The following is a 115343-nucleotide window of genomic DNA, read 5'->3' as shown; positions in this document are numbered from 1 at the left end:
AGAAAGGAGAACCCCTGCGGCCTCACCGCCCAGCTGGGCAATCCCACTACCGCCCCCATGAACGTAGCCAGAGCCGCCGGCCGCAGGCCGTATTCCCGCTTGAGAGCAACGAGCAGCCAGCAGTACCCCGCCGTCACCATCAGGGCGTGCGCGGCGATGTTGAGCGGTAGGCCCCCCAGCCGGTACACCGCAAACATGAACACCTGCATGAGCCAATTCTGGTCCACCCAGGCCTCGCCATGGTGAGTGAACGAGAAGCGATCGGTGGTGGGAACTCGGCCTTCCTCCAACACGATCTCACCCATGCGAAGGTGCCACCAGAAGTCGTTCGGGTGGACAACCTTCAGGTTCAGGCTCACAAGCAGAGCCACTGGAACAACCAGAGTCCATAGCAGATCGAGCGTGAGGCGGGACTCCAGAAAGAGCCACACGCGCGCACTTGCCGGCGCAGTCGCTGCCCTCCTCATGCCTCCTCCCTGATCACTCAAGACACCGTCGGCCGGCAAGACTTCTGCCTCCACTGCCCCACGCGCCGCCGAGAGGTACAGGCTCGCCGGCGGCGATGCATGCCCGGCAAGGCCGCGCCCCTGCCGGGCCCGCAGCTACGGCGGTGCGACTGCGGAGAGGTGACCGTGAATGCCAGACGGGCGGGCCAGAGCACCGGCGACGGCAGGGAGTTCGTGGCACACGTCGGCTGAAGTCGCTCTCTCATCAGGTCCCTTCCCCCGCCGCTCCCCTCCGGCCCGCCACACCTGTCTGTCGGCAGGCGGCGACCTCCCCTTGAGGATACCCCCATCAACTTAGCGTAAAACCTGCCTTACCCACTAGCAAACCGCCCCCATTCGTGCTATGATCACTACAAGGTGCCGGGTGGCGCCCTGCGTGACGGTAGGGCGAGGTCGGTAGTGTCACTTGCGAAGGGTTCGAGCGAGAGCGGCCCGTATCGAGTGTCAGTACACGCCGGCACAGGTCAGGCCGCCGGTCTCGAATCTGGTTGAGAGAGGGTGACATGAGGATCTACGTAGGGAACCTGCCGTACACTGCCGCCGAGTCGGATCTCCGGGAGCTGTTCGAGGGTTACGGCGAAGTGGAGTCGGTCCAGATGATACGGGACCGGGACACGGGGCAGTCCAAGGGCTTCGCTTTCGTGGAGATGCCCAACAACAACGAAGCCCAGGCCGCCATCCAGGGGCTGAACGGCCAGCCGTTCAACAACCGCAACCTGACCGTGAATGAGGCCCGTCCCCGCCCCGAGCGCGGCGGTGGTGGTGGAGGCCGCGGCGGCGGTCGCGGCTGGCGCTAGCGCCTCCGTCTGCTTCTGGACCAACCTCACCCCTGACCCCTCTCCTCTCAGGAGAGGGGTTTCTCCTGCCCCGGCCCCACTGGCCCGCCGCCCTCCTCCGGGGTACCATTCCCCCCAGCACGCCACTCTTCGGGAACACCACGCCATGACCGAATTCGCCTCGCTATCGCCTGCCGTCCTCCCCCGCCGGGGCAGCGCCGCCACCTGCATCAACGCCCGCCAGCGCGGCACGGGGGCGCCGGCGTGAACCGGCGTCACGTCCTCCACTCCCTGGGCATCGCCGACTGGGAGGAGGCCCTCGCCCCCGGGTGGGACCGCATCACCGCCCGCCTGCCGGAGACGATCCCCTTCCTCGAGCCGGACTACGTGCGCTGGGCCTGCGAGCAGGCCTACCTGCCCCCCGAGGTCACCCACCTGGCCCAGGCCGCCGCCGGCCGCATCGCCGCCCAGCCCGCCCTGCGTGCCTTGGCCTGGTACTGCCACTGCCGCCTCTTCGCCCCCGGCGAAACCAGACCCAACCCTCGCGACTGGCCCCTCCTCACCCAGGCCCTGGGCGCCGACGCCGGGCTGTTCAACCTGCTGCTGCTCCTGTCGGGCACGCCCGCCATGCAGGAAGTTCACCGCGCTCGCGGCATCCCCGCCGAGGTCGTCCGCGCTACCGTGCTGGACCTCAAGCTGCACCTGGAGACGGGCGATTACCGCCTGGAACATGGGCGCTGGGGGATCGGCACCGGCATCCTCGGCTGGCTCCTGCTTCACTGGTGGGGTCAGCTCTATCGGCTGGGGCGGCTGCAGTTCGTGCCCTCCGAGTTCCGCAGCCCCCTGCGGGCCTACCGACACCAGCAGACCGGCGCCGTCGTCGCCCTGTCCGAGCCCGGCCTCACCTACCGCTCCGACGGGCAGCGGGACGGCTCCGCCGGCGTGTACGACCCGGAGGGTCGCTGGACCACCACCCTAGAAGTGAGGGCGGGCGAGGTCATCGGGTACCCCATCTCGCCCTGGGGGTACGCTCTGCCGGAGCCGGTGTCCCTGCCCGAGGCCGAGTGGGCCCTGGCCCTGGCACCCGGCCACCCCGTGCTCGACATCCACATTCCCGCCGGCGAGCCCATGGACTTCGACCGCTGCGGGGATTCGATCCGGCAAGCGCTGGACTTCTTCCCCCGGCACTTCCCCGACAAGCCCTTCGTGGGCTTCGCCTGCCACTCCTGGATCCTGGACTCCCAGTTCCCCGACTTGCTCCCCCCCTCGTCCAATCTGGTGCGCTTCCAGCGGGAGGTGTACCTCTTCCCCATCCCCCGAGGGGGCGGGCTCATCCACCGGGTCTTCGGCTACGGCTTCGAGGAGAGGGACGGCACCGTGTCCCCCGAGGATCTGGCTCGGCTGCCCCGCCGCACCACCATGCAGCGGGCCTTCGCCGCCCACTTGGAGGCGGGAGGGCGCTTCCGCGGGGGCGGCTGCTTCCTGCTCAAAGAGGATGCGAACTGGGGCAGCGCCTACTACCGCACCCGCTGGCCGCTGAAGCAGTAGCGCCGGGCCCAGACTGTGCCGACGGCTCTCCTCAGCCTTCTGTTCGAGCAGGCGTATGGCTGTGGAGCCGTGCAGTGACGTATGATGCCGCGTCATGCAGATGCGTTGCCTGCTTCCGTGACCGTGGCCCTTTCGCAGCGAACCGTTCCCCTGCGGCCGGAGGCTACGGAGAGAGCTGTGAAGCCAAAGACAGACAGGGAGAGTGATACCCTCTACCTCCGCCTGGATGAGGCACCGATCTTCGAGTCGGGCGTGATCCTCGATTTCGACGAGGAAGGGTGCCTCGTCGGCATTGAGGTGCTCGCGCTCAGCACCCGTACCGAACCGGACAAGCAGCGCATCTTCCAGTTGGAGACGCTGTAGGCAGGCGGCCGGCCCCGGCACAGCGTGCGCCGGCGAATGGCTGTCCGTTACGCCACGCTGCGGGCTACCGACCCGCCCGGCGCAGAGGCTCGATCCCGACGATCCCGTGACACCAACGCACGATCTCCGGGTCTCCGGTGACGAGTGTCCCCGCCAACTCCGCCGCCGCTGCCACCGCGAAGGCGTCTGCATAGGAGATGGCGTACCTGGACTTCACTTCTGCGGCGGCGAGCACTGGCTCCTCGGCCACGTCCAGAAGGCCGATCGGAAGGCTGCGGATGGCGGCTACGGTGGCTCTCGCCTGTTTGCGTCCCCGCCGCCTGGCGACGATGTAGAACGCCTCGCCCAGGCTGATGAGCGACATGCAGGCGTCGGCCACGCCCGCTTCGGCATCTGTCAGCAGCTCCCTGACGCGAGCTACGGCGGGCTCTTCGGACTGGAGAAACGCCAGGATCGCCCAGGTGTCAAGGATGAAGCGGCTCTTGCTCATCGGCGGCGACCTCTCTGCGGTGCTCCTCCTCCAGGTCCGACAGCAGGTCCACCCCCTGGAACATGCCACAGGCCGCGTCAATCGCCGAGGTGCCGATGGGGTCCAGGACGATACTGCCGTCAACGACCCTGACGTGGAACCTGGTCCTTGGGCTAAGCCTCAAGGCCTTCCTGATGTCCTTCGGTATTACGACCTGCCCCTTCGAGGAAAGGGTTGTCAGCATCTTGCCACCCCCAGCCAGCACCTTACCCATTGCCCCACAAGAGTAAGACAACCAGCAGCCAGTGGCAAGCGGCGAGCCCACCAGGTCTGCCGGCACTCCACCGCCCCAGCGCGTTCAGGACTCGCGGTACATAGCGCCATTTCTCGTGCCCCCGCTGGCGGTGACTCGATACCGGCGCTCGGCCCGCCGCCCGGCGTGCCACCGGCTCCGACGCAGAGCTTCCGCCGGCCCTGCAGGTGCGGCAGTTCCGCGGCAGGGAAATCGCCAGAGGCGTATCCCGGGCAAGCCGCTAGCGGTTGCGGCGCCGTGACTTTTTCGCCTGCTTGCGCTTCGCCTTCTTCCCCCTGTCCGGCCGGCCAGCGGGCGGCAGCAGCCGCAGGCTCTTCCTGCCTTCACGCGCCCGTACCTCCATATCCGGACGCTCCTGTGCGCCGGGGGTCGGGTCGGGCAGGTCCACTCCCAGGTCCGTGACCACGGTCTATAGCAGCTCCCGCCGTGCCCGCTCCGCCACGGCGCGCATCCGTTCCAAGACCGCCGGGTCGCGTTCCGGCTTGCGATACTGCGACAGCAGCTCCTGTATCCGCGCCCGCGCCTTGGCCAGGGCCTCTTCCTCCGTCTTGCTGCCCTGATAGCCGCTGCGATCGGCGAAGCGAGGCATCCAGGTGTTGGCCCGGTAATGCCTGAGAGTGTGCTCGGTGGTCAGGTAGCTGCCCTGCAGGCCATAGCCTACCGCGAGGATGGTGTCCATCCCGATGGTCTCTGCGTTGACCTCGAACTCCTGCGTCAGGCTTTCTAGGGCAGTAGTCATCTCGTAATCGAGCAGCAGCTGCACCAGGCTGATGCTCTTGCCCGTCTCCACCATCCCCTGCCCGATCGGCGGGTGGTGGCCGCTGAAGGCCGCGATGGTCAGGGCCTTGTAGGCTTTCTCCAGGGTGGCGTACAGGCCCGGCACCTTGGCGCTGGCGTACTCCCCGCCTCCGATGTAGACCGCCAACCCACACCAGCGCCGGAGGAACTCGTTGAGGGCGAAGGCGCGGAGCATGGCGTCCGGAGCGCTGTAACTGGCGTCGCCTCCGCGCATGTCCAGAGTGGCTGCCCAGATGCTGCCTCTCAGCGGCACCGACGGGTTGAGAGCCCGCCCCGCGATCCAGGTGGCCACGTACTCGGCTGCACTCACGGCCACGAAGCCGGCCACGGTGACAGGCGTGGTGGCCCCCGCCACCTGCATGCCCGTCAGCCCGATCGGGTGGCCCAGCCTGGCCATCAGCACGAACCGGTCGGTCACGTCCTTGTCGAAGCGCAGCGGATGGGAGAAGCAGATGGCTCCTAGCGTGAACCAGTTCTCTATCCCCAGCTCGTGCCCCATCTCCAGCAGATAGGGCACCTGCCGCGCCTCCCAGGCGAAGGGCTCCCCTGGGATGGGGGCGTACTCGGCCAGGATGAGGCCGGCTTCCAGGGGCTCCACCAGGGGAGGTACGTCCTGCAACAGCAGCGAATGCCCCACGGCGTGCTCCGGGTGCAAGACGGCGCCGAACTTGGTCAGGCGGATCAGGTCCTGGCGCGTTCCCCCACGGCGCTCCCCCGTCTCGTCATCGAGATAGAACTGGGCCACCTGGGTGCCCAGGCCGGGGCGCTCCGGCGCCTTCAGTCGGGGCTGCCCCTCGTCGCGACCGCCGTACTCCGCCCGGAGCCCCGAGGCGAACTCCTCCACCAGGCGACGGGGGAAGCGCACCTCCTGCCGCCCCCGGTCCACGGTAGCGCCCCACGCTTCCAGCGCCTCCATCATCTCGTCGTTCTGACACAGCACCCCCACGCGTTCCAGTATCTCCGTGACCGCGTCCGCCAGTACTGGCACATCGGAATCGCTGAGCAGGGCCCTCTGAAACATCGTTGCCTCCCCTGGTACCCACCTTGACGAGCGGGCACCGGCTGTCCCGGTCCGCATCTGTCCGGGGTCATACTATACTCCGCCGGCCGCCCTCGCTCCAGGCGGTGAGCTCGATGGCTCTCGAGCTGCGGGATCCCCTTGCCCGCGCTATACTTGAGGCGGATCCGGCAGCAGAAGGTGTCTTGTCCTGCACCTCTCGCCGACGGTCTCCCGTGGGCCCTCCGGTTGACTGCGCCCGCTTACGCATGTGGCACCCGGCCAGGGGCAGGAGGGTGCCGCGCGAAGCCGCGTCCGGTCATGCCCGCACAGGAGGCGCACCCATGCCCATCCTTACCTCTCTCCGCCCCGCTCAGCGGGCCACCCAGGGCCCCCTGTACCACTTCTTCGGCTACTATGACAAGTGCCCCTGGGACGCCACCGGACGCTACCTGCTCTCCCTGCGCGTAGCCTTCATGCACCGCCCTCCCACGCCGGAAGACATCGCCGTCATCGGAATGGTGGACCTGGAGCGAGACCGAGCCTGGCGCCCCTTGGCCGAGACCACCGCCTGGAACTGGCAACAGGGCACTCACCTCCAGTGGTTGGGGTCGGCCCCCGACCGCTTGATCGCGTTCAACACCCGCCAGCGCGATCACTACGCCGCCTGCGTCCTCGACGTCCACAGCGGCGAGTCCCGCCTGCTTCCCCGGCCCATCTACGCCCTCTCCGCCGATGGCAGACAGGCGGTCACGCTCAACTTCTCCCGCGTGGCCCGCACCCGCCCCGGCTACGGCTACGTCGGCGTGCCCGACCCCTGGGCCGGCGACCGGGCTCCCGCTGAGGACGGCATCTACTGGATGGACCTTGAGTCCGGGGAGTCGCGCCTGATCGTCAGTCTGCGGCAGATCAGCCAGATCGAGCCGGAGCCGGACATGGATGGCGCCGAGCACTGGTTCAACCACCTCCAGTTCAACCCCTCCGGCAGCCGCTTCCTCTTCCTGCATCGCTGGCGCGACCCCCGCGGTGGCCCCTTCCGCCAGACTCGACTCTATACCGCTCGCCCCGATGGCAGCGACCTGGTGCTACTGGAGCGCTCGGGGCTCGTCTCTCACTTCGACTGGCGCGACGACGACCACATCCTGGCCTGGTCCCGCCACCGGGGCGAGGCTCACTTTCACCTCTACCGCGACCGTTCCGACCAAGTGGAGGTGGTAGGAGCCGACACACTGCCTCAGGATGGCCACTGCTCCTACAGCCCCGACCGGCAGTGGATCCTCAACGACACCTACCCCGACCGGGAGACCCGCGAGCGCACCCTCATGCTCTACCATCCAGAGAGCAACACCCGCGTGGACGTGGGCCGCTTCTACGCTCCTCCGGAGTTGGACGGCGAGTTCCGTACCGACCTGCACCCCCGCTGGAGCCGCGACGGGACCCAGGTCTGCTTCGACTCCGCCCACGAAGGCGAGCGCCAAGTGTACCTGATGGACGTCTCGGACATAGGGCGCTGATGACGAGGATGGGACGCTGATCTCCGCTGACCCTTCCATGTCATCTCTTTATCTATCAGCGTAAATCAGCGTACCATCAGCGCCATCAGCGTTCCATTCCCCTGGTTGCCCGGGCCGCGGGCGGCGAACATAATAGCCTATCCCATGCGGAGCAGCAGACATGACCCGTGACGAGGCCTGGAGCCTGGTGACCGAGCACATTCAAAGCCTTAGCCTGCGCCGGCACATGCTCGCCGTGGAGGCAGCTATGCGCGCTTACGCTCGCCGGTTCGGCGAGGACGAGGAATACTGGGGCGCTATCGGCCTGGTCCACGACTTCGACTTCGAGCAGCACCCGGAGATGGGCGGCGACCTGCCGCAGGAAAGGTGGCACTGCTTCGCCGGGGCCCGCATCCTGCGCGAACGCGGCTACCCGGAGGAGGTCGTCCAGGATGTCCTCTCCCACGCTCAGTACGCTGGCGTTCCCCGGGACACCCTGCTACGCAAGGCCCTCTTCGCCGTGGACGAGCTTACCGGGCTCATCTCGGCCGTGGCCCTGGTGCGCCCCTCTAAGTCCATCATGGACGTCAAGGTGAAGTCCGTGCGCAACAAGTGGAAGGACAAAGCCTTCGCTGCCGCCATCAACCGGCAGGACATCGAGCAAGGCGCTGCCGAGCTGGGGGTGGAACTCAACGAGCACATAGCCGTCGTGCTCGAGGCTATGCAGGGCATCGCCGACGATCTGGGCCTGGCGGGCGAGCCCGGCTAGGCTGCCTGCTTGGACACTCTGGCGTCTCCTGCCCACGCCTGTCGCCGGTCTGGGCCGTGAGCGCAACCGCGGACCGCAGGGCGTCGGGCCAGGGATGGCGCGTCGCCGCCTCCCTGCTCCTGCTCAGTGGCTTCCTGCTGGCACCCCTGGGCTACCCCGGGTACTTCCAGCCCCACTCCGGCTTCCAGCCGGTGTACACCCTCTACGCCTGGGAAGCCGCTGGCCGGCCCATTGACGGCTTGCCCGCATCCTCCCTAACTGGCTCTGCAGGTGGCGACGGCGTCCTGTCCTACTGCCTGGCATTCCTCTTCCGCCTGATGGGCGCCGACGGACCGAGCGCCGTGAAGGCGGTCTACGCCCTGGCCGTGCTCTTGGCCGTCGGCGGAGCGCTCGCCCTCTTCCGAGGCCACCGGAGCGGTGCGACCGGGGGCAGCATTGCGCTTGGGTTAGCTTTGGCCTGGGCCGGCTCGCCTATGGTACTGGCGTCCATCTACGTGCGCGGTTGGCCAGGGGGGTCCCTCGCCCTCGGGATGCTGCCCTGGCTGGCGCTGGCTTTGGCTTACCCAGCGCCTGGGGGCGCAACCTCGTGGCGCTCGGTGGCCCCGATACTGCCGGGCCTGGCGCTGGGGCTAGCCCATCCCGGGTTCGCCCTTATCGCCGGGGCGGTTCTGGCAGCCGTCGCCCTGGTAGCCCACCGCCGCGTGAACCTGCGGCCACTGGTCGGGCTGCTCCTGACCGGAACTGCTGGTCTAATCGCCGCACCGGGCACTGCGTCGGCATCGTTCCGCCAGTTCAGTTGGCCTTACCAGTGGCTCGGGCACACGGCCGGCTACGCCGCGCACAGCGCCCCCTGGGGTCCGGGCGTACCCGCTCCCCTGACACTGGGCCTCCTCCCCGTCGGGCTCTTCGCCGCCGCGTGCCTGCTCGTGCAGCCCGGTCTCCGCGCCCGGTGTGTCGTGGTGGGGGCGGTCGCTGTCGTGCTGCTGCTCCTGTCCACCGAGTTAGCGCGCCCGCTGTGGGAAGGGCGCCTCGCATGGGCCCTGGACGGTCCCTGGCAGTTGGTGGCCCTTGCTTCCTTCGTGCTCCTGTGGGCCTCCGCCCCGCCCGTGGTCCAGCTCTTGCCCACCCAGGCGCTCTCCGGAGGGGCCCTGGCTCTCCTCGCCCTCCTTCTGGCCCTGCCCTTTCTGGATGTCCCCCTGAGCCCAGTGACGCCGGCCGCCCGCCCCCTGGCGGCCTTCGACGACGGACGCATACTCCTGGTACGAGCCGAGCTCCACGGCCCCTTGCGCCACGGGGCTACTCCCAGGCTGCGTCTGTTCTGGCAAGCCACCCAGCCCCTGGAGCGCAACTACACCGTGTTCGTGCACGTGGTGGATCAGGCCGATCGCAAGTGGGGCCAGCGCGATTCCTGGCCCGTGGACGGCACCCGCCCGACCACGTCCTGGCGCCCGGGCGAAGTGGTGGTGGACGACCATCTCGTCCACGTGGACCTCGATGGCCCTCGGGAGGGCTATCGGGTGTTAGTGGGTCTGTATGACCTGGGAACGGGGGAACGGCTGACCCTGTCGGACGGAACCACCGCGGTGGAGCTGGGCCGTGAGGACTGATCGGACCGCGATAGAGGCGGTGCCGGAGTGGGTCTGGGTGTTACTCCTCCTGGCCCTCTCCCTATTCAGCGTCGGGCCCCTGTTCATGCCCGGCTACCACTGGGGCGCCCAGGACGCCCGCCACAGCGTCTACTTCCTGCATCAGTTCGACCGCGCCATCCAGGACGGCATCCTCTATCCCCGGTGGGCGCCAGACTTCACCTTCGGCTACGGCTATCCCTTCTTCAACATCTACGGCCCACTGTCCTCCTACCTGGGCGAGGCCCTGCATCTGCTTGGTCTGGGTCTGGTAGAGGCCGTCAAGGGGGTGTTCGGCCTGGCAGCGGTGGCCTCGGCCCTCACGGCCTACCTGTGGCTTCGCCTCTACAGCCATCCGCCCGGGGCGCTGCTGGGGGCCCTCTTGTACCTTTACGCTCCCTATCATCTGGCCGACCTCTACGTGCGGGCTTCCCTGGCAGAGACGGTGGCCCTGGCCTTTGTGCCCCTGTGCCTCTGGGCCTTCGGGCGCCTCTACCCGGGCCTGCGCCAACGCTCCCCGGCGCCACCCATGGCACCCCACCCCAGCGACCATACGGCCGAACCCACACCCCGGCCCACCGACCGTAGGGGCGAACCTTGTGTTCGCCCGCAACGCATCCGCTTGAGGCACAAGCGGGCGAACATGGCGTTGAAACGGGCGAACACAAGGTTCGCCCCTACGGCAGGGGCCCAGGCAGATCTGGGACGAGCCCATCGTCTCCCGAACGTCACGGGGGTTCTGCTGGCTGGGCTAGCCTACGCCGGGCTGATGCTGAGCAGCAACCTGGTGGCGCTGCTCTTCTCTCCCATCCTGGGCGGCTACACTCTGCTCCGAGCCTGGCACCTCTGCCGCTCGACCCCGACGTGGCGGCCGCTCTCCCGCCAGTCCTGGCCCTCGGTTCTGGGTCACGCCATCCATACCATGGCGCCTGCTGCCGGCGCCGTGCTCCTGGGGTTGGGGCTGAGCGCCATCTTCTGGCTGCCCGCCTTCCTGGAGTACGCTTACGTCCGCACCGACCAGTGGGTCGGTGGCTACTACGAGTATCGCCACCACTTCGTCTATCCCTTCCAGCTCTTCCGCCTCGACTGGGGGTTCGGAGTGAGCCTCCCGGGACCGGACGATGGCATGTCCTTCCAGCTGGGCCTGGCCCCTCTGACGCTGGCAGCGCTTAGCCTTCTTTACTGGCCGCGGCTGCCGCAGGCGTGGCGCCGGAGTGCCCTGTACCTAGGCGCCGTCACCCTCGGCGTCGTCTTCCTGATGCTCCCCCTCTCCGAACCAGTGTGGGATGCCCTGGGGCTAGTGAGGTTCGCTCAGTTCCCCTGGCGACTGCTGGCGCTCACCATCGTCTGCCTTGCCTTCCTAGGAACGGGCCCTTTCACCCGCTGGCACCCCGATCGCAGCGCCCTGGCCCTCACCGGGCTCTGGGCCCTGCTGGTCATCCTGCCGGTCTACCCCTATTTGCACAGCGAGGTCCGGCCCCCACCTGAGGGACCCGTGTCCCTTCAGGGACTGATGCGCTTCCAACAGAGCGCCGATGAGATGACCGGCTCCACCGCCTGGGTGCAGGAGATCCCCCGCTGGTCGCCGCTGGCAGATCAGATCATGGCCGGGATCGAGATCACCACCAAGGTGGACTACGTCCAAGCCTACGCTACCGGTCGCCTGGCGGTGCATTCGCTGGAGATGGGTACCACCTACGAGAGGGTGTGGTTCCAGGCCGAAGACGACGCTCAGGTCATCCGCTTCCACACCTTCTACCACCCCGGCTGGAACGCCTACATCCTGGACGAGGACACAGGCGAGGTCTCCGGCACGGCCCCGGTCGTGCCGGAGGGAGAACTGGGGCTCATCAGCGTGCCTGTGCCCCAAGGCCGCCATGTCCTGCTTCTGGTATTCGAGGACACGCCCGTCCGGCGGCTGGGAACCGGTCTGACCTTGCTCACGGGGATGGCGTACGGCCTGGCCGCGGTGGCCCGCATCCTCTGCCGCCCCGGAGCCATGCGGCCATGAGCGAGCGCCGCCGTTACCTAGGCCTGGCCCTCATCCTGGCCGTCTTCGCCGCCTGGCCTCTGCTGGCCCCGGGCTACTTTCTGGGCGCCCACGACGGACCCCATACCCTGTTCTTCCTGGTCCAGTTCGACCGGGCCGTCGCCGACGGCGTACTCATCCCCCGCTGGGGGCCCGACCATGCCCTGGGCTACGGTTACCCCACCTTCGTCTTCTACTCCCCCCTGGCCTACTACGTGGCTGAGGGGTTCCACCTGACCGGCCTGGGGATCGCCGCTGCCATCAAAGCGGCTTTCGCCCTGTCTATCCTGGTGTCCTGCGTGGGCATGTTCCTCCTGGCCGAAGCGCTGCTACGTCAGGCACCGACCGATTCGAGAGGGTTCGGCGCCGCGGCGGCGGTGGCTGCCGTCGTCTACACCTATGCTCCTTACCGATTCGTGGACATCTACGTTCGCGCCGCCCTGGCCGAGTCCTGGGCCCTCTCCCTCTTCCCCTGGGCTTTGTGGGCTTTCTGGTCACTGGCGACGGCTCCCTCACGCCGTCGAATCGCCGCTGCCGCCGCCACCTACGGGCTGCTGCTGGCGGCCCACAACGTCACCGCCTTGCTCTTCACCCCTCTCCTGGGAGCCGCCATCATCATCGCCCTGGCTGCCTCCGGCCGCCTGCCGTCGGCGAGAGCGTGGCTGGGGCCGATCGCGGCCGGGGCTCTAGGGGTCGCTCTGGCAGCCTTCTCCCTCATCCCCTCGCTGGCCGAGCGCGGTTACATCAGGCAGGAGCAGTGGACCAGGGCCACCTACAACCTCACCGATCACTTCGTCTACCCGGGCCAGCTGTTGTCGCCACTGTGGGATTACGGCTACGCTGTGGCTGGCCCTGAAGATACCATGCCGTTCCAGCAGGGCCTCGCCCCCGTAGCCCTGTCCCTGGCGGGCCTGGCCCTGGGGACTCGCAGTCGCTGCTTCCGCCCTGCGGCGGTGCTGCTCGGTCTCGGGCTCGTGACCTACACCTTCCTGATGACCGGAGCCAGTGGGGCGATATGGCGCGCCGTGTCCCTATTGTCGCTGGCGCAGTTCCCCTGGCGCCTGCTCGGGATAGTTGCGCTCTGTGCCGCCGGCCTGGCCGCCATCGCCGGTGCCCGCCTGGCCGATCGAGCGGGGCAGGGGAGCGCATTGCTGCTGGCGCTGGCCGTCGTGGTCGCGAGCCTGCCCTACGCCCGCCCCCAGCATACCGCCCCCGACCCCCGCGCCGAACAGCCAGTGGGCACGGTGGAGTTCGAGCTCGAGTACACCGACATGCGAGGCATGACCGCCTGGACCCAGCACATGCCTCAGGATTCGCCCAAAGTTGCCGCCTACCTGGCCGGAGAGGCGCTACCTCTGGCGGAGACAGACGCACCGGGCGCCTCGGTCGAGCCCCTCCACCTGGGGGGACACGTGCAGATCGTCCGGGTGCGCTCGGAGACGGCGGGGGAGCTTCGTTTCCACACGTACTACTACCCGGGATGGCGGGCTTACGTGGACGGGGTTCCTGCACCGGTCCGCCCAGCAGGCCCCCTAGGGGTCATCGCCCTCGACCTGCCGGCGGGCGAACACCGGGTCACCATCCATTTCGGTGAGACCCCCTTGCGCCTGGCCTCAGATTGGGTTAGTCTAGCAGCAGTGATGGGCATTGCCGTTCTAGGCCTGTCGCCCGGGCGGGATCATACTAGCAGGAATCCCCATGGCAACCATTAACCGAGAGCCTCGTCGGTGCCCCCGTTGTGGGGCTCGCGTCGCCCAGCAGGCTCGGTCCTGCCTCCTGTGCGGACAGGAACTGCGGTCACCCAGCTACCTTCAGCCGGCCCTGGCTCTGGTGGCACTGGCGATGGTAGCAGGAGCGGTGCTGGCCGGGTTGCGCGATAGGTCGGGGAGCGCAGAGCCTTCGTCCGGCGCTCCGAACGCGACGCCAGGGAAGCCAGCCGCTGTGGCCATGGCGGCCCTCTCGCCCCCGGCGAAGGAAACGGCACAGCAAGCTGTGGACGCGGCCACACCCTCCCCTGGGACGGTCCGATTGGTCACGTCCACTCCAGTCCCCCCTACCCCTACGGCCACGTCCTCTCCTACCGGGACGCAGACCCCAACTCCAGAGCCGCTGGACACCCCTGCCCCCACGACCGGGCCTAGGGTCCACGTGGTTCAATCGGGAGACGTGCTGGGCTCCATCGCCCTCCAGTACGACTTGGAGGTGCAGGACATCCTAGCTGCCAACCCGGGCCTGACGGAGCGCTCCATCCTGCGGGTGGGGCAGGAGATCGTCATACCTGCTTCAGCATCCGGCGAGGCTGCCGACCAGGAGCCCCTCCCGGTTGCCGAGCCCCTCGTACACACCGTTGAAACGGGTGACAACCTCCTGTATCTGGCCGATAAGTACGGTACCACCGTTAGCGACATCATAGCTGCCAACCCCGGGCTCACCCGCAACAGCATCCTGAGCCTGGGGCAGAAGATCGTTGTCCCCACGCCGACTGCGGAAACGGCCTCAGCTGCACCTGAACCAGAGCCCACTGCCACCCCCGAGCCCCAGTTCATCGAGCACGCCATCGAGCGGGGCGATACTCTGGGTTATCTGGCCAACAAGTACGGTACCACCTTGGAGGAGATCCTGGCTGCGAACCCCGGGCTTACCAAGTACACCATATTGAGCGTGGGCCAGAAAGTGAGAGTTCCCGTGCCCTCGCAGTCGGGCGGCCCGGATCCCACCCCTACCGCGGCGGCGGCCGAGGCTGTCCCCACCGCCGGAGCCACCGCCTTGGCGGCCGCCCCCACGGCCACCGCCTCCCTGCTGTCCCTGGGCGGGCCGGCCCAGCCTCGAGCCCTGGAGCCTCTCTCGCCGCGGGGCGGTGCCAGGGTCGTCCCCCGCGAGCTCATCCTGATGTGGACCGGAGTGGGCGATCTCGCCCCGGACCTGTGGTACGTGGTCCACATCTGGCGCGTGGGTGAGCCCGGCGATACCCTCACAGGCTGGACTCGGGCTACTTCCTGGCGATCTACCGAAGATCTGGTCGCCCGCTGGGGCGCGGGCGCTCACCTGTTTTGGGACGTGGGCATCGGCCGCGAGATCGCTGTCGCTGGCGCCGGCCAGCCCCGCTTCGAGTCGGCCGGTCCTCGCACGGAGCCACAAGACTTCTACCTTGGGGCAGACTAGAGCCTCCGCCTCGTATACCCTCTGGGACGCCGTCCAAGAACTGGAACGCCAGGCCGCCGGACTCTGCCCCCCGACCCGGCAGCGTCAGTGCGGGAGCGACTGCTGCCGCGCTCTTGAGAACACCGGAGGCCGGGTGGTGGCCGTCACTCTGCCCGACTTGATCGCCCTGGCCGGGTATCTGGAGCGCCCCCGCAACTTCGCCTCGCTCCGCGGCGCCGTGGAACAGACAGTGGAGAGATACTGCTCTCTCAGCCCATTCACCGGCACGTACATGCTCACCGGTGAGGGCCATGGTGATGTCGGGGCGCATGGTAAGGCCACCAGTTGCCCCTTCCTCAGCCTGGATGGACGCTGTCAGGTATACACCGTTCGCCCAGTGCTCTGTCGCATCTTCTTCCACTGCGACTGGGTGGCCGATCGGCTGAGTTGGGATGCCAGGCTCGATGCTCAAGTCACGAACCGGATTCTGAGCCTGGCCGCGAACATGGGCGCCCTCTGGGAGGGCCATTCCGGTCTCGTCTGGCGACAGCCTTGGCGCTACGACGCCATCTCCCTGGAAGAGGGGTGACTGGCGGTGGTCGGTTGGGGCGGTTGGGCGCCCGGCAGGCCGTTCTGGTTAGAAGCCGGAGCCAGGACGCGCCGCGGGACGGCACCACATCGGTCTAGCCGTCAGATACACCCATCCCAACCCACAGGTTGGGGGAGACGATGTTGTCTCCTGCCGTCACACGGCGGTAGAAGGACATCCGCAGCCGCTCCAACCCCAAGGCTCGCGCCTGATCCATGGGGACACTCTCGGCGGCGCCGACGAAGAGCACGCCCCCCGGCCGAAGGCTAGAGGCAAGGCGATCAAACAGCCTCGTCCTGGCCTCCTCGGTGAGGTATATGATCACGTTGCGACACGCGATCAGGTCAAAGCTGCCAGAGATCGGATCCCGCAGCACGTCATGCTCCTGGAAGGTGACGCGCCTCACCAGGGAGGGCACCACCCCAAATCCGCCGGCCATAGGCACCAGGTACCGCGACGACAGGTCAGACGGCAGCAGTTGGATGGCGGAAGCTGAATACGGCCCGCCTGCCCTGGCCCTGGCCAGTCCCTGCCGGTCTATGTCTGTAGCCCAAATGCGCACACGTCTCCGGGGCGCCAGGGAGTGGAAAAGCATGGCCAGCGTGTAGGGCTCCGGCCCATCGGAGCAGCCCGCGCTCCACGCGGCCAGGCTGCGGGTAGTGTCAAGCAGCTCCGGCAGGATCTCCCGGCGCAGCACCTCGTACCTGTCGGCATCGCGGAAGAAGCTAGTGACGCTGATGGTGAGGTAATCCCTCAGGCGGTGCCCTTCCTCCGGCTCCCGCTCGAGCCTGACCACGTATTCGGCCCAGCTGCCGGCCCGCATTCGCGTCAAGTACGCCTCCAGGCGCCGCTTCATGGCCGTGCTCTTGTAGGCACTCAGGTCCAGCCCGTGCACACGATCCAGGTAGGCGGTGATAGAGCGGAACTCGCTGTCGTTCACCCAGCCGGCCCTTTCGCTCCCGGCCGCGGCTCCGTCGCTTTCACCATCTCCGCTATGGTGTCGGCCATCAGGTCCAGCGGCACCACCTCATCGGCCAGGCCCGCCTCTACGACGCTGCCCGGCATCTCGTAGAACACGCTGGTGGCCTCATCCTGGGCCAGGACCCGACCACCCCGCTCCTTGAGAGCTCGGGCTCCCGCCAGCCCGTCGCGTCCTAGCCCGGTGAGGATCGCCGCCAGCGCCCGTCGCCCGAACACTTGCGCCGCCGATTCCAGAGCGAGATCCAGGGTCAGCCGCCTCCCGCCGCCTGGCGGTCCGGCGGTCAGGCACAGTTCTCTCTCCTCGGTCAGCGTCAAGTACCTCCCTCCGGGTACGATCAGCACCTGCCTCCTTTCCACCCGGTCACCCGCGGCGGCTTCCCTCACTGGCAGGAGGGAGATGCGGTCGAGCTGCTCGGCCAGCGCCCGGGTGAAGGGGGCACCCATGTGCTGCACCACCACCACGCACGCGTCCAGGTCCGCAGGCAACCTGCCGATCACCTCGCCTAGCGCCGCCGGTCCTCCGCCCGAGGTACCGACTAGAACCAGATGCTCCGAGGGCCCCGCACTCTCCCCCTCTCGCGACAACGCTCGCTGCCGCAGCGGACGGTGAGCTCGCACCCGCGCGCCTGCCGCCTGGCGCACCTTGTGGCCCAGCTCGCCCAGCACCTGATGCACGCCAGTGAGCTGGCCAGGTTTGGTGATGAAGTCCACCGCTCCTGACACGAGGGCCTCTACCGTGCTAGCAGCTCCCTCGCGGGCGAGTCCGTTCATCATCATCACGACCGGCGTCGGACGTCGAGACATGACCTGCCGCAGCGCCGACAGCCCGTCCATTAGCGGCATCTCCACGTCCAGAACCACCACGTCGGGGCGCAGGGCCTCCACCTGCTCCACCGCCTCTACCCCGTTGGACGCCAGCCCCACTACTTCCAGGTCGGGCTGGCAGGAGAGGTGATGGCTGACGGTGTACCGCACGAAGGCGGAGTCATCTGCCACCACCACGCGAGTTGTGGACATTGGCCTCCTCGTCCAGGGCGAACAGTCTCTCTGCACGGCCCGTCGAGCGCTCCCTTCTGCCCTCAGGGCCTCAGCGGACACCTTGGTCGATGTGCCCCATCCTGCTGACGTCCGGCCACCGGTGTTCGCCTCCGATACCGGAGCCGCCCCTGGCGAAGCTGAAGCTGGCCTGCCGGCGACCCTCACAGTGTCTGCTCATCTCCGCCTACCGGCGTCACTGTTACTGTACCGTCCCGCATGCTCAATCTGACCGTGCGAGCCACAGAGCCCCCGACCTCACGGCTCCGGATGGCCATACCTTCTTCCCTCATGACGGACTCCGCCATGGCGACGTTCCCTCTGCCGATGTTCAGGCCTGCGGTCGTCTTCGATCCCTGCAACACGTCCGCACCGCCCACCAGGTACCAGGCGGTGGCGTCGCGGTCGGATCCCAGGCGTTCCATCTCGCCCACCAGGAGGCGAATCCCGGTGTCAGCGAACTTGGCTGCATCGCCTTCGCCAGGGCAGCTCTGAGGCAGCAGTGCATGCAGCAGCCCGCCCACCCCGGCCTTGGGCTCATACCCTAGCACTGCAATACATGAGCCCAAGCCATAGGCCGCCAGCACTTCCTCTGGGTCAGTAGTGACCAACATCTGCCCCGGCCCCACCGACCGCACCCGCCGGCGGTCGGCGTCAGCACCGGCGGCATCGTCATAAGCCCCCTGGGTCAGCAATCCGCCACCCTCGCCCATCTAGAACTAAGGATCAGCCCTTCGCATGGAGTTCGTCCCTAAGCGAATGGTCGTCGGCAGAGACCGGAATGCGCCTCCGCCACTGCAGGCGCGGTGTTGGAGGCCCGGCGCCCGTGCTCTACCACAGGTATCGGCAGCCTCCGGTGTTGGCTTAAGACGGCCCAGCCACCGACCCTCGTAAAGAACCTGTGAAACCCTAGCTTGGCGGTGCCGCCAGCGCGGTGGCCGCAGGGCGCCTTCAGAGACAGCAGGTAGTCGCGAATGCAGCCGGTTAGGCTCCTTATGGCTGCGGTGCGAGGGTTGTGGCATCATGGTGGAAAAGCTCGTGTCCCGCCTCCGGTGCCACCCCACCATCACAGGAGGGGAGTTGACCCTACAGCCAGCGATGGTGAAGACGTTCGTCGAGCTCGAGAGCGAGGTGGTGAAGCCAGGCCTCTGTGCTCAGTGCGGAGGGTGTGTCTCATTCTGCTCCGCGGGGCAGCTCCACGCCCTTGCCCTGGACGAGAGGGGCCTGCCGCGCTTCACCGACCGCCGCAGGTGCCTCGCCTGTGGCCTCTGCTACCTCGTCTGCCCTGTGACCCACGAGTTGGATGGCGAGCTTCAGGAAAGGTTCGCTCGTTCCAGAGGGGCAGCCGACAGCGGCACCGTCGCTTCAGCACGGGCAACCGACCCTGCGGTGCGTCAAGTGGCCACCGACGGGGGTGTGGTCACCTCTCTGCTGCTCTACCTGCTGGATAAGCGGCTCATTGACGGGGCCATAGTATCCACCAGGACCGAGTCCGGCGGCCGGACACCGACAGTGGCCACCACCAGGGCCCAGATCGTCGCGGCGGCCGGCTCCCACTTCTCCGGCACCGCTCACCTGGAGCAGCTGGGATCCCGCTACACCACCTACACCCCTTCGATCTCGGCCGTGAAGAGCCTGGAGGGCGATCGGCTGCATCGAGTGGCCCTGGTCGGTACCCCCTGTCAGGTCATCGCCATGCGCAAGATGCAGTGTCTGGGCATCGTGCCGGCGGATGCCATAACCTACGCCATCGGGCTCTTCTGCCTGGAGAGCTTCTCTTTCACCCCTGAGGACTTCCAGGCTCGGCTGGGCATCAGCGAGGCCGACGTGGCCGGGATCAACGTCAAGGACGAGTTTCTGGTCACCCTCCGCGATGGCCGGGAGCTAAGCTTTCCCCTGGCTCAGCTGGAGGAATGGGCGCGGCCTGCCTGCCTGGCCTGCGTCGAGTTCGCCAACGAGTACGCCGATTTGTCCGCCGGCGGCCTGGGCTCAAATCGCGGCTACACTACCTTGGTGGTGCGCACCGAGAGGGGACGCCGCCTCTACACCGAGGCGATGCGGGCCGGTTACGTGGAGGAAGAGACCTACCGGGATGCAGCCGAGATGCAGGACCGGAAGGCAGGCATCCTGGCCAAGATTGCCCACTTCTCCCGGCTCAAGCGCGAGCGGGGCACCGCACGACGGAAGGCGATACGTGAAGAGTGATACGTGATGCGTGATGCGTGATACGTGATGCGTGAAACATTGCACCATGAGTGACGCATCACTCTTCACGCATCACGTATCACGTATCACGCATCACGCATCACGCATCACCTATCGTTCTATGCCGTGCGGCGCTGACTCCTGGCTGCAGCGAGGTCGCCCTGGGCCACGCGCGTCTGAATCTCGCACAGGTGTCGGTAGAGGCCGTCCCGGGCCATCAGCTCCGCGTGTGTGCCCATCTCCGCGATGCCGTCCTCAGCCAGAACCACGATCTGATCCGCATTGCGGATAGTGGAGAGCCGATGGGCGATGATCAGCGTAGTCCGGCCTTCGGTAAGGCGATCCAGGGCCTGCTGGATGAGCAACTCGGTCTCGGTGTCCACGCTCGAGGTAGCTTCGTCCAGGATCAGGATGGGTGCATCCTTGAGCACTGCCCGAGCGATGGAGATGCGTTGCTTCTGTCCGCCTGACAGCTTCACCCCGCGTTCGCCGATGATGGTGTCGTAGCCATCCGACAGGTCGTTGACGATGAAGTCGTGAGCGTTGGCCACCTTGGCCGCCTCGATCACCTCGGCGTCGGTAGCGTTGGGGCGGCCAAAGAGGATATTCTCCCTCACCGTGCCGTGGAACAAGAACACGTCCTGGAGCACCATGCTGATCTGCTCGCGCAGGCTCTTGAGCGTTAGGTCCCGCAGATCGTGCCCGTCAAGAGTGATGGACCCTTCCGTCACGTCGTAGAAGCGCGGGATGAGACTCGCGAGTGTGGTCTTGCCTACGCCCGTTGGCCCCACCAGGGCCACTACCGTCCCGGCAGGGATATCGAGGTCTACGTGACGCAGTACCATCTCGCCCTTGTCATACCGGAAGCTGACGTTGTGGAATTGGATGTGCCCCTCGGCCCGACGAGCGAGAGCCACCGCTCCCGGCCGCTCGCTCACCTCGGGCTCCTGCTGCAGTAGCTCCGCTACCCTATCGGCCCCCGCCAGAGCTTCCTGCACCTGCTCCCAGCTTCCCGCCAACATCCGGACCGGCTGGTAGAACCGCTCCAGGTAGAGGAAGAAGGTGATCAGGTCGGCCACCGGCAGTACGTTCTGAAAGGCCAGGCGACCGCCGAAGTAGATCACGATGATGTAGCCAATCTGGGACGAGAACTGAACGAAGGGATTGAACGTCGCCATAAGCCGGAGTGCCCGGAGCAACGAATCCCGGTAGCGATCTATGTGCCGCCCTACCCGCGCCGCCTCCGACTCCTCGCGGCTGAAGGCCTTGATCTCCCGGATGCCCGACAGGTTGTCGTTGATGGAGGCATTGAGCTCGGCCAATTCCTTCTGCCGATCGCGGAAGGCAGGACGCACGTATTTGGCGAAGGCGCGCATGGCCACGACAACAAGAGGTACCGGTACCAACGTCAGCAGCATCAACCTCCAGTTCAGCACCGTCAGTATGGCGCTGATCCCGATCAAGGTGAGCACGTTGACCAGCGTGTTGGGAACAGCATGGGCGATGATGGCTTCGAACAGGTTTGTATCGTTGACCACCCGAGACATCAGCTCGCCCGTCTTCTGGTCCTCGTAGAAGCGAAGGGACAGCCGCTGCACGTGCTGGTACGTGAGCCGGCGGGTGTCCGCCACCACGCCCCAGCCGGCCACGTGCCCCATGTAGCTGCTCACGAACTCGAAGACCCCCCGAAGGGCCGAGACGCCGAGGTAGAGCAAGGCCAGGCGCGCCACCCCGCCCACGGCCCGTGCCCCCATGGCCGGGTCCCCCACCACGGAGATGAGCCGGCGAATCACCAGCGGACCCACCAGGTCCAGTCCGACAAGCGCCACCATGGCCCCTATAGTGAGCGCCATGGCCTTCGAGTAGTTGCGGGCATACGAAAACACAAACTTGAGGGTACTCAAGTCCCGATCCTCCGGGGAAACCGCCTCTGACGCCGCCTCCGACCCTGTCCCTGCGTCCCTCACGCGCTCAGCCGGACGGCCAAGACCGACGAGACGCCCGTGGCAAGTCCGGACGCCGTTCGGGCGCCGCGGCTCTGCGGCGCCCATGCCTTTCTGTATTGTCTCCAGTATACGGTAGTACCTTCGCCGAGCCAACCGTGTGACCGCTCAGGATCGCGGGCGTGGATTCTGGCCGGCACCGCCGCTCAGGTCCTTCGCTGCACTAGACCCTCCCTCGAGGAGTGCGCCCGCCCACGCGCGCCCTGCACAGGTGCCCACCGCGCGCGGAGCACCCTCGCCCGAGGAGTGCGCGCGCCCTGCACATATGCCACCCCGCCCGGAGCACCCCCCGTTCGAGGAGTGCGCGCGCCCACGCGCGCCCTGTGCATGTGTGCCTGCCGCGCCTGGGGACGTTCAATCCTCAAGGAGGACTCGAACGCCATCGCCTTTCCCTCGGAGCCAGGCGAAAGGTCTGCCCTGGGAGCCCATGAGAGAATCGCTGCGCTGCCCCACCCCGTGCAACTGCCGGCTGTCTACACTCGTACCCTCCATGCTGAGCTGCTGCGCCATGGCCCGGTTGAGTGGTGGGTCATGGCGGCGAGGGCACGAACTCCCGGCGCACCAGCGCTTCGACCGCCAGTCGGAAAGGGGAGTCCTGCGGAAGCTGCGCCAGCGGTCGACCGACGGCATCGAATTGACCCACCAGCGGGTCCGCTGGCAACACGGCCACCAGCTCCAATCCCTCCCGTTCGATCGCCTCCCGCACCTCATCAGGCAAGTTGGCCAACTCTCCACCCGGCACCCGGTTGAGGGCAAACCCGATCCGGCCGACCGAGATCTCCAGCTGGGGCACCATACGGGCCATCACCCCAGCCGAGGCTATCCCCCGTACTATGGGATCGGACACCAACAGCAGGTAATCGGCATCCCGGGTAGTGTGGCGACTCAGGTGCTCCATGCCCGCCTCGGTGTCTATCACCACGTAGTCGTACGACCGCGCCATCCGATCCAGGATGGCCCGGAGCATGTTGTTGGCGGCGCAGTAGCATCCCTGGCCTTCTGGGCGACCCATGGCCAGTAGGTCCACCCGCTCGCCCTCCACCAGCAGGTCCTCTATCTGGTACTCCAGATAGTCTTGCTTGCTCATACCCACCGGGAAGGATCCACTTCGCGTCAGGCCGAGGGCCTCCTCCCGTATGTCGCCCACCGTCCGGTGCAAGGGCATGCCCAGTGCCAGATGGAGGTTGCTGGCCGGGTCAGCGTCCACCGCCAACAAGGTCGCCTCGGTGGACCGCAGCAGAGTGTCAATCAAGAGAGCCGCCACCGCAGTCTTGCCGGTGCCTCCTTTGCCGCTAACCGCAATCGTGTAAGACATCATCCCTTCTTTGTGCGGCGGGGCCTTCTTCCCGCCTGTAGCTGCATTCCTGCCCGCCTAAGGTGACATTGTGGCAGAAGTCAAGGGCTTCCGGCAACCAAGGCCGCTGTCCCCCACCGCCAGGTCTACGGCCGTCGGAGCCAAAGCACGTGACGGAGGAGCAGCCCTCAGCTACACTTGCCCAGAGTCCGCGGACGCGAGCCCGGGAGCGACCATGGCAGCAGTCGGTAGCCGGCGGCAGGCCTTTCGCCGGGAGCTAGAACCCTTGGTGTGTCACTGCCTCCATGCGGGAGACGAGGGTCCTCTCCGCGCCTATCTGATGCAGCACAGCGGCCTCCCCGGTCCTCGGGGCAACCTGGAGCTGGCCGCCGCCTTCGTCCAGGAGGCCACACAAGCCGCCCATCACGAGCTCGACCGGACGTGGTCACTCTCCCTGAGCTGGACGGGGATCCATCACTCCCTGGCCCCCACGGGTGACCCACTGGAGCTCCTGCCCTTCTGCGGAGCCTGGGCCCTCGGCTCCATCGCCGCCGTCACTGGCCAGCGCGTAGAGGAGGCCCGGGAGCGACTGAAGGCGCTCTCCCGTGACCAGCGCTGGCGTCTGCGCGAGGCGGTGGCCAACGGGCTCCAGGCCTTGCTGACGGCGCGCCCACAGGAGACCTTGGAGGCGCTGAGCTCCTGGATCGGTTCGGGAGCGTGGCTGGAGATGAGGGCGGTGGCGGCCGGGGTCGCCGATCCCGTCGTGCTTGCCCGACCCTGGGTGGCGGCAGAGGCCGTAGCTCTGCACCAGCGGTTGCTGGACCAGGTGGAGACAGCCGAAGATCGGACAGGTGATTTCCGTGTTTTCCGGCAAGCTCTCGGATACACCATCAGCGTGGTTGCCGTAGCTCATCCGGAGAGCGGACCGGCTCTCCTGGCCAGGTTGGCCCGCTCCCAGGACCGGGACCTGGCCTGGATCCTGAGGGAGAACCTGAGGAAGCGTCGGCTCGTTCGAGCTTACCCCGACCTGGTTCGTCGCCTCCGGGAGGGCGGACCTTGAGGCGGCGGCCGTCTGGAGGGGCAGACCCTGACCCAACCGTCCTGGTCACAGGTGAGCCCGGCAGCGGCAAGACCTCTCTCTGTCGCCACGTCGTGGCACGGTTTGAGCGTGGCGGCCCCCGATGCGGCGGCCTCCTCTGGCTCAGTCGCTCCCAGGGCCAGCGGCAGGTGGGCAGATGGGTGGCCCGCATCGGCTCCGGCCAGAGCAGGGTGCTGGCTCATCGAGTGCGGACTGGCGATGCGTAGGGTTTGCACCGCCTCTCGCGGGAGGCACTGGCCTGGGGCAACCTCTGGCACGATCTCGCCGCCGACCAGGCCGACGCGATAGCCATGGATGAGGCGGGGCTGGAGAAACTCGTCTGCGGGTGGGGCTGGCCAGATGGCCTGGACGCGGCCATCCCCGGGCAGGCCCTCTCCTCTTAGGGGTCCGGCTTGCCCTTCTGAGTCCGCTGCTGGAGCGAATGGCAGACCGGGGCTGGGCTGGTGTATGCCGCGGCTCTGCGGTAGTCTACATGGACGTCGGTCATCTGGATGAGTAGGTGGTGCCGGTGGCGCGCCACCTGGGAGCAGACGGTGAACGAGATGGCGGCTCGGATAGAGGATTTCATCTCCCGCCGCCGCTGGGCGGTGGTGGGCGTCAGCCAGGACCCGGCGAAATACGGACACAAGGTCTTCTCTGTGCTTCTCGAATCGGGCTACTGGGTCCAGGGCGTGAACCCCAAAGGCGGCGAGGTACTGGGCCAGACCATCTACCCCACCCTGGCCGACCTGCCGGAGAAGCCGGACGTGGTGAACGTGGTCGTCCCTCCCTCGATCACTGAGCAGATCGTGCGCCAGTGCGCCGAGCTGGGCCTGACCCGGGTTTGGATGCAGCCAGGGGCCGAATCGGAGGAGGCCATCCGCTTCTGCCTGGAGAACGGTATTCAGGTGGTCTGGGATGCCTGTGCCATGGTGCACCGGCGCCGCTCCTGGGACTGATGGTGCCCTCATCTCCTGCTGGGAGGCAGCGTTGGTAGATGTCCACGGCATGATCGAGCGCGTCGAGGACTTCACTGCCCGGAGGCGCTGGGCGGTGGTGGGGGCCAGTCGGGACCCGAACAAGTACGGACATCGGGTCTACGCCTCTCTGCTCCGGGCCGGATACGAGGTATACGGGGTGAACCCCAACGCTGACCAGATCCTAGGACGCCCAGTCTACCCCACGCTGGCCCACCTCCCGGTCAAGCCCGAAGTAGTCAGTATGGTCGTGCCTCCCGCGGAGGCCGAGCCGGTCCTCCGCCAGTGCGCCGATCTCGGTCTGACTCGAGTGTGGCTACAGCCAGGGGCGGAGTCTGCGGAGGCGGTTCGGTTCTGCCGAGAGAACGGCATCGAGGTAGTCTGGGATGTGTGCGTGATCGGCTATCGCAGACGGTGGCACGAGAGCCCCGGACCTGAGCTCCAGCCATAAGCCCAGCACCACCAGGACCTGACCGGCCCTGTTGAACGCCCACCGCCACAGGGACGCACGGTCGGGGGCAACCTGGCGTAGCCAGCGCTCGCGCCGGGCCTCCTCTTCGTACCGCTCCCGCTTCTGCCTCGCCAACTCCTCCAGTGCGTAGAGGTTGATCATTCCCCCTCCTGCCCCCGCTGTCGGCCTGCCATGCGATGCTCGGAGTTTGCCACCTGCGTGATGACCGGCTATTCTCTCTACAGTGGTTAGAGTGTAGTACAGCTGGCCTAACCTGTCAAGAGCGTTTAGGTGGTTATGATGGCTGATTCGACGTCCGACAGGCGCGTAGTAGATCTGCAACTGCTGGGCGGGCAGCTCTGCCTGGATTTCGCCAACACCGTGGACTGGCGGCTGAGCGAGGCGCCCATCGAGTGGCTGAAGACCTACGGGGACCTGATCGCCTGGGGACAGCATGCCGGAGCTCTAGAACCCGAGCAGGCCCAAGAGCTGCTGCGACACGCAGAGCGTCGGCCGGAGGAGGCCGCCGCCGCTCTGCAGCGCGCTCTCCGGCTGCGCGAGTCCATCTACCGCGTTTTCGCCGCCGTGGCCCATGAGGGTACCCCGCCGGCTCAAGACCTGGAGACGGTGAACGCCTTCCTGGGGGAGGCCATGGCTCAGGCCCGGATTGTCTTCGTCGGGGGAGGCTACGTCTGGGGCTGGTCCGATCAGCCGCCGCTGGACCGGGTCCTCTGGCCGGTGGTCCGGTCCGCCGCCGATCTGCTCACCCAGGGAGACCTAGGACGGGTGCGGCAGTGCGCCGGAGACCCATGCGGCTGGCTGTTCCTCGACCGGAGCCGCAACCGCAGCCGTCGCTGGTGCGCCATGTCAGACTGCGGCAACCGGGCTAAGGCCCGGCGCTTCTACCGCCGCCGTCGGGCCGAGAGCAAGTAGTTCCCAGAGCGAGGCAGGCCTGGGTGGGCCGAGCTTACGGAATCAGTCTAGCAGGGGGCGGCCGCGGTGAGGATCCACACCCAGGGCCTGGGTGAAGCGGCGCACAATCTCCATCTCGGTCTCCTCCACCGCTCCGGCTAAGGAAGCGCGTACCCGGCCGGCCGCCATGTAGTCGTGCCCCCCAGCAGCGCCATCGTGCGTGATCACCTGCTGAATCAGCTCGTCCAGCCGCATCCCCCGCTCCGGCGATCTCAGAGACACGATCACGTCTCCGGCGTAGTTGCCTACCGCCAGCACGATCTTCACGTCCTCTAGACGTCGCAGGAAGTCCGCCACCTCAGCCGCCATGTCCGGGTAGCGCATCTCCCCCAGCCGTGCCACCACCAGGCCATCGTACAGGCGGGTGTGGTGGAGAGCCTTATCCAGCGTCTGGTAGTACTCTGGAGACAGGCTGGCGCTCTCGATGCGTACCAGCGCCTGCGGGTCCACCCGTTGTTGTAGGAAGACGTAGGCCCGAGCGTCATCCGGGTGCGAGGGCCGGGCCAGGCCCAAGGTATCAGCCTTGATCCCGTAGAACAGCGCTGTGGCAATCCGGGGGGTGATGCGCACCCGGGCATCTCGCAGGTACCAGGTGACTATGGTGGAAGTGGCAGAGTAGTCCTCTCGGACGTCGTAGAAGGCAGCAGAGGCGGTCTCCGGCCGCAGGCGGTGATGGTCCACCACAATGTGAGGCGGGCACCCTGAGCTGAAGGGCTGGTTACCGTGGCCCGGCTGCGTGTCCACCAGTGCAACCAAGTCAAACTGGTCGCAATCCAGAGTGTAAAGCGGCCGAAGCGGTATGTTCAGCTCCGCCACCATGGCCTTGTTCTCTGCCCGGCCCACGATGCCGCTGTAAGCCAGAACCGTCTCCAGGCCAGCTCGGCGCTGCAATAGCTCCCCCAGGCCCAGGGCCGAACCAATTGCATCCGGGTCCGGATCGTTGTGGGTAACGATGAGCACCCGGCGATTGCCCTTGGCAAGCGCCAGCAGAGATGTTAGCTTGTGGCGAGCTGCCTCTTGATCCCGCTTCGGCATCATGGCGGCGACAGCATACCACAAGTGGAGCGCAGGGGATAGGTCACGGGGAATAGGAAACGGGGCGGTTCCGCTTCCGGCGCACGGCAGTGGAGCCCCACCGCTCCGGTGCGGGTGTTGCCCTATCGCACATCTCCTGTGACCTGTAACCGGCAGTTTGACCATGGAGGAATGGCAGGACGTTGAGATCGAGGTCTTGCCCGGCCTCGAAAGTATCGTTGAGGAAGAGCTGGCCGGGCTCATGGCGAGCAGGAGGCACGTGATTGGCCGTCCCGCACCGGGTCGGATAGCGGTGAGGATCCTGGGAGAGCCGTGGATACTGGAGCGCCTGCGCTGCGCCGTGGCTGTGCATCTCCTAGCCCGGTTCGACGTGCCCAGGCCGCGCGCCCTCCTAGGTCACCAGCACTTCACCCGGCTTGCAGCCCTTTTGAGCAGCATCGTCTCCCGCCAGCCTCGGGGAGCTTTCGCCTCGGTGAGGATCAGTGCCGCCGGCTCGGGCTCCTCGGTCTTCATTCGGCTGAAAGAGGAGTTGGAGCGGGCGCTCGGCCTGGCAGCTACCGGCGGGGAAGGCGATCTCCTAGTGTCAGTACGTCGCCCCGCGGACGGATCGCCTGGCTGGGAGGTGCTGGCCCGGACCACTCCCCGTCCTCTGTCAGCCCGAGCCTGGCGCGTGTGCAGCATGCCCGGCGCCCTCAACGCTACTATTGCCCATGCTATGATCCGATTGGCGGGCCCGCGCCGCCATGATCGCTTCCTGAACCTGGCCTGCGGCTCGGGAACGCTCCTCGTGGAACGGCTGGAGCATCTGCCCGCGCGGTTCGCCCTGGGCGTGGACGCCAGCGCCGGGGCGATCGAGTGCGCCGAGGCCAACCTGCGGGCGAGCGGACACCTGGCCCAGGTCGCTCTGATACGCGGCGACGTCACTCGGGTGCCGCTGGCTTCAGGATCGGTGGACACGATGGTGGTGGACCTGCCCTACGGCATGCTAGTGGGTAGCAGCGAGGAGAACCGGCAGCTATATCCCGCTCTCCTGCGCGAGGCGGCCCGACTGGCTGCCCCGCGCGCGGTGCTGGTGGCCGTCACTGCCGCCACACGTGTTTTCCGCTCGGCGCTGCAACAGGAAGGAGGTGCGTGGTTCCTCGACCGTGTCGTTCCCGTCCGCATCCCATACCGAGATCGCCAGATGACCGCCAACATCTACCTGCTCAGACGGGAGTAGGCTCAGGAGGGCACTCCTCGCCCCCTGTTCCCTGCAACCGGTAACCTATTGACCGGAGGTCGTATCGAGATGGCTACTCTGCAGCGCGAGATCACCTATTTCACTCCACCGGGACCCAACAACACGGACAAGACGCTCGCACTGGCTCGCGAGCGGATGGCCGCCCTCGGCCTCCGCAGCGTGCTGGTGGCCACCACCACCGGCCAGACCGGCCTCCAGGCCGCTCGAACCTTCCGCGGCTACAGCGTGGTGGCCGTCACCCATTCCACTGGCTTCCGCCAACCCAACATGCAGGAGGCTCCCTCGGACGTATTGCAGGCCATCCGCGACGAGGGGGCTGCGGTGCTCACCTGCCAGCACGCCTTCGGCGGGGTGGGGCGCGCGGTGCGCATGAAGCTTGGCACCTACGAGCTCGATGAGATCGTGGCTTACACCCTCCGCCTGTTCGGCGAGGGGATGAAGGTGGCGGTCGAGATCACCCTCATGGCAGCCGACGCCGGGCTAGTCCACACAGGCGAGGAGGTGATGGCCATAGCCGGCACCGGGCGCGGAGCCGACACCGCCGTGGTGCTCCGGGCCGCCAATGCCATGCGCTTCTTCGACCTGGGAGTGGTGGAGATCGTTTGCATGCCGGGCGGGCACCTGGATCAGGCCGTATGAAAAGCTTCCATCTCCCGGTCACAGTCGTCACCGGCGATGGCTGCATCGCCCAGTTGGGTGCCCAGGTGGCCCCTCTGGGGACGCAAGCGCTTCTAGTCTGTGGCGCCTCCGCCCGCGCCTCCGGCACCCTTGGCCGCGCCCTCGACTCCCTGAACCAGGCGGGCGTCGCCGCTGAGGTGTTCGACCGCGTGCGGGGAGAGCCCACGCTCCAAGTGGTGGCCGAGGGCATCGCCTGTGCTAGGGGCCGAGCCGCCGACGTGCTGGTGGGCCTGGGCGGGGGCAGCGCCATGGATGCAGCCAAGGCCATCGCCGGGCTGGCCCCGCTCGCTGGCTCGCCCAGGGAATACCTGGAAGGACGCCCGCTGGACGGCGATCCTCTGCCCTGGGTGGCCATACCCACCACCAGCGGCACTGGGGCCGAGGTCACCATGAACGCCGTCCTCATTGACCCCGATAGCGGCACCAAGAAGAGCATCCGCGGACGCTCGTGGTTCGCCCAGGTGGCGCTGGTAGACCCCACGCTGACCCTCAGCCTGCCCCCCTCCGTCACCGCCTACACGGGGGCCGATGCCCTTACCCAAGCCATCGAGTCCTTCGTGTCGGTGGGAGCCATGCCTGTCACCGATGCCCTGTGCCGGGATGCCATCCGGCTCATCGGCCGATCCCTTTTGCCCGCCTACCGCGATGGCGCCCAGATCGCCTACCGACGCGATCTGCATTACGGCAGCCTGATGGCGGGGATGGCTCTAGCCAATGCCCGGCTGGGGGCGGTACACGGGATGGCCCACCCGCTCGGCTGCCATCACAGTCTCCCTCACGGGCTGGTGTGCGGGCTACTCCTGCCCTACGTCATGGAGTGGAACCTGCCCGTCGCCGCCCCTCGCTACGCCGAGGTGGCCTCGCTCCTGGGCCTGGACACCGCCGGGCAGAGCGAAGCTCAGGCAGCCCGGGCGGCGGTGGACTGGGTACGGGAGTTGCTGACCCAACTAGGGATACCGGGCAGGCTCAGAGACGCCGGGGTGACGCGGATAGACCTGGAAGAGGTAGCGCGCCAATCGATGTCATCTAGCATGGAGCACAATCCGCGGCGCATGACCGAGGAAGACGTGGTGAACCTGCTGCGCAGCGCCCTCTGAGGCTGACGGCGGCCGCTGGACCCCGCTGGTGCCCGATCCGTAGTGGTCGCTGCCAGGCTTCGAGCTCGTTCCTGCCGGCTAGATCAGGGGGCGAACCACGGGCGGTGGGGGCTGGTGACGCGTGGTCGGCTCCTGCCGCAGGGGGCTGCTGCACTGGGTGAAGAACCACACTCCTCCCAGCACTATCAGCACCAGCCAGGTCCAGGGGCTGAGCCTGCCCTGCTCGTTACGCTTTGGCCGCTCTTCCTTCTTGGTGGGAAGCAGCTCGTCGCACTTCCAGCACTGAGTGCGATCTTCCGGGTTGTAGGTGCCGCAGTTCGGGCACTCCATTCTTGTCTCCTCGGAGGAGGTGCGCCGCAAGCAGCCCCATCACGCCCGACACAACGAAGCCACAGGCGGGCCCAGAAGCTCGGACGGCCCTGGGGGTGGGACTGAGCGTCACATCAGTATAGCGTTGCTTGCGTTCCACCGCCAGGCCCATCACCCTCCTACGGTGATAAGCACCAGGCCAGCAGTGATCACCAGTACCGAGGCCAGCCGCGACCGGTGCCGCTCCTCCCGGTAGAGGGCGAAAGCCATGAGCACGGCGATGATCAGGCTAGATTGCCGGAAGGCCACCACGTAGCTGGCATGAGGTACGATCTGGTAAGCCCATACCACCAGGAAGTAGGCGGCGAAGCTCATGAACCCGGCGGCGGTGGGAAGCCACACCGACGTGTTCGGTGGGTTCGTTGCCTTCGCCGACGGAAGCAGGAGGCGGGAGAAGATCCCATAGCCGACGTAGGCAAAGAGGTAGAAAAAGTAGCAGTAGATCACCGCCGACACCGGCCCGGGGCGAAGCAGATCGGCCGCCTGCTTGTCCAGGAGCGAGTAGCCCACCGTTCCCAGGGCGGTGAGGACCATCCACAGGCTGGCACGGTTCCAGTAGCGGTCCAGGCGCAGGTCACGTCGGGTGCGCAGGGGCGCCATCACGCATCCAGCCACCACCAGGGTCATCCCCAGCCAGCCTGCGACGCTGGGCACGGCGCCGCGCAGGCTGTCCCCCACCGCCACCAGCAGTACCGGTAGGGCCCTGGCCACTGGGTACACGGTGGTGAAGTCGGCGGCCTCGTACGCTCGCCCCAGCGAGATGAAGTAGAAGCCGCAGCAGAGGCCGGAGCCTATCACGTAGAGCCACACCCGTGCGCTCATGGTTCCGGTCAGGTACTGGCCCACCAGCGCCGGCGCCAGCCCCGTTCCGGCTAGTATGGGGAGCATCCGGCCGATGAAGTGAGTCTCGGCACGACTACGCCGGGCCAGTATGTTCCAGGAAGCGTGAATGAAGGCGGAGACGAGCACCATAATGGCTGCGATGCCGGCCAACAACCACCTCGCGCGGCGTGTATTCGCCTGTCGGGCACAGGGGCGCCCGCCATTGTACCCGAGTCACCCGTCTCCGGCACGTCTGCATCACCGGCACCCAGGGCGACTGCATCCAGCGCTCAGACTCCCGCCGGTGGGGGCAGGCCACCGCGCCTGCCCTGGGCCGAGGCTGGGACCCGCCCGCATCGCACACCTGACATGGCTTCGGGACAGGTGGGGCAGCGGCATATGACACTCGCCAGTGGCAGCCGCGGGGCTGAAGAAGCTGCAGTTCCCTTGGGTCCGCACCGAAGAGGCTCCCGGTTTACCCCCACGGCCCGGCCCGTGTATCATCGGGCCACGGGGGCGCCCGCCCTTTCCCCGGCGGGCACTGGCGTGCACCGGAGACGACGGAAGTGACTAGGCAGACGCTTCCCATAGCGATGACCTTGGCGGCCTACCTAGCCGCTGCCCTCGCCTATGCCGTCATCACCCCGACGTGGCAGGCGGCCGACGAGCCGGCCCACTACAACTACATCCGTCATCTGGTGATCGAGGGCTCCCTGCCCGTGCTCCAGATGGGAGACTTCCCGTCCCGCTACCTGGACCAACTGAAGGCCGCTGGCTTCCCCGAGGGGAGCGACGTCAGTGCCATCCGCTACGAGAGCCACCAGCCGCCCCTCTACTACCTGCTGGCGGCCCCGGTGCTGACGGCCTTCGCCGGCGATCCCGTACCCCTCCAGGTTCGCGCGTTGCGCCTCTTCACCGTCACCAACGGCGTGGCCGCCCTCGCCATGGCCTACTCCTTGGGGCTGGCCCTCTGGCCGCGGCGGCAGGGCCGGGCGGCGGCTCTGGCAGCGACGGTCGCTTTCATACCCATGCACACCGCCATGAGCGCCGGCATCAACAACGACGTCCTGGCCGAGGCCCTCACCGCTTCGGTGACCCTGCTGACCTTGCGCGCCCTCGTCCACTCCCCCGCCCCTGCACCCAAGCGCCTCACGATCTTGGGCATCCTCCTCGGCCTGTGCCTCCTCACCAAGACCACCGCCTACATCGCAGTGCCCCTGGTGCTGGCTGGCCTGCTGTTGCACCGTCGGCTGCACCGTCCCCCGTGGGCGAGGGTCCTGAGGTCCGGCGCCAGGGTCGCCCTGCCGGCCGCCATCCTCTGGCTGCCTTGGGTGGCCCGCAACCTGGTCACCTACGGGCTGCGCGACCCCCTGGGCCTGACCCGTCACGACGCCATCGCCGCCAGCCAGCTCACTACCGCCGAACTCCTGGCGGAGTTCAGTCCGGTGCGCGTTCTTACCGAGGGCACTACCCTCACCTTCAAGAGCTTCTGGGGCGTGTTCGGCTGGATGGGCGTCCCCATGCACGAGCCGGTCTACCTGCTCCTGGCCGTGGTGTCCGCCACCGCCGTCCTGGGGTTGGTGATTGCGGGAGCGCCGCACCTGTTGCGGCAGCTTGCCGGCTCCGGGGGCGGGCCGGGTGTTCGTCGGCGAGCTCACGTCATTCTGCTCGCTGCCTGGGGTTCGTTCTCGATCTGCGGCTTGCTTTGGTATAATATGAAGTTCGTGCAGTACCAGGGCCGTTACCTCTACGCCGCCCTGCCAGTGTGGAGCGCGGCCATGGTGGTGGGTATGGTAACGGCGCGGGAGCGCCCCCTGGCGGCCTGCGCCGGCCTGGGCCTGCTGGGCGCGGCGCTGTTCGCCCTCGGGTGGGCCCGGGGAGATGTGCCTGGCCTGCTCCTGGCGCTGCTGGCCGCCGCGGCGGCCGGCCTCTTCGTCTGGCGGTGGGCCTTACGGCGATGGCCGGCGGTATCGGCCCTGCCGCTGCTGGCGCTGTGGGCACTAGACCTGGCCGGGGCGCTATACTACGTCAGCCGGTTCCTGTAATGGGTAGGAGGGAGGACGTGGGTTTCCTCGACAAGCTGAAGGCGCTGTTCTCCGGTGGACCTCGCTCCTCCGAGAGCCAGACGCACACCGTGTATCTCCGCTGCAACACCTGCGGCGAGCCCCTGGCCCTCCGGGTCGACTTGCGCAACGACCTCAGCCCCGAGTGGCACAGCACGTCGGCAGGCGGTTCCGACTACCCCGACTACTACAGCAGCCACAAGACGGTGATCGGCAGCCGCCGCTGCTACGTCCCCATCGAGGTGGACCTTACCTTTGACAAGCAGAAGCGCCCGGAGTCACAGCAGGCCCAGGGCGGCACGATCATCAGTGAGGAGGAGTACCGACAGACACTGGCGGAATGGGAGGCGAGGGAAAGTGCCGACGAGCAGTGAGGGTCGCCGTCCGCGCATCTTCAGCGGCTCATCCCATCCCGAGCTGGCTCAGGAGATTGCCAGCTACCTGGGCCTGGAAGTGAGCCCTTGCCGCATCGTCCGATTCAGCAACGACAACTTGTACGTGCAGCTCCTGGAAACGGTGCGCGAGGGCGAGGTCTTCATCGTGCAGACCCTCTCGCCCCCGGCACAGGAGCACCTCATGGAATTGCTGCTTCTGCTAGACGCGGCCCGCAGCACTTCGGCCCACCGGATCAATGCTGTCATCCCCTACTTCTCCTACGCCCGCTCCGACAAGAAGGATGAACCCCGCATATCCATCGCCGCCCGTCTGGTGGCCGACTTGCTGGTCACTGCAGGCGCGCAGCACGTCATGACCATGACCTTGCACTCTCCTCAGGTGCACGGCTTCTTCAGCGTCCCCATGGACCACCTCTCCGCCCAGACCACCTTCGTGCAGTACTTCCAGGGCAAGGACCTATCCGACACCTGCGTGGTCACCCCGGACATCGGCAACGCCAAGCGAGCCAGCAAATTCGCCCGTGCACTGGGCCTGCCCCTGGTCGCCGGCAACAAGGAGAGGGTGAGCGACGATCGAGTGGAGGTACACGGCCTTATCGGCACCGTCCACACCAGGCGCTGCATCGTCTACGATGACGAGATCGCCACTGCTGGGTCCATGGTAGAGATCATCCGGCTGCTCCGGGAAGAGGGGGCGGAGGAGTTCTACGTCACCTGTACTCACGGCCTCTTCAGCGGTCCCGCGATCGAGCGCCTGGCGAACATACCTGAGATCGCCGAGATCGTGGTCACCAACACCGTTCCCATCCCCCCGGAGAGGCGCCTCCCCAACATGAAGGTCCTGTCGGTGGCGCCCGTGTTTGGCGAGGCCATCCGGCGCAACCTTACCGGCGAGTCGGTGGCGCCTCTGTTCGCGTACTAGCGGCAGCGGATGCCGGACGGTGGGCAGTCATTGAGGCACGGCCCGCTAGTTCGGCACCGCTAGCTGCTATCCACTCGGCAGGCCAAGGAGAAACCGATGAGCCAGGCCACGAGAGTGGTACTCCCCGACCGGGCCTACCTGGTCAAGCTCTACCTGAACACCTTGCTCATCTTCCTGGTGTTCATCTTCCCCCTTGTCTTGCTGGGGCTCATTCCCGAGCTGGGCTGGGCCTACGTGATCCTGTTCCTGATCGCTAATGCCCTCTGGCTGGTGCCCACCTCTATCCTACTGCCCCTATACTTCCGGTCCATTCGCTACGAACTGAGAGAAGATGAGATCGTGGTGTTCAAGGGCATCATCACCCGCTCAGTGAAGGTAGTGCCCTACCGGACGGTCACCAACCTCCATCTGGCCCGCGGTCCGCTCGACAGGCTGCTGGGGATGGGGACGCTCAAAGTCGAAACGGCCGGATTGTCTGGGCAGACTGCCTCTGAGGCCGTACTTTCGGGGCTGCGCGACTACGAAGCCGTGCACGAACTGGTGCGAGAGGAGTTGCGTCGCTACCGCCGGATCAGTGGCGCCACCACCACCGAAGGCGCCCCCGAGCCGGAGATCGACCGTGCGCTGGGTCAGTTGCTCAAGGAGGTCCGCGAGATCAAGGAGATCCTCCGATCTCGATGACTCAGCCCGTCTCCCCGGTAGCCCGAGCGCTGCGGGAGATGCGCTTCGGGCCGCCTCCGCTGCCTCGGCCGGCATCCAGGCCAAACATGGAGTGGACAGATAGATGATGAGGCGCCTGGCCAGACCTGCTCTGGTGCTAATGGGACTCCTCGCCCTTCTCTTCCTCGCAGCAGCGGTGGGGTTCCGGCTGCTTGACCAAACCAACGGGTCCTTGGTGTCGTCGGGCCAGGAGCGGACGTACCTGCTCTATGTTCCCGACAGCTACGACCCTGCCACCCCTACCTCTCTCGTCATCACCATCCACGGCTTCGCCCAGTGGCCCGCCCACCAGATGCAGCTAAGCCGATGGAACGCCCTAGCCGACCAGCATGGGTTCATCGTGGTGTACCCCTCCGGGACCGGCTTCCCCCGCCGCTGGCGGGCGGGGGGCGTCTCCGCCGCTGGAGACGATCCTCAGGTGGACGTCAGGTTTGTCTCCGATCTCATCGCCCACTTGGAGAGCAAGTACAACATCGCTCCTGACCGCATATACGTGAACGGGCTGTCAAACGGGGGCGGGATGTCCTTCTTACTGGCCTGTGCCTTGTCGGAGCGTATCGCGGCTGTAGGCATGGTCGCCGGTGCCTACGTCCTCCCTTGGGAGGAATGCAACCCGGCGCGTCCGGTGCCCGCCATCGTCTTCCACGGCACCGATGATCCCATAGTGCCTTTTGACGGAGGACCGAGTCGGCCTTTCGGCTCACCCTTCCCCAATGTTCCCGAGTGGGTCGAAACCCTGGCCAGGCGAAACGGCTGTAACGGGCCGCCGAGGGAGCTCTCCATCAGCGACGAGGTAACCGGCCGTCAGTTCACTGACTGCGAGGCAGACGTAGTCTTCTACGTGATCGCCGGCGGGGGACACACCTGGCCGGGAGGCATAGCTCTGCCCGAGTTGATCGCCAACCGCACCACGTACGACATAGACGCCACCCAGACCATGTGGGAGTTCTTCCAGGAGCACCCCTTGCCGGGTAGGTAGGGAGGCACAAGCCCCCAGGAAGGACACCGCCGGCAACCTGCGGATGAAAGGCGACCGGCTCGATCGGTAGAGAGCGGCCGGGCAGGCCGATCCGGCAGTGCCGTGGACTCTGCTGCCCCCGATGCTGCCGAAGTCCCGGTGGCCTCCGGCGGAATGAGGGAAAGAGGTGGCCAGCACCGATGGCCCTACCGGAGCGTCTGCCCCTCCGCTGCGGCCACCTTGTGCACGTGCAGAATGCGCTGGATAGCGGTGATGTGGGTGAAGACGGCCAACACCCACAGAGTCGCGAGCGTCAGCCCTGCCGCCAGGCCCAGCGCCAGCACTATCATCCTCTCCGCTCTGGTCAGGAGCCCCACCGTGCAGGAGATGCCCAGCCCCTCGGCTCGGGCCCGAGCGTAGGACACGGCCAGGCTGCCGAACAGGGCCACCACCGCCAGAACCGCCTCTGTGCGCGCTCCGACCGTGGCGAAGTGCCACACCAGGCCCGTGAACAGGGCGGCCTCAGCGTAGCGGTCCAGCGTAGAGTCAAAGAAGGCTCCAAACCGAGTCACACTGCCAGTATGACGTGCCAGCGCCCCGTCCAGCCCGTCGGCCAGGCTGGCCACCAGGATGAGCACGCCCCCCCACCGGAGGCACCCGGAAGCCAGCACGAGGGCCACGCCGACGTTGAGGACCAGCCCAATGACGGTCAGGCTGTTGGGGGTCAGGCCCAGCCGGGCCAAGCGCCCGGCGATGCTGTTGAGCACGGGGCTGAGGAGAGCCCTCAGCCGATCTGATACCATGCGCTGGCCCTCTTCCGGCGACGTTGTAGCAGTTCTTCGTAGTAGTCCACCAAAGACCGCGCCACCCGCTTCCAGGAAAACTCGGCAGCCCGCGCCTTACCCGCCTGGCCCATCGCTCGTCGCTGCTCCGGCTGGCGCAGGAGGCGGATGAGCGCCTCCGCCAGCGCTCCCGGGTCCTCCGGCGGCACGAGAAGGCCCTGACGCCCATGCTCAAGGACGAACCGGTAGCCAGCGATGTCAGAGGCGACCACCGGCTTGCCCACCGCCATGGCCTCTATCAGCACGTACCCGAAAGACTCGAACCCGGTAGAGGGCACGCATACCACGTCACTGGTGTTGTAGTAGGCCCGGAGCTCTTCGTCGCTCACGTAGCCGATCATGTGAACATCGGGTAGCCGCCGTTCCTCGGCGAAATCCAAAAACTCGCTTGCCTCTTCCTGATCAAACCCTCCGACCGCCAGTAGCCGAACCTCCGGGCAAGCTCGCTTCACCTGTTCGTAGGCCCGCAGCAAGAACTTGAACCCCTTGCGCTTGTCCAACCGTCCTACGAAGAGGATGTTGGGCCGCCCATCGCCGAAGCGCTGCACGCGGCTCACCCCCTCGGCGGCAAAGAACTCGTAGTTGATCCCGTTGGGTATGATGACGTACTCACCAGGGAAGAAGCGGGCTACGTAGTCCCGAGCCGCCGGGCTGACGGCCACCCGCCCGTCCAGCTTATCCATCAGCGGCCGCAGTGCCACTGCTGCCTGGTACAAGCTGAAGCGCGAGTCGCGGTAAGCGTGAAACGTCCCCACATTCAGGGTCTGGGAGTGAAGAAGGGCGTAGAAAGGGATGGTCGGCGTCAACGGCTCGTGGAGGTGGATGACATCGAATGCCTCAGTGCGAAGCACGTCCCGAATGCGACCGTAAGCGCGAGCCGAGAGGCTAACGTAGGCGGTGCTGCCGCTGTACTGGATGGGAATGGTGCTGCTAGAGGCGCTGATGAGCAGCTCGGGGGGGTTCTCCGTCTCCGAGCAGGCAGCAATCACCCGCACGTGCAGGCCGAGCCCCTGGTAGGTACGTGCCAAGCTGGAGATGTGGGTGTTGACCCCTCCCCGGTAGGCGTAGTCGTACGGCGCCACCAGAGCGACGCGCTCCACCGACGTCCCACGGCTCGGCGACGCCACCCTCAGCGCCCCCACTTGGGATGCGTCCGGTCTGCAGCCCTTGGCCACTCCGCCGTCCCCGGCCTTCACCGCCTGGCCGCTAGTGGTCTCGTGACTCATCTCCTCTCATTGCTGCTACTTGCCCTCATCCTTCAGCCAGGAGCGCCACACCTTCTCCGACACCCAGCCGCGGGGCACGCAGTACTGCTCCAGCCGCTCCCCCACGTAGGAGAGTGGACAACCGTCCTCGTCTGTCCTGCTGTAGAACACCAGGCCCGGGCGCCAGTCGCGCGTCGCCACCGAGGAGAAGGAGTGTATGTGAGGCGTACGCTTTTCGCTGGGCACGGACACAGCGACATCTACCGGGTACTTCCCCCGTACGGTACCGATGCCTGAGCTCTCGTCCCGACGCTGATGCCACATTCGGCAGAGCATCCCCCGCACATGCTCGGGATGGACGGCCACCACTCTCACGTAGGGTCCGGTGTAGGGCTCAGGCTGAGCCAACTTCCGGGGCATGTCCTTCCACGCCATCACCCGCTCGGGGTCCTCTATCTGCTCCTCCGGCCATAGCGGCACCACCACCCGATCGGCGGCAGCGTAGTACACCCAGAGCCGAACGTCCTCCGGGGCCCGCTCCAAAGGCACCACCTGCACCTCCGCCTCTGCCACTGACACCGCTTTCTGCGTGCCCAGAAGCGCTCGGACCGCCTCCCAGGTCTTCTCCGGGTCTTCCGGGGCCTCGATGGCCACATAGGTGGCGGAATGGAGTCGGCATACCGCCATGCCAGCCTGCGGCTGGGCTCCGTCGGTGAAGCTGAGCTCGATAGGCTCCTCCTCGTCGTCCTCCGAAGGCTCCTCCTCCAAGGGGAACTGCCGCGCCAAGTTGCCGCTCTCATACTGCTCGCGGATGTCCTCGGGGGCAGCGGCCGGATCTACTTCCTCGTAGGGATGCAGGTAGGTGAAACTGCGGAAGCCGGCCAGCTTCAGCATGATGTTGGAGGCACTCTTCTGGAGGTCATCAGGGTCTATCTCGGCATACACGTACGTCTCGGATGGGACCCTAATCAGGCGGCGATTCGAGCTCATGTCTCCTCCTTCCCCTGTCGTGTGTCCACCTAGGTTGGACTACCCAATGCGCTGCTCCAATATAGCCCAAATGGCCAACCTGGACCACCCCGCCTACCAGGGTCGCCCTCGCGGCGCTCTCACTCGGGCCTCTGGGTCAGCTTACCAGCTTCATCCCCAAGTGGGCCGTGCGGGCCGCCCAGGCGGCACCAAACTCCTCCGTGGAGCTGATCGTTCGCCGGGCTCGACAAGAAGGGGCCCGCCTCTGTCGCCGTCACTGTACGGCCAGCTTCCGGCTGCCGAAGGGGGCGCTGGCTCCCAGCGGTGGCTTCACCCTGTCGCCCTCGCAGGTCCAGGTCGACTGTGGAGATGCTTCTAGGAGTGGGACGGAAGACCGGGGCTATGCGCTCCGGCCCGCCGGCGCGTCCGGGCATCCGCGACCAAGAAGTCGGGCCAGGTTGCCGCCGAGGATTAGAGCCTTGTCGCGGTCGCTCAGAGCCGAGAACAGCACGATCCCGAGGGAGTGATTGAGGCCAATGGTGGCACAGTCGGACTCGAACACTATGCGGTCAGCTCCCAGTCGCCGAACGGCGTGTTCCAGCATGCCCTCATACATGAAGGCTACGTCCGACGTGCCGAGATACAGGTTCGGGTGCTTGGAAGCGAGGTCGAGACACACGCGCAGCCCTTCCAGGTTGTCCCCGGAGTGTACCAAGTGAAAGACGCCTCGAGGGTAGCGGCTGGCGATCTCCTCGAAGGCCCTCGGGCTGGCGCCGGTCTGGCGCTCGCCGGTGTGGGCCTGCACCAGCACCCCCGGGTCCTCCGCCGCCTCCCACACAGGCACGTACTTCGGATCGGCCAGGCTGCATTGGTGAGTGCGCGGGTGCACTTTCAGTCCCCGGAAGCCGTAGAGCTCTGTGCAGCGTCGAATCTCGTCCCTGGTGTCCGGGAAATGCGGGTTGATGACGCCGAAGCCCACGAACCGGTCGGGATGGTCCCGGCACACCAGGGCCACTTCCCGGTTTCCGCGGTAGTGATCGCCGCCCTGCACGGCCGACGCTGAACTGACGCAGGCCACCTCTACCCCGGCTGCGTCCATCATGGCCAGGGCGGCGTCAACGTCAGTTCCCGGCTGGTGGCCGTAGGCCCACGGCCCCAGGTGGAAGTGGGCGTCAAGCACCCGGGCCGGCACCGGGACTCCAGCAGCCCCGGCAGCGATGATCTCTCCCTCGCCCTGGGGCGCCATGCCTCGACCCGCGGGCAGCCCCAGGAGCGTCGCCAGGGTATTGCCGGCGAGGGCTTCCTTTGCCTTCCGGGATACCCGGGCGTACGCCACCGTGGCCAACGAAGGCCCCAAGCGCCATGCCCCCGGCTCATACACCACGTCTCCAGTGGGAAACACGGGCGCTTGACGCTGGCTACCGAAGAGCAGACGCCCGGGCCCGAAGCGCCGGCACACATCCTCCACCATCTCCGGGTGAGAGGCGCCCTCGAGGCTCAGGTAGAGGTTGGAGTATCGAGCCAGCAGGGGGTACATCTGGCGCAGGTTGGTGTCCGTGCCCGCCAGCGGCAGACGAGGGAATCGTTCGCACAAGAATGCCAGTTCGGCCGGCGTCGCCTCCACTATGGTGAGGATGTGCTCCTTCTCCAAGACGGCGAGGAGCTCTCCCGAACACCAGTCGTCCAGGCTGAAGCCGAACAGGTGCGGCACCAGCCGCACCGCCCTCACGCCGAGGGTGCGCATGCGGCTCAGCAGGTCCGCCGGCCGGGACATCTCGCCGGTGTAGTGGGGCAGCACCACCCAGCAAGGTAAGAGTCGCTCGTGCCCGCCCGCCTCCTCGATGAGGCGTGCGTTGCCCGAGGCGGGGTGCACCTTGAGCGCCTCCCAGTGGCAGACCAGCGACCGCTCTACCCCACAGCGGTCCATCTCCGCCAACAAGTCGGAGGCGCTGCGGTAGCCGGCGAACTGCCCGGTGGCGGCGGAGTACACAGGCTCGCCGATAGCTCCATTGATGTCGAAGAACGGCAGGGGTCTCACACCTGGCCTAAGCGTCAGCGACCGTATAAACGCACTCCGCCACGGCTTCGGCGAAGGCGACGATGTTCTCCCACGGGACGTCGGGCTCGATCACCTGCGTGGGGGCGATGACCAACCCCCCTCCCTCGCCCACCGTCTCGAACATGCGCTTCACCGCCGCCCGCACCTCATCGGGGGTGCCGAAAGGCATGGTAGTCTGGGTGCCGATGGTGCCCCAGAACGCCAGTTGGTCGCCGTACCGCCGCTTGAGCTTGATGGGGTCCATGCACTCCGGCTGCACCGGGTTGAGGATGGTCACCCCGATCTCGATCAGCTCCGGGATGATGGGCTCGCAGTAGCCGTCGCAGTGGTAGAACACGGGGATGTCGGGCCGCACCTCCCGCGCCGCCGCGATGACCCGGGCGAACCGGGGCTTGATGAACCGGCGCCAGGTGGCCGGGCTGATGAGCATGGCCCGCTCCGTGCCGACGTCGTCACCAGTGTAGATGAGGTCCACGCCGGCTTCGGCAAACCGCCGGGACATGAAGGCGCTGCGCTCCGACACCTCGTCCAGCAACGCGTCGGCCATCTCGGGGTTGGCGGCGAAATCAACCAGAAGCTGATCCAAGTCGCGTAGTACCCAGGCGGCCTCGAAGAAGGCACCACCCTCGGGGGTCACGCTTCCGGCCACGGCGTAGCCCCGGTCCTGCAGGGCTGCCACCCGTTCTTCCAGGTCGGCATGGCGGTAGTCGGCGGTGATGTCCGGATAGGGATAGGAGCGGATCTGCTCCACTGTGGTGAAGCTGCGCATGGGCCCCGCGTATCGGAAGTAGTGGGTGTCGGGACGTTTGAGGTATCCGACCCCCCACTCGCTGAACTCGGCGCCCTCAGGCAGATCAGGCAGGAACCGCGTCCAGTCTGTCTTGACCTTAGTTGGGCCGAAGCTCACCCACCTGGTCTCCACCCCGAAGTACTCCTGAGGATCGGTCGCCCCGGTCTTCTCCCGGAATACCCTCAGCGCTGGCTCGGTGAACGATATGGCCTTCGGCAGCCTGTCCGGCTTCCTGCGGTTGATGGCGGCCAGCAACCTCTCTCGTGGCGTCACGTAACCCTCCTGAGGAGTGGATAGCGGTTGATGAGCAGTGGAGAGCGAGCGGCGTCTTCCACCAAACTAGCCGCCACCCCCTAACCACTACCTGCCAACCATGGCCCGCATGGCCGCCACGATGTCCTCCACCTGCGGCACGCAGGCATCCTCCAGCGGCGGGCTGTAGGGCATGGGCGTGGCGGCGCCACCCAGCACCCGGGGAGCGCAGTCCAGGTACTCGAACGCGCTCTCCATCGCCCGGCGCACCACCTCAGCCCCAAAGCCTCCCCGAACGGGGGCTTCGTGTACCACCAGCAGGCGACCCGTCTTCTCTAGAGAGCGGGTGATGGCTTCCATGTCCAGGGGCACTAGAGTGCGGGGATCTATGACCTCTACGCTGACTTCGCCCGCCACCATCTCCGCCGCCTTCAGAGCCTTGTGCAGAGCGTAGGCGGTGGCCACGACGGTGAGCTGATCGCCCTCCCGCCTGATGGCAGCCTGGCCCAGCGGCACCACCCACTCGCCCTCCGGCACGCTCTCCTTCTCATAGTAAAGCATACGGTTCTCGATGAAGAGCACCGGGCCATCGTCGCGGATGCTAGACTTGAGCAGCCCCTTGGCGTCATACACCGTCGCCGGCATGACCACCTTCAGGCCAGGAGTGTGCACGAACCAGGCCTCGAGGCTCTGGCTGTGCTGGGCCGCCTCCCGCGTTCCCATCCCCGAGGGTGTTCTGATCACCAGCGGTAGCCTCACCTGTCCCCCGGACATGAAGCTAATCTTGGCAGCCTGGTTCGCCACCTGGTCCATGCCGCAGGTAATGAAGTCCATATACATGATCTCGGCTACGGGCCTGAGGCCGGTTGCTGCGGCCCCCACGGCCGTGCCAATGATGGCCGACTCCGATATGGGCGTCTCCCTGACTCGCCCGTCGCCAAACCTGTCCGCCAGCCCGGTGGTGACCCGGAAGACACCTCCGCCGGAGTAGCCGATGTCCTCTCCTATGAGAAACACCGAGGCGTCACGCCCCATCTCCTCGACGAGAGCCTCATTGAGAGCCTGGACGTACATCAACTCGCGCACTTGGTCACACCTCTATCCATGAGCGAAGTATCCGGCCCCAGCTAGGCACCAGGCCGCTAGAACCCGGCGACCACGGCGGCAGGAAGATCCGCCAATCCCAGGTCATCCGCCGAAGGGAAGGGACTGGCCTGGGCGTACTCGACTGCCTCCCGGACGTCTGCCTCCGCCTGCGAGCGCAGCTCAGCGATGTCATCAGTGGCTATGACGCCCATCTCCAGCAGACGGCCCTCGAACATTCGGATGGGATCCCTTTCCTTCCAGGCTGCCAGCTCCTCGGGATCGCGGTGGCAATCCAGCACCATGCAGTGCCCCTCGATGCGGTAGGTCTTGCACTCCACCAGTGATGGCCCCTCCCCACCCCGGGCCCGCGTCACCGCTTGGCTGACCGCCTGGTACACCGCTTCTACGTCGTTGCCGTCCACTGACACTCCGGGGATCCCGTAAGCGGCTGCCCGGACGTAGATGTCCGGCAAGGGCAGCGTCTTGGAGGCCGGGGTGGTGGCGGCATAGAGGTTGTTCTCGCAGATGTATACCAAAGGCAGCTTCCACAGCGCAGCCAGGTTGAGCGACTCGTGGAAGGTGCCCTGATTGGACGCCCCGTCGCTGAAGAAGCATGCACAGACCTGGTCACTGCCTCGGTACTGGGCGGAGAGGGCGGCCCCTAGAGCAATGGGAAGTCCCGCGCCCACGATGCCGTTGCCGCCCAGCAGTCCGATCTCTGGGTCGAAGAGGTGCATGGAGCCGCCGCGGCCCCTGCAATAGCCGGTGTCTCGCCCCATGAGCTCGGCCATAGTGCGTCGGATGTCACCCCCTTTGGCCAGGCAGTGGCCATGACCTCGGTGCGTGCTCACCAGGTAATCATCGCGGCGCAGGGCGGCGCACGCACCCGTAGCCACCGCCTCCTGGCCGATGTAAAGGTGCACTCCGCCCCAGATTAGGTTCTGCCCGAACAGCTCCTTCACCCGCTCCTCGAAGAAGCGAATGCGGTACATCGTGCGCAACATGCCAACCAGTCGTGCGCCATCATCGCTCATGCCCACGTTGCTCTCTCCTAGACAGTGGTGAGTGGTGAGTGGATAGCGGTCCGTAAGCCAGCACTCTTTGCCAGTGACTCACCGCTCGCCATCACGCCCTATCCACGATCCCCCTGCATCTCGCGCCGTGCCCGGGCCACCACAGCCCGCATCTTCTCCAAGCGGTCCGGGTCGAACTCGGGCTTCCGATATTCGGCGAGCAGTTCCCGGACGCGATCCTGGGCCCGAGCCAGCACTGCCTGCTCCGACTCGATGCCAGCCCACCCGCCCCGGTCGAAGAGGCGTGGCTGCCACAGAGCGGAGCGGAAGTGACGCAGGGTGTGTTCCGTCTCCAGATAGGTGCCGTGCTCGCCATGGCCCACCGAGAGGATGGTGTCCAGACCCAAGGTGTCCTCGTCCACCGGCGGATGCTCTAGCAGGCCCAGTCCGGCAGTGACCTCGCGGTCCAGCAGGAGTTGGACGGGGCTCAGGCTGAGTCCGGCCTCGACGTGCCCCAGCCCCACCGCCGGGTGCACGCCGGTGAAGGCAGCCACGGTCATGGCCCGGTACGCCTTCTCCAGAGCGGTGTAGGTACCGGGAATGCTGGAAGGGTTGTACTCACCGCCGCCCGGCGAGACGGTCACGCCCGTCCAGCGACGGAGGAACTCACAGGTGGCCAGGCTGCGTATGGTGGCGTCGTATCCGGAGTAGCTGATGTCCCCGGTGCGCATGTCCGCCGTGGCGATCCAGGCCAGCCCTCCCTCCAGAGAGATATCCGGGCTCAGCGCTCGGGCCGCCATCCACAGGGCAAGCAGCTCTGCCCCGGCCAGAGCAGCACACCCAGCCACGGTGGCCGGCATATTGACCCCGCTGACAGCGAAGTTGTAGACCTGGGCCGGGTAGTGCCCGCTTCTCACCATGCGCACGAACCGTTCGGCGATGTCGCGCCCCAGCCGCAAGGGGGTGGAGAAGCTCACGTTCGCCATCCAGTGCCAGTATGGGTCGCTGATGCCGGCGATGTCCTCCATCTCCTGCAGGTAGGGGATCTGGCGCACATCCTGGACGTAGACCCCGCGCGGCCGGTGCCCCCACTCGCACAGCAGGAGGGCTGCCTCGAGCGGCTCCACCTCGGAGGGAACGTCGGAGAGCAGCAGGGAATGGCCCACGCCGCGCTCGGGGTGCAGGACGTCGCCGAGTTTGGTCATGGCTATGAAGTCATCTCGATTGCCAGCCCGCTTCTGCTGCCCGGCGTCGTCATAGAAGTAGACCGCCAGGGGATGGAAGGTCCAGGGCATGGGCGGCGCCCGGAAGAACGCCGGGGCGGCATTGTCGGGTTGAGCCTCTGCTCGCGTCCTACGGACGAAATCCTCTACCAGGGAGCGGGGGAAGGTGACCTGCTGAGCCGCCAGATCCACCCGCGCCCCCCAGCTTTCCAGAGCCTTGAGCAGAGTGGGGCTCTGACAGGTCATGCCCAGCCGGTCGAGAATGGTGAGCGCCGCCTCTGCCAGGCGGTCCACGTCAGACTGGTCCAGGACACAGAAGGCCCCCGTCGCTCTGGAGCCGGTCATCGCCAGTAGCTCGTACACCTCGTCAGGCACTTCTCCCATGCGATCTCCTCTCGCGTCCGGATGAGCAGCACCGCTACTCTCACCGCTGCTTCAGCCAGGCCAGCACCCAGCCCATAGAAGGCAAGTCCACCCGCAAGGCCCCCTCGCGCAAGGGGAGCACCTCGCCGCTCATCGCGTCCGTGGCAATCGCGCCCACTCCCAGCCCAAGCTGCTCCAGGTTCAATCGCGCTGTGACCGGCGCTGACCTGCGTCCCAGGTTGGAGAGCACCATCAGGACGCCGTTCTCCGGGTGGCGGTACAGGCTGGCCAGGGCACCCTCAGGGCTTACCTGAACGAACCCCTGGTTGCGCCAGTAGGGCAGCCACTCCGCCTCCTTGCGCCCGAAAGCATCCATGGTGCGCCAGAGCTTGCCCGCCACGTCGAGGTTAGGGCCGGCGCCTATGGGCCGCACTGGGACATCATGCAGGAGCGTCACCGAGAGCGACTGCTGGTAGGTAAAGGGCCGTTCGTAGCAGAGGAACTCCCCCGGCACGCCCCACTGGTGCCCCATGAACTCGGTGCGGAAGGCGTCCAGCGGCAGTACCGTCAGCGCGTGCGGCCCAGGTTCTATGTGACCGAACTGCTCCCCGTCCCACAAGCTGGTGGCCCAGGCAATGGTGGGGATGGTCATGCAGGTGGAGTTGTGCACGTTCACCTGGCCGTCGGGCTTGCGAGACTTCACCACGGTGTAGATGCGGCGCATGATCTCCCGGGTGGCGAAGATGGGGTACGTCTGAGCCACACTGCCATCCTCGCGCACGTACCCGCAGCCGTGGGCCAGGTTGGCGCAGGCGTGCGGATACTCAGTGCCGTCTAGGTAGACGCCGTCCACGTCGTACTCATCCATCATGTGGGCGATACCGGCCACGATGGCATCCTGCCACACGCTCTGGTAGCAGACGGTGAAAGTGCGCTGCAAGGGCGCCGGGGTGCAGGTATAGGTGCGTCCGCCGTGGTGCGGCTTCACCAGGCACTCCTCGTGGTAGGCCTCGAACTCCGGCGCCAGGGCCGAGAAGTCGAAGCCATAGTAGAGCAGCAGCTGGATGTCCCGCTCGTGGCAGCCTTGCACCAGGCTGCGCATCTCGGCGGCATACTTGTCCGTGCACGGGTAGGATTGCCAGTCGGTCCAGTGTTCGTGGAAGCAGACCCCCCTGACGCCCTCGCGCGCGAGCCGGTCTAGCACTGGCTCCTGCCAGCCCCCTAGCTGCAGGCCCTGCCCGAACTTGCCCGGCACGAAGCGGCCCGCGCCATCCACCAAGCCCATGCCGGTGTATCCGTTGACGTAGCGGACGGCGTCCCTGCCTGCCTGCCCCCCGAACCGACGCCCGAAGATCGCAGGCCGGGTGAAGGTGCCATAGCTGTCCAGGTGCTCAATGTTCCCGGGGTCATAGGTGTTGTCCAGGTGATCCAGCAAAAGGACGTGCACGTCCTCACTGTCGTACGGGAACGCACCGCCGGCAGCGGCTTCGATCTCCTCGGGGGAGCGAGCGATCCAAGAGGTGCGGATTTCATCCAGAGTAAACCCGCACAGCGAGCCACCGAACACCAGCAAGGCGTTGGCGAGGGGAGCCTCCACCGTCCCCCGCCTCTTCGTCTCTGAGACCAGGTCCCCGTCCACGTAGAGCCTGAGGGCCTCGCCCCAGGTGGTGGCCAGATGGTGCCACTGGCCCGGCCGCCAATCGGCCGGTCCGGAGAGGTCCGCCACCACCCGACCCTGCTCGCGCACTTGGAAGTGCACCTTGCGGTCGTTCTGGTTCCAGAACCACGCTAGACCGGCCTCCCCCGGGAGGTCGAGGCTGACGATGGGCCGCCTCTGTCCATAGTCATACGTGAAGCCGAAGACCGGCTGCAGCCACAGCTCCAGGCTACCCCGGTCCAAGGTCACGTTGCCCCAGGCGCTGTAGGTGAGGGTGGCGAAGTCGGCCGGGATGGACTCGATGCCGTAGTCGCCGTTGTGCGTCAGGCGGTAGTCCCAGGCATCCTTGTCCGGCTGCTTCACCGGCGTAGCCTGGAAGCCGAACGTGTAGGCCAACTCGCCCACCGGCTCGGTGGGGGTGAGCGCCCGCTGCCGGTCCAGCTTGGGGGCTCCAGGAACGAGTTCCACCGGCCGTTTGACTATGTTCAGCCGGAGGATGACGCGGTCGTCCCGGCGCTCGATCTCGGTCACGGCATCGGACTCGTCGCTCAGCCAGTTGTGGTCGCTCTCGCAGAACCAAGCCAGGCCGCGGTCCTCGCTCCCCAGCCAGACGAGTGGCTGGAAGGGCATGGCCTTGCCCTCTGGGGGCAGAGCCATGGCGTTATAGGTGCTGGCCCACCGGCCAGGGAAGAAGTACAGGTAGCCGGCGTGCTCTGGCTTGAACGGAATCTCGAGGACGAGCCGGTCGAGGCGGAGCGAACGCCTGGGGATGGCCTGCCAATCCACCCGGACCATGCCGTCGTACTCCACGCTCACCTGCGCCTCGAGCTCCAGGTCAGCCGCCTCGGCGGCCGATCGAAGGGTCACCCTGGCCTCGCTCTGCTGGGCGATCTCCAGCCGTCGGCCCGACCACGACTGCTCCCTGCCCTCCACCACTGTGACGAGCCGTACCGGCCCGGCGAGGATGTCGCTTTCGGTGGAAACGACGCCCTTGGGGAAGGGCAGCCCGCTGAAGGCATAGCAGCGGCCCCATGCCTCAACGGTCATTGTGCCATCCTCTAGCGAGACCGCCAGGGGTGTCCAAGGGGGCAGGACGGCATCGCTCCGTCCTTCCTGGCAATCATGCCACCAGAGCCTGTCACTCCTGGCGATGGGCCCATTCTCCGACACAATGCCCTCCTACGTAGTGAGTGGTTGGCTAGTCCCAACCGGCCACGCGCCAACGCACTCCACCGCGGGGGATGCGCACGCCGGCCAGCGCCTGGGCGTCGAATGGCGAGTGACCGTACAGGCGAAGGAACTCCTCTTCGAGCCGCTTCTCCAGTTCCGTCGGTCCGCGCAGCGGCAGCTCGACCCAAGCGTTGCCGAGGCGCGCGCTCTCCCGCAGAGCGAACAGCAGCTCTAGATCCTTGCGCGCGTTCTGCGGCCCGTACTCGGGCTCGGTATCTTCGGTGACCGCCCGGTGGAAGCCGACCAGAAGCTGCATGCGTGCCACTTCGTCGTCATCGGCTGCCTGGTACTCCTTGTATGGATTCTCGAACACGATGGGCGGAGAGGTGTCCACGCGCACATGGTCAAGAATCCTGGTGCCGTTGGCTTCAGTGTACTCGTGTCGGAACGGGTAGTGCTGAGACGCACCCTCCAGAGGACCGATGTAGAGGTCGCTGCCCACTATCTGGCCTTCACTCCCCTCGATGTCCCAGCGGGCGGTAAGCCGCCCCCTGGGCGGGTCTTCGAAGAGACAGACGACTCCGCTGTCGAACTCAATGATGGCCGCGTCCCAGGCATCCTCGGTCACCAGGTCGCCCTCGTAGCCGACGAAGTGGGGCACCGGAGCCCTGCCGGTATAGCCCAACACCCGCCTGGCCTCGCTGCCGATCAGCATACGCACGCCATTGAGCCCATGGTAGTCCGCCTTGTTCACGTACCAGAGCCGGGCGTGCGTGATCTCGCCGATGATTCCGGAGTCGAGTATCTTGCGCTTCAGCTGCTCCCGGGCCCACAGGTAGACCTGCTCGGTGATCTCGAGCTTGATGCCGTGCTCCTTCGCCATGGCCATCATCCAGTCACCGATGCCAAGCGTGGGCGCGATGGGTATCTCGGTGATCAGGTTCACCCCTCGCGGGGCACAGAGGCCGAGCACCATCGAGTTGCTGTCCGAGGGGGCGCAATTGAGGACTACGTCGGGCTTCGCCTCGTCCAGCATCGCCAGCAGGTTGGTGAAGCCTTTCACCCCCCAGCGCTCGGCGTTCTCCCTGGCCCGCTTCGGGATGGCCTCACACAAGGCCGTGAACTGGTAGAGGTCGCTAAGCTGGGACAGCTTCCGCAGCGTGGACATCCAACTCTGCGCTCTCCCCACTCCAGCGCCCACGACAGCGATCTTCAGTCTAGTCACAACACGCCTCCTGTGGCCGGATACGCCGCTCCTGTGCAGGGGGACACAGCACGCCTAGGTCGCCGCAGCACCGGGTGCCTAGTGCGCAGCGATGAATCTGCGCACCCACTCGGCCTGCTCCTGCTGCCCGTCTATCAGCACCGTCGCGAGGATGGAAAAGCCGTCTATCTCGCCCCCATCGAGGCCGCGACGGACGTACTCCCACTGCAGCTTGAGCAGGTCCATAGGCACGGGCGCAGCCGTGGGGTAGTCGCGCAGGTAGCAGCCCACGTTCAGAGGCCTGCCCGGGAAGATCGCCCGGCACCGCCTGACGGCATCCTCCAAGCCCGGCAGCTCCTTCGCGTTCCACACCCACAGGTTGACGACATCTATGTAGGGAAGGAAGGGCTGCCAGTTGGCCGGATCTAGCTCGTGGGTGTAGACCACCACCCACAGCTTGAGGTCGGGGTTGGCGCTGCGCAGGGCGGCGTGGATGTCCGCGTACTGCTGCGGGGTGTAGCCCTCTCGCTTGACCAGGCCCCACATATCGTCGTGGAAGCCGCCGGTGACGTTGCGATACTTGAGGGACAGCCGGCTCAGGTTCTCGGCCTCGGCCCGGACCACGTCTGGTCTGGAGTCGATGTAGTTCTTCCAGCTTCCCCGACTCGTCTCTTCGAACTTCCACTTGGAGATGTCGCACGCGACTTCGTCCAGGTGGCTGAGTTTCCCCAGCCCGAGGTCGTCGTTGGGGTGGAAGATGTAGATCGCCCGGCGCAGACCGAAGAACTCCGCTCCTTCGCCCACGCCGAACACCGAGGGAGGGACGCCCGGGTCCATGCCCTGGCCTTCCCATACCCAACCTACGTCTTTCATGCTTACGGACGCCATTGCCACCTCCTGGGGAATGAGCCATAGAGGGAGGCAGCAAAGAGGGGCAGACCACGGTACACTGTCCGTCCCCTGATTCCTCGGGCCCCCTCCCTCCGGCGAGTCACGGCTCCTTTGCGCTGAGTCTCTGCGTCTTCCGTGGCTATGTGGCTACCCCTTGATGCCGGTCAGCGTGATGCCCTGAACGAAATACCTTTGGGCCACGAAGAACAGCACGATCACCGGCACGGTGACCATGGTGCAGGCAGCCATGAGCAGGCCCCACTGGGCGCTGTAGCGACCGATGTAGCGATAGAGCCCCAGCGACAGCGTGTACTTGTCCTCGCTGTTCAGCACCAGCAGGGGCCAGAGGAAGTCATTCCAGCTTCCCAGGAAGGTGAACACCGCCACCGCAGACAGCGCCGGTTTGGAGAGGGGCAGGATCATGTTCCAGAAGACCCGGAAGTCACCCGCGCCGTCCATCTCCGCCATCTCTGACAGATCATTGGGGATAGTCATGAAGAACTGGCGGAGGAGGAAGATGTAGAAGGCACTGCCGGTGAGAGCAGGGATCGTCAGGGGCTTCAGGGTGTCCAGCCATCGCAGCCACTTGTAGATCAAGAAGGTCGGGATCAGAGTGACATGGTATGGGATCATCATGGTGGCAATCAGAATGGCGAACACCAGGTTGCGTCCGGGCCAGCTGATTCGAGAGAAGCCGTAGGCCACCAGGGCACACGACGCCACCGTGGCCACCACGGTGAAGACACAGATGATCATGGTGTTGCGCAGAAAGAGAAAGAAGGGGAAGTAGATCAGTGCAGCGGGGTAGTTTGACCAGATGTAGCGCCGGGGCACCCAGGTCAGGGGCACTTCCAGGATCTGCTCCACAGGCATGAGAGACGTAGTTGCCATGCGCACGAACGGCACGAGGAACGCCGCGGCCACCAGCGTGAGAAGCAGATACCCGAACACGGCTTCCAGAGCCCTCCGAGCCCGCCGCCGCGCCTTCCAGCCCAGGGTGACCTTCAGGTATGACGTCTGCTCCGCCGAGCGCAGTTGTTCGGTACTCACCCGCCACCCCCGTAGTACACCCACCGACCGGAGCTTCTGAACACCAGGTAGGTGACCAGTGACACCATGATGAAGAGAATCCAGGCCATGGCGGAAGCGTAGCCCATCTTGTAGTAGACGAAGGCGTTGTTATAGAGCAGAAGGGAGTAGACCAGCGTGGAGTCCACTGGCCCTCCCTGCCCTCGAGTGAGCACGAACACAGTGGTGAAGTAGCCAAACGCGCCTATGAGCGTCATCACCAAGTTGAAGAAGATGGTCGGGCTGAGCATGGGCAGGGTCACGTGCCGGAATCGCCGCAGCACGCCAGCACCGTCCAGTTCGGCGGCCTCATAGAGCGACACCGGTACATCTTGGAGCCCTGCGAGATAGATGATGACGGTGGTCCCCAGCCCCCACGTGCTGATAAGCACCAGGGAGGGTTTGGCCCACTTTGGGTCGCTCAGCCATCCAATCGTCGGTGCCCCCAGGCGCCGCAGAATGTCGTTCGCCACCCCGTACTGAGGATCCAGGAGCCACAGCCACACGATGGAGGCCGCTACGGCCGGGATGACCGTGGGCAGGTAGATGGCAGCGCGGTATATCCCCATGCCCCTCAGCTTGAGATTCAGAAGGGCCGCGATGCTGATGCCCAGGGTCAGACTCATGGGCACGAGAAGGCAAGCATAGACGAGGGTGTTCTTGAGCGCAGTGTAGAAGCGTTCGTCTCGCAAGAACATGACTCGGTAGTTCAGGAGACCAACCCACCGGCCGGACGCGAGAACGCTGTAGTCGGTGAAGCTGTAGTACAGAGAAGCCACAATGGGGTATATGGTGAATATGAGCGTGCCAAGGAGCCATGGAGACGTAAACAGAAGGCCGTTCCGCAGTTTCCGTCTTACCCTGGGGCTCAAGCGCACAATGCCCATCCTCTTGCCGCCGAGGACGGCCCTGTCACCTAACGTGGTCATTCGCTACGCCCCATCCCTAGTTTCCCGCCTCATGTCCCCACCAGGCGAGCAGTGACGTCGTCCGGCCGCGGCCCTCGCAGTCTACCCGACCCGCGGTCCACGGTTCTGCCCCCGGACCAAACCTCACAGCCCGAACCTATCAATCGCCTCAGGAATCACCCGGTGCAGTGTATCCACCGTCTCGTCCGCTTGCTCCTTGGTAAGGATGAGCGATGGTGCCAGTACCAGGATATCGCCGTTGTTGCGCAGGATGATACCCAACTCGTAGCAGCGGTTCCGGATCCAGCTGCCCACTGCCATTGAGGGCTCGATCGGGGTCCTCTTCACCCTGTCGGCCACCAGTTCGACTGCCAGCAGCAACCCAATGCCCCGCACGTCTCCCACCACCGGATAGCGGTAGAGGTCTTCCAGCCGGCTTCTCAGGTAATCGCCCATCCGAGCGGCGCGCGCCACCAGGTCTTCTCGCTCGATGATCTCGATGTTCGCCAGGGCAGCAGCGCAGGCCGTGGGGTGCCCGGCATAGGTGTGCCCGTGCCTGAATTCTGAGCCCGGCTTGCTGAAAGCCTCTGCTATCCTAGGAGTGAGTAGGGTCGCCCCCAGGGGAAGGTAGCCACCCGAGAACCCCTTGGCAATGGCCATGATGTCAGGAGCGACACCCCAATGCTCGCAGCCGAACATTCTCCCCGTCTTGCCGAACCCCGTCTGGACCTCGTCGAAGATGAGCAGAATGCCGTACCGGTCGCACAACTCGCGCAGACCCTGCAAGTAGCCGTCGGGCGGTACCGGATAGCCTGTGTTCGATCCCGCGATGGGGTCTACTATCACCGCCGCCACCGACTTGGGGCCCTCCCAGCGGATGACCTCCTCGGTTTGACGCAGACAGGCGATGCCGCAGGAAGAAGGCTCCAGACCCAGCTCGCAGCGATAGCAGTATGGGGGCATCACGTGGACGAAGCCTGGCGTGAGTGGGTGGAAGGGCTCCCGGAACCAGGGCAGCCCGGTGGCCGAAAGCCCCCCATAGGTCGCGCCATGGTAGCAGTAGCGCCGGGCCACGATCTTGTACCGGCTCCGCTCACCTTTCTCCCAGAAGTACTGCTTGGCCAACTTGATGGCCGTCTCGCACGCCTCCGATCCGTCGTTGACGAAGAACGTCACCGAGAGGTCCCCCGGCGCTATCTCCGCCAGCTTCTTGGCCAACCTGATCGCCGGAACCGTGAACCCGTCAACGTAGTTGGGGAAGAACTCCAGCTGGCTCATTTGCTCCTGCACCGCTCGAGCCACCTCGGGCCGGTTGTGGCCCGATATGGTCGTTAGGAGCGAAGCAAAGGTGTCCAGATACCGGTTGCCGTCTATGTCGTAGACGTAGCAGCCTTCGCCCCGGACAAAGATGTAGGGACGTTCTTTGCCCAGTTCCACGTTGTCGGCAAAGTTGGGCAGGATGTATCGGAGAGCGTCTCGCTTGAGTTCCTCGCTGTCCCAATCCTGGCTCGTCAAGGCTATCTCCTCAGGTCCCGCCGTCCCCAGAGGATCGGACCAATCCTCCGGGGACGGCCCTGCTACCGTAGCGGCGGTCGCCTGTCGGCTGCTCTGCTGGACGGGGGTCCGCCAGCAGAGTGAAGCGGCTTCTCTCTGTAAGGCGGGACCCATCCCCGCCGTTGGAGTGGCTCTGGGTCAGGCATGGTTACCCGTTCTTGGAACGACACTGGCGCGCTGGCCTGGGCTCTAGCCGCCCAGCGCCGCCAACACGCCGTCGAGCTCTGCCTGCACCGTCTCCCTCGTCTTGGCCAATACCTCCGCCGGTGTCCCCTGGCCGTGGATAGCGAAGTCGTAGGCGCGCGAGACCTCGGTGTTGTACATAGCCGCCACAGGCATGGCCGGCCACCAGCGCGCCGAGAGCATGGCATTGGTGAAGAACTCCTTGCCATACTCCTTGATCTGGCCCGCCATCTTCTCCTCGACCCAGCGGTCTATCCACTCCTCCACGATGGGGAGGTAGCAGCACGACTGCTCGGCGTGCAGGCCGCACTCCACCCCGTTGTCGACGGTGAAGTACTTGATGTACCGCCAGGCCCATTCTGGCTCCTTGGCCCCTTGCGGCACCGCCACGGCCCAGGATGGCTGGAACAGCTTCTCCTGCTCTGCGGGATCTCCTGTGAGCGAAGGCACATTGGTGAACCCATACCGGAGCCCCTCTACCTTCTCGTAGAAGTCAGCGTTCCACCAACCGCCATAGACCAGGCCCTGGGTATTCACGGTGAAGGGGTTCCCTGGAGATGAGTAGCCAGGAGCTGCCGACCAGAACGAACTCATCCGATCCACGTCCAGCTTCTCGACTTGAGCTACCTCCCACTCCAGGTCCTCGACATTGGGCGGATCATCGGCAGTGACGAGGTCGTTCTCCGCGTCGTAGAACTGCCCGCCCCGCATGAAGGCGAACAGAACGAAAGTGCTCGAGCTGGGGCTGTAGCCGATTCGCTGGATGTTGCCAGCGTCGTCCTTCAAGAGAATCTTGTCGGAGTGCGCCTCAAGCTCAGCGATGGTCCTGGGTGGCTGCTCTGGATCCAGCCCTACCTCTTCATAGACATTTTTGTTCCAGTAGAAGCCCATGGCATCGTAAGTGATGGGCATAGCATAGGCCCTGCCCCGCCAGATGTAGGAGTGCATCACACCATAGAGGAAGTCATCGGTGCTGAGCCCTGCGGCGGCAAACCACTCGTCCATGGGCAGCAGCACGCCGCGGTACGCTATGCTGACACCGTTGATGTAGTTGACGTACGTTATGTCGGGTGCCAACCCGCTGGCGATCTGAGTCAGCAGCTTCTCCTGGTGTTGCTGCGCGAATGACCATTCGAAAGTCACCTCGGGGTGATCCTCCCTGAACCAGTCGCTCGTATCCACCAGGATCTGATCGTAGTACTCGCCAAACTCCGGCATGAGAATCTGGACTACAGCCGATCGCGGGGCTGTTGTGGCCTCGACCACCACCGTTTCCTTGACGACCTTCTCGACCTCCACGGTCTCCTTGACTACCTTCTCCACCACCTGCGGCGTAGCGGCACAGGCGGAGAGCGCCGCCATTGCGCCTGCGGCACCCACGAGCCTAGACCCTCCGAGGACGAACGAACGCCGCGAGACCTTTCCTTCCTTGCTCATCTTTCCCTCCTCAATCGGCAGAGGCACGAGACCAGCGGAGAGCCGACAGCGCCATCTTACTCCATTACCGGCCGCAAGTGTGATGGTGCAGAGGTGACACAAGGGTGACAGAGACCTGATCCCCGTGGCGCAGTAGATCGATGACAGAAAGACGTGGAGATGCTATTCTTGCCTATGTTCCCGCCCATGCGGCCGTACTCGATGCGGCAAGCAACCGGTAACGCCTGTCGCCCCACGATTGATCAGAAGGGAAGCGGTGCTCATGTCTCGAGAGCTCGGCCAGCCCCGAAAGCGATCTGTCCCTGCGCTGCATGATGATGACCTGAGGCGTCCAGTCCTCAACTCCCTGCTTGTCACCCTGGCGCTGGCAGCCTTCCTTGGATGGTACGGACTGGTCAACGTGCCATCGGATGCGGCCCTGCTTGCCCTGGTTTCGTTGGGCTCCTTCCTGGCCGTGGCCGGCTACACCCTGCAGCAGCGTTCCCCGCAGCTGGCTGCCCTAGCTCTGTGCCTAGGGCTGGTGGCTCTGGTCTGCCTCGGCGTTCGCTTGGGTGAGCCCCGGTCGGCTCTCGCCTTCCTGACCCTGCCAGTGGTCATATCAGGAGTCCTCCTCCGCCCCGCCTGGGCCGCAGTCTGGGGTATCGGTACCGCGGCCGTGGCCAGCTTCGTCATGCGTCCCCACCCGGAGTGGCCGCTAATCCTTCTCCCCATCGCCACCGGCATCGTCACCTGGCTCGTCCTCCGCCCCCTCTACCACCTCCTCAACTGGTCCTGGCAGCGAAGCCTGGAGTCCACCGTCCTCGCCGAACAACTCCAGGACCAGCGCGGCAAGCTCAACCGCACCATCCGAGACCTCGACGCTTCCTACCAGCTCCTCCAGCAGACCAACTACGACCTGGCCTTAGCTCGAAATGAGGCCGACCTCCTCCGAGACCTGAGACACCGCTTCGCCACCAACCTCAGCCACGAACTGCGTACTCCCCTCAACATCATCCTCGGCTTTAGCAAGCTCATCTGCCGCAAGCCTCACCTCTACGGCTACACTTCCTGGAGCGAGGCCCTGATGCGCGACCTGGCCGAGATCCAAAGCAACGCCGCCTACCTCTCCCGCCTGGTGGACGATGTGGTGGACCTGGCCCGCATAGACGCGCTGGCCATGCCCATCCAACGCCAGCCCACCGGCCTGCAGCCTCTCATCCAGGACGTAGTCCAGGTGGTCAGCAGCTTGGCTCTGGAGAAGGGGCTCACCCTGGCCGTGGACCTGGCACCCGAGCTGCCCACTCTCCTGATAGACCCCCAGCGCATACGGCAGGTGCTGTTCAACCTCCTGGTCAATGCCATCCGCTTCACCGATCGGGGCTCGGTCACGGTGCGGGCCGCCCTAGAAGCGGGGGAAGTGGTGGTGAGCGTGACCGACACCGGCCGGGGCATCCCGGAGGCGGAACTGAGCACCATCTTCAACGAGTTCTATCAGGTCGGCCGGCCCAAAGAGGAACCGGAGGCGGGCAAGGGGCTGGGCCTGGCCATCGCCAAGCGTCTGGTGCAGCTTCATGGTGGGCGCATCTGGGCGGAGAGCGTCCTGGGTCAGGGAACTACCTTCACCTTCGCCCTCCCCGTCCAGGATAAGAGCACCGCTCGAGTGGGACAGGTCACCCCGCTGCCGGTGAGCCAGCCGCGGGAGAAGCCCAAGGTCCTGGTACTGGACGGTGAAGGCGGCTCCGCTGCCTACCTCAGCCGTCGCCTCGATGCCTATGACTTCATCACCGTCCGCAGCCGCGAGGAATTGGCCGCCGCCTCCGAGAGGCTACGCCCGGTGGCGGTCATCCTGGGCTCCGCCGAAGCGGACGGGTATTCCGGTGCCGAGCTCCTCCTCGACCTGCCCGAGGGCGCTTCCCTCATTCGGGCCAGCTTGCCCAGAAGAGAGTCCCTGGCCCAGGGGAGCGGATTCGCCGCCACCCTGGTGAAGCCCGTGTCGGAAGAGGACGTGATGGCGGTGCTGGCGGAGGTCTTGCCGCCAGGGCCAGCCGAGGCCAGCCTGCTGCTGGTTGACGATGACCGGGGATTTGTGCAGCTTCTCAGCCGCATGATCGAGTCAGCGAGCGATCGGCGCTACAGTCTTCAGTTTGCCTACAACGGCCGAGCAGCACTGGCCAAGTTGCGGCAATCCCCGCCGGATCTGGTCCTGCTCGATCTGGTCATGCCCGAGGTCAGCGGTTTCGAGGTACTCCGGCAGATGCGAACCGACCCCGGCCTGGAGCACATCCCTGTAGTGGCCGTGAGCGCCGCCACACCCGGCGAGGACCAGCTCACCACCGAAGGCGCAGCCTTCTCCCTGAGCAAGCGGGGCACGTTCCGTCCCGGGGAGCTGGTGGCTCTGCTGGAGACGTCCTTGCGCGGCTCTACCGCCCCGGCTCCGCCAGGCAACGGCGAAGAGCGGCAATGAAGGCTCCCTCCGATACTGGCTTGGTCAGGTAGGCATTGGCCCCCAGGATCGTCGTCAACTCGGGCTGCTCTACTACCGAACAGACTAGCACCGGGATGTTGGCCGTCTCCGGTTGCTGTCGCAGGTGCCTCAGTACGCTCCACCCGTCCAGGCGAGGCATCATTATGTCGAGGACGATCACGTCAGGGAGAGACTGGCGGGCCACTTCCGCCGTCACTCGGGGATCCGAGAGGCTGTGCACTCGCCAGCAACGGGCAGAGAGGTAGCGCCGGTAGAGCTCGATGGCGCCGGGGTTGTCCTCCACCACCAGCACCGACACCGGCCGCCCCCGCCGCAGGTGGAGGCTGATGGCCCAGCCATCCTCCGGCCCGCCCCCGAGGTGGCAACCAATGCCTTGGGAGAGGGCGATTCGTCGGGCGTCCGCCAGGCGGCGCTCCTGGGTGGCATCCACCCGACCTTGGAACCGCAGCTCCACCACCGCCTCCTCGGGGTCGCCGTCCCCGGCCATCGTCAGCTCGACGTGGCCGGAGCTGGCCTGAGCGGCACAGCAGAGCAGCTGGACCAACACCTGGCGGAGCATGCTGGCGTCGGCCAGGACGTAGTCGTCAGCGGTGCCGGGGGCTGGGGCTTCCACTGCCTTCCCCAGCTCTTCCGCCAGGGGCTGCACCACCGCCAGGGCCTCGGCTATCGCCTCGGCCAGGCTCACCTGTCCCGGACTGCTGACCAGGGCCAGCAACTCGTCGCTCAGGGTATCATCTGCCGACGCGAGAGCCCCCACGTCCTTCCCCGACCGGGCCCAGGACGTCAGGACCTCGGCCAGCTTGGCCTCGGCCTCCTCCAGGTCCCGGAAGACTTGCCGGCGCCCGATAGACAGCTCGTCCTCGATGCGAGAGATGCGCATGCGCTCCAGGTAGCGCAGCCTGAGTACGTCATAGCTGCGGGCGCCGGGGGAGCCAAAGGGCAACGGCCGGGCTGGACGCAACGAGTCGAGCGCCTCCAGAAGCAACGACCGCGTGGCTTCCGCCCGCTCGTCCACAGCCAGGGTAGCCTGGACGCCGGGGAAATGCTCGACGAGGCGGGCCTGCGCCAGCTGCACGTTGTCGTACAGCGCCAGCAACGCCTGGTGAACGGTATCCCGGTCGAGCGGCTCCGACACCGGTTCCCCCTTGCCCACGTGACGGTATTGTCGCACATAAGGGGAAGAAAGGCGACAGTAACCGCCCGCCGGTGACGTGCCCCGGTCAGCTACATTGGGGGAGTCAGAAGTCGCGGAACTCCTGGCACACGGGGACGCTGGAACAGGGATAGCCGTCGGTGATCCAGGACTGGATCACCGACGGCCGACAAGTCGGGGTGACGAACAGCGCCAGCCTGGTGACGAAGGCCCGGTCCGGCCAGAGGCACGTCGGGGGGTGGCACCGTCCTTCATCTCCGACAAGCGCGAGCCCGTCGGGCATGCCGCTTAGTGCACGGAGAGCCGTGCCGCCAAATAGTCGAGGAACTCAGGGTCCAGCGGCTGCGGTTGTACTTGCAGCCCGTTCTCGGTGGTGGAGATGCGCAGCACGGGCTTGCGCACCCACTTGGCACCCAAGCCGAGAATGCCACCCTCCTTCCGCTTTTGGTAGAACATGAGCGAATCGCCCACCAATTCGATGTCGAACCTCTGCGCGTCCAGGCGTGCTCGGGCTTCCGTCCGGAACTGCTCCAGCGTCCCGCGGCTGGCCCAAGCATTGACCTTGCCCAGGCTATCCTCCATGTGGACCTCCCATGGCGGAGCATCGGCACGCCGCAGTTGTGCGATAGCCGTAGCCTCCGCCCGCTGCTGAAATGTTCCCGGCGTGCCCTGCGGCTATCTTGGTTCGCCCTTAGTCTAGCACATATTCTGTTGTTTGGTTCAAGTCTCCTGCCTGCCGGCAGACTCTGGCGGCACCCGCTCCCTCTACCACCATCATGTGGCAGCCACAACCACGAAGCCTATCGCCCCGCGGAGCTGGCACGCCGTCACACCCCCTTCTGCTCCAGCCGGAAACCGTGCCCCCGAACCGTCAGAACGTAACTGTGGTCGGGGTCCACCTCTGCCAGTCGTTCCCGAAGGCGCCGCACCAGGGCATCGATGGCCTGCTCCGTGATGCCCTCCTCCGCCTCGCCCGGCCAGACAGCCGCCATGACCTCGTCCCGGGAGCACACCGCGCCCTTGGCCTCCACCAACAACTGGAGCAGCCGGAACTGCGCCTGGGACAGCGGAGGCTCCAGCTCACAGCCACTCACCCAGACCCGCCGGGACTGGGGATCCAGCTTGAGGCCCGGCTCCAGAGCACCGCCGAAAATGAGGGGCATCGTCCGCCCTGCATCCACGAAAGTCAGGGTTACTACCAGAGCCAGGTGTATCTCGTCGCCGTCCGTCAGCACGCGCTCCGAGTCCAGAAGCTGGCCGTTCACGTACGTGCCGTTCTTACTCCCCAGATCGCGCAAGTGGTACCGCCCATCCCGACGGCTGATCTCGGCGTGGCTGCTGGAAATGCGGCGATCCGGTATGCAGACATCGGCCTCCGGACTGCGGCCAATGACGATCCTGTCCCGCACCAGCGGCCAGCGTCGACCGCGCTCGGGCCCCTCCTTCACTATCAGGATGGCATCGTCCTCCATCGCCGACCCCCTCTTCGTACCCCCCATTGTCCCGCAAGCCGCCCTCCGGGACAAAGTGAGGGGCAGGCTGCAGCTAGCAGGGAGAACGACCGCAACGCCGTTGCAGGAGACGGTCGCTACCTCATGCGCCCCGTTCCGTACATAGGGCTTTCTCAAAGTCCTGGGGCAGGCCACTAGAGATGACTACCGGAGGATACTGCGGGCGAACACGAGGTTCGCCCCTACGGCTGGGGCTTTCTCACAGTCCTGCGGCAAGCCACCAGAGATGGCTATCGGAGCCAGGCTGGGCGCTATCCGGACGCTGCATCGCTTCTGTTCCCTGTCTGGTCGCTGGCTGGCAGTGGTTCCTGGCCCGCGCCAGATGGCGGCTCGCCCAACGCTAGCTCAACTCTGAGAAAGCCCTAAATCCCCTACCCGTCCTATTGACACCGACGCCGCGGCTGCGATAGGCTTCGATGTGAGTTGCGGGCGCGGGAGGAGAAGCGGGTGGCCCGGGTTCTGGATGGGAGCATTGTCCTGCATTCCCGGTACAGGATAACGGAGCTCGTCGCCCAAGGGGGCATGGGCGCGGTGTACCGGGCGGATGACCTGCGCCTCAGCGGCCGCGAGTGCGCCCTCAAGGAGATTATGTGCCCTGAGGACGGGCTCACCGATCCTGAAGATGCCCGGGAGCAGTTCTACCGGGAGGCCAGCACCCTGGCCCGTCTCGACCACCCCAACCTGCCCAAGGTGTCCGATCACTTCTCCGAGAATGACCGCGACTACCTGGTAATGGACTTTGTCCCCGGTCCGGACTTGCAGACCATCGTAGACAAGGCTAACGCCGAGGGCAGGCGCCTGAGCGAGAAGCAAGTTCTCGAGTGGGCAGAGCAGCTTTGTGATGCCCTTGAGTACCTGCATTCACAGGAGCCACCCGTGCTCCACCGAGACATCAAGCCCGCCAACATCCGCCTGACCGCCAGCGGGTTGGTGAAGCTGGTGGACTTCGGGCTGGTCAAGCTCATGGCCCCCGACCAGACCCGTACTGTCACTGTGGTGCACGGACGGGGCACCGCCAGCTACACTCCCCTGGAGCAGTACGGCGGAGAGACGGGGCACACCGACACTAGGGCCGACATCTACGGCCTGGGCGCTACCCTGTATCACCTGCTCACCGGCCAGCCCCCGCTTCCTGCCAAGGACCGTTTCCTGCGCCCCGATGCCCTGCCGCCCCCCCAGGAACTCAACCCGAGCTTATCCGAGCGCACCGATGCCGCCATCTGCTGGGCCCTGGCGATGCACCCGGACGACCGGCCCTCTTCCATCGCCCAGTTCCGAGCCGCACTCTTGGGCCGCGGCGCCCTGCCGGGCAGCTCCGACTGGCGTGCCGCCCTGCGCTCCAACGCGCTCCTGCTCCTCCTGGCGCTCCTCTTGCTGGCCGCAGCAACCTACCTCACCTATTGGCCGCCGCCACGCTTCACCGGGATGCCGTGACGAAACCTAGCCCTGGCACCAGCGCCGCCACCCCTGCCACCGCCAGCGCCGCCACCCCCGGCGGCCATCCTGGCACCGCCAACGGGCCCAACCACCCCAACAGATAGCCACAGTAGGCGGCCAGTCCGAAGATCACGCTCCACAGCGTCATCCTCATCCTGCGCTCGGGCGAGCGCAGTCGGCGCCCGAGCGCCAGGTTCAGCCCCGCACCTCCGGCGGCGATACCCGCCAGCGCCCAGGCCAGCAAGCCCCGATCCGCCAACGCCCCGGCCGCGCCGAGGAGTCTCTGAACCTGCGGCTCCGACGCGCGAACGCCGCTCGTGTCTGGAGTGGGTGCACCGGTCGCAGTGGATTGGACAACCGGCTCCGAAGTGGGCGTCTCGGTCGGCTCAGGGGTGGGAGTGGGCGGCACGATAGTGGCGAAGGTGGCAGGCTCGTCGCCCCGAATGGACACCACCAGCGTGGTGCTGGCGGTGCCAGTGCTTGTGCTGGCGCTGACCTCCAGCTCACCCCTCCGTTCCAGCCTGATGCTCGTCTCCGCCACCCCACCTACCGTGGTCACCTTACGCCGAGGTAGCTCCAGGCTCTCTGAGGGGTAGTAGAGCCGAAACTCCACCGGCGTCTCATCCGGCACCGGGTTGCCATTGCGGTCCAGGATGACGCCCGTGCGCACGGTGATGACGCTGTCTACCTTCACCCCCACCGGCTGGCCTCCCTCCGCCTCTGAAGCACCGACGATGCTCAGCTCGATCACCTGGTCCGGATCCGGCTCCAGCTGCACAATGAGCTCGTAGTTGACCGCCTGCACGTCCACTGGGGGCTTCCCGCGGAGGGGCAGCTCCCGAAATAGGGCCCGGGCACCCGCCTCCAAGGAGGACTCGGTCTTGCCATACAGCGCGTAGTACGCAGTCAGCTTGCTGACCTCGGTGGTGTCCAAGAAGCAGGGGGCAGCAAGGGCGAAGACGACTAGCCGCTTGTTGCGCATCCAGTCCGACCGCTGCTTGAGGAACTGCCGGATCGCGTCCGAGCTGGGGTGCTCGGCCACGTCCACCTCTCGCATGAGGAAGATGATCCACTGGGAGTCCTGCAACCAGCCGCTCAGTGCAGCCTGGGCCGGGCTTAGCTCCTTCCCCGCCTCCTCGGCTTCCAGGAGTTCCTTGAGGGCCTGGAAGGTGAAACTGCGGATATTCACGCCCAAGACTTGACCGCTTCCGCTTGGACCATATAGGCGCACGATGGTGCTCTCGAAGGCTTCCTGGCTCACGTCCTGGAAGGCAGCACACCCGACGCACTCGGAGACCGGCCGAACGTCAGTGAAAATGAGCATGCTCTCATCCCGCAGCGGCGGGCCCGACAGGCGATCGGCCAGCTCATCGGCACCCGGGTATATCAGGGTGATAGCCTCGCGGGCGATCTCGGCTACCTCGGCCGTCCGAGCCGGCGGCAGCTCGGGGAAACGCACGACAGCCTGCAGCGAGAATTCGTCGTACAGCCGGAACTTCAGCCGCATGATCCGCTGCAGGGAATCGTCTACCCGAGCGCGGAAGGCAGGATCGGTCTCGTACTTCTCGGCGAAGTACTGGAGGGTATCCCTGATGTTGGCTGCCTGGATCTCCCAGTCGTCCTCCAGGGCGAAATCAGCCACGAAGATGAGGTCATTCCCAGCCATCAAGGCTTCCTGGGCGATGCTCCTGTGAGGGAAGGACCTACCCTGGGCGTCGTAGAACTTGCGCACGGCCGGCAGGCCCAGCGGTCCACTCACTAGCAGGCCCTCCCGCCGCCAGGACTGGAACTCGGGAAGCGCCATCAGCGCCGACAACCCGTCGGCATCAAGGCCGATGGGCCGGGTGAGCTGACGTATGTTGCCCTGGAAGCCGCGGTAACGTATGAGAGGACTGGTCATCATCCCGTCAACCACGGCCCCGGCATCCCCCTCCTCGGCGGCGGTGAGGGCGAAGAAGGGAGCCAGCTCCATGTGCCGCAACTCCTGCAGGCTCTTGTGCACTGTGGCCACTTCCTCTGTGGCCTTCCGGTCACTGCTTCCCAGGCCGGGGAAGTGCTTGGCCACCGTCAGCACCATGCCACCCGACCCCTCGTGCACACCGCGGACGTAGGCCCTCCCCATCTCGGCCACCCAGAAAGGATCGCCTCCGAAGGAGCGCACTCCGATGTCGCCCGGCATGCCGGGCCGCGTGCGCTGCAGCACGTCCGCGCTCGGCCCCAGGAGAAAGTTCACCCCGAGCGCCGCTAACTCTGACCCAACGATGCTGCCCACTCTGTAGGCGTTCTCCACCCGCCACGTGGCGCCGACCGACATGGCACTGGGCAGCTCCGTCAGCCCGCTGCGGATGTCAGTGTGAGGATAGCCATCGCCGTCCTGTTCCACAGCGATGAACAGGGGGATGGGATGCACGTTGGCGGGGTACATCGGCACCGGCGTGGCAGTGGGCCGAGGGACCGATTGCTCTGCCTCCCGCTGGATGTTGGGTCGAACGGTGGGCGTCGGGGTGCGGCCCGGCCCCTCCAAGGCCAGCGACTGAAGCTGCCTGGCCAAATCCCGGACCTGGGCAGCGGCGTTGCCGCCGTTGTCTATGTTGCCCCGCTCGGCAGATAGAACCACGCCGCCGATGCGATAGCGCTGGATGAGTTCAGCTATTGCGGTGGACTTGTCTACGTTCGATCCGTGGAAGGCGACGAGGAAGAGCTGGCCTACCTTCTCCCTGGTCGAGAGGCCAGCGATGAACTCGAGGACGGGGTCCTCCTCAGCGCCGGCAGGCATCGTTGCGAGCGGGGAGAGGATAAGGGCCACCACCAGGAACAGCCCCGGCAGACACAGTCGCTTCGCCACGGACCCAGTATAGCACGGCAGAGGGGAGAGGGGGAGACAGGGTGAAGGGGAGACACGGAGACGGGGTGAGGGAGAGACGGGGAGATGGTAGAGGCGAATACTGAAGTAACGTCTCCGCGTCTCCCCTTCTCCCCGTCTCCGCGTCTCCCCGTCTCCCCGTCTCCCCGTCTCCGCGTCTCCCCCTCTCCCCCTCCCGCGCTTCAGCAGCCGGCCACGCGGCAGTAACGCTCCCCCACCGCGTCCCAGTTCACGATATCCCACAGCGCCTTCACGAAATCGGCGCGGGCGTTCCTGTACTTGAGATAGTAGGCGTGCTCCCAGGCATCGAACACCAGCAGCGGCTGGGCACCCCACTGGGTCAGGTTCTGATGCTTCTCCGCCTGCAAGACGACCAGCTTACCGTCCATGGGCCGGTAGGCGAGGATACCCCAGCCGCTGGCCTCCACCTCTATGGTGGCGGCGGTCAGCTGAGCCTTGAAAGCATCGAAGCTGCCAAAGTCGCGCTCAATCGCTTCCGCTAGGTGCCCGGAGGGCTGACCCTTGGCCTGATCCTTCGGGGTCAGGTTCTCCCAGAACAGCGTGTGCAGAATGTGGCCCGAGCCGTGGAAGGCGGCGTTCTTCTCCCAGTACTTGATGAGCGAGTAATCACCGGACTGGCGGGCCTTGGCCAACTCCTCTTCCGCCTTGTTCAGGCCGGAGACGTACGCCTGGTGATGCTTGTCGTGATGCAGACGAAGAGTCTCCTCGTCAATCACTGGCTCCAGGGCATTGTAGTCATAGGGCAGGGGCGGCAATTCGTGCGGCATCTCACTAACCTCCAAGGAATGTGCTGACCCTGGCGCGGTGGGCGTCCGCCGCATCCGCGCCAGCTAACCGCCAAAGTCTAGACGCCCAACGCAGACGTGTAAAGCCCAGTCCCACCTCGGTTAGCGGTTTCTCACAGTCGAGCCAGCGTTGGGCGAGCTGCCATCTGGCGCGGGCCAGGAACCACTGCCAGCCAGCAGGCAGGGAACAGAAGCGATGCAGCGCCCGATAGCGCCCAGCCTGGCTCCGGCAGTCATCTGTGGTGGCCCGCCGCAGCACTTCGACCACGCCCTAGCCGTAGGGGCGAACCTTGTGTTCGCCCGCAGTATTCTCCGCTAGTCATCTCTGGTGGCTTGCCACAAGACTCTGGCAACGCCCTAGCCGTAGGGGCGAACCTCGTGTTCGTCCGCAGTATTCGCCGATAGTCATCTCCGGTGGCCTGCCCCAGGACTTTGAGAAAGCCCTAGACCTAGGTTGCATCGTCTAGTCGCCTGCTGGGCCAGGCCACCTAGATGCCCAGGCAGGATGCGATGGTCCGCAACTGAGGCAGGACGCCGCGATGGCCCCACGCCACATTCAGCCAGGGGCGTGGAGATCCGAACAACGTAGGCATCCCGAGGCCGCAGACGTGCCCCCTAGGGCGTGCACTTGCCAGCCCTCACCCGCAGCCGTATACTCGGCTCACCCGACCTAAAGAGGCGCGGCTCTACGGGCGAGTCTCTGCCTCCAGACGACGTGGTTTCGCGTGCAACGGGGCGACCCTGAGTCGCCCCGCTTTGTCATTAATGAACTGGTGTACGGAAGTGGGGCCGGGCGACCGGCCCTCTCGGACACGCATCGAGGAGGAACGACGATGGGCCAGACGGACGCGAAGCTCAATGTGCTCCTGATAGGCGGGGGCATGATCTCCGAGGAAGTGGTGCTTCCCACCGTCTTTCAGGAGCAACGAGAGGGCAGAGTGGCGAACGTGCTCGTCGCCAGTCGGCGGGCGGCCACCATCCAACACCTTCGTCAGGTCTTCGCTGGCCGCACCTTCAGCGGCTATCCTGACCCGGACACCGCGCCTCTGGAGGAAAGCCGCCCAGAGGCTTTCCGAGAGGCCTTGTCTCAGCTCCAGCAGCCGGCCGCCGTCATCGTGGCCACTCCCGATCACCTTCACACGCCCATGATCGTGGCGGCCATCGAGGCCGGCTTCGACGTGGTGGTAGAGAAGCCCCTGTGCCTCAAGGTGGACGAAGCCTGGCAGATCCAGGAACTAGCTTACCAGAAGGGTGCCTACGTCTACACCGACTACCACAAGCGCCACGACCGGGCCGTGCGGGCCCTTCGCTACCGCTACCGCCAGGGCTGGTTGGGCGAGATGCTCCATGGGCACGCCTGGATCGAGGAGCGCCGGGAGATCCCGCTAGATCACTTCCGCCTCTGGGCCCACAACAGCTCTCCCTTCGAGTACGTGGGAGTGCACTACGTGGACGTCTATTACTTCGTCACCGGGCTCAAGCCCAAGAGGCTGGTTGCCTTCGGCCAGAAGAAATTCCTCCCCCAGCACGGCAGCGATGCATTCGATGCCGTGCAGGCCACCATCGAGTGGGAAGATGGCTCCGTCCTTTGGGTGCAGACAGCCTGGGTCAACACCCAGAAGAACAGCGCCCTTACCAACCAGGGCCTGCAGGTGCTGGGGACCGAGGGCGAGTACTGGGCCGACCACAAGGACCGTAACCTTCACTTTGCCACCGAGCGGGGCGGCTACGAGGACTATAACCCCAACTTCTTCAAGGCCTACGACTCCTGGGACCACCCGGGAGATGTGGACTGGGTTGGCTATGGCTACGAGAGCATCGTCCAAGGGCTCAACGACATCCGCCGCCTGTACCTGGCCTCCGAGGGTCTGCAAGGCGAGGAGAGGCTGGCCCGCAGACGCCAGCTGATTGCCGCGCTGGCGGAAAGCCGGCCACTCCCAGAGCAAGCCCTCATCGGCACAGCCGTCAATGAGGCCGTCCGCCTCAGCATAGCCAACGGCAGCGCCTATGTGGGCTTCGACGACCGCCTCTACCCAGTGCTACTATAGAGGGCAATTCACCGCCAGGATTGCGGAGACCGCAGAGAACAGATGAAAACGAACGGGGGGCGGCTGTTGCGCCCAGGGCACGAGAGCAGCACCAGCGTATCGTGGGGACAATCCCATTCAGTTGTTCTCTGTGCTCTCTGCGGCCTCTGCGGTGAGATCTACCGTCCCCAAGGAGCGAGAGAGCATGGCAGGTTCGGCCTTCGACCTCACCCCGCGGGAAGTGCCGCGGGTGAACACGCCCTACCGACGCATCGGCACCAAGATCCCTGTTCCCGAGTCCCTCGAGACGCTGGAGACACTGCGACGCTACGAGCCCGTGGCCATGACCGGCCAGCCGCCCATCGTCTGGCATCGGGCCGAAGGCTGCCAGGTCTACGATCCCTACGGCAACATGTGGCTGGACCTCAGCAGCGGCGTACTGGTCACCAACGCCGGTCACGGTGCTCCCGAGATCAGGCAAGCTATCATTGACCAGGCGAACGCCAGCCTCCTCCATAATTACTGTTTCCCCAGCGAGCAGCGGGCCCTTCTGGCCAAGACCCTCGCGGGCCTGGCCCCCGCCGGGCTGGACAAGGTCTTCCTGCTCACCACCGGCTCAGAGGCCATAGAGAACTCCCTCAAATTGGCCCGCACCTGGGGCCGACGGCAGGGCGAGGCCAAAGTCGGCATCGTGAGCTTCGAGCGCGCCTTTCACGGGCGCACTCTGGGCGCCCAGCAGGCCGGTGGCATCCCTTCGCTCAAGGAGTGGATCGTCAACCTGGACCCGGGCTTCTACCAGGTGCCTTTCCCTGACGGCTTCCGCACCGAAGACACTAGCTTCGAGCTGTTTCTGAACACCCTCGAGCGCCAGGGCGCTACCCCAGACAAAGTGGCCGCCGTCATAACCGAGAGCTTCCAGGGTGGTGGAGCCGACTTCGCCCCGGTGGAGTACATGCAGGCTCTGCGTCACTGGTGCGATGAGCACCACATCCTTCTCATCGCCGACGAGGTACAGGCCGGGTTTGGGCGCAGCGGCAAGTTCTGGGCCTTCGAGCACTACGGCATCGTCCCCGATCTAATCGTCTGCGGCAAAGGCATCTCCAGCTCGCTGCCCCTGGCGGCCGTCATCGGCCGTCCCGAGATTCTGGATCAGTACCCCCCGGGGTCCATGACCAGCACCCACACTGGCAACCCGGTGGCCTGCATGGCTGCCATCGCCAACATCAAGCGCTTGCTGGACCTCAAGCTCACCGAGCGAGCCGCCCAACGAGGCGAGACCCTGTTCCGGCACCTGGAGGCGCTGCAAGCGAAGTTCGACCGCGTCATCGGGGTCATCCACGGCAAGGGACTGGTGGCCGGCATCCAGATCGTCAGGCCAGGCACCAAAGACCCCGACACCGACCTGGCCCACAAGATCGTGGAGAAGTCGTACCAGAAGGGCCTGCTGTTCTTCGCCCCTGTGGGCTACGGCGCGGCCACGGTGAAGATCGCCCCGCCGCTGGTGATCTCGAACGACATGCTGGACGACGCCTTCGTGGCTTTGAACGAGGCCTTTGCCGAAGCAATCGACGAACTGGGACGATAGCGCCTGGCGGCTCGCCGCCCCGCTTCTCAGCCCCCTGGCCGCAACCTGGGCTCCGGCGTCGGGCCGCCCAAGGGGAGATCTCCATCTAGGAGCAAGACACGAACCAGCACCCAGGGCCACGCCATGCCGCCCAGACCTCCCTCGAGGGGTCCGCGTCCCCAGACGCGGAGCCACCCCGAGCCGCGGTGCACCTCACCTCGGGACCCAGGGCTGTAGAGCCACGCCATCCCGCCCAGGCCTCACTCGAGGAGTCCGCGTCCGCAGACGCGGAGCCACCCCGAGCCGGGGTGCATCTCACCTCGGGACCCAGGGCTGTAGAGCCACGTCGTCCCGCCCAAACCTCCCTCGAGGAGTCCGCGTCCCCAGACGCGGCACCTCCCCGAGCCGCGGTGCACCTCACCTCGGGACCCAGGGCTGTAGAGCCACGTCGTCCCGCCCAGACCTCACTCGAGGAGTCCGCGTCCCCAGACGCGGAGCCATCCCGAGCGGAGGTGCACCTCACCTCGGGACCGAGGGCTGTAGGGTCTTGCGCACCGCTCCTGCGGCCATCCGCGTCGCACACCCACCCTCGTGGCAACATACACCGAAAGCGCCGTTCTTTCCCTATGGACGATGATGTGTTACTATAACTGGGCTCTGCCGCCAACGAGGGCAGAGCCTATCAGACAGTTGTCCACTGCACGACCAGCGATCTTCCGGACTGACATCCGAAAGGCCAGGAAAGTACAGGGGCACAGCTCAAAGGGAGGCCATAAGGATGGCAGATCGAGTCAAGGGTACAGTCAAGTGGTTCAATCGGGACAAGGGCTACGGCTTCATCACCCGCGAGGATGGGGAGAAGGACGTCTTCGTCCATTACTCCGCTATCCAGGGCCAGGGCATTAGGAACCTGGACGAGGGTGATTCGGTAGAGTTCGACGTAGAATCCTCGCCCAAGGGCCCGCAGGCGGCGCGCGTCAGCATAGTCCGCTAAAGGCCTGTTCCAGGTCGAGCACCCACCCCCGGTTCGCGATGAGCCGGGGGTTTCCCTTTGTCCCCGTTCCCGAAGCCAGCGCCGAGATGGCGTTGAGGCCGTGGCGGTTCCCCCCGATCGCCGGAGCACGGCGCCCGGGCACGGCATTGGGCCTGGGGGACTGGACCATCTCGTCCTACCAATCGGCCTCGATGAGTGGTAGTATCGCCGCCAGCAGCGTCCTGTTCCGCAGGAGAGGGGCTGGTGCAACCTGAGCCAGGAGATCCCGCTGTTGAGGTTCGGCGCGGGGACGTGATCCGCGCTCTACGAGCCGTGGGAGTGAGCCCGGGGGATACCGTGTTCTTTCACAGCTCCCTCCGCAGCATGGGAACCGTGATCGGCGGCCCGGATACCGTGGTCGCTGGCTTCCTCGATGCGGTCGCTCCCGGCGGGACCGTGGCCGTCCCTACCCTCTCCCAGCGCGACGGGGACCGGCGGTTCGAGACGTGGGACATCCGCCGCTCGCCCTCGGATGTGGGCCTGATCACCGAAACCCTCCGCCTTCGGCCCGACGCCGTCCGCAGCGACCACCCCACCCACTCCGTAGCCGCTATCGGGGCTAGAGCCGTCGAGCTCACCCGCGACCACGCCCGGACCCGCGGACGCCCGAGTCCGTGGGGAGAGGCTGCCTTCGCCTCCGGGAGCCCCTGGGACAAGCTCTACCTTTGGGATGCCCTGATCCTGTTCATTGGGGTGGACTTCAGAGTCAACACCATGATGCACTACGTCCAGAGCCTCGTCGTGGAGCGGGCGGTGCGCCCACTGCCCGAGGGCAAGCGGGCGAGCCTCCTCGCTCAGGTGCAGGGCTGGCGCAAGCCGGGCGTCTGGCCCTACTACAAGGACGCCCTGATGGAGCCGCTGCGGCGAGAGGCCGGCCTGATCGCCTACGGCAAGTTGGGCTCGGCTACCCTGAGGTGCATCCATGCCCGTCCTGTGGTGGATCACGCCCTGTCCGTGCTCGAGGCTCGTCCTGAGGAGTGGTTCGACTCGGCATTCCTGGGCTGGTATGCAGCGGCCCTGGGAGGTGGACCGGAATGAGATGGCTGGACACCCACGTTCACGTCAGTGATACCGCCCCAGACGGCAGCTCCAGGGGAGACATTCTCCCCGACCTGCTGGCCGTTCTGGACCGCGACGAGGCCGACCTCCGCTTTGTCGTCAGTTGCGACTCACCCGCAGTGGGACGGATGCGCACCGATGCGGACTGGCTGGAGCGGGGCAACCGCTTCCTGCACGACCTGTGCACCCGCTCTGGTGGTCGCCTCTACGGCGCCTGCCTGGTGAGCCCCCAGTTCCCCGAGGAATCGCAGCGGGTCCTCCGGCTGGCGGCCGAGGAGTGGGGGTTCGTCCAGTACGGCGAGGTGCTGGTGGACGTGGTCGAGGCCGGTCTGACCCGGCCCGAGGTGATGACCTCCGTCGAACAGGCCACCGGCTACGGCCTGCCCATCCACGTCCACGTCTCCACCAACTACGAGACCGGCATAGGTCACATGGCCCAGCTCCTCGCCCTGGCCCAGGCCCTTCCCCACGCCCGCTACCTGGTGGCCCACGCCATCGGCGGCCGCATGTCCGACTACTACATCGACCAGTTGGCTCCCCGTCTGGCCCGAGGAGAGAACTTCTGGGTAGAGATCCGCGATTTCAACAACATCGCTGCCCTCTCCCGGGCGCTGCGGGAGATCGGATCGGAGCGGCTAGTGGCCGGCACCGACTGGACCAACCGAGTGGGGCCACCATACTTGCCCTACGGCGTGCTCTTCGACGTGCCGGACAACACCTCTCCCATGGGCAGGCGGCAGATCCGCTCGGTGGAGGACGTGCCCTACACGCCCAGCGTGGCGGCGCTGGTGGGCTTCCTAGAGGAAGCAGGAGCTACCGCTGCCCAGATTGAGCGGATCGGCTGGCGCAACGCCGCCGAGCTGTACGGGCTCGACTGGGAGAAGGCATAGGCGACCGGGGTCGGCACAGCTGGGGGGTACCCTCGGGCACAGGTTCGTGCTCCCGCCCGGGCCGACCCTACGGGTGGCAAGGCGCTACCCCACCCGGCACGAGCGGCCTGTTGCCGCCGCCTCCTCCATGGCCAGAAGCACCCGCAGACAGGCCAGGCCGTCGGCGAGGTCTGGAGTTGGGTGCACACGGTCCAGGATGCAGTCCACGAAGTAGCAGGTCGAGTCGGTCCACCAGTGGCTCATGTGGCCGCGGTGATCCAGGTAGCCGTAAGTGTAGTTAAGGGTGCGGCTTCTGCCGGTGTGCAGCCACATGTCGTGCGGGTGCATCTGCACCTCGAGCAGCCCTCGCACGCCCAGGAGGCGCAGCCGGAAGTCAATGTCTGGACCGTAGGCCTCGGGAAAGGCCCAGCTCGATCCCAGGAAGGCGTGGCCGCCGTTGCTCAGCTCCGCCACGAAGAGCGCCGTGTCGCTGGTGGGCAGACCTCGTGCGGCCAACAGCTTCCGCGTCTCGTAGCCCCTCACCTCCACTATCTCCAGGCCGGTTACGTAACGAAGCGTGTCCACGCAGTGGCTGAGCAAGAACCAAACAGGCGAGGTCTCCGCGGCCCAGGAAAGCGTGTTCGTCTTGCCGATGCGCTCGTTGAGCTCGACATAGGCATCGGCGATCTCCCCGATCGCACCCTCCTCGAGGACCGCCCGGCGAGCTGCCTGGACGCGGTCGCGCCGACGGTTGCCGAAGTTCACCATGACCTCTCGGCCGGTTCGACTGGCCGCTTCCTCGATGGCCAGTGCATCCTCCATGGTGGTGGCCAGAGGCTTCTCGCAGAGCACGTGCTTACCCGCCTCCAGACAGGCCACAGCCGGAGCCCGGTGGAAGCGGTCCGGCGTGGCCACGGCCACGGCGTCTAGCTGCTCTTCTGCCAGCATGGCTCGATAGTCAGTGTGTGCAGCCGCTCCCCACTGCTCCGCCAGCGCCTGGGCCCTGGCCCGGTCCATGTCGCATACGGCCACCAGCCGTGAGCGCTCGTACTCGGCGAAGGTGCGGGCGTACCACCGGCCCATGGTCCCGGCGCCGATCAGTCCCATACGTAACACAGGTGTCCTCCTCAGCGGGCAGCCCATCGTGAATCGCCAGGCCCTGCTATGCGAAGGCGACAGGAAGCAGCCCCCTGTTGCCCCCCCAGTGCGTCAGCGCCGCCTTCTCTCCTCAAGTGTCGTTCGTCAGGCCCCCGTCGGATGCGGAGGCCTTCGCTTCAGTCGTCGATGGTCACGCTCTCGTTGACCGGTATGGGCTCAGGGCCAACGGCGACCCGCACCACCGCCCCATGGATGGTGCGGGCGTCATCCGAGGCCAGAAACAGGGCCAGCCGGGCGACCTCGATGGGCTGGGGCAAGAGGGCCGGGTCCTCGAGAGGATACCGGCGGGCCCGCAGGACCGTGGCTACCGGGCCCGGGGCGATGGTATTCACCGAGATGCCATAGGGGCCCACCTCCTGGGCCACCGAGTCGGCGAAGCCGATGACAGCATGCTTGGCCGCGCTGTACGCGGATCGGCGTACCGAACCGCGGAGAGCCGACATGGAGGCGACGTTGATGATGCGGCCGCTGCGGCGGGCGATCATCATCGGCAGGACGGCCTGAGTGCAGAGGAATACCCCCTTGATGTTGACGTCGAAAGTCAGGTCCCAGTCTTCCTCAGTTATGTCGAGCACGAGCTTGTGCCGCGTCACCCCCGCGTTGTTGACCAACACGTCTATTTGGCCGAAGTGGTCCTGCGTCACCTGGGCCAGGCGGACCGTGTCCTCCTTCTTGGTCACGTCAGTTGGCACGGCCAGGGCTTCAGCGCCCCCCTGTCTCAGATCGGCAGCAGCTGCCTCCAGGTCGTCTCTGCTGCGCGCCGCCAGCACCACCTTGGCGCCCTCCTGAGCGAAGAGCCTGGCAGTTGCCAGGCCAATGCCCCGGCTGGCCCCAGTCACTATGGCCACCCGCCCTTCCAGCTTCATGAAACCTCCCTGATGCCACGTGGGGGCAGAGTGCGAACGCACACCACCATCGGCTGCCCCCGGGGTTGTGTGGAAACCATCATAGCATGTCACGGCAGGTACCCGTCCAGGCGTCAACCCCCCATCCGCTGGGAGCTTGCCCCCGAGCACCCGGCTCGTGCCCTCGACCAGACGCGGCCGTCCTCGTCCCAGCTCTTGCGCCAGACTGAGTCTGATGCAGCCGCATCCCCTCCCCAGGCACAGGTCACACGCTCGCGTCCGCCGCCCGACATATCTCACCGCTTCGGTGTATAATTGAGGCTATCGTGACCGCTGCGCCGCTGGTCGTCCGAGAGCGGTCGGTGGCTTCGCATATCACAGAAAGGTGAGATGGTGTGAGACTCAAGAGCGCATGGTACTTCGCGATCCTGACCCTGGCTGTCGCCGCCGTGGTGGCCTGCGCCGCGGTTGCGCCTGAGGTCGCCAGCCAAGCCTCGCTGCCGACATTGACCCCCACCGCCGTGTCGGAACCGGTCCCAGTTCCCGACCTGCCCGCGTGCGACCTGGAACCGATCGCGGTGCCCACCCTGCCGGCCGAGATCCCCGGCTACACTGAGCTGGACCCGGCCACCGGGCTCCACGTAACGGGCAAGGTGCAGGTGGTGGACCTGGAGTCCTACCGTCTGGAGGTGACAGGGCTGGTGGACAACCCGTTGAGCCTCAGCTACGATCAGCTTCGCTGCCTGCCCAAGGTGGAGGCGGGGCCGGAGCTGGTCTGCCCCGGCTTCTTCGTGGACGAGGCCAGTTGGGGCGGCGTGCCCATCCTGGAGGTGTTGGCCCTGGCCAGCGTGCAGCATTCCGCCTCCACTCTCCGGCTGGTGAGCGCCGATGGCTACTACGCCTACGTGACCCTGGCCGATGTGGAGGAGAAGGGAGGCTTCCTGGCCTACGAGTGGGAGCGCCAGCCACTGCCGGTGCTGCACGGCTTCCCGGTGCGGGCGGTGTTTCCCAACCAGGTAGGGGGCAAGTGGGTGAAGTGGCTGGTGCGCATCGACGTGCTGGCCGAGCGCCCGAGCTCGGGCGATGTTCCCCTGGGGATGTAGCCCTGCTTCGGCCAGCAGAAAGGCACCCGCACGGGCAGGAGGAACGTAGACGCGCACGACTACCGCTGAAGAAGGCCCCGCCTGGCGACAACACCCAACTCAGCCGTGCTTGGCGCCGCCGAGGAAGCCTCCGCTTCGGCATTCCCCCGGCGAGCGATCGCCCGGCTAGGAGACTTACATGACCGACATGGTGACCCGCCTAAGCGCCCCGCCCTATACCGACCTGGGCCCCGACCAGGGCCTCGAGCCCCTCTTCGGCCCCGAGGAGACACCGTCGCTGGCGTTATGGGAAAGGCGACGCCGAGACCTCCGAGCCCGTTGGGAGGCAGTGCTCGGCTCGCATTCCTACCCGCCGTTCGATACCACCCCGGAAACGATAGACCGATTCGACCTGCCCCGCTGCCGGGCCACCCTCTACCGGCAGCCCAACAGCCCCGAGACGCGCCAGCAGGTGCTCATCATGGAGCCCGAGAGCGCCGGGCCGTCGCCGCTGCCGGGCGCCGTGGTTCCCTTCTACGATCCGGACCGGATGGCGGGCTACGACCTGAAGACCCGCCAGCCCCTGCCCGACCGGCGCACCACTCAGTTCGGACGGCACCTGGTCGAGCACGGATTCATCGTGGCCTGCGTGGAGGCTTTCCCCTACAACACCGTCCCCGATCCGCGGTCCGACGCCTCTTTCGCCTGGTGGCACGCCGGGGCGGCCAAGGTACTGGGCGAGAACCCTAACTGGACGGGCATGGGGAAGCTGGTCCACGACACCCGCCTGGCCACCGACCTGCTCCTGGCCCAGCCCAAGGTGGACCCCGAGCGCGTGCTCATCATCGGGCACTCCCTGGGCGGCAAGATGGCCACGTACAACGGCTGCCTGGATGAGCGTATCAAGGCCACCATCGCCTCGGATCTCGGCATCGGCTACAGCTTCACCAACTGGCAGGATCCCTGGTACCTGGGACGGAAGCTGGCCCAGGGAATGGGCGGCCTGGCCCACCACCACCTGTTGGCCTTGCACGCCCCCCGCCCCTACCTGCTGATCGCAGGCCAGTATGATGGGCCGGCCAGCTGGCAGTACCTCAACGCCGCCAGGGCAGCGTACGCCGTCTACGGCAAGGACAGGAATATCGGCTGCTTCGACCACGGCACGGGCCACCAGCCCACTGAGGAAGCCATGGTGGCAGCGTACCAGTGGCTGTGCCAGCAGTTCGGCCTGCCCACGGAGCCGTGGACGATCTGAGAAGAGGGAGGCTCACGCAAAGACGCAAAGGCGCAGAGAAGAGAAGGCAACCGACGAGCGGGTGCGACCGGCGGCGCGGGAGCGAACCAGAGTGACGATGTGCATGTTTATCAAGCCGACCATGCTTTGACCGCTATGCCTCTTCCTGTTCTTCCTTTGCGCCTTCGCGTCTTTGCCTGAGAATCCCCCTGTGACACCCCCAAGGAGAGGCTCTATGTCCGGCAATTGGTGGCAGAGACCGGTGCGCATGCTCCGGGTGGACAACGCCCCCGACTTCGACTCCCTCAAACACGCCGACCTCGAGGCCATGGCCCGCAGCCGGCGTGACGACTGGCGCATCAACTGCGAGTGGGTCGTGGGCTCCTTTGGCTGGCAAGGCCGCGGTTACCTTACCAGCTTCCAGAGCCCCAAGTTCGAAACCTGGCCTCGCTTCGGCGACTTCGACTACCTGCGCTCCTACGTGCCCCACGCCCACAGGTATGGCATCCGCGTGCTCTCCTACCTCAACATGCACTGGTTCGCCTACGAGTTCGCCGATCAGCACCCGGGCTGGGAGCAGATCACTTCCACCGGCGAGGCTTACGGCCGCCTGCACCCCCTCTACGGCAACGGCACCACCTTCTGCGTCAACTCCCCTTGGCGCGACTGGGCCTTCACCATGATCCGGGAGGCCATGAAGACCGGCATTGACGGCGTCTTCCTGGACGGGCCCGTGATCTACCCCGACTCCTGCTACTGCCAGTCGTGCCAGACATTGTTCCGCCAACTGCACGGCGCCGACATCCCCCACGAGGACTGGAGAGATCCCCTCTGGCGCGAGTTCATCGAGTTCCGCGAGGACTCCATGGCCCGCTTCCTGGCCGACGCCCGTCAGGCAGTGAAGAACGTCAACGCCGACGGCGTCATCTTCCTCAACGGAGGCAACTGGCCGCCCAGCTCCTGGCGGGTGGCCCGGGACATACAGAAGCTGGGGCCCTACGAGGACTTCAACGGCGCCGAGGCTTTCTTCCACCACGGCCGGCGCCAAAACGACTACGAGTATATGATGGCGGCCAAGTACCTGAGCGCGGGCGGCAAGCCGGCCGTCGTCTTCATGCACTACATGAACGGCTCCTGGCACTACCGCCTCATCGACCCCAAGGAGGTGCAACTGGGCATCGCCCAGACGGTAGCCGGCGGCGCCAACCCCTGGCTGGCCCTAATCCGCTCCGCCCTGCAGTCGCAGCCAGAAGGCAATCAACCGCCACGGGAGCTGTTCGCCTTCCTGGATGACCACGAGCAGTACTACACCGACCTCGAGAGTGCCGCTCAGGTCGCTGTCCTCTTCTCCAGCCGCACCGGCCGCCACTACCTCTCAGTCCACGACAACCTCTACCGCGCCTCGGGGTCCGCCCGCGAGGAGAACCTGGTGGTGGACATCGAGCAGCGCTCGGTCGAGGAGCTGTCGGCTCGAAAGCGGCAGTGCGAGACCATGCTCACCGCCGCCTGCGAGGGCTACTTCCACCTCCTCGCCCGCTCCCACGTCCCCTTCGATGTTATCCTGGACCAGGACCTCGTTTCCGGAAAGCTCGACCGATACAAGGTGCTCATCCTGCCCGACGCCGCCTGCCTCACATGCGACGCGGTGGCCGCCATCCGCCGCTTCGTCGAGCGGGGCGGATCCTTGCTGAGCTCCTTCGAGGCCGGCATGTACGACGGTGCTGGCAGCCCCAGCGACAGCATGCTCGACCTGCTGGGCATCGAGGCCGTCGAGGGAGCCTTCCCCGTGGCCCGGGTGGACAACTACAGCGAGGCCGTGCGCGACCACTGGGGCTTCCACCGAGGAGCCCTGATCGAGCGCGGCCCCTACGCCCTCCAGGTCCGGCCGCGGGAAGGCACCGAGACCCCAGCAGTGCTCCACCAAGCCGTGGACCGGCCATACGTGGCCCTCAAGGGGCCCTCGCCCCATCCGGCGGTGCTGCTGAGCCGCCACGGGCAGGGCAAGGTGGTGTACTTCGCCGAGGCCGTGGGCGCTTTCTTCAGCGAGACCTACATGTCCACCACGGAGCAGCGCTTCCAGGCCGCCTTGGCCCACCTGCTGGGCGACAGCTACATCCAACTGGACGCGCCCCGCTCGGTGACCATGAACGTCTTTCGTCAGCCACAGCACCAGCGGCTGCTCATCCACCTCGTCAACAACGGCCACGACGCCCGGCCGGTCAGCGAGTTCCTGCCCGCTCACGATCTGGTCCTTCGGCTTAAAGAGGTAGGCGGTCCGGTGGAGGTGTACTCACTGCGGGAGAAGGAAACCCTGACCGCGGCGCGAAAGGGCAGCGGCATCGAGGTCCGGCTGCCCCGGCTGACGCTGTATGAGGTCATCGTGGTGGAGGCAGCGAAGTGAACAAGGCCGACGTCGCCGCTGGTCCCGCATACGAGGTAGACCTGTACCGCCACGGCACCTGCCGCATCCTGGGACGGTACGCCTACCACAGCGTCATGAAGGACCGGGACCACCGTTACGACATCTACCTGGCAGTGATCACTGGCAATGGCATCTCAGCCCTGATAGACACCGGCATGGCGAGCATGCCGGAGATGAACCGGGGCGCCGGCTTCCTCATGAGCGAACTGATCACCCAGGAGCCCGGCCAGGACGCCATCGGCATCCTGCGGCAGGCGGGCCTGGCGCCCGAGGACGTTGACTACGTCCTCCTCACTCACTTCCACTACGACCACTGCTCCAACCTCCCCCTCTTCACCCGGGCCAAGGTGACCGTGCCCGCCCGGGCCTGGGAGGCTTGGCGCTGCGACCAACCCCAGCGGCGCTACCTGCCTGAGGGCCTGTTCCAGTACCTCATCAGACTGGAGTCTCAGGGTCGTCTGGTGGTGCTGGACGAGGGCTTGGTGGTGCCGGGGATAGGGGTGAAGTGGGTGGGCGGGCACACCATCTGCTCCACTTTCATCTACGTCAATACCGCCCAGGGCGTGGCCCTCTTCACCGGCGACGCCGTGCAGCTCTACGGCAACGTCGAGCACGACGACATCATTCACATCCACGAGGACGAGGAGCAGTGCCGCCGTGCCCTGCAGATCGCCCGAGAGGATGGCGACATACTCATGCCCGGCCACGACCCGCTCGTGTTCGAGAGGTACCCTGGAGGGATCAGAAGCACATGATCATTGACGTACACACGCACCTGACGGCCAGGACGCTGCACATCCAACTGCTGCGCCCCGAGGAAGTCCCCTTTCCCACCCTCGCCTACGGGTCCATGGACCTGGTCAACTCACTGGTGAACCTGGAGTACATGGACCAGGTGGGGATAGACCAGAGCGTGCTGTTGCCCCTACCGGTGCCTCCTGGGGTGCTGGTGCCCCCAACGATGACGCTGGAATCGGTGCTACAGGTAGCCTCGGCTCACCCCGACCGCTTCATTCCCTTCGGCACCTTCGACCCCCGCCGGCCTGGTCCCTCCTACGCCAGGCAGGTAGAGGCCCTGGTAGACATGGGTTGCCGCGGCTTCGGGGAGTGGAAGCCCAACCCGCCCGAAGACTCACTGCGGGTGGACGACCCTCGCGCGCAGGAGATATACGGGCTCTGCGGCGAGGCCAGGCTTCCCGTGCTGCTGCACATGGACCAGCATCTGAACCGGGACATGGATGGCTTCGAGCAAGTGGTGGCCGCCTTCCCCGGCACTATCTTCATTGCCCACGGACCGACCTGGTGGGCTGAGATATCTTCGCACGTGCCCCAGGGCACGTCCTATCCCACTGGACCCATCGAGGGACCGGGCCGTGTAGATCGGATGCTGGAGCGCTACCCCAACCTCTATGCCGACATCTCCGCCGGCTCCGGCCTGCGCGCCCTCAGCCGAGACCCCGACTTCGCCCGGGGCTTCTTCCGGCGGCATTGGGACCGCCTCATGTTGGGCACCGACTACCCAGGGCGCAACGGAGCCACCGGCCAGGCCTTCGGCATGGACCGGACGCACCTGGACCTGGTGCGGGCGCAAGGTTTGACCAGGGAGCAGGAAGAGGCCGTACTGGGTGGGAACCTGCTGCGAGTGCTGCGTCCCGCGTGACCAGGCTTCTGAGGCGACCCGCACGGGCCTAGCTCCATCGCTTCCGCCTCGAACGTGACCAACGGAGGGAACATGTCAGTGAGAGTGGAACCCGTAGAAGACGGCGGCAACCCCCAGCAAGCCGCCGCCATACAGAGGCTGGCAGAAGGCCACTACCGGGTCTTCCCATACAGCGAGGACGGCGACGGCAACTACAAGTTCGCCCTCTGCGTCCGCCTGGTGAACGACAGTGACAGGCCCCGCGCTCTGGCGCTGGAAGTTGATTGGGCCGACCCCGAGTACATGGATGCCCGGCGCTTCCTCTACCTGGGCAGCGGCGATGACTGGCAGTTCGTCCCGGCCACGGTCTCCGGCACCGTCGCCACAGTCACCCATCCCGTGCCGCCGGGGATCAGCTACGCCGGGCTCAGTCCCGCCTATTCCCTGGGCGACTACCTGGCTTTCGCCGAGAGGCTACCCAAGCTGGGATACCGCTGCCGCGTGGCCGGCTCGAGCAACGAGGGGCGAGACATTCACGCCTACGAGCTGGGCGAGGGCGACCGCCCTATCCTGGTCACCGCCCGCTATCACCCCTACGAGACCTCCAGCTCCTACTGCGTGGAGGGGATGATGGCCTGGCTGGCCCAGCCGCGCGAGGTCCAGCAGAAGCTGCTGGCGCGCCACACCTTCACCTTCGTGCCCATGCCCAACCCGGACGGAGTGTACCGTGGGCTGTGCAAGCGCACCGGCATCGGCGGCGTGGACCTGTCGCACGAGGGGGCCTACGGGGGCGACGTCACTACCCGTACCCTTCTGGGCGTCATAGACTCGACGCGGCCCCAGGGATTCCTGGATATCCACGGCTGGATGTACATGGAAGAAGATGGCCTGCACTACCTGGACGAGGGTCTGGGCGAGCGGTTCGCCGCCCGCCTGGATGGGCACCCCCTCTTCATCGGGAACAAGTGGAAGGCCAGCCTGTCTGACGACCGAGCCCCGGGGAGCATCCGCGCCCGCGCCCACCGGGAGTACGGCAGCCGGCCCCTGGCAGTGAGTTACCGCTGGCCGGGTCGCACCGTGCCTCAGATGCGGGACATGGGCGGGCCCACGCTGGAGGCCTTCTGCGCCGCGCTGGACCAGGGGGTAGACGGCGTGTAGCCGCGCGTGGACGACCGTCGCCCACCGGGCGACGAGCCGGGATGCCGGCGCTTGAGGCCGACTACGCTGCCATGTGTTTCGATGCTATCCTGGCGTTATGAGCGGTGAGTGTCAGTGACGAGGAGGTAGCATTTGTCCAAGGAAGTGGTGTTGTTCAAGAGCGAGGAGCGGAAGGAGCGGCAGAGCTTGGCCGCATTCCTTCACCAGTTGGCGGACAAGATCGCCCAGGGTGAGGTCGCGCTCCACCGGGGCAGCGAGCAGATCTCGCTCCGGCTACCAGGAAGCGTCGTCCTCGAGATCAAGGTCGAGGAGGAGGCGGAGAGGGGCAAGCCCAAGCGGAGCCTGGAGATCGAGATCGAGTGGGTGGAGGGAGAGGAACCCGGCGGCGTGACGCTGGGATAGAACCTCTCCTCGGGGCATTCGGAGGAGACTCAGCGGCCGTAGGTCCGTCCTACGGCCGCTGAGTCTCCTCTTGCTGGCGGCCGGCCTCCGTCGCCATCGCAGCACCGGTTCCGCCGGTCGGACCCCTTCAGCGCAGGATCCCAAGGCTCACGGCCATGACCACCATCCCCAACGAGACGCCGACGATGGGCAGGTGCTCCTGCCCGAAGGAACTGGCCACCGGCACCAGTTCGTCCATCGAGATGAACACCATGATCCCGGCCACCGCCGCCAGGACTACGCCCAGCACGGCCGGGCTGAGGAAGGGCAGCAGGACCAGAGCCGCCAGCCCCGCGCCCACCGGCTCCGCCAGGCCAGAGAGGAAGGACCAAAGGAAGGCCTTGCGGCGGCTTCCGGTGGCAGCGTAGATCGGCGCCGCCACCGCCAGACCCTCGGGTATGTTGTGGATGGCCACCGCCACCGCTATGGCGATGCCCAGCGACGGGTCCTCCAGCGCCCCAACGAACGACGCCATCCCTTCGGGGAAGTTGTGTATGCCTATGCCCAGAGCCACGAAGAGGCCGGTCTTCTCCAGGTTCGCCTCCTGAGAGCCGGCCTCCCCTTCATGAGTCTCGCCCAGGTAGTCGTGAGGGATGAAGACGTCTATGAGGAACATGGCCCCGACGCCCCCGAAGAAGGCGACGTGGGCAGCGGTGAACCCGATGCTCTCGATGGCCCCCGGAAGCAGCTCCACGAACGACACCAGCACCATCACCCCGGCGGAGAACCCGAGCGTGAGGGCCATGAAGCGCGGTCCGGGCTGGCGGACGAGCAGGCCAAGCAACCCGCCCAGCGACGTAGAGAGGCCGGCCAGGGTGGAAAGCACGAGCGCGAAGGCCACTCCCTCGGGCATGGGCATCCCCCTCCGTGGGTCCGACGTAGTGGCGCCGCCGACTGGCGGCTCCTGGGTGGCTCACTGCCGCAGCAGCCACCGCACTCTATCGTACGAGACGGCGTAGTGCAGCAGGACGATGATTGCCAGTGCCGTGCCCAGCCCGGCCCTCCCGGCGGCGACAAGCAGTACCGAGGCCAGGCCGAACTGGAGCAGCTCGATCGCCAGTCTCACTACGCCGGGCACGGCCACCGGCGCATCCCCCGGGTCGCCGGGCACCCCGAAGATGCCCCACACGGCCATAGCCGCCAGGGGCAGGCTCAGCCCAAGGACGAACCGTACCAGCCCCCGCCCCTGAGTCCAGCCCCAGTAGCCCATGGCCGTCCAGGCGGCCAGCTCCAGCAGGAAGCGCAGGGCCAGGTTGGCCGGATGTGCGCTCACAGACCCACTCGCCGGCTCGGCTCCTCCCGGCTCAGGGCAGGAGGAGCCGAGCTACGCTCTCCTGTCGGGAGAGCGGATGGGAAGTGAGGTTCTGGCGCCGTCCCGACCTCGTTACCGGCCCGAGAAGGGTCCGCTCTCGATGGTGGGCGCATCGGGGTCGGCGCTTACAAGCACCAGCTCTCCTTCGTGGACCAGGTACACCGTCTCCACCGAGCCAGTAGCGCCCAGCCGGTTGGTCACGGTGATGGTCTGGTCCACGGGATCGAGGCTATAGGAGGCCCAGGGGAGCAGGCTGAGCTGCTCGGTGAACTCGTTGGTAATGAACTCGCCCGCCTCTTCGTCGTACAGGTACCAGTGGGACACTTGCCAGTTGGCCCCGCCCGGCTCCGTCACGGCGAAGTCCTGGAAGCCGTCGAAGTTGATGTCCTCCACGATCAGGTCCATCTCCTCCGCCCACAGGTCTACTTGCTCGGCGGTCTCGAACGGAGTGCGGAAGAGCACCTCCAGCGTTTGCGCTGGCTCGTCCTCTCCCTCTGCCCTCACCTCCACCGTGGCGGCCAGGGTACGCCCCTCTTCGGTCATGCTGGGGCTGGGTACGGGGATGAGGCTGAGGGAGTAGGTGTCCGTCCCCTCGCCCGGGGTAATGGTGGCCTGGGCCACCGGAGCGACTGCCTTCGCCTCTGCCGGCCCCAGGGCGTAGATGACCTGGATGTTGGTGGTGAACTCGAGCTGTCCCGGCACAATGCCCGGCCCTCCGGCGCCCATGTCGAACGCGGACGCACTGGGGAAGGGAACGGCCCCCATCACCACCTCGCTCACGCTGATTACCTCCCCTACCGAGGCGCCCACCAGCGACGCCAGGTGCTCGGCCCTCTGCCGGGCGTCGGCGACGGCCTCTTCGCGCGCCGTTGCCTCGGCCTCGGCCGTGTCGGACAGGGCGAAGCTCACGCCGAAGAGGCGGTTGGCCCCAGCGTCTACCGCTACGCCGATGAACTCGCCCAACCGGTCCAGGTCGCGGATGATCACCCGCACCATGTTGAACACGCGAAAGGTGGGCTGGGGCGGCACGTCGGCACCGCGGAAGCCCTCGTCGAAGAAGATGCTGTACTCCGAGGTCTGGATGTCCTCCTCTGCCACTCCGGCCTCTTCCAGGGCGGCAAGGATGCGGTCCATCGTCTCGGCGTTCTGGGCCACGGCCTCCGCGACGTCCTCGGCCTGAGTCTCGGCCCCCACGTTGATGGTGGCGACGTCGGGGCTGACGTTGACTGTGCCCCGGCCCACCACGGTGATGTGCCTAAGCACTTCCCCTGCCTGGGGAACAGCGGGGTCCTGAGCCAGGGTGGGGAAGACGCTCGCGGCCATCATGGCAACGGCCAGCAGGGCGGATGCGATCAACACTCGACTCTTCATACGGTATCTCCTCGGTCTACTGACTATCAGGTAACGCGCCTGACAGTGGGGGATTGTAGCGTCTGCCGCCGGCGAGGACAAAGGGAGGGGGTGGCCACGGGGATGCACAGGCGGGGAGCGCACGGGCTGAAGCCACGTGCTAGAGATTGCGAAGCCGGCCCTCCGGCCGGCTAGGGAAGGATCGCAACTACGTAGGGACAGCCCGCGTAGGCGGGCTTGGCAACCCTAGCCCGGCCATTCATGGCGGGGCGTCCGGCTGGCTCATCTCTCCCGAGGGCGTCAGAACCGGGCGAAAGCAGGGAACGATCGCACCTACCTAGGGGAGCCCGCGTAGGCGGGCTTGGCAGCCCTAGCCCCGCCATGAATGGCGGGGCGGGCGGCCGGCTCATATCTCCCGGGGGCGTCAGAATCGGGCACAAGCAAGAGAAGGATCATGCAGACAGCGCAGCCCGCGCAGGCGGGCTTGGCAACCCTAGCCCGGCCATTCATGGCGGGGCGGGCGGCCGGCTCATATCTCCCGGGGGCGTCAGAATCGGGCACAAGCAAGAGAAGGATCATGCAGACAGAGCACCCGCGCAGGTGGGCTTGGCAACCCTAGCCCGGCCATTCATGGCGGGGCGGCCGGCCGGCTCATATCTCCCGGGGGCGTCAGAATCGGGCACAAGCAAGAGAAGGATCATGCAGACAGCGCAGCCCGCGCAGGCGGGCTTGGCAGCCCTAGCCCGGCCATTCATGGCGGGGCGGCCGGCCGGTGAAGCCCTCCCGGCACCATACCTGCACCTCTCCTCACGTAAGCACTCATCTCACTCACGGAGGTCGCCCTGGCAGCCCTCGACACCGTCCTCGCCCCCATCACCCTCACCGAGGACCAGGCCGCCATCGCCGAGGCCCGCGGCGCCCTCTTCCTCCAAGGGCCCGCCGGCTCGGGCAAGACCACCGCCGCTGTGGCCCGCCTCTGCCACCTGCTCCACTCCGGCGTCCGCGCCGACACCATCCTGGTGCTAACCCCCCAGCGCACCCTGGCCGAGCCCTACCACCGTTGCCTCCGCCACCCCGACCTGCCCCCCGGCGGCATGGTCACCGTGTCCACCCTGGGCGGTCTGGCCCGCCAGTCGGTGGAGCTCTTCTGGCCCCTGGTGGCCGCAGAGGCCGGATTCGCCCACCCCGAACTGCCGCCCGTCTTCCTCACCCTGGAGACGGCCCAGTACTACATGGCCCGGCTGGTCAGGCCCCTGCTGGACGCCGGCTACCTGCAGACCGCCCACGTCCAGCGCAGCCGCCTCTACAGCCAGGTCCTGGACAACCTTAGCAAGGCTGCCGTGGTAGGCTTCCCCCACACCGAGATCGCCGCCCGGCTCAAGTCCGCCTGGGTGGGCGAGGCCGCCCAGGCCCGCATCTACGACGAGGCTCAGGATTGCGCCCAGCGTTTCCGCCGCTACTGCCTGGAGCACAACCTGCTCGACTTCTCCCTCCAGGTGGAGACCTTCCTGCACCACGTGTGGCCGCGCGACCTCTGCCGCCGCCACCTGCTCCACCGCCACCGGCACCTGATCTGGGACAACCTGGAGGAGGACACCCCCGTGGCCCACGACCTCCTGCGCCAGTGGCTGCCCCACTGCCAGTCGGCCCTGCTGGTGGCCGACAGCGACGCCGGCTATCGCCGCTTCCTGGGTGCCGATCCCGACGGCGCCTACTCTCTCCGGAGCGTATGCCAGGTCCAGGTGACCTTCGAGAAGTCACTGGTGACCTCGCCGCCCGTCGAGGCCCTGGCTCAGGGCCTCGGCCACGCCCTCGACCGCAGGCCGGTCCCTCCCGACCTCGAGATCGGCCCCGCCCTGGCCTTCGAGCACCACCGCTACCAGCCCCAGATGCTGGACTGGGTGGCGGACCGGGTGGCGGAGCTGGTGCACGAGCAGAGCGAGGCCCCCGGCGAGGTCGTCATCCTGGCCCCCTTCCTCAGCGACTCCCTGCGCTTCTCCCTCGCCACCCGGCTGGAACGGCGCCAGGTGCCCTGGCGCTCGCATCGTCCCTCCCGTGCCCTCCGAGACGAGCCCGCCTCGCGCTGCCTGCTGACCCTGGCCGCCCTGGCCCATCCCGCCTGGGGCATAACCCCGTCCCGCGACGACCTCATCTGCGCCCTGGCTCAGGCCCTAGACGGGCTGGACCTGGTCCGCGCCCATCTGCTGGCCCGACAGGTGCACCGGCCCCACGCCGAAGGCCTCCCCCTCCTGCCCTTCGAGGCGATCCCCCGGGAGGCGCAGGAGAGGATCACTTACCTGCTGGGCCAGCGGTACGACCGGCTGCGCGGCTGGCTGGAGGACTACGCCGCCGGGTCGCCCCTGGAGCTGGATCACTTCCTCAGCCGCCTATTCGGCGAAGTGCTGTCCCAGCAGGGCTTCGGCTTTCACCGCCACTACGACCGGGGCGAAGCCGCCGCCAATCTCATCGAGTCGGCCCGCAAGTTCCGGTGGGTGGCGGGAGACGACCCGCCCGACGGCAAGACCGCCGCTCAGGAGTACGTGGAGATGGTGCACGAGGGCGTGGTGGCGGCCCAGTATGTGAGCGCCTGGCGCCAGGGCCCCGATGACGCCGTACTATTGGCCCCCGCCTACACCTTCCTGCTGGCCAACCGGCCCGTGGACTACCAGTTCTGGCTCGACGTAGGAAGCCGGGGCTGGTGGGAACGGCTCCACCAGCCCCTCACCCACCCGTACGTGCTCAGCCGGCCCTGGCCCTCCGGCCGACCCTGGACCGATGCGGACGAGTTCCGCGTTCGGCAGGAGGGGCTGCAGACACTGCTGCAGGGGCTGCTGCGCCGCTGCCGGCATCGAGTCTACCTGGGCCTCAGCCAGTACGCCGAGGACGGCTTCGAGGGCCGCGGCCCCCTCCTGCAGGCGGTGCAGCGCCTGCTCCGCGCCCGGGGGGAGCTCACCGCAGAGATCGCAGAGACCGCAGAGAAAAGATGAATGGTCTTGTGTCTGTGGTGCACTCCCTCTCGCACGCTGTGTGCGCTTGTCTTTCTTTGCTGTTCTGCTCTCCTCTGCGGTCGCAGCAGTCTCGGCGGTCGGTTCCCTCCTTCTCTTCTCTGCGTTCTCTGCGGTCTCTGCGGTGAGATCCCCGTGACTTTCAGGCCCAGGCCCAAGCAAGAGGAGGTGCTCGCCTACCGCGGGGGAAAGATGGGCATCGCCGCCGTGCCCGGCAGCGGCAAGACGGTGACCCTCTCCTGCCTGGCGGCCAAGCTGGTGGCCGAGGGCGGCCTCGAGGACGACCAGGAAGTGCTCATCGTCACCCTGGTCAACTCGGCCGTGGATCACTTCGCCCGCCAGGTGGCCGGCTTCGTGCGGGCCGGGGGCCTGCTGCCCAACCTGGGCTACCGCGTTTGCACCCTCCACTCCCTGGCCCACGACATCGTCCGCGAGCGTCCCGGGCTGGTGGGGCTGGCCGAAGACTTCGCCATCGTGGACGAGCCCGAGGCTGAGCGCCTCATCCGCGATGTGGTGGCGAGCTGGCTCCGCACCCATCCCTTCCTGGCCGATGACTACCTGGCACCCGATCTGACCGAACCGCAGCGCAAGGCCATCCAGCGGGAGCACTGGCCCCGCCTGATGGAGGAGGTCGCCGGAGCCACGATCAGGCGGGCCAAGGACCTGCAACTCGGGCCGGAGCAGTTGCGCGACTTGATCGAGGCCTATGGGCAGCCTCTGCCTCTCCTGCAGGCCGCCAGCGATATCTACTCCGACTACCAGCGATCCCTGGCCTACCGGGGTGCGGTGGACTTCGACGACCTGGTGCGCCTGGCCCTGGACGCCCTGCAACTGGACGCAGACCTCCTGGCCCGCCTGCGTCACCGCTGGCCCTACGTACTGGAAGACGAGGCGCAGGACAGCACCCGCCTCCAGGAGGTCCTCCTGCGCCTGCTGGTGGGGCCCGTAGGCAACTGGGTCCGGGTGGGCGACCCCAACCAGGCCATCTACGACACCTTCACCACCGCCGACCCGCGCTACCTGCGGGAGTTCTTGCAGGAGCCGGGCGTGCAGCGCCGTGAGCTCCCCAACTCCGGTCGCTCCACTCCGAGCATCATCAGGCTGGCCAACTACCTCATGGACTGGTGCCGCCACCAGCACCCGGTGCAGGAGCTCCGGGCGGCGCTGGCTCCTCCGCACATCGAGCCCACGCCCCCCGGAGACTCCCAGCCCAACCCCCCGGACGCTCCCGAGCGGATCTTCCTTTCAACCCAGTTGAGGACGCCGAGGGAGGAACGGCAGATGGTGGCCCGGAACCTGGCCCGATTCCTGGCCGAGGAGCCCAACGCCACCGTGGCCGCCCTGGTGTGCACCAACGAGTACGGCGCCCGACTGGTGGCGGAGCTCCGCCGCCTCCAGGTGCCCTGCGTCGAGCTCCTCACCAGCACCACCGCCACTCGCGACGCGGCTCGCCTGCTGGCCGCCGCCGTCGCTCACCTGGCCGACCCGCTCTCCCCGCCCAAGCTGGCTGGCCTCTACCGCGCCTGGCATGAGCGTATCCACGCAGACGATGATGGAGACGCCGACCGCCCAGCCCGGATGATCGGCCGCTGTCCTAGGCCGGAGGACTTCCTGCATGGCCGCCCGGGGACGGACTGGCTAGACCAGGCTCTCCTTGGCCTGGAGGGGGCCGTCCGAGAGCGGCTGGAGGAGTTCCGGGCCATGGTGGCAAGCTGGCAGGAGGCCGTGGTCCTGCCCCCCGACCAACTGATACTCACCCTGGCGCAGGACCTGTTCCACGATCCGGCCGACCTGGCGATGGCGCACAAGCTGGCGGTGCACTTGCGCCGGATGGATCAGGCCACCCCGGGCCGGCACCTTCCCGATCTCTGTCGCGAGCTGAGTGCCATCGCCGCCAACCAACGGAAACTCCTCGGCCTCAGCGAGGACGACACCGGCTTCGACCCGGAGCGCCACCGGGGCAAGGTGGTGGTGACTACCGTCCACAAGGCCAAGGGCCTGGAGTGGGACCGCGTCTACCTGCTCTCTGTCAACAACTACGACTTTCCCTCCGCCCAGGTGCACGACTCCTACAAGTCCGAGAGGCAGTTCGTGCGCCACCACCTCAACCTGCAAGCCGAGGCCGAAGCGCAGCTAGAACAGGTTACAGGTTACAGGGGACAGGTTACAGGGTGTGAGGCGCAGGGAGTAAAGGTCGGGGAACAGTGGTCGCCGGGCGAGGGGGATCCCTCCGTCACCAACAACCTGTCCCCTGTAACCTGTAACCTATCCCCTGTAACCTGTAACCTATCCCCTGCAACCTACGTAGAGGGCGAAGCCAGCCGGGCGGCCCGCATCCGGTATTGCGCCGAGCGACTGCGGCTGCTCTACGTGGGCATCACCCGGGCCCGGAAGGAGTTGGTGGTGACCTGCAACAGCGGCCGTAACGGCAACATGCGCCCCGCCGCCCCCCTCGTCGCCCTACACACCTGGTGGGAGGAGAATGGCCGTGGCCCTACCGCCTGACTTCCAGTTCAGCCAGAGCCTGCTCCAGGACTACGTGGACTGCCCGCGGCGCTTCCAGCTGCGGCACCTGCGCCGCCTGGCCTGGCCGGCGGTGGAGTCAGAGCCCTTCCTGGAGCACGAACGGCACCTCCGGCAGGGCGCCGCCTTCCACCGCCTGGTGTGGCAGCACCTTTCCGGGCTGGATCTGGGCGCGCTCTCCGCCACCGCCCTCGAGCCCGATCTGGCGCGCTGGTGGAGCACCTACCAGGAGCATTCCCCGACGCGGCTGCCCGGCCGTCTCTACCCGGAAGCCGTCCTGTCGGGCAGCGTGGGCGGCTTCCGGCTGGTAGCCAGGTACGACCTGCTGGCCCTAGAGCCCGGCGGCCAGGCAGTCATAGTGGACTGGAAGACGGGCCCCACGCGTCCGTCCGACCGGTGGCTGGAGGGGCGACTGCAGACCGTCGTCTACCGTTACCTGCTGGTGGAGGCCGGCGGCAGCCTCACCGATGGCGTTCCCCCGGAGCCCGATGGGGTGCGCATGGTGTACTGGTTCCCGGAGCACCCGACCGACCCTGCCACGTTGCCGTACGACTCCCATCGCCACGCCGCCGATGCCCGCTACCTGGAGCGTCTGGTGGGGGAGATCGCCTCCCGGGAAGAGGAGGGCCTGCCCCAGGCGGACGACCCCCGCCGCTGCGCCTTCTGCTCCTATCGCTCCCTGTGCGCCCGGGGCCAGCAAGCGGGATGGCGGCCGCCGGACGAGGACGACTCCTCTGAAGAGATCATCCTCGACTTCGAGCAAGTGGCCGAGATCGCGTTCTAGATGAAACGCGGATGCCGCTGATAGGCCGCGGATCTACGCTGATCAGAGAAAGAACCAAGAAGGATCAGGGCGAATCTGCTAGTTTCAGTGTCATCAGCGTACCATTCTCCGGCTCGTTGGCGGGCTCATTGGCCACTCCGTATAATCCTTGGGCGTACCTGAAGCCAGCCCGCCGGCCCTCGAAGGCACCTGCTCGTGCGGTCCGCCATGCCGAGGCCCGACCCGGCGGGCAGCGGAGTGAGCCGCGCTGGCCATGCTATCCTCAGCCATCGTGAGGCGAGAGAGCCTCTGCCGAGAGACCGGTCTCACCGTCGAGGCCGCCGCCTACGCGGCCGTGTGCCTGCTGGGCCTGGGGCTGCGCCTGGCGGCGCTGGGTTCTGCTCCCCTGTCCCCAAATGAGGCGGCCCAGGCGCTGGCCGCTCACCGCCTGGCTCTGGGGAGTCCGGCGGAGGTTGGTGAAACGGGCCCGACGGCGCCGGCGCTCTTGACCCTGCAGGCGCTAGTGTTCTTCCTCTTCGGCGCCGGCGACTCGACCGCTCGTCTGCCGGTAGCGGTCCTGACGGCGTTCTCCCCCCTCGCCTTCTGGCTCCTCAGGCCGGTGCTGGGCCGGAACCGCTCCCTCCTCGCCGCCCTGTTGTTGTCCCTGTCGCCCTTCTGGACCGCGAGCGGGTCTATGGGCCTGGGCCGGGGCCTGGCGGGCGCCGCCCTCCTGTTTGCCCTCGGGTTTGGAGCCAAGCGCGCCCTGGGAGGGGGCCGGAACTGGGCGGTGGCCACCGGCGTGGGCCTGGCGGTGGCTCTGGGCAGCTCGGCCGATGCCTGGGCCGCCCTGGTGCTGGGCTTGATCGTGTGGTTGGCGGTACGGCGGGACCTGCCCCGGCCACGGCACACCACTTGGGCGGGATTCGGGCTCGGGCTGGGTGCCGGCGCCCTGGTGATTTCTACCGCGGGCTTCCTCCACCCGGCCGGGTTCCAGAGCATGCTGGACCTGGGCGGGTCCCTGGCGCACGGCCTTCTTCAGCGCGAACCGGGTGTCTTCGCCCGTCAGGTGCTGGTGCTCCTCGCCTACGAGCCCTTGCTTCTGGTCCCCGCCCTGGGAGTCATACTACTCATCCCACCTCAGGACCCTGTCGGCCGGGCGCTCTATCTCTGGACGGGCACCAGCCTGCTCTTGATCCTGGTGGCAGGCGCACCCGGCTTGGGGCTGGTGCTGGCTCTGCCGGCGCTGGCCGTGCTGGCCGCGCCGGCCGTCGAGGGCATCGGGCGCCGGCTGGCTTCGCTGGATGGTCGGCTGCTGCCGGAGGCGGCTGCGGTGGCCACGGTTCTGGGAGGGTACGCCGCGGTGGCCCTCACCGGGCTGGCGAAGCGCGAAGACACCGTGTTCCTGCTGCTCCTGATCACCGCGGCCGGGATCGGCCTTGCCCTTCTGGGTCTCCTCTGGCTGCGACAGGGGCCGCAGACGGCAGGTGCGGTAGGCGCCAGCGCGCTGCTTGTGGTGCTCTTCCTCTGGTCTTTGGCCAATTCCACCCAAGGAGCCACTCTGAGGCATAGGCTGCCTCAGGAGGTCACGCTGCCAACCGTGAGCGCCGCTGGCCTAGGGGACCTGGTGCGAGATGTGACCGACCTCTCCTGGTCTCGGACGGGCCACGGCGACGAGCTGGCCTTGGTGGCCGAGCGCAGCGTGGGCCCCGCCGTGGCCTGGTACCTGCGCCACATGCGGGACCTCACCTGGGTGGAGGTGGTAGCAGGCGAGGCCGATGCCCCCGCCCTGCTCACCGAAGGCACCGACTTGCTGTTGACCGGGGGCAACTACGTGGGTCAGGAGTACGCGGTGGCTGGCAACTGGCGGCCCCGGTTCGCCGATGTCGGTGCCTTTCTAAGCTGGCTCCTGTACCGCGAGGTGCCCACCGTGGACGTCGAATGGGAGCGAGTCAGCCTTTGGGTGCGCTCCGATGGCGGGTAGCCGGGTGCCCAACCCCCTCTCCCCCGTGTGGAAGAGGGCCGGGGGCTGAGTCCCTCCTAGTGACGACGCATACAGGCTCATCTGGGACCGTAGATCGCATGAATGACGACGCACGGCAAGTCAAAGTAGAAGCGGAACCGGCAGCCCCCGAGCGCGAGGAGAAGCCTCTCCCGGGCGCGAGTTGGCTTGACCGGCCCCTGGTAGAGGCGTTCAGCTTGAATCTGGAGCAGGGCGTCTACCTGGTGCTCCTGCTACTGGCGGTCGCCACTCGCTTCTGGGACCTGGGCGCCCGGGCTATGAGCCACGACGAGAGCCTACATGCCCTCTTCTCCTGGAAGCTGTACCGGGGCGAGGGCTACGCTCACGACCCCATGATGCACGGCCCCTTCCTCTTCCACGCCAACGCTCTGATCTACTTCCTGTTCGGGGTGAGCGACTACACGGCCCGCATCGTTCCCGCCTTGTTCGGGGTGGCCATGGTGGGCCTTCCCTACCTCTTCCGGCGCTGGATGGGCCGCGCCGGAGCGCTGATGGCAGCCGTGCTCATCCTGGTGAGCCCGTCGCTGCTCTACTACTCCCGCTACATTCGCAACGACATCTACATCACCGTCTGGACCCTGCTGCTGGCGTTCTCGCTCTTCTCCTACGTGCGCGACCACCGGCCTCGCTGGCTTACTTTGGCTTCGCTGGTGCTCATCCTGTCCATCGCCACCAAGGAAGTGGCCTTCATCACCGCCTTCATCGGCCTCACCTTCGTGGCTCTGGTGCTGGTCTGGGAGCGAGCTTCGGAGCGGGCCCGCTCGGTTCTGCAGCTGGGCTCAGGCGGGGCAGCTCTGGGGCTGGTGGCCCTGGTGGTGGCCCTTCACTTAGCCACCCGACCTGATCCTACTGGCGCCCCCTCACTGGCGGTCCGGCTCACTCCCAACCTGATGTTCGTTAGCCTTCTCCTGGCCGCTGCCCTGGCAGCCACCCTGTTCTTCCCCCGCGACCGGCGCCAGTTCACCGAGGCCCTGCGCTTACTCAACTGGGAGCGCCTGCGCTTGCCGCTGATCGTCTTCGTGGCTGTCTACGTAGTGCTGTTCACTACCTTCTTCACCAACCCTCGCGGTATCGTGACCGGCTCGGTGGGTGCCATTGGGTACTGGCTGGCGCAGCAGCCAGTTCAGCGGGGCAGCCAGCCCTGGTACTACTACTTCTTCCTCATGCCCTTCTACGACTTGGCCCCTTTCTTCGTCGGCCTGCCCGCGCTGGGTTACCTGATGGCCAAGGCGGCCAGGCGGCGGCTGGCTGCCGACCTGGGAGATGGCTACTGGCTCTCCTTTCTGGCCTACTGGGCTATCACTTCCCTAGTGATCTACTCCTGGGCCGGGGAGAAGATGCCCTGGTTGGTCGTCCACCCAGTGCTACCCCTGCTCTTCATCGCGGCCCAGGTAGTGGGCCGCTGGCTGAGCGCGCAGGACTGGCAGTCCTGGCTCCGCCGAGGAGGGCTCACCCTTAGCGGCCTTTTGGTGCTGATGGGTGCCGCGCTGCTGGTGATGATCCGGGTGCGGCCTCTGCAAGGGTTCTCCTTGAGCCAGCTCAACGCCACCGGCCAGTGGCTGGGGGCACTCGCTGTCTTGGCCGTGCTCGGGTGGCTGTCCTTTGGCCGTGCCCGGCAGCTGGGGACAACGGGAGTGGCCAACTCCGCTAAGGTACTGGGGCTGAGCCTGATCCTGGCCCTGACCGTGCGTTTCGCCTGGATGGCGAGCTACATCAACTACGACCTGGTCAACGAGTTCCTCGTCTATGCCCACGGCACGCCCGACATCAAGCTAGTCATGAGCCAGATCGAGGAGATCTCCCGCCGCATCACTGGGGGGAATGAACTGGCTTTCTCCTACGACCAGGAGGATGTCTGGCCCCTGGAGTGGTACGTCAAGGACTACCCCAACCGCATCTTCTATGGCAACGAGCCCACCAAGACGGCCATGGAGGCCCCTGTCGTGATCGTTAACAGCGACAACGAGGCCAAGGCTAAGCCTCTCCTGGGCGATCGCTACTTCCGCTTCCAGCACCGGGTGGTGTGGTGGCCGGTAGAGAGCTACAAGAACCTGACCCCGGCGCGCATTCTGGACGTCCTCCGCGACCGTGATCGCCTGGACACCTGGCTCACCATATGGCTGTACCGGCGCCACCCGACGCCCTTCTCCGACTGGCCTTACCAGAACCGCTTCGCCCTCTACATCCGCAAAGATGTGCTCAACCAGATGTGGGACCTGGGCGTCACCCTGGCCATACCGGCAGAGATGCCGCCCGACCCCTACCAGGAAGTGTGGCGGGAGATGCCCGCCTCTCTGGTGGTAGGTTCCCAGGGCCAGGAAGAGGGCAGATTCACCCAGCCGCGGGGTGTAGCCGTGGCCCCCGACGGCAACGTGTACGTGGTGGACAGCGGCAACCACCGGGTGCAGGTCTTCACCCCTCAGGGCCAGTTCCTCCATTCCTGGGGCGGCCCCGGCAACGGCCCGGGCCAGTTCACCGAGCCCTGGGGCATCGCCGTGGCCCCCAACGGCGATGTCTACGTGGCCGACACCTGGAATCACCGGGTGCAGTGGTTCAGCGCCCGCGGCGATTTCCAGGGCATGTGGGGCTACTTCGCCGATGCTGGCGGCAATCTCCAGGCCAGTCCAGGCGGCTTCTGGGGACCCAGAGACCTGGTGGTGGACTCCGAGGGTTATGTGTACGTGACCGATACCGGCAACAAGCGCATCCAGAAGTTCACCGCCCAGGGTGAGTTCGTGGCCGTCTACGGATCAGGCGATGTTGCCGGCCCCGGGTTCGACGAGCCGGTCGGCCTGGCCGAGGACGGGGCGGGCAACTACTTCGTCGCCGACACTTGGAACCGCCGAATAGTGCGCCTCGACCGGTCCTTCCGCTTCGTGGACGACTGGCCCGTGGAGTCCTGGGAAGGCGAGAGCGTCATGAACAAGCCCTACCTGGCTGCTGACAGCCAGTACATCTACGCCGCCGACCCGGAGGCGTATCGCATTCTCGTGTTCGACCACGAGGGTGAGATCGTCCTCAGCTTCGGCCGCTACGGCACCGACGCCGCTGGGATGAACCTGCCCACCGGGCTGGCGCTGGACCGCGAGGGGCGGTTGTGGGTGACCGACTCGGCGAACCACCGGCTGCTACGGTTCAGCGACCCCCGACCCTAGGCCGCTGGCGCCAGAGAGCCACCGCCGGCCGGGGCATGAGCGGCCTGGCGTGGGCCTTTCTGGGGCTGGCGCTCGCTCTAGTGGCCCAGATGGAGGCCTGGGAGGGACGGCCGGGCAACGCCACCGCCATCTTCATGCTGGCCGCGGTCGTCTACCTCTATTCCCGTCCTTCGTACACGTTCAGGCCGCTCTCCGTCCGCTTCCCCGCCCTGCCGCGGCAGTCGCGCGATGTGGCGCTGATGTGGCTAGCCGGGGCCGTCATCCTGGGGTCGTTGGGCCTGTTGCTCTTTGCCTCGCACGGCGGCGAGCTCATCGCTTGGGCGCCCTACCTGGCTTCGCTGCTGTGCCTGGTGGCTGCGGCCCAAGTACTCCGCCGTCACGAGGAACGCGCCCCTCGTCCTCTGGGGCGCGAGTGGGCCTTTCTGGCCGCCATACTGAGCTGGGGCGCCTTCATGCGACTGCACCGGCTGGATTCCTTCCCGGCAGGCATCTACTACGACGAGGCCGTCAACGCCATGGAGGGCCTGCGCGCCCTGGCTGAGGGCTACTTCCCCCCCTTCTTCGCCGGGGAGTTAGGCTTCTACGGCCGCTTCGGAGCTCTGTACGAGTACTGGGTGGGGGCGGCGCTCTCCTTCTGGGGCAGTAATGAGTTGGCCCTGCGCCTGACTGCCGTGTTCCCCGGCCTGCTGGCCTTGCCTCTCTTCTACCTTCTCGCGCGGGAGCTCTTCGACCGGCCGGTGGCTCTGGCGGCTACCCTGATGCTGGCCACCAGCCGCTGGCACGCCAACTTCAGTCGCATCGCCTTCGATGCCATCCTGGTGCCCACCTTGCTGCTGGCGGCCCTGCTGTTTCTGGTGCGGGGCATTCACCGCAGCCAACGCAGTGGCTACCTGCTAGCAGGGATCTGCCTGGGCCTGGGGCTCATGACCTATACCGCCTTCCGGTTGGCACCCCTCCTACTACTGGCGGCGGTTACCCTATACGTGCTCCTGCGCCAGCTTCCCCTGAAGGAAGCCGCCCTCGGCCTGGCTCTGCTGATCGCCGCCACTGCGGTGGCCGCTACCCCCGAAATACACCACTACCTGAGCGACCCCGAGTCCTTCTCCGAGCGCACCCGCCGGGTGTCCATCCAGGGAGACCGAAGCCTGTGGGAAGCCCGCGAGGACGTGCTGGAGAGCCTCAAAAGGCACTTGGGGATGTTCAACTTGGCCGGCGACCGCAACGGCCGCCACAACCTGCCCGGTGCCCCTCAGCTTCATCCCCTCACGGGTTCCCTCTTCGTTCTAGGGGCCTTCGGCTGTCTGGCACTCCTCCGAGCCCCACAGTCGTGGATGCTGCTGGTGTGGATTCTGGTGATGCTGCCGGCGGGCGTGCTCAGCGTCCTCTTCGAGGCGCCCCAGGCTCTGCGCACTATCGGGCTGGTCCCGGCCGTCTACCTCATCGCCGCCGTACCTCTGGCCGATCTCTGGAGTCGCTGGTGCGATACCTTCGGTGCTCGTCGCTGGCGACTCCTGGCACCCGCACTAGCCGCCGGACTGGTGTGGCTCCTTGCCGGGTCTTATCACACCTTCTTCCTCCGTCAGGCTAGCGACTTTGCCGTGTGGAACGGCTTCTCCACCCCCGAGACGCATATGGCTCTGTCCATCCGAGCTCGCGGCCAAGGGAGGACCATATACGTAGACCCGGTCTTGCACGGCCAGCCCACCGTTCGTTTCCTCCTCCCCGAGTACGCGGAACCGGACCCCTACGTGCCTCAGGAAGTTCTGCCCCTGCGCGAAAGCGGCCCTGAAGGGGCTCTGGTGTTCGTGTGGGAGCAGCACCGCTCGCTGGCCCAGCTCCTGGCTCGCTGGTATCCCACCGCTGAACTGGTGGAGCACGCCAATCCCGCCGATGGTCATGCTTCCATGTACGAGTTCATCCTCAGCCCGGCCGACATCGAGCAGCCGCGCGGGCTGGAGATGGAGACCGCATGGCCGGGTGAGTCCGGCGGCCCTCTGCCGTCACCTCGGCTGGAACTGGAACTGGCAGAAGGGATGCCCCTGCCTCAGGCAGTGACCTGGCGTGGCGTCCTGGTTGCGCCCCAGTCCGGGACCTACCGCTTCCGGCTCGAGGCGCCGGGACAGGCGGCCGTGATGCTGGATGGGGCCACCGTAGTTCGGGCGCCGGAGGTCCGCACGGCCGAAGTGCACCTGGCGCGCGGCCGGCACGACCTGTGGGCCCAGCTCCTGCCCGATCGCGCCGGGCGGCTGCAGTTCCTGTGGCGCCTTCCCGACGCGACGGAGTATGTCGCGGTGTCCGAGCAGTACTTCTATCACTTCCCCGTCGAGCCCGGCGGCCTCCAGGGAGACTATCTGCCCGGTGCCGGCGACGACTGGTCGCCGTCGGCTCTTGCTCCCGCCGGGTCGAGCCAAGGCTTCAGCCGGGTGGATCCCTGGGTGGACATGTTCGTGCACAAGCTGCCGCTGGAGCGACCCTACCGGGTGCGGTGGCATGGCTGGCTGGTGCCGCCCATGCCGGGGCAGTACGTGCTGTCCCTCTCGGCCCGAGATCGCGCCCAGCTGTGGCTGGACGGGGAGCCGGTGCTAGACACGGCGGAGCCGGAGGTCCCAGCGCTCCTGGCGGTGGAGCTAGCGTGGGCGGTACCCATCGAGGTCCGTTTCTGGGACGAGACGGGCCACACCAGGGTGAAGCTCCGCTGGCTGCGGCCGGATGGACTGGAGGAGGTGGTGCCCACCAGTGCCCTGCTACCCCCCGCTCCGAGGGCCGTAGCAGTAGGAGACTGAGGCAGGAGCCGGGCCCCTGCTGGTGGCACCCTGCACCCCTGAGGGAAGCGGCCTACCGGCGAGCACCGCCAGTGCAGCATTCGCCGGTTCCGCCATCGCCTTCACTAGTCGGGCGGCGTGGCCTTCTCGTTCGGGCCCTGGCCGGCGGCCCGGTTCCTCATCTTCTCGTACAGACTGCGAGCATCCGGATCGTTCGGATCAGCCTCCATGGCCAGCTGGAAGAAGCGCGCCGCTTGTTCCCATTCCCCCCGCTCCCTGTGTACCAGGGCCAGGTTGTAGGCCACGTTGGGGGCCTTCGGGTCCAGCTCCAGAGCTCGCCGAAAGGCAGCAATGGCCCTTCGTTGGCATTCGCCCTCGTCCCCCAGCCGCAACCGCAGCAGCGCAGCGCCCAGGTTGGACCACACGAGAGGATCGTTGGGTGCCACTTCCGCCGCCCGGCTGAGGACGGCCTCGGCCTCGATGTACCGCCCTAGCACCACGTAGGCCCCTCCCAGGTTCAGCATGATGCTCGGATCGTCCGGCAGGCTGGAGAGCGCCTCTCGAAGGAGAGGCAGGGCCTTCTCCGGCTTGCCCTCTTGCAGGTACGAGGCCCCTCTGTTACTCAGCTCGAACGCCCGGCGGCGCTCTTCGCTCGATCTCTCACTCACGCTCTACGTTCCTTTCCTCTGCGAAAACCGGCGGCTATCACCGCCTGCAACCCGCGCTTCACCCCGGAGGGAAGCTGGCGATGACCGTCATCCCATGTGAGGATCGGTAACCTTCGTGGCGGGAGGAGGCAGGCACGAAGAAAGAGTCGCCCTGGTTGAGGGGCACCGCCCCCTGCGCTGTCACCAGCTCTCCCTCACCCTGCACCACTATGCCAGAGTAGGCCCTCCCCCGGTGAGGATCCGGGAGGTCACCCACAATATGCAGTTCGCAGGCGGAGAAGAGGTCTGTGTCCTCCGCCCCGATGAGCGTTATCTCCGCCCCGCTATCCCCCGGACGGCGGCGAAGGGTGGCGGCAGCCACGGCGTCCATTCCGGTTGGGCCATCGAAGTCGAACACGTCCAGAGCCAAGTCCACGTCCAGTCCCATCAGAGCGGCCCGTTCGCTCAGGTGCACCTGGCCCACCTGGAACTCGGCACTCACTACCCAGTCGGTCGGCTCTTGCACCTCGACCATGAAGACACCCGGCCCGATGGCGTGGGGGACCCCGGCCCGTACGATGTACATGTCCCCCGGCTCGACAGCTATCCGGTTGAGGGCCTGCTCCATGCCGGCGCTGTCCTGCCGTATCACCAAGTCCCTGAACCCGGCTTTGTCCATGCGCTCCGCGAAGCCGAGGAGGATGTAGGGCTCCTGGCCACCGACGCAGCGGGTGCCAAGGACAAGCCATGACTCCGTCTTTCCAAAGCGATCGTTGAGGTGCTGCCGGGAAAATTCCGGGCTGGGGTGCGCCTGGATCTGCAGCCTCTCGGCCGAGTCCAGCAGCTTCACCAGCAGAGCTAGACCACTGCCGAACCGACGGACATGCTCCGCGCCCAGGAAGGCCTCCGGCGCCAGCTCCAGGAGACGGCGCAGGTAGACCACGCTCCCATCCTCCAGCACCACCTGGCTCAAACCCTCGACCAGCTGCTCCCGGCCCTCATTCAGAGCGCGGGTGTCGGAGGCGATCCAGTCCTCGGGGAACTGCCCATCCGCCGGGTTGGCCGCTCCGCGCAGTTCGTCTATGAGACGCCCGCCGCGATAGATGCGCCACACCCGGTTGTAGCTCAGCTTCAGCGGCGCCTCGGCCAGCGTTCGTGCCTGAGAGACGCTCACATCCATCCGGTATCCTCCTTCCCCGCCCCACGAAGGTGAGGAACAGAACCCTGATCTACGCTGATCAAGAGGAAAGAGTTTCAGAAGACCAGCGTGAATCAGCGTAGTATCAGCGCCATTAGCGTTCTATCCCCCTATCGCGGCGGCTCTCCATCCTCAGTCTGCCGTTCGTCGGTTGGGATGGGCTCCGGGCCCACGGCAACTCGTATGACCGCGTTGTGGATGGTACGGGCATCGTCGGAGGCCAGGAACAGGGCCAACTTCGCCACCTCTTCCGGCTGGGGCAGCAGTTCGGGCCTCTCGAAGGGGTAGTTCTGGGCTCGCATCTCCGTAGCCACGGGCCCGGGGCAGATGGTATTCACGTTGATTCCGTACCGCCCCACCTCTTGTGCCAGCGACTCGGCGAAACCGATCACGGCGAACTTGGAGGCGCTGTAAGCCGCCTTCCAGGCCGAGCCCCTCAGGCCCGCGCCCGACGACACGTGGATGATCTTGCCAGACCGTCGAGAGATCATGTGGGGGAGTACTGCCTGGGTGCAGAGAAAGACCCCCTTGACGTTCACGTCAAAGGTCAGATCCCAGTCCTCCTCGGTAGTGTCGAGCACGTACCCGTGGCGGGCCACGCCGGCGTTGTTGATGAGGATGTCCACACCCCCAAAGCGATCCAGCGTAGCCGCGACCAGACGCTGCACCTGACCCTTGTCGCGCACATCGGTGGGAACCCCCAATGCCTGCCCACCCTGGGCCTCGATCTGGGCTACCACTGCCTCGAGTTCACCAGAGCTCCGGGCCGCCAGGGCCACTCGCGCTCCCTCCCGAGCAAAGAGCAACGCTGTGGCCCGTCCTATCCCCCGGCCTGCCCCGGTGATGATGGCCACCCGCCCGTCAAGCTTCATGTCCGGTCTCCTGCGTGCGCTGATGCCGGACCATGATACGGCGCGCGGCGAGTTGCCACAACCGCCGCCGGGAAGAGAGAAAGGGGTGGGGGGAACTCTGCGGGAAACCCCCCACCCCTGTCCACAGGAGGGATAGAGCACTGCAGGAGCGATCCTGACTTGCTCGGTAATATACTACCACATCGGTCACCTTTAGGCAACCGGCGCCAGCGTCGCCGCTCAGGGTCGGGAGCACAGATGCCGATTGCCGTCGCTCAGGGCCTACGCCGCGCTCGCACCAGGCGAGCCCGCCCCGACTGCACCACCGGTGCGCCTTCCGTCGAGGATTGCGCGCACCCTGTCCGGAAGTGTCTACCGTGCTTGGCGGACCTTCCGTCGAGGACTGCCGGCGCTCGCGCGCTCTCTCCCCAGGTGGCTACCGCATCTGGGGCACCTTCCGTCGAGCATGCCAGGGATTCCTCGTCTGTCAAAGCCAGTCTCGCTCGGCCATCCCTACCACCTATCATACGAGGAGTGCGCGCGCCCACGGGCGCTGTCCCCCCGGGTGCCTGCCGCAGCCAGGGGCGCCCACTCCTCAGGAGAAGTCCGAGACCTGCAGAAGCGCTACCGCCCCGCCCCCTAGCCGACTCAAGAGTCAGTCCCAAGAGCGGTGAGCAAACCACTTGCGCCCGTCCGCCCAACATGCTCGGCCCCTCTATCCTCAGCTCCTTCGCGCCAGCAGCAAGTGCCCTCGACACCGGGGGCCGAGTCATCGCGCGCGACCCTTCTCAGCTCCTTCGGGGGATTAGGTCACCCTCTTGAGGAATCCGTGTGCCCAGACGCCGCGCCGCTCGGGCAGTACCTCCGTCGGCGGGATCCTGCTGGCTGGCTTGACTCGCTGACAGGGGGCCCTAAGCTACCCACCTACAGTGTGCTGTCTGGGAGTTAGCTATGATGCCAGTAGGTCCTCTCATGGTTGAGCACCGTCTCATCGAGCGTTGGGTGACCCTGCTAGAGCCACAGGGCCAGCAGATGGAAGCGGAGTTCCTCATTGCCTCTGTTGACTTCCTGCAGACCTATGCTGATCGCATCCACCACGGCAAGGAAGAGGACATCCTGTTCCATTTCCTCTCAGAGAAGGCACTCTCGACCGAGCACAGGCGCACCATGGAGGATCTGATCGAGGAACACGTACGGATGCGGCGATTCGTGGCCAGTCTGGCTCACGCGGGCCCACGTGGCGAGGGATGGGCAGGCCTGCAGGTGCTACCCCAGCTCTACCGAGCCCACATTGCCAAGGAAGACAAGCAGTTCTTCCTTCCCGCCATGACCTACCTCACTCCAGAGGAGCAGGCTCAGGTGCTCGACCAGTTCCGGGAGTTCGATCGCCGTATGATCCATGAGAAATGCAAGGCGGCGGTTGGTGCCTGGGAGGCGCGAGCGCCCCAATGGGCGAAGCACTCCCGGTCGTGAGTGGCTGCACAAGCGAGTGCTGTACCCCTTGCCGAGTGAGAGCCAACCTTCTACCATCGGCTCAGCCGCACCCTGGGAGGTGAGCGCGTGAACGACACCAGCAGGCAGAGGATGGCGTATCTGATCGGCGCCGTGATCGTGTGGGTAGCCATCATCATCGCCACGGCCGCGGTCCTGGCCGAGTCGCCCCAGCTCTCCACCATGCTAGCCATTCTCGGGGGCGGCGCGGTGTGGTTCGTGGTCATCGTCCCCGGAGCCATCTGGCGCCCGCGCTGAACTTGTGCCGCGAGGCCCTCCTCAGAAGAGGGTGAGGGGTCCGGGTTTCCGGACCCCTCACCCCGAAAGGAGGAGAAGAAAGCTACTCGAGTGTAGCCGACGCAACTCTCATTGTGTCACCACTCTCCCCGGGCCGCTTGACGGAACGCATACGGAAAGGGCACGGTCTCGCAATAGTGAGGTTAACGCCCTCAGCGAGGCATGCCGATCACCTCCCGGATCTTGAGCCGGGCGAACTCCCGGGCGTACGCTGGTCGCACCACGATGGCCGTGTCGGCCCCAGCGCCCGTCCCTCCAATGGCGATGGCGTCGCTCCCCATGTCCAAGCGCCCTGCTTCCGCCGCCATGACGGAGACCTCCACCGCCACCTTCATCCCCTGAGAGAAGCAGCAGAGCATGTCGCAGGCTATGCGGTTGGGCGCCAGCCCACCCCCTCCCATAGCCTCGCTCACGTCGTTGGCTAGGGCGTGCGTGGTCGTCACTATCTCCAGCCCTGCGTCCAGCATCCGCCGCCTCTCCTCCTCGGTGGGCGTCCAGCCCTCCCGGTAGTAGGAAGCGGAGTGGGTCACGGCGATCACCCGCACCTCGGGGTCGAAAGCGGCCCGAGCGGTGAGGGCGCTGCGCCCGTGGCTGGTGGCTACCACTACCTGGCGGATGCCCAGGTGGCGGGCCCGCCGGGCGGCGGCGTTGATGACGTCATCGGTGTTTCGCGGCCCCGGCCGCTCGTAGTAGTGGATCTCGCCGACCTGTACCATCGTTCCTCCTCGGCTCCGTCCGCTCTGATTCAGCCACCGCCTCCTTCCCGGTCCTCGGCCTGCCGCTCGGGTCCCTCCCCTCCTCGCAGGCGTGCGAGGCGCTCGGACACCCGTCGCTCGTACCCCAGGCGCCCGGGGCGGTAGTAGGCCCGGCCCCGGAGAGCGTCTGGCAGGTACTGCTGCTCCACCCAATGCCCCGGGAAGTCATGGGGGTACAGGTAACCCTCCCCATGGCCCAGCGCCGCTCCGTCGCGGCTGGCATCCTGCAAGTGGCGAGGAACCTGCACCTGACCCTCCCGCTCCACGTCCGCCAGAGCGGCGAAGTAACCACCGGCCGAGTTAGACTTGGGTGCCGTGGCCAAGTAGATGGCAGCGTGGGCCAGGTTGTACTGCGCCTCCGGCAGGCCCACCCATTCCAGGGCCCGAGCCGCCGCCACCGCCACCTGCAGCGCCTGAGGGTCAGCCATGCCCACGTCCTCCGAGGCAAAGATGATCATCCGCCGGACGATGAAGCGGGGGTCTTCCCCGGCGTAGATCATCTTAGCCAGCCAGTACAGGGCCGCATCCGGGTCGGAACCACGCATGCTCTTAATGAAGGCGCTGATGGTGTCGTAGTGAGCGTCGCCATCTTTGTCGTAGAGGATGGCTCGCCGCTGCATGGCCTGCTCCGCCACCGCCAGGGTGATTCGCACCACGCCGTCACGGTCCGCTGGAGTGGCCGTGGCCGCCGATTCCAGCGCGTTCAGCGCCACCCGTGCGTCGCCACCGGCCAGCTTGGCGATGTGTCTCAGCGCTTCCTCCTCCACCTCGAGGGGGATTCGCCCCAACCCCCGCTCTTCATCCGCCAGCGCCCGCCGCATTATGGTCAACAGATGCTCCTCGGAGAGCGGCCGAAGCTGGAATACCCGGCTGCGGGACACCAGCGGCCCGATCACCTCGAAGTAGGGGTTCTCAGTGGTCGCCCCGATCAGGATCACCGTGCCATCCTCCACGTAGGGAAGCAGAGCATCCTGCTGAGCCTTGTTGAACCGGTGGATCTCGTCCACCAACAGGATGGTGCGCACGCCGGAGGACTGTAAGGCGCGCCGCGCCTCCTGCACCACCCGGCGGATGTCGGCCACACCGCTGGTCACCGCGCTCAGGGAGGTGAACTGGGACTTGGTGGCGTTGGCAATGATGACCGCTAGGGTGGTCTTGCCCACGCCCGGAGGGCCCCAAAGGATGATGGAAGACACCTGATCCCTCTCGATGGCCTGCCTCAAGATGCGGCCCGGGCCCAGAATGTCCTCCTGCCCTACGAACTCCTCCAGCGTCTGGGGGCGCATCCGCGCCGCCAGCGGCTGCCGGCTGGATGGCTGGGGCTGCGGCTGCCGGAACATCCTGGTTTGCATGGCGCTCCTCCAGGCTCCAGTGTAGCCTCGGCCCGCACGGGTGCAAGAGCGCCTGCAAGAACCCGCGCGAGTGATGTGAAGCTCGGAGAAGAGCCGGCCTGCACGGGTCAGCTCTGGGCTGCAGTAACCCCCGAGGAGTTCGCGCGCCCACGCGCGAAACATCCCCAGCGACACACGATCCCCTCCGAGTGCCCCCGCGCCTCGGCACACACATCTCACCGGCGACCAACCACCCCCGAGGAGTTCGCGCGCCCACGCGCGACAGGGTCCCAGCGACACACGATCCCCTCCGAGTGCCCCCGCGCCTCGGGGCACACATCTCACCGACGACCAACCACCCCCGAGGAGTTCGCGCGCCCACGCGCGAAACATCCCCAGCGACACACGATCCCCTCCGAGTGCCCCCGCGCCTCGGGGCACTCCTCAGAAGAGGCCCCAGCTCGCCAGCCGGCGGCGTTCCGCCTGAGCGGGATCGCGGCCGACGAGCATCCCCCCGACCGTGAGCTCTCGCCGGTGCCTGCTCCATGGCTATCCTGGGCCCGTCCACCGGCAAGACACCGGCCCTGCGTGCGCCGAAGCAGGGCAGGCAGCAGGCGGTCCTTTGCCCAACGAAACAACACTGTAGTAGACTGATGGCGATTGCACCGGGTCGGCGCCACATGTCTCGCTTCATCTCGTCAGCCGGCTCGGCCTAGTGGGGGCGTTCCTGCCCCCGCCGTCGAATGCGTCCGGTCGCCGGCTCGACCCGGCGCTCTGCAGCCCGGAGGGAAGCTCTTGTCTCGCTATCTGGCCTATCTCTCGCTCACCTTCAAGCTGGCCGCCAGCCGTCTGCGCAACCGCATGGGTCTCACGCTTCTCAGCCTGGTGGGCATAAGCCTGTCCGTGGGGCTGGTGGTGTCCATTCCCGTCTTCTCCGAGCTCGTCAGCCGTTTGGTGCTCCGGCAGGAACTGACGGACTTCGCATCGGTGAACCAGCGGCCCCTGTTCACCCTGCGCTACTACTCGCTACCCAGCACCGGCTGGCCCATGAAGGTAAGCGACGTGGACTTGAACGGTCTCTGGTTGGCCGATATCACTCGCCGCGAGATCGGCCTGCCCATCGTCTCCAGCTACACTCAAGTGGAGAGCCCTGGGCTCCTGTTCCGGCCGGGCACGGGCGAGAGCGAGAGCGACGGGGGCACCACCAGAGGCAGCGGCGGGGCGGTGACCTTCTTCAGCGTGGCCTTCATTGAGGGGGCAGAGCAGAACCTTGAGGTAACCAGCGGCGCCCCCTTCGCCACCGCCGAGGACTCTCCCTACCTTGAGGTCTGGGTCCAGCCCCCCCTGGCCGCAAAGCTCGGCCTCAACGTAGGCGACGTGCACCGCCTGGCCTACTTCGCCGCCGGGCAGCAAGACCCCATCCCCATCCACATCGCCGGCGTGTGGCAGCCACGCGAGGGCTCGGAAGGCTTCTGGTATGGGGACCCCACCAAGGCGCTGCAAGACCACTTCCTCACCACCCGCGACGCCTACGTGCGTTTCGTCGAGCCCCGTGTCTACGAGAGGACCGGCTTCAACTTCTGGTACTTCGTCCTCGATGACAACAGGATGATGCTCGACCGGGTGGAGCACTACGCCCGAGGCCTGGAGCAGGTGCGGCGCCTCTCGGGCGAGAAGCTCCCCCGGCCCGGACTCGACCTGTCTCCCATCGAGCCTCTGCGCCAGGCAGCTAAGCGCAAAGACATGCTCTCCACCATGCTCTATGGCATGAGCTTGCCGGTTCTGGGGCTGCTCTTCTTCTTCCTCGGGCTTATCTCATCTATCGCCGTACGGTACCAGAAGGGCGAAGCCGCCCTTCTCTCTAGCCGTGGGGCCACCGGCTTCCATATCCTGGGCATCAGCCTGGCGGAGGCGCTCATCTTGGGCGCGGTGGGCATCCCGCTTAGCCTACTTACCGGCTACGCGCTCTCCCGCTTGGCGGGGCAGGCCCACGACTTCCTCTCTTTCGGTTCTCGGGACCTGCCTCAGACGGGGCTGATGGGTATGGACGTCCGCTTCTTCCTGGCCGCCATCGGCCTGAGTGTCCTTACCCGCCTAATCCCTGCCGTGGGAGCCGCGCGCCAGAGCGTAGTCCAGTACGAACGCGAAAGGTCCCGCCCCCGCATCTCGCCCCCGTGGCTGCGCTTGACCCTGGTCGTACCCCTGGTGATCTCCACCGGGTACGCCTATCGGCAATTGCAGATCCGGGGTACCCTGGGGATGCTCTCCTGGGAGCCCTCGGGTAGCCCTCTACAGGATCCGCTCATCTTCCTGGCGCCCACCTTGTTCTTCTTCGCCGCCGCCCTTCTGGTAGCCAGCGTCTTCCCTCTGCTCATGCGCCTGCTGGACTTCCTGGCGGCCCGCTTGCTGGCCGTACCCGGGTACCTGGGCTTTCGCAACTTGGGGCGGGAGGGTGGTCAGTACGCCAACGCCCTCTTCCTAGTGGTGCTGTGCCTGGCGGTGGGCGCCTTCCAGGCTTCAATGGCCCAGAGCGCCAACCGCTGGTTCGTGGAGCGGCTGCAGTACCGCGTAGGCGCCGACTTCAGCTTCAAGCTGGTGGAAGAGGAGTCCTTCGGCGCTCGCCTCCTGCCCGTAACCGACTACCTGCAGATCCGCGGCGTGGAGGACGCTGCTCGCATGGGAGAGTACCCCGCCGAGTTCAAGGCCCCCAACGCCTCTCGCTCCCAGAAGATCCGCCTTCTGGGCGTGGACCGGGTCGACTTCCAGCGGGTCGCCTACTGGCGCCGGGACTACGCTCCCGAGTCACTGGGGGAGCTGATGAATCGGCTGGCGCTGGTGCCCGATGGCCTCATCGTCCCTCGCCAGGCGCTGGGCCAGACGGGCCTGCAAGCAGGGGACAAGATCCGGCTGGACGTGTCGGTGGACTACGAGCGGCGCAGCATGGAGTTCACCATCGCCGGCGTCTACGACTACTTCCCCACCGTCTATCCCGAGGTTCAGCCGGCCGTCATCGCCAACTTGGAATACATTTTCGAACGCGCCGGGATGACCCTTACCCACGGCGTCTGGCTCCGCACCGCTCCGGGCATGGACGCCAAGCGGCTGTATGACGCCTGCGGTGGGCTGGGCGTTATCATCACCCAGATCAAGGACCTGCGGGGCATGGTCAGCGACGACACTTCCCGCCTGGAACGAGTGGGCGTGTTCGGCATGCTGTCTATCGGCTTCCTCGCCTCCGCCGGCCTCTCCATCCTGGGGCTGCTCATGTACATCTCCGCCTCGCTGTCGTCGCGCCTGCAGCGGTTCGCCGTTCTGCGCGCCATTGGCTTCAGCCTGAACCAGCTCATGACGGTGGTGACCCTGGAATTCGTCACCGTCATCGTCTATGGCGTCGGTGGAGGGTCATTCCTGGGAGTGCTCGCGTCCGAGCTGTTCGTGCCCTACTTCCAGCTCACCGAGGACCCCAGCCTACCCGTGCCCCCGTTCGTCGCCGAGATCGCCTGGCGGGAGATTGGCATGTTCTCGCTAGTCTTCGCGGCGCTGCTGGGCTCCGCCGTGGCCGCCCTTCTCTACGGCGTAGCCCGGCGGCAATTGGCCCAGGCTTTGCGGCTGGGCGACCAGGAGTAACACCCGGCCAAGGGCAGGGGCCAATGCCGCCCTCAGAGGAAAGGCGCCCATGCACCTGGACGGCTATGGATGTCCGGCTCGTGCCAGGCTGGTGCACAGAGGGCCAGCCCCGGAGGCTCTCCTCCCACCGTGGCCGGGCCTCGGGATGTAGCAGCTCAGGATCGGGGGAGACATGCCGACCAGCGCTGTCGCTCAGGGCCTTCCCTGCGCTCGCGCTAGGCGAGCCAGCCTTGGCGGCACCGCGGGAACACCTTCCTTCGAGGGGTGCACGCGCCCACGCGCGCCGCGCCCCCAAGTGCCTACTGCGCTTGGGAGCGCGGACTCCTCAGGGGGAGGCTGGGACCTGCCCGGATGCTAGCGCCTTGCCCTTCTAGCCGGCCGAAGAGCCTGCCGCCAAAGCCGGTGAGGAAACCACCTGCGCGCGACTGCCGGCTGAACACACTCACCCCCGATCCTGAGCTCCTACCGGAGATGTCCCTATGGAAATGGTACGTCGCTTGAGCTAGAATGCGCTCACCATGGGTGAAGCCGACGGCCATCGCTCCCGGTGCGCCCGCAGCATCGCCGACTGGGCGCGCCCTGCTGGCACGCCGGCTCCCGATCGGAGAGGAGGCTTGACAGCGTTCGTTGGCGGGACCTATTGGCCCCGCCGTCAGGTTCGCGACCTGCCCATGCGCGTGTCCGTTCATCTGAGCTATGTGGGCTGAGGGAGGAGACGATGGATCCGACCGAGTTGAACCGACGGACATTTCTCAAGGTCACGGGACTGGCAGCTACTGCGGCGGTCGCCGCAGCCTGCGCAGCCGCTCCCACTCCGGCTCCCACCACTGCGCCGGCTGCCGAAGAACCCACTGCCACTCCCGCCGCAGCTGCAGCTGAGGCACCGACCGCGCCCCCGGCAGCCAAGTACAAGGAGGCGCCAGCGCTGGCCCAGAAGGTAGCCGCCGGTGAGCTGCCCCCGGTGGAGGAGCGCCTGCCTAAAGAACCGATGGTGGTCCCGGTCGAGGAGGAAATCGGCCAGTACGGCGGCACCTGGTACCGCGCCGCCGTGGGTCCCGGGGACGCCTGGGCCGCCGGTCGCCTGGCGTATGAGAACTTGCTGCGCTACGCCAAGGACGGCAACACCATCATCAACAACCTGGCCAAGAGCTACGAGGCCAATGAAGACGGCACCGAGTTCACCTTCTACCTGCGCGAGGGCATGCGCTGGTCCGATGGCGAGCCCTTCACCGCCGATGACTTCGTCTTCTACTACGAGGACGGCCTCCTCAACAAGGACCTTTATCCCACCTTCCCCTCCGACCTGCGGGACCCGGTGCACGGCGAGCCCATGACTCTGGAGAAGGTGGATGACTACACCATCAAGATCACCTTCCAGAGCCCCTACTGGCTCTTCATCAGGACCCTGGCCAGTTACACCGGTACCGACATGTTCCGCTGGCCTAAGCACTACCTGCAGCAGTTCCACCCCAACTACGCCGACGCCGACGAGCTGGCCGCGAAAGTCAAGGACGCTGGCTTCGACAACTGGTGGGAGCTGTTCACCAACCGCCGCGACTGGACCAATCCCGAGTGCCCCGTCGTATGGCCCTTCGTGCCCACCCGGGTCCCGCCCGACGTCCCCATCGTCTGGGAGCGCAACCCCTACTACTGGAAGGTGGATCCAGAGGGCAACCAGTTACCCTATATAGACCGCATCCAGTGGGACGTGGTAGAGAACTCCGATCTATTGAACCTCAAGGCCCTGGCCGGCGAGATTAGCATGCAGTTCCGCCACATCCTGTGGAGCAACTACCCGCTGTTCATCGAGAGCGCCGAGCAGGGCGACTACCGGGTGCTTCAGTGGGTAGATGGCACTGGCCCCAACTCCATGCTCTACTTCTGCTTCAATCACAAGAACGAAGCCTTGCGAGAGATCTTCAACAACCGCGACTTCCGCATCGCCCTGTCCTTGGGCATCCAGCGTTCCGACATCAACGAGCTGGCCTATCAGGGCATGGGCAGGCCGGTGCAGGCCACGGCCACTCCCGAGTGCCCGTACAGCAAAGAGGAGTACCTCAACCGCTGGATCGAGCATGACCCCGACACCGCCAATGCCATGCTGGACGAGATGGGCCTCAGCCAGCGCGACGACGAGGGCTTCCGCACTCTTCCCAGCGGCGATCCCCTGACCATCACGGTCGAGTACGCCCCCGTCTTCGGCCCCTGGCGCGATTGCGTCAGCCTGATCGCCGACCAGTGGAAGGAGATCGGCATTCGCATCATTACCAAGGAGGAGGACCGCAGCCTCTGGCAACAGCACATGGATGGCAGCGAATTCGACATGTCCGTGTGGACTATGGGCGGCGCCTACAACCCTCTCCTGGGCCCCACCTGGTGGCTCCCCGGCACCTACGCCGCCAATGAGTGGCTCCGCTGGCGGGACACCAAGGGCGAGCGGGGAGAGGAACCCCCGCCGGAGGTCAAGCTTCAGTACGAGCTGTACGAGAGGATCAAGGCCGCCCCACCTGACGAGCTGGACGCCGTGGCTCAGCAGTTCGTAGACAACCATTCCGACAACATCTGGTTCGTGGGCGTGGTCGGCCTGCTGCCGGTGCTGGTCATCGTGAAGAACAACTTCCGCAACGTGCCCGAGGTGGCCCTATCCGACGACCGGGCCAAGACGCCCGGCTGCACCAACATCGAGCAGTACTTCATCAGGAGTGCATGAGCTGGACCTCTCCTCGACCCCCCTTCCCGGAGAGGGAAGGGGGGCGGGGTTACAGCAGCCTCACTACAGGAGACCTTCAATATGACCCGGAAGTGCATCGTCGTTGGGATGGACGGCGTCAGCCCCCACTTCGTCCAGTACCTCATGGCCGAGGGCCGGCTGCCGAACTTCAGGCGCATGATCGAGGAAGGCACCTTCGCACCTCACTGTCTCTCTTCCGTCCCCACCTCCACTCCCGAGAACTGGACCACTATCTCTACTGGAGCCTGGAACGGTACCCACCAGGTCATGTCCTTCCAGGTCTTCCGCCCACCGGAGCTTCGCGGCCGCTGGATGGCTGGCTACACCTCAGCCGAGACGCGAGCCGAGTTCATCTGGGACGCTCTGGAGCGTGCCGGCAAGCAGACCATCCTGCTCAAATACCCCGCCTCCCACCCCCCGACCATGCGCACCGGGGTGCAAGTGTGCGGCTGTCACGTCAAGCCCTGCGCCCATCAGATCGATGGCGCCCATATGTTCGCCACCGAGGAACCGCGAAACGCCCCCCTCTGCCTGCAGCCGGCGCTAAATGGCGCAGACCTCCCCAGCCGCCTGCCCGTCCTGGCCGGCGAGCTCGTCTTTGAGGCCCGTGGCATCGGCGGCGAGTCGGTGGGCGAAGGTATGGATGAGCGCAGCACCCTCTACGGCGTCCCTGACGGCGACGAGCACAAACCCGCCGGGGTCAGCCTGGCCACCCCGGTGTGCAAGATCCTTCCGCCCGGCCACCGTTACCATCTCTTCCTCCTCTCCCACGACGGCAATGGCTACGATCGCGTCGTCATCGCCAAAGACGAGAGAGCCCGTCAGAGAGTGGCCGAGATCGGCCCGGGCCAGTGGTCACAGTGGATACGCGACACCTTCCGCACCATGGACGGAGAGCGCGAAGGTACCTTCCGCTTCAAGCTGCAGCAGCTTTCGCCAGACGGGCGGTCGGTGCGGTTGTACGCTACCCAAGTGATGGACGTGGACCACTACACCACCCCTCCTGAGGTAGGGCGGGAACTAGTGGACAACATTGGCCCTTTCATCACTGACATCGCCTGGGAAGGGCTGGGCCACTACGGCGCCAACTCCTGGTTCGACGAGTCGGTCATGGTGGACCTGGCCGACTACCAACACGACTGGTTCGTCCGGGCCATCGAGTACCTGACCCGCACTCGCGACTGGTCGCTGCTGATGATGCAGGCCCACGCCATAGACTGCGCCAACCACCACGGCCTCAACGTGGCCGACCCCTACGCCAACCCGGACAACCGCGAAGAGGGCAACCGCCACCTGAACTTCATCAAGCGCCTGATGGACAGCCTGGACGGGATGCTGGGCCGCATCCTGGACCTGGCCGATGAAGAGACCACCGTATTCCTGGTCTCAGATCACGGTGGGTTGCCGGGCGACATCCGCGTGGACCATCGCCGGGTGCTGGAGGACTCGGGGCTATTAGTGCGAGGGCCGGACGGAGAGACAGACTGGAGCCGCAGCCGCGCCTACCTCACCAACGGGCTGTTCGTCAACGTCAACTTGGAGGGGCGGGAGCCCCACGGCATAGTCCCGCAGAAGGACTACGAACGCACCCTGGACGAGATCATGGCAGCGTTGCACGCCTACGTGGACCCGCGGACGGGGCTGCACCCCTACAACCTGGTCCTGCGCAAGAAGGATATGCGCTACGTGGGCCTGTACGGCGACCCGACCAATCAGAAGATCGGCGACATCCTCTTCACTCTGAAGGAGCGCTTCGGCGGCAACCACGGCGAGCAGCTGTCCACTGCCGCCTGGGGCCTGGGGTCGAACACTTGCCTGCTAGTGATGCGGGGGGCTGGCATCCGCCGCGGGGTGGAGCTAGAGCGCACCGTCTGGCTCACTGACATCGTGCCCACCATCTGTGCCTTGCTGGACACTCCGGTGCCGAGAGATTGCCAAGGCGCTATCATCTATCAGGCTCTGGAGCAGTAGAACACCAGTATTGCCGATGAGACGCTGATCTACGCGGATCCCCCATTGTCTTCCTTCATCAGCGAGGATCAGCGCCGTATCAGCGTCATCAGCGTTCTATGCCCTCACTTCTCCATCCGCTGCAACTCGATGTAGGCCGCCCGGGGCGAGCCCACGTCGGGATTGTTGATGGACCACCACCACTGCTCGTCGGCCGGAGTCCAA

94 protein-coding genes (1 of these 94 running past the window's edge) are annotated in these 115343 nt (G+C 66.4%); 50 read left to right on the top strand and 44 right to left on the bottom strand.

What is annotated here, in order from left to right; translation table 11 throughout:
- On the bottom strand, window positions 1-467 hold the start of the coding sequence (locus HPY83_12620) for a hypothetical protein (GenBank protein ID NPV08789.1). 1051 nt of this gene lie to the left of the window's left edge; only the first 467 of its 1518 coding nucleotides appear in the window; its start codon is at window positions 465-467; its stop codon lies off the left edge, out of view.
- A gap of 542 nt (window positions 468-1009) precedes the next feature.
- Here HPY83_12620 and HPY83_12615 point away from each other — a divergent pair.
- The 3 genes from HPY83_12615 (at window position 1010) to HPY83_12605 (ending at window position 3193) form a co-directional block, all read left to right on the top strand.
- Window positions 1010-1303 (top strand): RNA-binding protein, encoded by a 294-nt coding sequence (locus HPY83_12615; protein NPV08788.1) that lies wholly within the window; start codon window positions 1010-1012, stop codon window positions 1301-1303.
- Between the two features lie 243 nt (window positions 1304-1546).
- A complete protein-coding gene (locus tag HPY83_12610) occupies window positions 1547-2830 on the top strand; it encodes a DUF5596 domain-containing protein (protein ID NPV08787.1) in 1284 nt (427 codons plus the stop codon).
- Window positions 2831-3007: 177 nt separating this feature from the next.
- Entirely contained in the window at window positions 3008-3193 is a 186-nt protein-coding gene (locus HPY83_12605) for a DUF2283 domain-containing protein (protein NPV08786.1), read from the top strand.
- Between the two features lie 64 nt (window positions 3194-3257).
- Here the strand turns inward: HPY83_12605 and HPY83_12600 are convergent, their stop codons facing one another.
- The 3 genes from HPY83_12600 to HPY83_12590 form a co-directional block, all read right to left on the bottom strand.
- Window positions 3258-3683: a type II toxin-antitoxin system VapC family toxin gene (locus HPY83_12600; protein ID NPV08785.1), complete on the bottom strand. Its 426-nt coding sequence runs from the start codon at window positions 3681-3683 to the stop codon at window positions 3258-3260.
- Complete coding sequence (locus tag HPY83_12595; GenBank protein NPV08784.1) at window positions 3658-3936, bottom strand: AbrB/MazE/SpoVT family DNA-binding domain-containing protein; 279 nt, start codon at window positions 3934-3936, stop codon at window positions 3658-3660. Before HPY83_12595 ends, HPY83_12600 begins: the two co-directional genes overlap by 26 nt.
- A 448-nt stretch (window positions 3937-4384) precedes the next feature.
- Entirely contained in the window at window positions 4385-5794 is a 1410-nt protein-coding gene (locus tag HPY83_12590) for a hypothetical protein (protein ID NPV08783.1), read from the bottom strand.
- Window positions 5795-6114: 320 nt separating this feature from the next.
- Here HPY83_12590 and HPY83_12585 point away from each other — a divergent pair, with 320 nt between their 5' ends.
- From HPY83_12585 to HPY83_12565, 5 genes are all read left to right on the top strand, one after another.
- Window positions 6115-7284, top strand: coding sequence for a hypothetical protein (locus HPY83_12585; GenBank protein ID NPV08782.1), 1170 nt, complete (start codon window positions 6115-6117; stop codon window positions 7282-7284).
- A 160-nt stretch (window positions 7285-7444) separates the two neighbouring features.
- Window positions 7445-8032, top strand: coding sequence for an HDIG domain-containing protein (locus tag HPY83_12580; GenBank protein ID NPV08781.1), 588 nt, complete (start codon window positions 7445-7447; stop codon window positions 8030-8032).
- Window positions 8033-8088: 56 nt separating this feature from the next.
- The gene (locus HPY83_12575; GenBank protein NPV08780.1) at window positions 8089-9639 is read left to right on the top strand and encodes a hypothetical protein; all 1551 of its coding nucleotides are present in this window, start codon (window positions 8089-8091) and stop codon (window positions 9637-9639) included.
- Entirely contained in the window at window positions 9629-11668 is a 2040-nt protein-coding gene (locus tag HPY83_12570) for a hypothetical protein (GenBank protein ID NPV08779.1), read from the top strand. Before HPY83_12575 ends, HPY83_12570 begins: the two co-directional genes overlap by 11 nt.
- Window positions 11665-13398, top strand: coding sequence for a hypothetical protein (locus tag HPY83_12565; protein NPV08778.1), 1734 nt, complete (start codon window positions 11665-11667; stop codon window positions 13396-13398). Before HPY83_12570 ends, HPY83_12565 begins: the two co-directional genes overlap by 4 nt.
- Before the next feature lie 99 nt (window positions 13399-13497).
- Here HPY83_12565 and HPY83_12560 read toward each other — a convergent pair whose 3' ends face one another.
- Complete coding sequence (locus HPY83_12560; GenBank protein ID NPV08777.1) at window positions 13498-13755, bottom strand: hypothetical protein; 258 nt, start codon at window positions 13753-13755, stop codon at window positions 13498-13500.
- A gap of 79 nt (window positions 13756-13834) precedes the next feature.
- Here HPY83_12560 and HPY83_12555 point away from each other — a divergent pair, with 79 nt between their 5' ends.
- Together HPY83_12555 and HPY83_12550 are read left to right on the top strand one after the other, a co-directional pair.
- Entirely contained in the window at window positions 13835-14848 is a 1014-nt protein-coding gene (locus HPY83_12555; protein ID NPV08776.1) for a LysM peptidoglycan-binding domain-containing protein, read from the top strand.
- Entirely contained in the window at window positions 14835-15416 is a 582-nt protein-coding gene (locus HPY83_12550) for a hypothetical protein (GenBank protein ID NPV08775.1), read from the top strand. Before HPY83_12555 ends, HPY83_12550 begins: the two co-directional genes overlap by 14 nt.
- A gap of 94 nt (window positions 15417-15510) precedes the next feature.
- Here HPY83_12550 and HPY83_12545 read toward each other — a convergent pair whose 3' ends face one another.
- The 3 genes from HPY83_12545 to HPY83_12535 form a co-directional block, all read right to left on the bottom strand.
- Complete coding sequence (locus HPY83_12545; protein ID NPV08774.1) at window positions 15511-16356, bottom strand: protein-glutamate O-methyltransferase CheR; 846 nt, start codon at window positions 16354-16356, stop codon at window positions 15511-15513.
- Complete coding sequence (cheB, locus tag HPY83_12540; GenBank protein NPV08773.1) at window positions 16353-17414, bottom strand: chemotaxis-specific protein-glutamate methyltransferase CheB; 1062 nt, start codon at window positions 17412-17414, stop codon at window positions 16353-16355. Before cheB ends, HPY83_12545 begins: the two co-directional genes overlap by 4 nt.
- Before the next feature lie 182 nt (window positions 17415-17596).
- Window positions 17597-18145: a chemotaxis protein CheD gene (locus HPY83_12535; protein NPV08772.1), complete on the bottom strand. Its 549-nt coding sequence runs from the start codon at window positions 18143-18145 to the stop codon at window positions 17597-17599.
- Window positions 18146-18512: 367 nt separating this feature from the next.
- Between HPY83_12535 and HPY83_12530 the strand changes: the two genes are divergently transcribed.
- Window positions 18513-19637, top strand: a complete 1125-nt coding sequence (locus HPY83_12530; protein NPV08771.1) for a coenzyme F420 hydrogenase — start codon at window positions 18513-18515, stop codon at window positions 19635-19637.
- Between the two features lie 119 nt (window positions 19638-19756).
- Here HPY83_12530 and HPY83_12525 read toward each other — a convergent pair whose 3' ends face one another.
- Entirely contained in the window at window positions 19757-21490 is a 1734-nt protein-coding gene (locus HPY83_12525; GenBank protein ID NPV08770.1) for an ABC transporter ATP-binding protein, read from the bottom strand.
- A 679-nt stretch (window positions 21491-22169) separates the two neighbouring features.
- Window positions 22170-22955 (bottom strand): AAA family ATPase, encoded by a 786-nt coding sequence (locus tag HPY83_12520; protein NPV08769.1) that lies wholly within the window; start codon window positions 22953-22955, stop codon window positions 22170-22172.
- A gap of 214 nt (window positions 22956-23169) precedes the next feature.
- Between HPY83_12520 and HPY83_12515 the strand changes: the two genes are divergently transcribed.
- From HPY83_12515 to HPY83_12490, 6 genes are all read left to right on the top strand, one after another.
- Window positions 23170-23994: a hypothetical protein gene (locus tag HPY83_12515; GenBank protein NPV08768.1), complete on the top strand. Its 825-nt coding sequence runs from the start codon at window positions 23170-23172 to the stop codon at window positions 23992-23994.
- A complete protein-coding gene (locus tag HPY83_12510; protein ID NPV08767.1) occupies window positions 23991-24239 on the top strand; it encodes a hypothetical protein in 249 nt (82 codons plus the stop codon). The genes HPY83_12515 and HPY83_12510 overlap by 4 nt, the downstream gene beginning before the upstream one ends.
- A 3-nt stretch (window positions 24240-24242) precedes the next feature.
- Entirely contained in the window at window positions 24243-24416 is a 174-nt protein-coding gene (locus HPY83_12505; protein NPV08766.1) for a hypothetical protein, read from the top strand.
- A gap of 159 nt (window positions 24417-24575) precedes the next feature.
- The gene (locus HPY83_12500; GenBank protein NPV08765.1) at window positions 24576-24971 is read left to right on the top strand and encodes a CoA-binding protein; all 396 of its coding nucleotides are present in this window, start codon (window positions 24576-24578) and stop codon (window positions 24969-24971) included.
- 49 nt (window positions 24972-25020) lie between these two features.
- Window positions 25021-25440, top strand: coding sequence for a CoA-binding protein (locus HPY83_12495; protein NPV08764.1), 420 nt, complete (start codon window positions 25021-25023; stop codon window positions 25438-25440).
- A 300-nt stretch (window positions 25441-25740) separates the two neighbouring features.
- Window positions 25741-26373: a hypothetical protein gene (locus HPY83_12490; protein ID NPV08763.1), complete on the top strand. Its 633-nt coding sequence runs from the start codon at window positions 25741-25743 to the stop codon at window positions 26371-26373.
- Between the two features lie 42 nt (window positions 26374-26415).
- Here HPY83_12490 and HPY83_12485 read toward each other — a convergent pair whose 3' ends face one another.
- Window positions 26416-27450, bottom strand: a complete 1035-nt coding sequence (locus tag HPY83_12485) for a bifunctional oligoribonuclease/PAP phosphatase NrnA (GenBank protein NPV08762.1) — start codon at window positions 27448-27450, stop codon at window positions 26416-26418.
- A 160-nt stretch (window positions 27451-27610) separates the two neighbouring features.
- On the opposite strand from HPY83_12485, the gene HPY83_12480 reads away from it, so the two are divergent.
- The 3 genes from HPY83_12480 to HPY83_12470 all read left to right on the top strand — a co-directional run bounded on the left by HPY83_12480 (window position 27611) and on the right by HPY83_12470 (window position 30462).
- Window positions 27611-28666 carry a methyltransferase domain-containing protein gene (locus HPY83_12480; protein NPV08761.1) on the top strand — a complete coding sequence of 352 codons (1056 nt, stop codon included), beginning with the start codon at window positions 27611-27613 and terminating at the stop codon, window positions 28664-28666.
- Window positions 28667-28735: 69 nt separating this feature from the next.
- Window positions 28736-29326, top strand: coding sequence for a hypothetical protein (locus HPY83_12475; protein ID NPV08760.1), 591 nt, complete (start codon window positions 28736-28738; stop codon window positions 29324-29326).
- The gene (locus tag HPY83_12470; protein NPV08759.1) at window positions 29323-30462 is read left to right on the top strand and encodes an iron-containing alcohol dehydrogenase; all 1140 of its coding nucleotides are present in this window, start codon (window positions 29323-29325) and stop codon (window positions 30460-30462) included. Before HPY83_12475 ends, HPY83_12470 begins: the two co-directional genes overlap by 4 nt.
- A gap of 78 nt (window positions 30463-30540) precedes the next feature.
- On the opposite strand, the gene HPY83_12465 is transcribed toward HPY83_12470, so the two are convergent.
- Together HPY83_12465 and HPY83_12460 are read right to left on the bottom strand one after the other, a co-directional pair.
- Complete coding sequence (locus tag HPY83_12465; protein ID NPV08758.1) at window positions 30541-30792, bottom strand: hypothetical protein; 252 nt, start codon at window positions 30790-30792, stop codon at window positions 30541-30543.
- A gap of 150 nt (window positions 30793-30942) precedes the next feature.
- Window positions 30943-31824 carry a hypothetical protein gene (locus tag HPY83_12460; protein ID NPV08757.1) on the bottom strand — a complete coding sequence of 294 codons (882 nt, stop codon included), beginning with the start codon at window positions 31822-31824 and terminating at the stop codon, window positions 30943-30945.
- Window positions 31825-32219: 395 nt separating this feature from the next.
- Between HPY83_12460 and HPY83_12455 the strand changes: the two genes are divergently transcribed.
- From HPY83_12455 to HPY83_12435, 5 genes are all read left to right on the top strand, one after another.
- Window positions 32220-33698 carry a DUF2142 domain-containing protein gene (locus HPY83_12455; protein NPV08756.1) on the top strand — a complete coding sequence of 493 codons (1479 nt, stop codon included), beginning with the start codon at window positions 32220-32222 and terminating at the stop codon, window positions 33696-33698.
- Window positions 33699-33715: 17 nt separating this feature from the next.
- Window positions 33716-34090 (top strand): hypothetical protein, encoded by a 375-nt coding sequence (locus HPY83_12450; GenBank protein NPV08755.1) that lies wholly within the window; start codon window positions 33716-33718, stop codon window positions 34088-34090.
- A 16-nt stretch (window positions 34091-34106) separates the two neighbouring features.
- Window positions 34107-35033 carry a ribose-phosphate pyrophosphokinase gene (locus HPY83_12445; GenBank protein ID NPV08754.1) on the top strand — a complete coding sequence of 309 codons (927 nt, stop codon included), beginning with the start codon at window positions 34107-34109 and terminating at the stop codon, window positions 35031-35033.
- Window positions 35034-35129: 96 nt separating this feature from the next.
- Window positions 35130-35714 carry a PH domain-containing protein gene (locus HPY83_12440; protein ID NPV08753.1) on the top strand — a complete coding sequence of 195 codons (585 nt, stop codon included), beginning with the start codon at window positions 35130-35132 and terminating at the stop codon, window positions 35712-35714.
- Window positions 35715-35817: 103 nt separating this feature from the next.
- A complete protein-coding gene (locus HPY83_12435; GenBank protein NPV08752.1) occupies window positions 35818-36732 on the top strand; it encodes a hypothetical protein in 915 nt (304 codons plus the stop codon).
- Window positions 36733-36917: 185 nt separating this feature from the next.
- Here the strand turns inward: HPY83_12435 and HPY83_12430 are convergent, their stop codons facing one another.
- The 15 genes from HPY83_12430 to HPY83_12360 all read right to left on the bottom strand — a co-directional run bounded on the left by HPY83_12430 (window position 36918) and on the right by HPY83_12360 (window position 56585).
- Window positions 36918-37514 carry a CDP-alcohol phosphatidyltransferase family protein gene (locus tag HPY83_12430; GenBank protein ID NPV08751.1) on the bottom strand — a complete coding sequence of 199 codons (597 nt, stop codon included), beginning with the start codon at window positions 37512-37514 and terminating at the stop codon, window positions 36918-36920.
- Window positions 37496-38779, bottom strand: coding sequence for a glycosyltransferase family 4 protein (locus HPY83_12425; GenBank protein NPV08750.1), 1284 nt, complete (start codon window positions 38777-38779; stop codon window positions 37496-37498). The genes HPY83_12430 and HPY83_12425 overlap by 19 nt, the downstream gene beginning before the upstream one ends.
- Window positions 38780-38794: 15 nt before the next feature.
- Window positions 38795-39748 carry a hypothetical protein gene (locus tag HPY83_12420; GenBank protein NPV08749.1) on the bottom strand — a complete coding sequence of 318 codons (954 nt, stop codon included), beginning with the start codon at window positions 39746-39748 and terminating at the stop codon, window positions 38795-38797.
- Window positions 39749-40127: 379 nt separating this feature from the next.
- Window positions 40128-41765 carry an amidohydrolase family protein gene (locus HPY83_12415; protein ID NPV08748.1) on the bottom strand — a complete coding sequence of 546 codons (1638 nt, stop codon included), beginning with the start codon at window positions 41763-41765 and terminating at the stop codon, window positions 40128-40130.
- Window positions 41766-41772: 7 nt separating this feature from the next.
- The gene (locus HPY83_12410; protein NPV08747.1) at window positions 41773-42849 is read right to left on the bottom strand and encodes a hypothetical protein; all 1077 of its coding nucleotides are present in this window, start codon (window positions 42847-42849) and stop codon (window positions 41773-41775) included.
- Between the two features lie 87 nt (window positions 42850-42936).
- Window positions 42937-43902, bottom strand: coding sequence for an alpha-ketoacid dehydrogenase subunit beta (locus HPY83_12405; protein NPV08746.1), 966 nt, complete (start codon window positions 43900-43902; stop codon window positions 42937-42939).
- A 68-nt stretch (window positions 43903-43970) separates the two neighbouring features.
- Complete coding sequence (locus tag HPY83_12400; protein NPV08745.1) at window positions 43971-44948, bottom strand: thiamine pyrophosphate-dependent dehydrogenase E1 component subunit alpha; 978 nt, start codon at window positions 44946-44948, stop codon at window positions 43971-43973.
- Window positions 44949-45046: 98 nt separating this feature from the next.
- Window positions 45047-46534, bottom strand: a complete 1488-nt coding sequence (locus HPY83_12395) for a hypothetical protein (GenBank protein ID NPV08744.1) — start codon at window positions 46532-46534, stop codon at window positions 45047-45049.
- Window positions 46535-46574: 40 nt separating this feature from the next.
- On the bottom strand, window positions 46575-49217 hold the full coding sequence (locus tag HPY83_12390; protein NPV08743.1) for a LamG domain-containing protein: 2643 nt from the start codon (window positions 49215-49217) through the stop codon (window positions 46575-46577).
- Between the two features lie 151 nt (window positions 49218-49368).
- Window positions 49369-50565, bottom strand: a complete 1197-nt coding sequence (locus tag HPY83_12385) for a Gfo/Idh/MocA family oxidoreductase (protein NPV08742.1) — start codon at window positions 50563-50565, stop codon at window positions 49369-49371.
- Between the two features lie 78 nt (window positions 50566-50643).
- Window positions 50644-51432 (bottom strand): hypothetical protein, encoded by a 789-nt coding sequence (locus HPY83_12380; protein ID NPV08741.1) that lies wholly within the window; start codon window positions 51430-51432, stop codon window positions 50644-50646.
- Between the two features lie 150 nt (window positions 51433-51582).
- Window positions 51583-52326: a carbohydrate ABC transporter permease gene (locus tag HPY83_12375; protein NPV08740.1), complete on the bottom strand. Its 744-nt coding sequence runs from the start codon at window positions 52324-52326 to the stop codon at window positions 51583-51585.
- A gap of 155 nt (window positions 52327-52481) precedes the next feature.
- Window positions 52482-53390, bottom strand: coding sequence for a sugar ABC transporter permease (locus tag HPY83_12370; protein ID NPV08739.1), 909 nt, complete (start codon window positions 53388-53390; stop codon window positions 52482-52484).
- 165 nt (window positions 53391-53555) lie between these two features.
- The gene (locus HPY83_12365) at window positions 53556-54926 is read right to left on the bottom strand and encodes an aspartate aminotransferase family protein (GenBank protein ID NPV08738.1); all 1371 of its coding nucleotides are present in this window, start codon (window positions 54924-54926) and stop codon (window positions 53556-53558) included.
- A 228-nt stretch (window positions 54927-55154) separates the two neighbouring features.
- Window positions 55155-56585, bottom strand: a complete 1431-nt coding sequence (locus HPY83_12360; GenBank protein NPV08737.1) for an extracellular solute-binding protein — start codon at window positions 56583-56585, stop codon at window positions 55155-55157.
- A gap of 262 nt (window positions 56586-56847) precedes the next feature.
- Between HPY83_12360 and HPY83_12355 the strand changes: the two genes are divergently transcribed.
- A complete protein-coding gene (locus HPY83_12355) occupies window positions 56848-59028 on the top strand; it encodes a response regulator (GenBank protein NPV08736.1) in 2181 nt (726 codons plus the stop codon).
- On the opposite strand, the gene HPY83_12350 is transcribed toward HPY83_12355, so the two are convergent.
- The 4 genes from HPY83_12350 to HPY83_12335 form a co-directional block, all read right to left on the bottom strand.
- Window positions 58985-60184 carry a response regulator gene (locus HPY83_12350; protein ID NPV08735.1) on the bottom strand — a complete coding sequence of 400 codons (1200 nt, stop codon included), beginning with the start codon at window positions 60182-60184 and terminating at the stop codon, window positions 58985-58987. The genes HPY83_12355 and HPY83_12350 overlap by 44 nt on opposite strands.
- Before the next feature lie 103 nt (window positions 60185-60287).
- Entirely contained in the window at window positions 60288-60485 is a 198-nt protein-coding gene (locus tag HPY83_12345; GenBank protein ID NPV08734.1) for a hypothetical protein, read from the bottom strand.
- A 5-nt stretch (window positions 60486-60490) separates the two neighbouring features.
- On the bottom strand, window positions 60491-60784 hold the full coding sequence (locus HPY83_12340) for a hypothetical protein (GenBank protein NPV08733.1): 294 nt from the start codon (window positions 60782-60784) through the stop codon (window positions 60491-60493).
- A 245-nt stretch (window positions 60785-61029) separates the two neighbouring features.
- Window positions 61030-61674 carry an FHA domain-containing protein gene (locus HPY83_12335; GenBank protein NPV08732.1) on the bottom strand — a complete coding sequence of 215 codons (645 nt, stop codon included), beginning with the start codon at window positions 61672-61674 and terminating at the stop codon, window positions 61030-61032.
- A 486-nt stretch (window positions 61675-62160) separates the two neighbouring features.
- Here HPY83_12335 and HPY83_12330 point away from each other — a divergent pair, with 486 nt between their 5' ends.
- On the top strand, window positions 62161-63147 hold the full coding sequence (locus tag HPY83_12330; GenBank protein NPV08731.1) for a serine/threonine protein kinase: 987 nt from the start codon (window positions 62161-62163) through the stop codon (window positions 63145-63147).
- Here the strand turns inward: HPY83_12330 and HPY83_12325 are convergent.
- Both HPY83_12325 and HPY83_12320 read right to left on the bottom strand, forming a co-directional pair.
- Complete coding sequence (locus HPY83_12325) at window positions 63131-65995, bottom strand: hypothetical protein (protein ID NPV08730.1); 2865 nt, start codon at window positions 65993-65995, stop codon at window positions 63131-63133. The genes HPY83_12330 and HPY83_12325 overlap by 17 nt on opposite strands.
- Window positions 65996-66195: 200 nt before the next feature.
- Entirely contained in the window at window positions 66196-66801 is a 606-nt protein-coding gene (locus HPY83_12320) for a superoxide dismutase (protein ID NPV08729.1), read from the bottom strand.
- 851 nt (window positions 66802-67652) lie between these two features.
- Between HPY83_12320 and HPY83_12315 the strand changes: the two genes are divergently transcribed.
- The 5 genes from HPY83_12315 to HPY83_12295 all read left to right on the top strand — a co-directional run bounded on the left by HPY83_12315 (window position 67653) and on the right by HPY83_12295 (window position 73392).
- Window positions 67653-68867 (top strand): Gfo/Idh/MocA family oxidoreductase, encoded by a 1215-nt coding sequence (locus tag HPY83_12315; GenBank protein ID NPV08728.1) that lies wholly within the window; start codon window positions 67653-67655, stop codon window positions 68865-68867.
- A gap of 184 nt (window positions 68868-69051) precedes the next feature.
- A complete protein-coding gene (locus HPY83_12310) occupies window positions 69052-70431 on the top strand; it encodes an aspartate aminotransferase family protein (protein NPV08727.1) in 1380 nt (459 codons plus the stop codon).
- Between the two features lie 757 nt (window positions 70432-71188).
- On the top strand, window positions 71189-71404 hold the full coding sequence (locus tag HPY83_12305; protein ID NPV08726.1) for a cold shock domain-containing protein: 216 nt from the start codon (window positions 71189-71191) through the stop codon (window positions 71402-71404).
- Window positions 71405-71647: 243 nt separating this feature from the next.
- Complete coding sequence (locus HPY83_12300) at window positions 71648-72481, top strand: AAC(3) family N-acetyltransferase (GenBank protein ID NPV08725.1); 834 nt, start codon at window positions 71648-71650, stop codon at window positions 72479-72481.
- The gene (locus tag HPY83_12295; GenBank protein NPV08724.1) at window positions 72478-73392 is read left to right on the top strand and encodes an amidohydrolase family protein; all 915 of its coding nucleotides are present in this window, start codon (window positions 72478-72480) and stop codon (window positions 73390-73392) included. The genes HPY83_12300 and HPY83_12295 overlap by 4 nt, the downstream gene beginning before the upstream one ends.
- Before the next feature lie 84 nt (window positions 73393-73476).
- On the opposite strand, the gene HPY83_12290 is transcribed toward HPY83_12295, so the two are convergent.
- Together HPY83_12290 and HPY83_12285 are read right to left on the bottom strand one after the other, a co-directional pair.
- On the bottom strand, window positions 73477-74487 hold the full coding sequence (locus tag HPY83_12290; protein ID NPV08723.1) for a Gfo/Idh/MocA family oxidoreductase: 1011 nt from the start codon (window positions 74485-74487) through the stop codon (window positions 73477-73479).
- Window positions 74488-74645: 158 nt separating this feature from the next.
- Entirely contained in the window at window positions 74646-75395 is a 750-nt protein-coding gene (locus HPY83_12285) for a 3-oxoacyl-ACP reductase FabG (GenBank protein ID NPV08722.1), read from the bottom strand.
- A 374-nt stretch (window positions 75396-75769) separates the two neighbouring features.
- Here HPY83_12285 and HPY83_12280 point away from each other — a divergent pair, with 374 nt between their 5' ends.
- The 7 genes from HPY83_12280 (at window position 75770) to HPY83_12250 (ending at window position 83311) form a co-directional block, all read left to right on the top strand.
- Window positions 75770-76477, top strand: a complete 708-nt coding sequence (locus HPY83_12280) for a molybdopterin-dependent oxidoreductase (protein ID NPV08721.1) — start codon at window positions 75770-75772, stop codon at window positions 76475-76477.
- A 178-nt stretch (window positions 76478-76655) separates the two neighbouring features.
- Window positions 76656-77711, top strand: a complete 1056-nt coding sequence (locus tag HPY83_12275; protein ID NPV08720.1) for an acetylxylan esterase — start codon at window positions 76656-76658, stop codon at window positions 77709-77711.
- A gap of 214 nt (window positions 77712-77925) precedes the next feature.
- Window positions 77926-80091: a hypothetical protein gene (locus HPY83_12270; protein ID NPV08719.1), complete on the top strand. Its 2166-nt coding sequence runs from the start codon at window positions 77926-77928 to the stop codon at window positions 80089-80091.
- On the top strand, window positions 80088-80867 hold the full coding sequence (locus HPY83_12265) for an MBL fold metallo-hydrolase (protein NPV08718.1): 780 nt from the start codon (window positions 80088-80090) through the stop codon (window positions 80865-80867). The genes HPY83_12270 and HPY83_12265 overlap by 4 nt, the downstream gene beginning before the upstream one ends.
- Entirely contained in the window at window positions 80864-81772 is a 909-nt protein-coding gene (locus HPY83_12260) for an amidohydrolase (protein ID NPV08717.1), read from the top strand. The genes HPY83_12265 and HPY83_12260 overlap by 4 nt, the downstream gene beginning before the upstream one ends.
- A gap of 72 nt (window positions 81773-81844) precedes the next feature.
- Window positions 81845-82909, top strand: a complete 1065-nt coding sequence (locus HPY83_12255; protein ID NPV08716.1) for a hypothetical protein — start codon at window positions 81845-81847, stop codon at window positions 82907-82909.
- Window positions 82910-83041: 132 nt separating this feature from the next.
- Window positions 83042-83311 (top strand): amphi-Trp domain-containing protein, encoded by a 270-nt coding sequence (locus HPY83_12250; GenBank protein ID NPV08715.1) that lies wholly within the window; start codon window positions 83042-83044, stop codon window positions 83309-83311.
- Between the two features lie 127 nt (window positions 83312-83438).
- Here the strand turns inward: HPY83_12250 and zupT are convergent, their stop codons facing one another.
- From zupT to HPY83_12235, 3 genes are all read right to left on the bottom strand, one after another.
- Entirely contained in the window at window positions 83439-84203 is a 765-nt protein-coding gene (gene zupT, locus HPY83_12245) for a zinc transporter ZupT (GenBank protein ID NPV08714.1), read from the bottom strand.
- Between the two features lie 60 nt (window positions 84204-84263).
- A complete protein-coding gene (locus HPY83_12240) occupies window positions 84264-84623 on the bottom strand; it encodes a YrdB family protein (GenBank protein ID NPV08713.1) in 360 nt (119 codons plus the stop codon).
- 111 nt (window positions 84624-84734) lie between these two features.
- Entirely contained in the window at window positions 84735-86033 is a 1299-nt protein-coding gene (locus tag HPY83_12235) for an SIMPL domain-containing protein (GenBank protein NPV08712.1), read from the bottom strand.
- Window positions 86034-86833: 800 nt separating this feature from the next.
- Here HPY83_12235 and HPY83_12230 point away from each other — a divergent pair.
- The 6 genes from HPY83_12230 to HPY83_12205 all read left to right on the top strand — a co-directional run bounded on the left by HPY83_12230 (window position 86834) and on the right by HPY83_12205 (window position 100261).
- Window positions 86834-88999: an AAA family ATPase gene (locus HPY83_12230; protein ID NPV08711.1), complete on the top strand. Its 2166-nt coding sequence runs from the start codon at window positions 86834-86836 to the stop codon at window positions 88997-88999.
- A gap of 153 nt (window positions 89000-89152) precedes the next feature.
- Window positions 89153-91522, top strand: coding sequence for a DEAD/DEAH box helicase (locus HPY83_12225; protein ID NPV08710.1), 2370 nt, complete (start codon window positions 89153-89155; stop codon window positions 91520-91522).
- The gene (locus tag HPY83_12220; GenBank protein NPV08709.1) at window positions 91506-92324 is read left to right on the top strand and encodes a PD-(D/E)XK nuclease family protein; all 819 of its coding nucleotides are present in this window, start codon (window positions 91506-91508) and stop codon (window positions 92322-92324) included. Before HPY83_12225 ends, HPY83_12220 begins: the two co-directional genes overlap by 17 nt.
- Before the next feature lie 253 nt (window positions 92325-92577).
- Window positions 92578-94284 carry a hypothetical protein gene (locus HPY83_12215; protein ID NPV08708.1) on the top strand — a complete coding sequence of 569 codons (1707 nt, stop codon included), beginning with the start codon at window positions 92578-92580 and terminating at the stop codon, window positions 94282-94284.
- A 98-nt stretch (window positions 94285-94382) separates the two neighbouring features.
- Entirely contained in the window at window positions 94383-97478 is a 3096-nt protein-coding gene (locus tag HPY83_12210; protein ID NPV08707.1) for a TIGR03663 family protein, read from the top strand.
- Complete coding sequence (locus HPY83_12205) at window positions 97421-100261, top strand: phospholipid carrier-dependent glycosyltransferase (GenBank protein ID NPV08706.1); 2841 nt, start codon at window positions 97421-97423, stop codon at window positions 100259-100261. Before HPY83_12210 ends, HPY83_12205 begins: the two co-directional genes overlap by 58 nt.
- A gap of 104 nt (window positions 100262-100365) precedes the next feature.
- Here the strand turns inward: HPY83_12205 and HPY83_12200 are convergent, their stop codons facing one another.
- The 3 genes from HPY83_12200 to HPY83_12190 all read right to left on the bottom strand — a co-directional run bounded on the left by HPY83_12200 (window position 100366) and on the right by HPY83_12190 (window position 102957).
- Window positions 100366-100908, bottom strand: coding sequence for a tetratricopeptide repeat protein (locus HPY83_12200; protein ID NPV08705.1), 543 nt, complete (start codon window positions 100906-100908; stop codon window positions 100366-100368).
- Window positions 100909-100966: 58 nt separating this feature from the next.
- Window positions 100967-102067 (bottom strand): class I mannose-6-phosphate isomerase, encoded by a 1101-nt coding sequence (locus HPY83_12195; protein NPV08704.1) that lies wholly within the window; start codon window positions 102065-102067, stop codon window positions 100967-100969.
- Between the two features lie 128 nt (window positions 102068-102195).
- Window positions 102196-102957 carry an SDR family oxidoreductase gene (locus HPY83_12190; protein NPV08703.1) on the bottom strand — a complete coding sequence of 254 codons (762 nt, stop codon included), beginning with the start codon at window positions 102955-102957 and terminating at the stop codon, window positions 102196-102198.
- Between the two features lie 930 nt (window positions 102958-103887).
- Here HPY83_12190 and HPY83_12185 point away from each other — a divergent pair.
- Window positions 103888-104409, top strand: coding sequence for a cation-binding protein (locus tag HPY83_12185; GenBank protein NPV08702.1), 522 nt, complete (start codon window positions 103888-103890; stop codon window positions 104407-104409).
- Window positions 104410-104496: 87 nt separating this feature from the next.
- Window positions 104497-104685, top strand: a complete 189-nt coding sequence (locus tag HPY83_12180; GenBank protein NPV08701.1) for a hypothetical protein — start codon at window positions 104497-104499, stop codon at window positions 104683-104685.
- 191 nt (window positions 104686-104876) lie between these two features.
- Here the strand turns inward: HPY83_12180 and HPY83_12175 are convergent, their stop codons facing one another.
- Both HPY83_12175 and HPY83_12170 read right to left on the bottom strand, forming a co-directional pair.
- Window positions 104877-105440, bottom strand: a complete 564-nt coding sequence (locus HPY83_12175; GenBank protein NPV08700.1) for a hypothetical protein — start codon at window positions 105438-105440, stop codon at window positions 104877-104879.
- A 29-nt stretch (window positions 105441-105469) separates the two neighbouring features.
- Complete coding sequence (locus HPY83_12170) at window positions 105470-106819, bottom strand: AAA family ATPase (protein NPV08699.1); 1350 nt, start codon at window positions 106817-106819, stop codon at window positions 105470-105472.
- Window positions 106820-107605: 786 nt separating this feature from the next.
- On the opposite strand from HPY83_12170, the gene HPY83_12165 reads away from it, so the two are divergent.
- The 3 genes from HPY83_12165 (at window position 107606) to HPY83_12155 (ending at window position 115139) form a co-directional block, all read left to right on the top strand.
- Window positions 107606-110437, top strand: coding sequence for an ABC transporter permease (locus tag HPY83_12165; GenBank protein ID NPV08698.1), 2832 nt, complete (start codon window positions 107606-107608; stop codon window positions 110435-110437).
- Window positions 110438-111155: 718 nt separating this feature from the next.
- Window positions 111156-113147: an ABC transporter substrate-binding protein gene (locus tag HPY83_12160; protein NPV08697.1), complete on the top strand. Its 1992-nt coding sequence runs from the start codon at window positions 111156-111158 to the stop codon at window positions 113145-113147.
- 81 nt (window positions 113148-113228) lie between these two features.
- Complete coding sequence (locus HPY83_12155; protein NPV08696.1) at window positions 113229-115139, top strand: hypothetical protein; 1911 nt, start codon at window positions 113229-113231, stop codon at window positions 115137-115139.
- The last annotated feature ends 204 nt before the right edge of the window (window positions 115140-115343 follow it).

The organism is Anaerolineae bacterium, from assembly GCA_013178015.1.
GTDB lineage: Bacteria > Chloroflexota > Anaerolineae > DRVO01 > DRVO01 > Ch71.
The sequence above is the reverse complement of the archived record's forward strand: the minus strand, read 5'-3'. Positions and strand labels throughout refer to the sequence as shown.

Coding starts and splice junctions, on each gene's coding strand:
- HPY83_12615 (NPV08788.1), top strand. CDS start 1,010: ATGAGGATCTACGTAGGGAACCTGCCGTACACTGCCGCCGAGTCGGAT.
- HPY83_12600 (NPV08785.1), bottom strand. CDS start 3,683: ATGAGCAAGAGCCGCTTCATCCTTGACACCTGGGCGATCCTGGCGTTT.
- HPY83_12595 (NPV08784.1), bottom strand. CDS start 3,936: ATGGGTAAGGTGCTGGCTGGGGGTGGCAAGATGCTGACAACCCTTTCC.
- HPY83_12590 (NPV08783.1), bottom strand. CDS start 5,794: ATGTTTCAGAGGGCCCTGCTCAGCGATTCCGATGTGCCAGTACTGGCG.
- HPY83_12585 (NPV08782.1), top strand. CDS start 6,115: ATGCCCATCCTTACCTCTCTCCGCCCCGCTCAGCGGGCCACCCAGGGC.
- HPY83_12580 (NPV08781.1), top strand. CDS start 7,445: ATGACCCGTGACGAGGCCTGGAGCCTGGTGACCGAGCACATTCAAAGC.
- HPY83_12565 (NPV08778.1), top strand. CDS start 11,665: ATGAGCGAGCGCCGCCGTTACCTAGGCCTGGCCCTCATCCTGGCCGTC.
- cheB (NPV08773.1), bottom strand. CDS start 17,414: ATGTCCACAACTCGCGTGGTGGTGGCAGATGACTCCGCCTTCGTGCGG.
- HPY83_12535 (NPV08772.1), bottom strand. CDS start 18,145: ATGGGCGAGGGTGGCGGATTGCTGACCCAGGGGGCTTATGACGATGCC.
- HPY83_12525 (NPV08770.1), bottom strand. CDS start 21,490: ATGGCGCTCACTATAGGGGCCATGGTGGCGCTTGTCGGACTGGACCTG.
- HPY83_12520 (NPV08769.1), bottom strand. CDS start 22,955: ATGTCTTACACGATTGCGGTTAGCGGCAAAGGAGGCACCGGCAAGACT.
- HPY83_12515 (NPV08768.1), top strand. CDS start 23,170: ATGGCAGCAGTCGGTAGCCGGCGGCAGGCCTTTCGCCGGGAGCTAGAA.
- HPY83_12500 (NPV08765.1), top strand. CDS start 24,576: ATGGCGGCTCGGATAGAGGATTTCATCTCCCGCCGCCGCTGGGCGGTG.
- HPY83_12495 (NPV08764.1), top strand. CDS start 25,021: ATGATCGAGCGCGTCGAGGACTTCACTGCCCGGAGGCGCTGGGCGGTG.
- HPY83_12490 (NPV08763.1), top strand. CDS start 25,741: ATGGCTGATTCGACGTCCGACAGGCGCGTAGTAGATCTGCAACTGCTG.
- HPY83_12485 (NPV08762.1), bottom strand. CDS start 27,450: ATGATGCCGAAGCGGGATCAAGAGGCAGCTCGCCACAAGCTAACATCT.
- HPY83_12480 (NPV08761.1), top strand. CDS start 27,611: ATGGAGGAATGGCAGGACGTTGAGATCGAGGTCTTGCCCGGCCTCGAA.
- HPY83_12475 (NPV08760.1), top strand. CDS start 28,736: ATGGCTACTCTGCAGCGCGAGATCACCTATTTCACTCCACCGGGACCC.
- HPY83_12470 (NPV08759.1), top strand. CDS start 29,323: ATGAAAAGCTTCCATCTCCCGGTCACAGTCGTCACCGGCGATGGCTGC.
- HPY83_12465 (NPV08758.1), bottom strand. CDS start 30,792: ATGGAGTGCCCGAACTGCGGCACCTACAACCCGGAAGATCGCACTCAG.
- HPY83_12440 (NPV08753.1), top strand. CDS start 35,130: ATGAGCCAGGCCACGAGAGTGGTACTCCCCGACCGGGCCTACCTGGTC.
- HPY83_12435 (NPV08752.1), top strand. CDS start 35,818: ATGATGAGGCGCCTGGCCAGACCTGCTCTGGTGCTAATGGGACTCCTC.
- HPY83_12430 (NPV08751.1), bottom strand. CDS start 37,514: ATGGTATCAGATCGGCTGAGGGCTCTCCTCAGCCCCGTGCTCAACAGC.
- HPY83_12425 (NPV08750.1), bottom strand. CDS start 38,779: ATGAGTCACGAGACCACTAGCGGCCAGGCGGTGAAGGCCGGGGACGGC.
- HPY83_12420 (NPV08749.1), bottom strand. CDS start 39,748: ATGAGCTCGAATCGCCGCCTGATTAGGGTCCCATCCGAGACGTACGTG.
- HPY83_12405 (NPV08746.1), bottom strand. CDS start 43,902: ATGTACGTCCAGGCTCTCAATGAGGCTCTCGTCGAGGAGATGGGGCGT.
- HPY83_12400 (NPV08745.1), bottom strand. CDS start 44,948: ATGAGCGATGATGGCGCACGACTGGTTGGCATGTTGCGCACGATGTAC.
- HPY83_12395 (NPV08744.1), bottom strand. CDS start 46,534: ATGGGAGAAGTGCCTGACGAGGTGTACGAGCTACTGGCGATGACCGGC.
- HPY83_12390 (NPV08743.1), bottom strand. CDS start 49,217: ATGACCGTTGAGGCATGGGGCCGCTGCTATGCCTTCAGCGGGCTGCCC.
- HPY83_12380 (NPV08741.1), bottom strand. CDS start 51,432: ATGGCGTCCGTAAGCATGAAAGACGTAGGTTGGGTATGGGAAGGCCAG.
- HPY83_12375 (NPV08740.1), bottom strand. CDS start 52,326: ATGGCAACTACGTCTCTCATGCCTGTGGAGCAGATCCTGGAAGTGCCC.
- HPY83_12370 (NPV08739.1), bottom strand. CDS start 53,390: ATGGGCATTGTGCGCTTGAGCCCCAGGGTAAGACGGAAACTGCGGAAC.
- HPY83_12360 (NPV08737.1), bottom strand. CDS start 56,585: ATGAGCAAGGAAGGAAAGGTCTCGCGGCGTTCGTTCGTCCTCGGAGGG.
- HPY83_12355 (NPV08736.1), top strand. CDS start 56,848: ATGTCTCGAGAGCTCGGCCAGCCCCGAAAGCGATCTGTCCCTGCGCTG.
- HPY83_12345 (NPV08734.1), bottom strand. CDS start 60,485: ATGCCCGACGGGCTCGCGCTTGTCGGAGATGAAGGACGGTGCCACCCC.
- HPY83_12340 (NPV08733.1), bottom strand. CDS start 60,784: ATGGAGGATAGCCTGGGCAAGGTCAATGCTTGGGCCAGCCGCGGGACG.
- HPY83_12335 (NPV08732.1), bottom strand. CDS start 61,674: ATGGAGGACGATGCCATCCTGATAGTGAAGGAGGGGCCCGAGCGCGGT.
- HPY83_12320 (NPV08729.1), bottom strand. CDS start 66,801: ATGCCGCACGAATTGCCGCCCCTGCCCTATGACTACAATGCCCTGGAG.
- HPY83_12315 (NPV08728.1), top strand. CDS start 67,653: ATGGGCCAGACGGACGCGAAGCTCAATGTGCTCCTGATAGGCGGGGGC.
- HPY83_12310 (NPV08727.1), top strand. CDS start 69,052: ATGGCAGGTTCGGCCTTCGACCTCACCCCGCGGGAAGTGCCGCGGGTG.
- HPY83_12305 (NPV08726.1), top strand. CDS start 71,189: ATGGCAGATCGAGTCAAGGGTACAGTCAAGTGGTTCAATCGGGACAAG.
- HPY83_12295 (NPV08724.1), top strand. CDS start 72,478: ATGAGATGGCTGGACACCCACGTTCACGTCAGTGATACCGCCCCAGAC.
- HPY83_12285 (NPV08722.1), bottom strand. CDS start 75,395: ATGAAGCTGGAAGGGCGGGTGGCCATAGTGACTGGGGCCAGCCGGGGC.
- HPY83_12275 (NPV08720.1), top strand. CDS start 76,656: ATGACCGACATGGTGACCCGCCTAAGCGCCCCGCCCTATACCGACCTG.
- HPY83_12270 (NPV08719.1), top strand. CDS start 77,926: ATGTCCGGCAATTGGTGGCAGAGACCGGTGCGCATGCTCCGGGTGGAC.
- HPY83_12260 (NPV08717.1), top strand. CDS start 80,864: ATGATCATTGACGTACACACGCACCTGACGGCCAGGACGCTGCACATC.
- HPY83_12255 (NPV08716.1), top strand. CDS start 81,845: ATGTCAGTGAGAGTGGAACCCGTAGAAGACGGCGGCAACCCCCAGCAA.
- zupT (NPV08714.1), bottom strand. CDS start 84,203: ATGCCCGAGGGAGTGGCCTTCGCGCTCGTGCTTTCCACCCTGGCCGGC.
- HPY83_12235 (NPV08712.1), bottom strand. CDS start 86,033: ATGAAGAGTCGAGTGTTGATCGCATCCGCCCTGCTGGCCGTTGCCATG.
- HPY83_12215 (NPV08708.1), top strand. CDS start 92,578: ATGCTATCCTCAGCCATCGTGAGGCGAGAGAGCCTCTGCCGAGAGACC.
- HPY83_12210 (NPV08707.1), top strand. CDS start 94,383: ATGAATGACGACGCACGGCAAGTCAAAGTAGAAGCGGAACCGGCAGCC.
- HPY83_12195 (NPV08704.1), bottom strand. CDS start 102,067: ATGGATGTGAGCGTCTCTCAGGCACGAACGCTGGCCGAGGCGCCGCTG.
- HPY83_12190 (NPV08703.1), bottom strand. CDS start 102,957: ATGAAGCTTGACGGGCGGGTGGCCATCATCACCGGGGCAGGCCGGGGG.
- HPY83_12185 (NPV08702.1), top strand. CDS start 103,888: ATGATGCCAGTAGGTCCTCTCATGGTTGAGCACCGTCTCATCGAGCGT.
- HPY83_12175 (NPV08700.1), bottom strand. CDS start 105,440: ATGGTACAGGTCGGCGAGATCCACTACTACGAGCGGCCGGGGCCGCGA.
- HPY83_12170 (NPV08699.1), bottom strand. CDS start 106,819: ATGTTCCGGCAGCCGCAGCCCCAGCCATCCAGCCGGCAGCCGCTGGCG.
- HPY83_12160 (NPV08697.1), top strand. CDS start 111,156: ATGGATCCGACCGAGTTGAACCGACGGACATTTCTCAAGGTCACGGGA.
- HPY83_12155 (NPV08696.1), top strand. CDS start 113,229: ATGACCCGGAAGTGCATCGTCGTTGGGATGGACGGCGTCAGCCCCCAC.